This is a genomic window from Nonomuraea purpurea, from assembly GCF_042650645.1.
Lineage (GTDB): Bacteria > Actinomycetota > Actinomycetes > Streptosporangiales > Streptosporangiaceae > Nonomuraea > Nonomuraea purpurea.
In genome coordinates this window covers 1-109531 of the sequence record NZ_JBHSBI010000019.1, presented here as the reverse complement: position 1 = coordinate 109531, position 109531 = coordinate 1, and the positions used below count along the sequence as shown (strand labels likewise).

Sequence of the window (109531 nt, the reverse complement as noted above, 5' to 3'; positions counted from 1 at the left end):
GCGGTGATCGCCGTGAGGGCGGGGACGCTGATGTCGAGGGGCATGTGTGGGCGTCTGCCCGGGTGTGAGCGCTTTATTCGACGCCCTCGTTCGTTGCTTGATAATGAACATTATGTCAAGTAGACCTCCTCTGGGGCCGGGAAGGCCGGGAAGATTTTCGTCGCCTGCCAGTTGAGTCGAGGCGCGCTGCCACCGGGCGGCAAGCAGACGTTGGGCAGCTGGGGCGCGAAGGCGGTTACTGAGGTACGACCGCTTCTATCGGTTGCGGCGCGCTGTTCTCGGCCGGGCTCGATGGTGGCGAGACCTGAAGGGTCGAGAGCGCCCTCCACGACCACGTCCTCGGCCTGTGCAAGCTTGGCGCGGGCGGTCGGGCTCGACTGGCGGACGAGAATTTTTTGGTGTGCCCCGCGGCGTGCTGCCGGCGGGTGTTCGGGGGTGGTGAGCTGGGGTTTGGCGGGGCTGGGTGGTGGTGTGGCGGTGTTGACGGCGGTATTGACGCTCTGTTGATTCGCTGTCGCTGGTGGGTGAGGTGGCTTTAGGGTGGAGCTCTGCTATTCGCGTCGCGAGAGGAGCAGTCGGTGGGGAGTCAGTCGGTGTTATGTCCGGTGTGTCAGGGGGTCGTGCCCGCGTCCGGCAAGGAGGCGTACACGGCGCTGCGGGGGCGGCTGATCGTGACGAACGGCTACTGCGCGGGCGGGTGTGCCGAGCGGGCCGAGGCGGCGGCTGATCAGGTGCGGCAGGAGGAGCAGGCGCAGGTGGTGCTTCCGCTGCGGCAGGAGGTGCCGGTGCGGGTGGCGCGCTGATCGTGGTGTTGTTGTCCCCCGGGTGCGGGCCCGGGGGTTATTGGTGTCCGTCGGTGGTGTGCCAGTAGTCGCGGGTGTGGGTGGCCAGGCCGTCGGGGTCGAAGCGGGCGAAGACGCATCCGGCGAGGGTGATGGGCTGGCCGTTGTCGTGGGCGTGGACGTGGAATTCGATGGCGGCGTGGTCGCCGTCGACGATGGGGGTGGTGAAGGTGACGTGGGGGTCGCTTTCGCCGGTGAAGGACCAGGTGATGTAGTCGGCGATGGCCTGTTTTCCGTGGTGTGGGGGGCGGAAGGGCATGCTGGTGTGGGTGGCGTTGTCGTGGTAGAGGGCGGTGATGGCCTCGACGTCGTGGTGGGTCCAGCCGTGTTGCCAGGTGTCGGCGAATCGTTGGGCGGCTTGTCGGGTGTTCATGGGCTCCATTGTGGGGGTGTGGGCGGGTGGGTGTGGGGTGTTCGGGGGTAGGGGTGGACGGCGGTGACGGCGCTGGTGGGCAGGGGGCCGTAGAGGTGGGGGTAGCCGTTTTCTGTGCGGATGTCGAGGCCGGTGGGGTCGATGTCGAGGATGAGCAGGGGTTGGGTGATGTGGTGGTAGTAGGTGGTGTGGACCTGGTGGAGTTGGGTGAGGTTGTGGCTGCAGTGGATGAAGCCTTCTTGGTCGAGGGTGCGGCCGAGGGTGGAGATGCGGTACTCCCCCGTTTGGCGGGCGTGGTGCCAGTCGGTGGCGAGGGCGAGGTGGTGGATCATGGGGTCCATTCGCTGTCGAGGATGGCGTAGATGGTTTCGCTGGCCCATTCGTCTTTGACGTGTGCGTTGTCGATGAGGGTGGCTTCGTGGCGCATGTGGAGTTTTTCCAGGACGCGGGCTGAGGCGGTGTTGCGGGCGTCGAGGCGGCCGGTGATGCGGTGGAGGCCGAGGTCGTCGAAGCCGAGGCGGAGCATGGCGTGGGCGGCTTCTGGGGCGTAGCCGTGGCCGTGGTGGTCGGGGTGGAGGATGTAGCCGATTTCGCCTTGGCGGTGTTGTTTGCTGGTCCAGATGAGCAGGCAGTGGCCGATGAGGTGGCCGGTGGTGCGCAGGGTCATGGCGAGTTCGATGGCGTCGCCTTCGTCGTGGAGGGTGGTGCGGGTGATTTTTTTGTCCAGGAGGGTGCGGGTGGTGTCGCGGTCGCGGGGGCCCCAGTAGAGGTAGCGGGCGACGTCGGGGCGGGATTCGTAGGCGTGGAGGGCGTCGAGGTCGTCGGGGGTGAAGGGGCGCAGGTGGAGGCGGGCGGTGGTGATCGGGTAGTGGGGTTTGAGCACGGAGGAAGTGTAGGGAGTGGTCAGGGGGGCGGCAACGCGTTTTCGGGGGGGTGGGTTCAGTGGGCGCCTGCGAGGTTGAGGATGACGACGCCGCCGATGATGAGGAGGATGCCGCCGATTTTGAGGGGGGTGAGGGTCTCCCCCATGAAGGCGGCGCCGATGAGGGCGATGGCGGCGGTTCCGGCGCCGGACCAGATGGCGTAGGCGGTGCCGATGTCGAGGTGGAGTTTGAGGACTTGGGCCAGGAGGGTGAAGGAGGTGATGTAGCCGGCGGCGACGGTGATGGTCCAGCCGGGGTGGGTGAAGCCGTTGCTGAGTTTGAGTGCGGAGGTGGCCAGGACCTCCGAGGCGATGGCGAGGGTGAGCAGGAGCCAGGCCATGGGTCCCCCAGGGCTGAAGGTGGTGTGGGCGTGGTGATTTTAGCTGGGGGGTTGGTGGGTGTTCCGGGGGGCGGGTGTGTGGGTTCCGCTTGAAAAGGGTGTCGAATGCGTGTTCCACTGGGGGTGTGGGTTGGGACGCGCTTTCGCTGGTTGACGCCGCTGATGATCGGCCGCTGATTGAGCGGCGTGCGGTGGTGCGTGGTGGGTTTTATGAGATGCAGGCTCGTACGGTGATCGAGCGGGTGGCGGAGGCGGCGGGTGTCGCGCAGGGGTGGGGTGTGTCTCCTTATCGGGGTTGTGTTCATGCGTGTTTGGGGTGTGGTGCTCGTGCGGGTCATCGGCGGCTGGGGTTGGAGGCGGGCCGGGATTTCGATGAGCGGATCGTGGTGAGGCCGAATGCGGTGGCGCGGTTGCGGGCGGAGCTTGAGCGGTGGGGTGGTCAGGAGTTGGCGGTGGGGGTCGGTGGTGATTGTTATCAGGTGGCTGAGGAGAGGTATCGGCTGATGCCTGGGGTGATTGGCGCTCTGGCGGAGGTGGGGGTGCCGTTCACGGTGTATACGAAGAGTGCGTTGGTGTTGCGGGATGCGGCGTTGCTGGCGGGGGCGGGTGCGCGGGTGGCGGTGTCGATCGCGTTCGTGGATGAGCGGATCCGGCGGGCGGTTGAGCCGGGTGCGCCGACGGCGCAGGCGCGGTTGGAGTTGGTGTCGGCGTTGGTGGAGGCGGGGGTGGAGTGCCGGGTGCGGATGGCGCCGGTGTTGCCGTTGCTGAGTGATGCGGCGGATCAGTTGTCGGCGACGGTGCGGCGGATCGCGTCGGCGGGGGCTCGGGGGGTGGAGGCGGTGGTGTTGCGGCTGCCGCCGGGGACGCGTGAGTGGTATGTGGGGTGGTTGGGGCGGGCGCATCCGCAGTTGGTGGCGCGGTATGAGGAGTTGTATGACCGGGCGGGGTTGCCGTCGCCGGTGTATGAGGGGCGGATTACGGGGCAGATCGCGCAGTTGTGCCGGGTGTATGGGATGGGGTGTGGGGTTCCGGAGGTGGGGCGTGGTGAGCCGCGGGCGGCGCAGTTGGCGCTGGTGTGAGTCCGTTCTTCTCCCCCGGTGTGCTTCAGCGTGGGCTGGGGTTTTTTCTGGGTGGTAGTCGTTCGCTGAGGAGTACGGCGCAGGCTGTGACGGTTGTCAGGCCGCCGGTGAGGAAGGTGTGCCGTACGTCGGTGAGGGGCAGGACCAGTCCCCCGAGTGCGGCGCCTGCTGCGATGCCGGCGTTGTAGGCGCCGGAGTTTGCCGCGAGTGCGATGTCGGTGCGGCCTGGTGCGCAGCGCAGCATCTCGTTTTGGGTGGTCATGAATACGGGGCCCATGACGGCCCAGAACAGGGCCTGGGCGAGCGCGGTCAGCAGGCGTGCCACCAGGAGCAGCCAGTAGGTGGTGGCCAGGAGGCCGGCCGCTGGCAGGGGGCACGTGGAGGCTGTGGGAGATGGGTTTCAGGAGGCCGATGGGCAGGTTCTCGGCGGTGTTGAAGGCGGCCGGCATCAGGGCCACCGCCGTCCTGTGCCATGCCGGTTGTGTCTGTTGTTCGGCCCTGCCCATGGGGTTACCTCATCGGGCTGGCTGGTCGGGTGGCAACCGGATTTCGTCTGTGTGCGGGCGGGTCAGACGCGGCGGGTCAGGAGCATGCCGGGCCAGTCCCCCACGGTGAAGGGGGTGGCGCGGGTGAAGCCGCATTTTTCGTAGTAGGTGATGAGGCGGCCGTCGTCGCCGGCGTAGCAGTCGACGCGCAGCAGGCTGACGCCGCGGGTGCGGGCTTCGTCGGCGGCCCAGTCGAGCAGGGTGCTGCCGACGCCGTGGCCGGCGTGGCGGCGGTCGATGACCAGGGCTTGGACGTAGAGTTCGGGTTCGGTGGCGGGGGTGATGTAGTCGTGGGCGGCGCCGACGACGAGGCAGCCTGCCGCTTGGCCGTCGCGTTCGGCGATGCGCATGCCGCCGAGGTCGGCCCAGCCGGTGATCTGGCGGGTGCGTTTGGGGTTGCCGGTGAAGGGGTGGGTGCCCCATTGGCCGGTGCGGCCTTGGCTGGTGAGCCAGGTGACGGCGCTGTCGAACATGGCCAGGACGGTGGGGACGTCGCCGGGTCCGCCTTGGCGGATGTGCATGGTCAGGCCTTGCCGTTCAGGGCGCTGCCCTTTTTCCATTGTGAGTATGGCATTTGCCAAAAGCCCCAGCCGTTGTTCCATTCGAGTTCGCGGTTGGTGCCTTTGATGTCGACGACGTCGCCGCGCTGGAAGTTGTCGTAGAACCATTTGGCTTGGTCGGGGCGGGAGTTGATGCAGCCGTGGCTGACGTTGCGGACGCCTTGGGCCCAGACGTTGTCTTTGGCGTGGACGTATTCGCCGGAGTTGGAGATGCGGACGGCGTGGTCGATCATGACGTCGTAGTAGCCGGGGTCGCCTTTTTTGCGGCCTGGGGAGATCATGCGGACGGGGCTGCCGCGTTCCATGGTGAGGTGGACGCCGGAGGTGGTGGTGTATTCGCGGGTGGTGGCCATGCCGGCGCTGATGCGCATGGTTTGGACGCGTTTGCCGTCTTTGTAGACGTACATCATGTGTTTGGCGACGTCGACCTTGCTGATCTGTTTGGCGCCGATTTTGAGGGTGGCGTTGTAGTCCTTGACGCCGTAGAGGCCTTTGCCGCCCTTGATGCCGGTGATGCGGGCGTTGAAGGTGACCTTCTGGTGGGCGGGCCAGTATTTGGCGGTGCGGTAGATGACTTTGGTGTCGTCGATCCAGCGCCAGGCGCCGTCGACGGGCTTTTCCGCCTCGACTTCGAGGGCGCGCTCGATGGTGGCCTTGTTGGCGACGGGCTGGTTGAAGGTGACGATGATGGGGGCGCCGACGCCGACGGTCTCGCCCTTGGTGTGCGGGGTGACGTCGATGATCTGCAGCGGGCGTTCGGGTTTGACGGTGGTGAACGCGCTGGTGGCGGTGGTGGCGCCGGCGGTGGCCGAGACGTTGTAGCCGGTGGAGGGCTTGAGCGGGGTCTTGGAGACCCATTTGGTTTTGTCGGTGTTGAAGGTGCCGTCGAGTTGTTCGTCGCCGGCGTTGACGGTGACGGCCTCCAGGGCGCCGCCTTCGGAGGTGACGACGACCTTCTTGTCGGGGTTGACCTTGGCGTTGCCCTCGGCCGGGCTGATGGTGATGGTGGGGGCTTGGGGGGTGGCCGTGGTGGTGCCGGCGGGTGTGTCTTTCTGGCCCTGGGCGGCGGTGCCGCCGGCTGAGCAGGAGGCCGTCAGGGCTGCGGCGGCCAGCAGTGCGGCGGCGGTGGCGGGCTTCCTCCACGCGGGCACAACGTTCAAGACTGTCCTCTCCCCCAAGGCACCAATCGCACCTCAAAGAACCTTAATGCTCCTGCATGTAAGACGAGGAATCATTTGGGAGAGTTCGGTCACATTTCAATTACTTGTCGTGGCGCTGGTCAGCGGCTGGTCAGGCGGTGGGTGAGGCCGGTGTGGCGGCGTCCGGCGCCTTTGGTGCGCACGGCCTGGGCCAGCGCCCGCCGCGAGCCGACGATCACGACGAGTTTCTTGGCGCGGGTGATGGCGGTGTAGAGGAGGTTGCGCTGCAGCATCATCCAGGCGCTGGTGGCCAGCGGGATGACGACGGCGGGGTATTCGCTGCCCTGGGAGCGGTGGATGGAGACGGCGTAGGCGTGGGCGAGTTCGTCGAGTTCGTCGAAGGCGTAGTCGACCGACTCCTCCTCATCGGTCAGGACGGTCAGTTTGTGCTCGTCGGGGCGGATGTCGGTGACGATGCCGACGGTGCCGTTGAACACTCCTGCGGCGCCCTTGTCGTAGTTGTTGCGCAGCTGGGTGACCTTGTCGCCGACGCGGAAGACGCGCCCGCCGTAGCGGCGTTCCGGCATGCCCTCGCGGGCGGGGGTGAGGGCTTCTTGCAGGGCGGTGTTGAGGGCGCCCGCGCCGGCGGCGCCGCGGTGCATGGGGGCCAGGACCTGGATGTCGCGGCGCGGGTCGAGGCGGAACTTCCTGGGGATGCGGCGGGCGACGACGTCGACGGTCAGGGCGGCGATCTCCTCACTGTCCTCGCAGGGGAACAGGAAGAAGTCGTTCATGTTCTCCAGGACCGGGTGGCGGCCGGTGTTGACGCGGTGGGCGTTGACGACGACGCCGGACTCCTGGGCCTGGCGGAAGATCTGCGTCAGGCGCACGCGCGGGATGTCGTCGGCGGCCAGCAGGTCTTTGAGGACCTCGCCGGCGCCGACGGACGGCAACTGGTCGACGTCGCCGACGAACAGCAGGTGGGCGCCGGGCGCGACGGCTTTGACGAGCTTGTTGGCCAGCAGCAGGTCGAGCATGGAGGCCTCGTCGACGACGACGAGGTCGGCGTCGAGGGGGTTGTCGCGGTCGAAGGTGGCCTCGCCGCCGGGGCGCAACTGCAGCAGCCGGTGGACGGTGGTGGCTTCGTGGCCGGTCAGTTCGGCCAGGCGTTTGGCGGCGCGGCCGGTGGGGGCGGCCAGGATGACGCGGGCGCGTCTGGCGCGGGCCAGCGCCACGATGGAGCGTACGGTGAAGCTTTTGCCGCAGCCGGGGCCGCCGGTGAGCACGGCGACCTTCTCGGTCAGGGCCAGGCGGACGGCCTGGCGCTGTTCGGCGGCCAGTTCGGCGCCGGTCTGGCCGTGCAGCCATTGTTCGGCGCGTTCCCAGTCGACGTCGGCGAAGCCTTTGAGCCGGTCGTGGCCGCCTCGCAGCAGGCTCAGCAGGCCGGAGGCCAGGGACTGCTCGGCGCGGTGGAAGGGCGGCAGGTAGACGGCCGGGACGACGCCCTCGCCGGCGGGGATGGGCTCGCGGACGACGCCTTCGGCGGTGATGAGCTCTTCCAGGCAGGAGGTCACGAGGTCGGGCGGGACGTCGAGGATCTTGACGGCGTCGGCGGCGAGGTTGGGGGCGGGCAGGTAGCAGTGGCCGTCGTCGGCGGCCTGCGACAGGGTGTAGCGCAGGCCGGCTTTGACGCGTTCGGGGCTGTCGTGCGGGATGCCGACGGCCTGGGCGATGGTGTCGGCGGTCTTGAAGCCGATCCCCCACACGTCGTCGGCCAGCTGGTAGGGGCGCTCGCGGACGACGGCGACGGACTGCTCGCCGTACTGCTTGAAGATGCGCACCGCGATGGAGGTGGACACGCCCACCCCTTGCAGGAACACCATCACCTCTTTGATGATTTTCTGTTCGTCCCAGGCGGCGGCGATCATCTTGGTGCGTTTGGGGCCGAGGCCGGGCACTTCGACGAGGCGCTGCGGGTGGTGCTCGATGATGTCGAGGGTGTCGGTGCCGAAGTGGTCGACGATCCGCTCGGCCATTTTGGGGCCGATGCCTTTGATGAGGCCGGAGCCGAGGTAGCGGCGGATGCCCTGGACGGTGGCGGGCAGCACGGTGGTGTAGGAGCGCACCTCGAACTGGCGGCCGTAGCGGGGGTGGGAGGTCCAGCGTCCCTGCAGCCGCAGCGACTCCCCCACCTGGGCGCCGAGCAGCGGGCCGACCACGGTGAGCAGGTCGGTGCCGGTGCGTTGGGTGGCGACGCGGGCGATGGTGTAGCCGGTCTCCTCGTTGGCGTAGGTGATGCGTTCGAGGACGGCTGAAAGCTCGGTTAGGACGACACTTGCTGCACCTTCGCCCACCGTTCGAACCCTCCCGCGAGATCGTCTCCCGGGTCAGAGTAGAGGAACAGCGGCACATGAGGACGTTGCGGTCGGCGGGGGCCGCCGGCGGCTCGTCGGATGAGGGCCGCGTGTCCTGTTGGTGACGTGGGGGCGGCATGGTGGACGCGGCTGATCATCAGTTCGGGAAAGGAACGACCATGAGCCCTCACCAGTGTGCCCCGCCCGCCGCCATGACGGGCGGCGACCAGCCGTGGACGTGTCCCGGTTGCGGCCAGTTGTGGGAGCCGCTGCCCGCCTCGCCGATGGCGCGCCTGAAACAGGCGGGCGGCAACGGTGTCGTCATCGGGGGCGCCATCGCGTGCGGGGTGGCCTGTTTCGCCGCGTGGGCGATCTCGGTGGAGATGCTCGTCATCGTCGCGACCGCCATTTGCCTGGGCGTCCTCGTTCTGGCCTACCGGCAGGCGGACTGACGGGCCGCGACACGGCCCTTTTCGCGCCGCCGGAATTCACGGGACCGAACCTACAATCGGAAAGACCGTGAAAATGGGGTGGAGAAATGGCTCGCCAGGGCAACGGGGGCGACACGCCGGGCGATCACCTCCGGCATGGCCAGGCAGCGTTTTCTTCAAACGCACACCGTCGTGCACCTTGTTTGTTTGCGGCGGGCGGATGCCCTCGAGGTGGCCTGATGGGGCGAGCCCGGCGGACGGCGGGCCTTCGGCGGCGCACCGCCGGGAAAGGCGCGATGGCGGGACGGGTGATCGCGTTGGTGGCGGTGGCGCTGCTGGCGGTGTGCTGCGCCGCCGCCCCGCCCCCACCCCCGACCCCGCCCGCGCCCGGAACGTCGGCTCCGGCCGGCGGGTGCGGCGCTGCGCATCGGCTCGAGGCCGGCCCCCACCGGCTCGCCTCCGGGGGGCTGGAGCGCCGTTTCCTGCTGGCGGTGCCCGACGGCGACGGCCCTCACCCCGTCCTGCTCGACCTGCACGGGCTCGGCTCCTCGGCCGCCCAGCAGAGCGCCTACAGCCGGCTGGCCGAGCAGGGCACGCGCCGCGGCTACATCGTGCTCACGCCGCAGGCCGCGCAAGGCCGCATGGGCTGGACGCTGCCCGGCACAGGCGGGCCCGACGACACCGCGTTCCTGACCGCGCTGCTCGACCATGTGCGGCGGGGGTTGTGCGTCGATGCGCGCCGCGTGTTCGCCGCCGGCATGTCCTATGGCGCGGCCATGGCCGTCTCCCTGGTGTGCGCCCTGCACGGCCGCCTGGCCGGGGTGGCCGCTGTGGCCGGGCTCAACATCGTGCCTCCCTGCGCGGGCGCGCGGCCGGTCACGATCGTGGCCTTCCACGGCAGCGCCGACCGCATCGTCCCCTACCGGGGCGGCCACCCCTTCCAGGACGCCACCGGCGACCTGCGCGGCCTGGCCGGCCTGGTGGTGCTGCGGGGCGTCGGGGAGGTCTTCGCCGGCTGGGCGCGCGCCTTCGGCTGCTCCGGCCGCACCGCCTCCCGCCTCAACGGCCAGGTGGGGCTGAGCGACTGGGCGTCCTGCCCGGACGGCGTGCAGTTGCGCCTTTACACCATCGACGGCGGCGGTCACACCTGGCCCGGTCCCATCCAGGTACCCCGGCTGGGGGCGACCGCCCGCGACCTGGACGCCACCCGGCTCATCCTGGATGCCTTCGACCGCGCCCCCTCCCGCTGACCTGCGATGGCGGCTTGCCGGGCGGCTAGGCTTGTCGCTCATGACTCAGGTGGGACACGCGACGGCCCGCGCCCTGCTGCGCCGTCTGGCCGTCGAACAGGCCGAATGCAGGGTGCCGTCGCTGACGGCGGCGATCGTGCGCGATGGGCGGACGGCGTGGTTCGGCGGCCGCGGCCGCGTCGGCGGTGCGCCGCCGACGCCCGCCACCCAGTACCGGATCGGGTCGATCACCAAGAGCATGGTGGCCGTCGTCGTCATGCGGCTGCGCGATGAGGGCCTGCTGCGATTGAGCGATCCGATCGGCGACCATGTGAAGCAGACGCCGCTCGGGCAGCTGACGATCGCCCAGCTGTTGTCGCACACCGCCGGGCTGACGGCCGAACCGCCGACCACCTGGTGGGAACGCTCCCCCGGCGTCCCGGCCGCCGACCTGCTGGAGCTTCTCGGCCCCCAAGACGTCAAACACCGGCCGGGGCGCCGCTTCCACTACTCCAACGTCGGGTTCGCGCTGCTCGGCGAGCTCGTCGCCGCCTTGCGCGGCACGTCGTGGCTGAGCGCCGTGCGCGGCGAGGTGCTGGCGCCGCTCGGCATGAACGACACCACCGCCCGCCCCCGCGCCCCGCACGCCACCGGCTACGCCGTGCATCCGTGGGCCGACGTCGTGCAGGCCGAACCCGAACACGACGCCGAGGCGATGGCGCCCGCCGGGCAGTTGTGGTCCACCACCCACGACCTGGCGTCCTGGGCGGTGTTCCTGGGCGGCGACACCGGCGGGGTGCTGTGCCCGGGCACGCTCGAGGAGATGCGCGAACCGGTCGGCGTCGACGACGGCGACGCCTGGACCGGCGCGTTCGGGCTCGGGCTGCAACTGGCCAGGAGCGGCGGGCGGCGCCTGGCCGGCCACTCCGGGTCGATGCCCGGGTTTTTGGCGACCGTGTGGGCCGATGCCGGCGAAGGGATGGGGGCGCTGTTCATGGCCAACACCACCTCGGGGATGACCGGCACGCTCCTGACGGACCTGCTGGACATCGTGCAGGAGTACGAGCCGAGGCTGCCGGACGAGTGGCAGCCGGTCGCGGCCGACCCCGGCCTGCTGGCCCTGACCGGGCTGTGGCACTGGGGCCCCAAACCGTACGCTCTGCGGCTGCTGCCGGAAGGCGGGCTGTCGCTGGAGCCGGTCGGCGGCGCGGGACGGGCCTCGCGGTTCGTGCCCCAAGGCGATGGGACGTGGCTGGGGCTGGACGGCTACTACGCCGGGGAGACGCTGCGGGTGGCGGCCGATCACCTGGACCTCAACACGTTCATCTTCACCCGCGAACCGTACTCGCCGGGCGCTCCCGTGCCGGGCGGGGTGCGGGACTGGCACGCCTGACAAGAGGCGGCGGCAGTAGGCGAGCACGGCCGGCGGCGCGAACACCCAGCTCAGAAGGCGAGGAACATGGTCAGCGGGCACGCCGGCGCCGGCCGGCGTGCGCGCCGAACCCCAGCGCGTACCCGAAGGCCGGCAGCACCACCAGGTAGATGAGCGGCGGCGACCGCCCGATCGGCAGGCTGCGGAACCGGTCGAAGACGCCCTTGTCGGTGTCGAGGCTGACGCCGGTGGCCCGCCGGGCACGCGACGGCGCGGCGATCAGGCGGCCGGCCGCGGCGATGCCGGGGTGGGCAGGAGCCCGGCCAGGGTGCGCAGGGAGTGGCGGGCCAGGGCGACGGCCAGGGGGCGGGCCAGCGGCCACAGCGCGTGCCCCGCCGGGCCGAACGGCAGGTGCAGCTCCTCGGCCCAGATGACGCGGCTGCCGTGCGCGCACGCCCGCACCCGGATGGCGCCCCGGCCGCGCACGAGGCGGCCGGTGTGGGTGACGCGCACCAGCGTCGGCGGCTGCCAGTGGGTGATCGTCATCGTGTCCAGGAAGCCGAACGGCCACACCCCGGTGTAGGCCTCGACCGCGTGCTCGCCCACCTGGCGGGCCGTGGTCATGAACATCCACTCCCGATGACGGGGCCAGTCGGTGATGAGCGCGAAGACCTGCTCGGGCGGCGCGGTCACGTGGACGGCCGCGGCGGCGTACACGGGCCTCATCGATCCCCCTCATCCGTAAGGACGTGCTCATGATCGGCCTTGACGAGTCGAACGTACCCGATGAGATCGCCCGCGACGGGTGCGCCGCCTCGGCCGCGACGCCGAGACCGCCTACCGGCAGGCGCTCGCCCTGGCCGCTGCCGGACGGCGCTCACCGGGAAAACGGCCGGCCGGGTCACCATGGACTTTCGCGGGCCAGCAGGCGCGCCACCGCCGTGCTGAGCATCCGGACGCCGAGCGTCGAACCGGGCGAAAGGCCCGTCACCTTGCGGGCGCGTTGCAGCCGGTAGTCCAGGGTACGCGGGTGGATGCCCAGCGCCGCCGAGGCGGCCACGCGGTTCATGTCGTGGCGGTAGTAGGCGTGCAGGGTCGAAACGAGGTCCGGCCCGTCGGCCAGCCGCCGGGCGAAGGCGGCCAGCCAGGCGTCGATCTCGGGCGCGTTGGCCACGGCCATCTCGACGAACAGGTCGGCGACGGCATGCAGGCGCGCCGGCCGCTCCTCCAACGGCGCCACCAGGGCGGCCTTGCGCGCCAAGGTGAGCGTTTCGGCGAGCCGGCCGCTCTCGCCGGGCGCGCAGGCGACCTGGCACGCGCGGCCGAGCACGGCCGTGGCCGAGCGCAGGTGGCGCAGCGCCGCCGAACGGTCGCCGGGCGTCAGCAGGGCGAGTTCGCCGGGCTCCAGCCAGGCGGGCAGCGCGGCCGGTTTCGGCGTGTCCAGGATGGCCTCCACCATGGCGGAGCGGGTCTGCTCGGGCACGGGCGGGTTGGGGATGCGCAGCACCGACACCACGTAGCGGGGCGCCACCAGCGCTTCCAGGCGCGGTTCCACCGGCTGCATCGGCTCTAGGGGCTCGTCGGCGAGCAGCGTGCGCGCCAGGAGTTCGGCGCGGGCCGCCAGTCTTCGCGAGCGGCTCACTCCGTCGGCGTAGCCGTGCAGGTAGGCGCGTTTGGCGCGGACGCCCTGCGCGCCGAACCAGCCGACCATCCGCAGCAGGTCGTCGCCGTCGTCCGGGCCGGCCGCCCGGTGGATCTCCTGGAGCATGAGGCGGGTGTGCAGCCCGAGCACCCGGTGTTGCGCCAGGACCGTCAGGCCCAGTTCGGCGCGCCGGCGGCCGGCCGAGGAGATCGTCGACAGGTCCTGTTCGCCCAGTGGCAGGCCCGCCGGGGCCAGGGCGAAACTCCTGGATCGGATGAAGACGGCGAAGCCGAGCATGCCGGCTTGGTCGTCCCGCTTGGCCGCGACGATCGGCGTCTGCCCGTACTCGGGGATCTCGCGCAGATACGCCGAGACGGCTTCGCGTGCGCTGTCGTCCACCTGTTCCCGTAACGACTCAAATAGTTCGCCCATGTTCGCCCCTTTTCCGCGGTCTTCGCGGTATTCGCCGCCCGGCCCGTCGTGGATCACTTCTGTGTGGGGCCGGGCGGCGTCAGGACTTCAGGAAGTGCAGCACCGCCAGCACCCGGCGGCTGTAGCCGGTCGTGTGCGACAGCCGCAGCTTGTCGAACAGCGAGTTCACGTGCTTCTCCACCGCCGACTGCGACACGTGCAGGGCCTGGGCGATCGAGGCGTTGGTCAGCCCCTGGGCCATCCGCTCCAGCACCGCGCGCTCGCGCGCGGTCAGCCGCGCCAGCGGGTCGAGTTGCGTCGTACGGGCCAGCAACTGCCGCACCACCTCCGGATCGAAGGCCGCTCCCCCCGCGCCCACCCGCTCCAGGGCGTCCAGGAAGTCGCCGACCTGCGCCACCCGGTCCTTGAGCAGGTAGCCGACGCCTTCGACGTCCGCGCTCATCAACTCGGTGGCGTAGCGCTTTTCCACGTACTGCGACAACACCAGCACCTTGACCGACGGCCGGCGCCGCCTGATCTCCAGCGCCGCCCGCAGGCCCTCGTCGGTGTGGGTCGGCGGCATGCGCACGTCGACGACGACCACGTCCGGCCGGTGCTCGTCCACCGCCGCCACCAGCGCCTGGCCGTCGCTGACCGCAGCCGGGACCTCGTGGCCCTCCTCCAGCAGCAGCCGCAGCAGGCCCTCGCGCAGCAGGGTGGAGTCCTCGGCCAGGATCACCCGCACGGCAGCACCGCCGTGATCAGCGTGGGGCCGCCGGGCGGGCTCCTCACCTCGAAGGCGCCGTCCAGCGCCGCCACCCGCCGGGCCAGCCCCGACAGGCCGCCGCCGCCGGTGTCCGCGCCGCCGGCGCCGTCGTCGCGCACCCGGACGACGAGCGCGTCCTGCTCCTCGTGCACGCTGACGGCGATGCGCGTGGCGCCGGCGTGTTTGGCGGCGTTCGTCACCGCCTCGCACACCACGAAGTACGCCGCCGTCTCCACCGGCATCGGCGGGCGCCGCCGCAGCTCGCACGCCACCGTGACCGGGACGCTGGACCGCTCGGCCACCCCGGCCAGGGCCTCGCCGAGCCCCAGGGAGTCCAGCCCGCTCGGGTAGACCCGCCAGGCGACCTCGCGCAGTTCGGCCAGCGCCTGCTGCGCCTCCTGGTGCGCCTGCTCCAGCAGTTCCGGCCGCCCCCGTCTGGAGCGGCCGACGAGCATCGACAGCGCCACCAGCCGCTGCTGCAGCCCGTCGTGCAGGTCGCGTTCGATCCTGCGCCGCTCGGAGTCGACCGCCGCCACGATGCCGGCCCGGCTTTCGGCCAGTTCGGCGATCCTGCGTTCCAGCGCCTGCGTGCGGTCGGGGCTCAGCAGGTGCCTGGCCAGCCGCCGCTCCAGCGCGTGCACGCCGGCCACGCCCGACAGATTCAAAAACAGCGCCACACACCCGGCCAGCCCGAGGTAGGTCACCAGCGGCGGCGTCGGCGCCATCCCGTCGAACGGCTCGCCCCGGCTCCAGGCGGCTGCCATCCGCACGACCGTCCAGGCCCCGTACACCAGCAGCGCGACCACCAGGCCGCCCAGCACGCCGACCGGGACGCGGGCGGCCAGGTAGCGCACCGGCCGGCCGCCGTCCTCGCCCTCGGCCAGCGCCTGCAGCGCGGTGGCCTCCAGGCGCAGGCGGCGGGCCTCCAGCCGGGCCAGGCGGCGGGCCGCGGCACTGACGTTCGGATTGCCGAGGAACGGCAGCGCCAGCAGCAGGAACATCAGTTCCGCCAGCGCGCTGAGCGCGCCCAGCGCCACCGCCCCCAGCAGTCGCAGGCCCTCAAGGGCGACCGGCATGCCTGCCCTTGCGCCGCTCGCTCAGCCGGACGACGACGAACACCACGAGCGCGAGCACGACCAGCCCGGCCACGACCTTGCTGACGATGCCGGCGTACTCCTCCACCAGCGCCCAGTTCTCGCCGAGCAGGTAGCCCGCCATCACGAAGATCGTGTTCCAGATCGCGCTGCCGGCCGTGGTCAGCAGCGTGAAGGTCACCAGCGGCATCCGCTCGACGCCCGCCGGGATGGAGATGAGGCTGCGGAAGATGGGGATCATGCGCCCGAAGAAGACCGTCTTGCGGCCGTGCTTGAGGAACCAGGCCTCGGTCTTTTCGATGTCGGACAGCTTGACCAGGGGAAGCTTGGCGGCGATGGCCAGCGTCCGCTCGCGGCCCAGCATCGCGCCCACCCAGTACAGGGCCAGGGCCCCGACCACGGAGCCGAGCGTCGTCCATACCAGGACGTCCAGCAGGTCCAGCTCGCCCCTGCTGGCGGTGAAGCCGGCCAGCGGGAGGATCACCTCGCTGGGCAGGGGCGGGAAAAGGTTCTCCAGTGCGATCGCGAGCCCCGCCCCGGGTGCCCCGAAACTCTCCATGAGTCCAACTAGCCAATCAGTCATGAGGTAAGGCTACGGAAGATCCGATATGGGAGTAATGCGGACGGTGGCCGATCTCGGGGTGTGGTAAACCACACCCCCCGTTTACCGTACACTGTACGGCCGTGAGCTTCATGACGGATCCGGCACCTCACCCGGCGATTTTCCAGCCCGGCGACCCTCCCAGAACCGGTCACATGGCCTTCCTCGACCCCGACGGAGACGCCGCGGTGACCGTCGCGGAAAACCTCGACGGCACCATACGGACGCGGCAGGCGCCGGCCGCGCTCGTCCCCGTCGGGCAGGCCGTCGCCGCGCTGGCCCGCGCCCGCAAAGACCCCCGGGCCCACCCCGCGGCCCGCTTCTGGGGCGCCGTGGCCCTGGTCGCGCTGCAACTCCTGACCCGGGGCCGCATCCTGCCGGGGGTCTCGCCAGGCGAGCACGACTCCTGGCGGGCCGGGCCGCTGGACGCCGCCGACGTGCGGCGCATCCGCGAACTGGCCGCCGCCATGCCCGCCTCCGCCCGCGCCATCCCCCTCCCGCCCGCCACGGCCGAACCGGGCCCGGACGAGCAGGACGGCATCCGGCACGTGCAGCCCCAACCGGGCGACGTGCCAGGCGAGCAGGACGGCGGGGTGCGGCTGCCCGACGCCGAAGGGCTCGTGCGGGCCTTCCTCGACGCCGTCGCCGACGCCATGCCGCGCTCCCCCGGCGCCGTCCGCGCCACCGGCACCACCCCCTACGCCGCGCTCGCCCCCGTCAAAGTCCCCCACCTGCGCCCCTGGGCCGAGGAGGTGTCGGCCGGGCTCGACTCCGGCGTGCGGCTGTCGCTGCGCCTGGAGGCCGACGACCTGGCCGCCGCCGAGTTCCGCGCCGTCGTCCAGTTGCACAGCCTGGCCGACCCCTCCCTCGTCGTTGACGCGGGCGAGCTGTGGCAGGGCCACGACCCCGGCCTCGGCCCGAGGGCCAGGATCGAGACCACGCTGGCCATCCGCCGCGCCGCCCGCGCCTGGCCCCGCCTGCAACGGCTGCTCGACAGCGCCGTCCCCGACGAGCTCACCCTGTCCGACGCCGACGTGGAAGACCTCCTCGCCGGCGCCGCCGACCGCCTGGCCGCGACCGGCGTCGACGTGCACTGGCCCAAGAGCCTCGTGCGCGGCCTCAGCGCCAGGGCCGTCATCGGCGAACGCGACAGCGCGCCCTCCGACATGCCCTCCTTCCTGGGCGGCCACCACCTGACCAGCTTCGACTGGCAGCTCGCCCTCGGTGGCCGGCGCCTGAGCGCCGCCGAGATGGACCACCTCGCCGAGGCCCACCGCCCCGTCGTCCGGCTGCGCGACCAATGGGTGCTCATCGACCCCGACCTGGCCCGCAAGGCCCGCCAGCGCGACCTCAAGCCCCTGACCGGGCTCGAAGCCCTCGGCGCCGCCCTGACCGGCACCGTCGAACTCGACGGAGAACAGATCGCCGTCGAGCCCACCGACTGGCTGCGCGAGCTGCGCGAACGCCTGTCCCAGCCCGCCGAGGCCGCCCCGCCGCCCGGCCTGGCCGCCACACTGCGCGACTACCAGCTCGCCGGGCTGCGCTGGCTGGCCCAGCTCACCTCGCTCGGGCTCGGCGCCTGCCTGGCCGACGACATGGGCCTGGGCAAGACGATCACCCTCATCGCGCTGCACCTGCACCGCGCCGGCACCGGGCCCACACTCGTGGTGTGCCCGGCCTCGCTGCTGGGCAACTGGGAGCGCGAGATCGCCAGGTTCGCCCCGGGCGTGCCCGTGCGCCGCTACCACGGCGCCCAGCGCGCCCTGGAGGGCGAAGGATTCGAGGACGGGTTCGTGCTGACGACGTACCAGACCATGCGCCTGGACGCCGCCCGCCTGGCCACGCACCCATGGGGGCTGCTCGTCGCCGACGAAGCCCAGCACGTCAAGAACCCCGCCTCCGGCACCGCCAAAGCCCTCCGGGAGATTCCCGCCGCCGCCCGCGTCGCGCTCACCGGCACCCCCATGGAGAACAACCTGTCGGAGCTGTGGGCCATCCTCGACTGGGCCACACCGGGGCTGCTCGGGCCGCTGACACGGTTCAGGGCGCGCTGGGCCAAACCGGTCGAGTCCGGCGACGGCGACGCCGCCGGACGGCTCTCACGGCTGATCGGGCCGTTCCTGCTGCGCCGCAAGAAGAGCGACCCCGGCATCGCGCCCGAACTTCCGCCCAAGACCGAGACCGACCGCCCCGTCGCGCTCACCACCGAACAGGCCGGCCTGTACGAGGCCGTCGTCCGCGAGATCATGGCCCAGATCGCCGAGTCCACCGGCATGGCCAGGCGCGGCCTGATCGTCAAGCTGCTCACCGCTCTCAAACAGATCTGCAACCACCCCGCCCACTACCTGCACGAGAGCGGCGCCCGCCTGCCGGGCCGCTCCGGCAAGCTGGAACTGCTCGACGAACTCCTGGACACCATCGTCGCCGAGGACGGCGCGGTGCTGGTGTTCACGCAGTACGTCGCCATGGCCCGCCTCCTGCAGCAGCACCTCACCTCCCGCGGCGTGGCCACCCGGCTCCTGCACGGCGGCACCCCCATCGCCCGCCGCGAGGAGATGATCCAAAGCTTCCAGGACGGCCGGATCCCGGTGTTCCTGCTCTCGCTCAAGGCCGCCGGCACCGGACTGAACCTCACCCGCGCCGACCACGTCATCCACTACGACCGCTGGTGGAACCCCGCCGTGGAGGACCAGGCCACCGACCGCGCCCACCGCATCGGCCAGACCAGGCCCGTCCAGGTGCACCGCCTGATCGCCGAAGGCACGATCGAGGACCGCATCGCCGAGATGCTGGCCGCCAAACGCTCACTCGCCGAGGCCGTGCTCGCCTCCGGCGAAGCCGCCTTCACCGAGCTGACCGACACCGAACTCGCCGCCCTCGTGGAGCTGAGATCATGAACGCCGCCCGCGGATTCCCCGCCTTCCCCCCGCAACACGCCGGCGCCCGCTTCGCCACCTCCTGGTGGGGCCGCGCCTGGATCAAGGCCATGGAGGACACCTCACTCGACCACGGCCTGCTCCGCAAGGGCCGCGCCTACGCCAAGACCGGGCAGGTCGGGCCCATCACCGTCAGCCCCGGCCGGATCGCCGCGGTCGCCGAAAGCGACTACGACACCGTCGTCCGCGTCGAGCAGCTCACCGACGCCGCATGGCAACGATTCCTGGACCAGGTCGCCGCCAAGGCGGGGCACATCGCCGCGCTGCTCGAGCGCGACATGCCCCACGACCTGGTCCAGGCCGCCCAGGACGCCGCCGTGCCGCTGCTGCCGGCCGTCGGCGACCTGGAACCCGAATGCTCCTGCCCCGACTGGGGCCACCCGTGCAAGCACGCCGCCGCCCTGTGCTACCAGGCGTCGTGGCTGCTGGACGCCGACCCGTTCGTGCTGCTGCTGATGCGCGGCCGGGGCGAGCGCGAGCTGATCGAGGCGCTGCAACGCCGCGACGTCCCCGCGGCGGCGCCGCCGCGGGGCCAGGACGCCGCGCAGGGTTCGCCGGGCGTGCCCGCCGCCGTGGCGTTCGCCAGGCAAGATCGGCCTGACACGCCGCCGCTGCCCGAACCGCCCCCATTCGACGTCGCCTTCACCCCGCCCGCCCTGGACGCTCCCGCCGACGCCGGTGTGGAGCCGGCCGCGCTGCGCGTGCTGGCCGCCTCCGCCGCCGACCGGGCCCGCCAGGTGCTGCGCCACGGCCGCCTGCCCGACCTGAGCGAGCACCAGGACCTGGTGCGGCTGGCCGCCGACCACGACCTGCCCCTCGGCCTCGACGCCGCCGTCCAGGCGTGGCGCTATGGCGGCGCGGACGGCCTCGAGACGCTCGAAACCGCCTGGACGCCGCCCCGCCGCGACCTGGCCAGAGCGCAGGCGCTGCTGGAGGCCGGATGGGAGGGCGAACAACCGCCCCGAATGCGCGCCTGGCGCAACCGCTGGACCATCGGCGACCTCCAGCTCCGCTACGGCCGCGACGGCCGCTGGTACCCCTTCACCCGCCGCCAGGACGGGTGGTGGCCCGCCGGGGCGCCGGAACGCGACCCCGCCGCGCTCATCGGCCTTTAGCGCCCGGCGAGGCCGATCGGCCCATGGCGGGCGCGGGGCCGATCGGCTCTTCGGGCCCGGCGGGCTCAGGGCTCGGCGGGTCAACAGTGGCAACCCTGCTGGCCGCGCGCGGGCCATGGGGACAGCCGCCGGAGGTTTTCCGGATGTCCCCCACGGGCCCGCCGGGTGGTGCCGCCGGCGGGCGGCCGGGCAGGCTGGGGGCGTGCGGAAGGGAACATGGATGGGCACGCCGGAACGGGCGGGGCGAGAGCTGGCCTACGTGCTGACGCTGCCGCTGACGGCGGCGGCCGGGCTGGTGTACCTGCTGGTCGTGGCGATGGGCGTGATGGGCTCGGCCTCCGGCCTCGGGCTGCCGCTGCTGGCGCTGTGCGTGCCGGGCGCCAGGGGGCTCGGCGCGGCCAACCGGCGGCTGGCCCGGCTGGCGGGGGCGCCGGTGGCCGGGCCCGCCCCGTTGCGGCTGCCCGCGGGGCTGTTCAACCGGCTGGGCACGGCGCTCGGCGACGCCGCCGGATGGCGGGCCATCATCCACAGCCTGGTCCGGCTGCCCGCGGCCGTCCTGGCGTTCGCGGCCGCGGGCGGGCTGTGGGGGCTCGGCGCGCTTCTGCTCACCTGCCCCCTGTGGTGGCAGGCCGCCCTCGTCCCCGCGCTGAGGCCCGCGGGCTGGCCGGGGGCGCTGACGGCCAGCGCGATCGGGCTGGTGCTGCTGCTGGCGGCCCCCGCCGGGGTGCACCTCGCGCTCGGCCCCGAACGGATGCTGGCGCGCACGCTGCTCGGCCCCGCCCCCGCGGCCACCCGCATCCGCACCCTGGAGGAGACCCGCGCGCTGGCCGTGGACGACGCCGCCGCCGCGCTGCGCCGCGTCGAACGCGACCTGCACGACGGCACCGCCGCCCGCCTGCTCACCCTGGCGATGAGTCTGGACATGGTACGGGAGGAACTGGCCGAGGCAGGCCGCTCGCCGCGGCTGGACCGCGCCCGCGCCCTGCTCGAGGGCGCCCACCACACCGCCAAGGAGAGCCTCGCGGAGCTGACCGACCTCATCCGCGGCATCCACCCGCCCGCGCTGGACAACGGGCTCGAGGTCGCCCTGACCACGCTGGCCGCACGCAGCCCGCTGACCGTCGCACTCGACGCCGACCTGCCGCAACGGCCCTCGCCCGCCGTGGAGACCATCGCCTTCTACTGCACCGCCGAACTGCTGGCCAACGTGGCCAAGCACAGCGGCGCCCGGCGGGCCGAGGTCCAGCTGCGGGCCCGCGACGGGCGGCTGCGCCTGCGCGTCAGCGACGACGGCGACGGCGGCGCGGCGATCAGCCCGGCAACAGGCACAGGCACGGGGCTGCGCGGCCTGGCCGACCGCGTCCGGGTCGTGGACGGCACACTCGGCCTCCACAGCCCCCCGGGAGGGCCTACGGTGGTCACCGTCGACCTGCCCCTGCGCGCCTGAACGGAACCCGCATGCGCATCGTGATCGCCGAGGACGCCGTGGTGCTCCGCGACGGCCTGTGCCTGCTGCTGTCCTCACGGGGCCACGACGTGGCCGCCGCCGTGGGCGACGGCGACACACTGGCCGAGGCCGTGGCCGAGCACCGCCCCGACGTCGCCGTCGTCGACGTGCGCATGCCGCCCACCCACACCGACGAGGGGCTGCGCGCCGCGATCAGGATCCGCCGCGACCACCCCGGCCTCGGCGTGCTGGTGTTCTCCCAGTACATCGAGACCCGCTACGCCGCCCAGCTTTTGGCCGACGGCGCCCGCGGCGTCGGCTACCTGCTCAAGGAGCGCGTCGCCGACATCAAGGACTTCCTGGCCGCCCTCGAAGCGATCGCGGCCGGGCAGACCGTGCTCGACCCCGAGGTCGTCACCCAGATCATGGGCGCCAGCCGGCGGGCCGACGCCCTGGGGGCGCTGACCCCCAGGGAAGGCGAGGTGCTGGCCATGATGGCCCAGGGCCGCTCCAACAGCGCCATCGCCGAGGCCCTGTTCCTGTCATACGGGTCGGTGGAGAAGCACGTCACCCAGATCTTCACCAAACTGGCGCTGACGCCCTCCGACAACGACCACCGCCGGGTGCTGGCCGTCCTGCGCTTCCTGCAGGCGTGAGCCCCGCCCCCTTAGGAGGAGGGTTCGGGGGCGTAGAAGGCGACGGTCGCGGCGACACCGGCGGCGACCTGGTCGGGCGGGTCGCCCGCGGCCTGCTGGGCCGCGCCCCACGCGCGGCCGCTCCCGGTGATGAAGCGCCGGCCCTCGACGGTCTCGTGGAAGGTCTCCTCATCGATCTTCGCACCGCCCGACAGGTACAGGCCCAGGCTGAGCAGCGACAGGTCCCAGCCGACGCCGACCGAGCCGGGGCCGTAGCGCTCCCACCACTCCTGCGGCATCTCGGCGGTGTGGTGCAGCTCGAACAGGGTGCCGCCGTCCTTGGCCGACAGGCGCACCTCGACCTCGGAAAAGCCGGGGTTCTCGCCGAACAGCCAGCTCACCCGCAGCAGGTTCGGCGGCTCGCAGCGCAGGATCTCGCCGCCGGCGTTGCCCTGGAGCTGGTAGGTGCCGCCCAGGCGCAGGTCGCCGCTCACCGGCAGGAACCAGCGGGCCAGACGCTCGGCCTCGGTGCAGGCCTGCCACACGTCCTGGACGTCGGCGTCGTAGTGGCGGCGCAGCAGCATGTTCTTGCGTGCGCCGGTGGTCACCTCCCGGTGGGTGCGGTTGAGCTCGTCGACGAAATCCATCAGGTGTCCTCCGTTGTGTTGTTCTCACGTCGTTCTCGTTTGCCCCGGGCCAGCTCGGTGGCCAGCGCGTCCAGACGCTGGGTCCAGAAACCGCGAAAACGCTCCAGCCACAGATCGACCTCCCGCAGCGGCGCGAACTCCACGGCGTAGAGCCGGCGCGTCCCCTCGGCCCGCACGCTGGCGAAGCCGTTGTCGCGCAGCACCCGCAGATGCTGGGAGACGGCGGGCTGGGAGATGCCGAACTCGCGCTGGATGACGGCGGTGACCTCGCCCGAGCTCTGCTCGCCGCCGGCCAGCAGCTCCAGGATGCGGCGCCGCACCGGATCGCCGAGAACGTCGAATGCGTGCACGACCAGAGTGTTTCAGGTCCCGCTTATATAAGTCAAACATGGGATAATGGATCAGTCGTCGTCCAGGCCGCGGGCGATGAGCGCCTCGCCGAGCGCGTCGGCGTGCCGCAGCGAGCTCACCACCAACGGCACCGCGAACGCGCGCAGGCTGCGCTCGACCCCCCTGGCCCGCTGCGCCTCCCGCACCCGCGTGGCCAGGGCGGCCACGACGGGCACGCTGCGCACGGTCATCGACAGCAGCAGCGACATCCGGAACGGGTCCAGGCCCACCAGCCGCACCGGCGCCAGGCCGCGTTCCAGCGCCGCCATCATCGCCGAGGTGCGCGTGGTGAGCGTGACCAGCCCCGCCAGCGCCACCGCCAGCACCACGCGCAACGTCGTCGAGGCCGCCCCCTGCAGATCCACGAAGGCCCACTGCATCGCGAACAGCGCCACCGCGAACCAGCGCACCGGCCGCACCTGCGCCCACGCCGCCGCCACCCCGACCCGCGACAGCGCATACAGCCCGGCCACCACGAGGCCCGCCCCGGCCAGCGCCGGCGGCGAACGCAACAGCACCAGCGCCGTGCACGCCGGCACCAGAGCGGCCAGCTTGACCCCCGCGGGCAGCCGGTGCAGCACCGAGCCGCCCTGGACGTAGGCGCCGGTCAGGCCGTTCACGCCATCAGCTTCCTGTAGTAGCCGATGGCCTCCTCGGGGGAGCCGTCGGCGACGATCCTGCCCTGATCGAGCACCAGCACCCGATCGAAGCCGGCCAGCAGCGGCAGGTCATGGCTGACCACCAGCACCTGCTGCGGCATCTGGCGCAACAACTCGGCGACCTGCCGCGAATGCCGCAGGTCCAGCAGCGTGGTCGGCTCGTCCATGACGAGGATCTGCGGCTCCAGCACCATCACCGAGCACAACGCCAGCAACTGCTTCTGGCCGCCCGACAGCTGGTGGGCGGGATGGTCGGCGTGCCCGCCCAGGCCGTATCGGTCCAGCACGGCGCGCACCCGCCGATCGACCTCCTCGCGCGAGTGGCCCTTGCGGCGCAGCGAGAACGCCACGTCCTCGGCCACCGTCGGCATCACGATCTGCGCGTCGGGGTCGGTGAACAGGAACCCGACGCCCCGCCTGATCTTGGCGGCCTGCCGGCGCGTGTCCAGGCCCAGCACGCGCACCGTGCCCGACGTCGGCAACGCCAGGCCGTTGATCAGGCGGGCCAGCGTGCTCTTGCCCGAGCCGTTGGCGCCGACCACGCCGACGCGCCGCTCAGGCAGGCCGGCGGTGATGCCGCGCAGCACCTCACGCTCGCCCAGACGCATGTGGACCTCGTCGAACTCGATCACTCACACCACCTCGAACAGCGCCGCCACACCCAGACCGCCGCCCACCGCGGCCGCCGCCAGACCCAGCGTCCCGGGTGGCGCGCCCTGGCGGACCAGCCGCGTGAACAGTCTGGTCACCACGACCGCGCCGGAGGCCCCCCACGGATGGCCCAGCGCCAGCGCACCGCCGTCCACGCACACCCGATCGGGCGGGTCGAGCCCGAGCGCGTCGGTCACGGCCAGCACCTGCGCCGCGAACGCCTCCACGATCTCCACCGCCGCGACGTGCTCCACATCCACCCCCGTACGCGCCAGCACCCGCCGCACGGCGGGCACCGGCCCCCACCCGGGCAGGGCGGGATCGCATCCGGCGACCGCCCCTGCCAGCAGCCGCATCCCCGGCAGGCCCGCGCGCAGCCGCTCGGGCACGATCGCCACCGCCGCGGCGCCGTCGCTGATCGGGGAGGAATTACCGGCCGTCACTGTACCGCCCGCCACGAACGCCGCAGGCAGCCGGGCCAGCGACTGCGGCCGCAGCGGGCGGGGCCGCTGATCCTCGCACCGGCCGCCGAGCGGGACGATCTCGTGCTCGAAACGCCCGGCCGCGCGGGCGGCCAGCGCGCCGGCGTGGCTGCGGCAGGCGTAGGCGTCCTGGCGCCGCCTGGTGACCTCGCGGGCCGCCGCCAGCGCCTCGGCGGCCGGCCCCATGCCGGGGTCGGGGTGGCCGCCGGGGACGAACGGCGCCCGCTCGTAGGGCCGCTCGGCCCCCCGATGCGTGCGCAGCGGCGCGGTGGAGGCGCTCTCGGCGCCTCCGGCGATCACCAGGTCCATGTCGCCGGCCCGCACCGCCTGCCCGGCCACCAGGATCGCGGCCAGGCCGCTGCCGCACTGCCGGTCCACCGTCACCCCGGGCACCTCGTGCCCCAGGCCCGCCGCCAGCGCCGACACCCGGGCCACGTTGCCGCCGGGGCCCATGCAGTTGCCCAGCACCACATCCTCGACCGGCCGTTCGCCGGCCTCGCGCGCCACGGCGGCGATCACGGGGGCGGCCAGCCGGTCGACGGTCAGGTCCTTGAAGGCGTGCCCGGCCGTCCCGATGGGGGTGCGCCGGGCCGCCACGATGACGGGAGTGTTGTTCGCGCTCATGTCAGACCAGCCGCCGGATGCCGGGGTCGCCGTCGGCCAGCCGGGACTCCAGCAGCGCGCGCGCCGGTTTGCCCGTCGGCGTGCGCGGCAGGCTCGCCATCGCGTACCAGCGGCGGGGCCGCTGCGCCACGTCCAGGCCGCCTCTGGCCACCGACTCCAGCAGCGATCGCGGCGGCGCCGCGCCGCCCGTCTCGACGATCGCGGTGACCACCGAGCCCAGCGACGGATGCGGCGAGCCGACCACCACGACGTCCCCCACGCCCGGCACCCGGCGCAGCACCTCCTCGACGTCCTCGGGCACGACGGTGGCCCCGCCGGTCTGGATCGCGCCCTCACCGCGCCCGCGCACCCGCAGCACCTCACCCGATCGGTACGGCTCCGCCAGGTCGCCCACGCTCACCCAGCCCTGCCCATCTCGCCGCAGCGGCCCCGCGGCCCCGCCGAGATAGCCTTCGGCCAGCCACGGCGAGCGCGCCCACACCTCGCCCAGCCCGCCCTCGCCCCTGACCTCGATCTCCACTCCGGGGAAAGGGCGCAGCCCGCCCCCGTCGACGTCCACGGCCACGAACGACAACTCCGTGGCCCCGTAGTACGACACCACCCGCACCCCCGCCCGGGCCGCCCGCGCCCGCACCGCGGGGTCGAGCGCCGCCCCGCCGACCACCGCCGTGCGCAGCGCCCCCGGCTGCCGCAGCACCTCGGGCAGCCGGTGCGGCACCAGGTGCACGACCGTGGCGGTGGCCAGGTGCGCGGCCAGCGAGCGCGCCGGCCAGCGGCCGGGCACGAGCGCCGTCGCGCCCGTGGCCAGGGCGTGCACGGCGGCGAAAGCGTACAGGGAGGACACCAGCGGCCCCGGCACCAGGACCACGTCGTCGGGGCCGATCCCGGCCAGCTCGCCCAGATGCCGGAATGAACGCGTCCACGACGCCCGCGTCCGCACGATCGCGCGCGGCCTGCCGGTGCTGCCCGAACTGAAGCACGCCCACGCGTGGTCGCCCGGCAGGGCCCGCGGCGTCACCGGCGGCCCCTCCCGCGACGGCAGCGGCGCCTGGACGAGGACGTCGGCCGCCTCCACGACCTGGGCCCACCGCTCCCGGCCCCAGGAGGGGTCGCCCACCAGCGGCGTCGCCCCGGCCAGATCGGCGGCCAGCACCGCGGTCAGCAGCGCGACCGGGTCGTCCACCCCGATCGCGACCAGCGCGCCCGGCCCGACCCCCTGCCCGATCAGGTGGCGGGCGGCGCCGCCCGCGTTCGCGTCGAGCTCGGCGTAGGTGAGCTCGCCTTCTGGACCGCACACCGCGAGCCGGTCAGGACGCTCGGCGGCGTGCCGCAACACGTGTTCGGCTATCGGCATCGAGAGGTCAACGCCCCCCGCCGGAACGCAGCCGCTCGCGATGCACGGTGGGGACCGCGTCCGGGTAGGCCCGCTGCGTGCCCCTGGCCACGATCGAGGCCAGCACCGCCTTGATCAGGTCACCCGGCAGGAAGAGCGCGCTGAGCGCCAGCGTCGTGCTCAGCGACACCCCGGTGATGGCCGCCTGCACCGGGACGCCGAACAGGTAGACCACGCCGACGCCGCCCACCAGGCACGCCACCAGCAGGCGGACGATCCCCGGATTGCGGCCGGCCCGCTCCACCAGCCAGCCCGTCACGGCCGCGCCGGGAAGCCAGCCGATCAGGAACCCCGCGGAAGGGCCCGCGAACACCCCGAGCCCGCCCCGCCCGCCGGCCAGCAGCGGCCAGCCCGCCGCGACCGCCAGCAGCAGCACCGCCACCGCCAGCGCGGCCCGCCACGTGCCGAGGATCGCACCGGCCAGCATCACGCCCAGCGTCTGCAGCGTGATCGGGACGGCGTTGCTGAAGACGTTCACCGAACCGGGCAGGCCCAGCACCGCGATCAACGCGGCGAACACCGCCACCCTCGCCAGATCTCCCACCGGGAACCTGCGCGGTCTTCCCACACTCTTCATGGGGTCGATCCCACACCAGAAAGCCGCCTTTCAGACATGGAGGTATCCCACAACTTTCCGCGCTCCCAACTGCGAGTGACCGATACCTTCCCGCGCCGTTCAGGCGGCCAGGCGCAGGGCGCGGGCCACGTCGGCCGTGCGGGAGGAGGTCTCGGCGGAGGTGTAGCCGCCGCGCATGGAGGCGTCCAGGTCCTTGAGCCCGTTGCCGCTGAGCGTGATCACGATCCGCAGGCCGGGCTCCAGGTCGCCGCGCGCGTGCCGATCCAGCAGCCCCGCCACCCCGGCCGCCGAGGCGGGCTCGGCGAAGACGCCGTCGCGGCGGGCCAGCAGCCGGTAGGCCTCGAAGATCTGCTCATCGCTCACCGCGGCGATCAGCCCGCCGGACTCCTCGCGGGCCGCGACGGCGCCGTCCCAGGTGGCCGGGCTGCCGACGCGGATCGCCGAGGCGCGCGTGGACGGGTTCGCGACGGGGGCGCCGTGGACGAGCGGGGCCGCGCCGGCCGCCTGGAAGCCCCACATCCGCGGCAGCCGCTCGGCCAGGCCCGCCTCCCGGTAGGTGCGGTAGCCGGCCCAGGTGGCGGTGATGTTGCCGCCGTTGCCGACCGGCAGGCAGTGCACGTCGGGGGCCTGGCCCAGGGCGTCCACGATCTCGTAGGCGACCGTCCGCTGGCCCGCCAGGCGCGGCTCGTTGCCGACGGAGTTGACCAGCGCGATCGGATGGTGCGCGGCCAGCTCGCGGGCCACCCGCAGGCAGTCGTCGAAGCCGCCGTCGATCTCGACGATCTCGGCGCCGTAGCGCACGGCCTGCGACAGCTTGCCGAGCGCGATGCGGCCCTGGGGGACGAGCACGGCGGCCCTCACGCCGGCGCGGGCGGCGTAGGCGGCGGCCGAGGCGCTGGTGTTGCCGGTGGAGGCGCAGATGACCGCCTGCGCGCCGGATGCGGCCGCCCTGCTGATCGCCACCGTCATGCCCCGGTCCTTGAACGACCCCGTCGGGTTGGCGCCCTCGACCTTCAGCCACACCTCGCAGGACGTGCGCTCGGACAGGTGGGCCGAGCGCAGGAGCGGGGTGTTGCCCTCGTTGAGGGAGATCGCGGGGGTGTCGTCGGCGACCGGCAGCCAGCGGCGGTAGCCGCTGTTGATCAGACCATTCCAGGGAGTCATGCCCTCGACCGTAACATTTGTTTCTCAATCGATCTATGGCGGTTGTTGGTGTAACATTTGTCATCGTGCAGGATGATCCGGTGGTGACGCGGCTCAGCTCCGTCTATCCCGAACTGCCGCCCGGGGAACGGGCCGTGGTACGGGTGCTGCTCGACGACTATCCGTTCGCGGGGCTGGGCTCCCTGCGCTCGCTGGCCGAACGCGCAGGAGTCAGCCCGCCCACGGCCTCACGGCTGTTCGACCGGCTCGGATACGACGGGTTCGCCGCATTCCAGGCGGCGGTCCGGGACGGGGCGCGCGATCGGTCACGGCTACACGAGTTCGTCACCCGTTCCCCCGGCACGGACCTCCCGGCCGGCGACGACCCCGTGGCCCGGCGACCAGAGGACGGGAGCTCGGCGGTGCGGCAGGCGGCCGGCGAACTGCGGGCCGGGCTGGAGGGGACGTTGGCCGCCGTCCCCGAACCGCTGATCGAAACCGTGGCCGCGCTGCTGGCCGCCGCACGATCGGTGTGGGCGCTCGGCGGGCCGCTGAGCGAGCTGGCCGCCGAATACCTCGTCCGCCAGCTCGCCGCCCTGCGACCGGCCGCCCGGCGCGTTCCCGACACCGCCTCCGCCCGCGCCGGCACCCTGCTCGACCTGGGGCCGCCCGACCTCGTCGTCGCCTACGACTTCCGCCGCTACTGCCCCGGCACCGCCCGCTTCGCGCGGGCCGCCCGCGTCCGGGGCGCCCGGCTGGTGCTCGTCACCGACGCCTGGATGTCGCCGCTGGCCGCCGAGGCCGAGGCGCTGATCAGGCTGCCGCACGAGGCGGCCGGGCCGATCGCGCCGCTCGCGCACGAGATCGCCGTGACCGAGCTGCTGCTCGTCGCCACGGCCGCACGCCTGGCCCCCGCCGGGCGCCTGGCCGACCTCGACGCGCTCACCCAGACCCTGTGAACGCCTCACCCGGTGCGGCCAGGCGCTTGTAGAAGAAGCTGCAGTCGCGCGGCGTGCCGTCCGGGGAGCAGGCGTAGCCGGGGACGATGCCGAAACGGGTCCAGCCGCCGGTGAGGTAGACGCGTTCGGCGGTGCTGCCGGTCTCGGTGTCGAGCGTGAGCAGCCCGACACCGGCCGCGCGGGCGGCCTGCTCGGCGGCGGCCAGCAGGGCGCGTGACAGGCCCCGGCCCCGGACGTCGCGGCGGACCAGCAGCTTGGCGATCTCGGCCCGGTGGCGGGCGTTCGGCTTGCTCGTCAGGACCAGGCTGACGGTGGCGGTGATGCCGGAGCCGTCGCGGCAGGCCCAGAGCAGGTGGCTGCCGTCGGCGACCGCCGGAGCCTGGGCCCGCCACCAGGCGGCGGCCTCCTTGCGCCCGAACGGCGTCACGAATCCCACCGAGGCGCCGTCGTCCACGGCGTCGACCAGCAACGCGGCCAGCTCCCCGACACTGGAGGCGAACTCGGCGGCCGGCAGGCGTTCGACCATGGGCGCACACTCCTTCACGGCAGGACGACGAACAGGGCGTACCGGACCGGCTCGGGGCCCGGACAGTGAAAACGGGACGGCCCCCACACCCGGAAGCGCAGGCAGTCACCCGCCCGCAGGGTGTGGGCGCGCCCGGCGGAGGTGATCTCCACGGCCCCCTCCAGCACCCAGATGTGCTGCTCCAGCCCCGCGACAGGGGGAACGTCGTAGGCGATGTCCGCCCCGGGACGCAGCCTGCCCTCGACGAGTTCGCCCCGCAGCCCCGGATGCGGAGGCGACACCGACCGGCGCACGAACCCCGACTGTTCATCACGCCACACCGCCTGCGCGGGAGCGCGGACGAGCTGCGGCGGCTCGGACTCCACCTCGGCCAGCAGCCGCGACATCGTCCGCTCATAGACGGCGCAGAGTTTGTTGAGCAGGGCGGCGGTCGGGCTGATCTCGCCGCGCTCCAGCCGGGACAGACTCGAGCGGCTGATGCCGGTCCGGCCGGCCAGCTCCTCCAGCGACCAGCCCCGCTCCACCCGCAGCCCCGCCAGCCGGTCGGCCAGCCGCACGTCGAGCTCATCCCCTCTCATATTCGGGATTTTATCCCAAATCTGGAAAAGGTGATTCACCCCTGTTTGCGGGACTTTCTGCGGATCTTGATGTCCCGCATGTCGGTCACCGCGAGCCGCAGGATCTCGTGCGCGTGCCCGTGCGCCTCCAGCGCGGCCATCGCCCCCAGAGCCGCCTCGTCCTCGCCGTCCTCAGGCCCGGCCGGCACCTGGCAGCGGAACGTGAACGCCGACACGCTCCCGTCGTGCGTGAACGTCCCGGCCTCGGTGAACGCGGCCCCGCCCGCCGCCAGCACCGCCGCGCGGCCGGCCTCGTCCAGCTCCTTGAACTTGCCGCTGATCGTCACCCTGAACATGGTCATCCCTCTCGTACGGCGTAGGCGAGCACCCGATCGCCCAGCAGGCTCTCCACGACGTCCAGCAACTCCAGCACGGCCTCGGCGATCGCGTCCGGCCGCTCCCCCGCCGCCGTCCTGCGGCCGATCTCGGACAGGGTCAGCGCGTGCAGCGAGCCGATGTGCCAGGCGACCACGCGCGGCAGCGGATCGCCCGGGGCCGCGCCGCTCTCCTCGGCCAGCACGGCGGCCAGCGCCTCGGTCATCCGGTGGCCGAGGTCCTCCAGCCGGGCGGTCAGCGTGGGCGCGGCCCGCATCATCTCCAGGAAGCGCCCGAACCCGGCGGTCAGCCCCACCCTGCGCTCACGTTCGCGGACCTCCTCGCGAAGCTGCGCCAGCACCGCGCCGGCCGCGGACTGACCGGGCGCGCGCCGGCGCACGATGTCGGCCAGCCGCTGCGGCGAGGCTTCCTCGGGCGGCAGCACGAGGTCCTCCTTGGCCTCGAAGTAGTTGTAGACGGTGTTCACCGACACCTCGGCAGCCGCCGCGACCTCGGCGATCGTGACGTTGTCGAATCCCCGCGCCACGAACAGGCCGATCGCGGTGTCGGAGATGCGCTGCCGGGTCTGCCGCTTCTTGCGCTCCCGGAGTCCCTCGGTCATTTCTGAAGTCTACTGCAAACTTTAAGTCGATTGCAGTTTTGCTAGCCGATCACCTTGTCCACGAAGGCAGACAGGTTGGCCCGGGTGCGCACCACTTTCTCCTCCAAGGTGAGGGACTCCGTGATGACGCCGTCCCCCGGGGCCTCCTTCTTGCCCCGCACGTACAGGGAGCACGCGAGGTCGACGCACAGGTACTGCCCGACCGAGTTGCCCTGGCGACCGGCCTCGCCGGTCCGGCGCGCGCTCATCAGCGCCACGCCCCCGCCGGTGTGCGTGGTCAGGCACAGCGAGCACATGCTGCGCGAGGTGAAGCCGCGCGACCCGCTGGACGTCACCCGCAGCGCGATCCCGACCAGGGCGCCGTCGCGTTCGGCCACCAGGTAGGCGTGCTTGGGTGCCCCCGGATCTCGCCACCCGAGGAAGTCCAGGTCGTCCCAAGGGCCTTCGGCGAAGTCCCTGGGCAGGCTGAGGCGCTTGGCCTCGCCCTTGGAGCAGTTGACGAAGCAGGCGCGCAGGTCGCGCTCGGTAACGGGTCTCATGAGCCGGAGGCTAGCCCTCCTTAACGGTAGTATGCAAATACTTAAAGGGTGTAAGTAAGGTGGGGATATGGCACGCGCAGGAGTGACGGCCGAACGCTTGACCCGGGCGGCGGCGGACCTGGCCGACGAAATCGGCTTCCAGAACGTGACCGTCTCGGCGCTGGCACGCGGGTTCGCCGTCAAGCCCGCGGCCCTGTACGCCCACATCAAGGACATCCAGGACCTGCGGGTCAGGGTGGCGGAACTGGCCCTGGGCGAACTCGCCGACAAAGTCACCGAGGCGCTGGCCGGCCGCGCGGGCAAGGACGCGCTGGTGGCCTTCGCAGGCGCCTACCGCGACTACGCCAAGGAGCACCCCGGCAGGTACTACGCCGCCGCGCAGATCGAACTCGACCCGCAGACGGCGGCCACCAGCGCGGCATGGCGCCACTCGGAGATGACCCGGGCGCTGCTGCGCGGCTATGACCTGTCCGGCCCCGACCAGACGGACGCGATACGACTGCTGGGCAGCGTCCTCCACGGATACGTCTCCCTGGAGACGGCGGGCCGGTTCGCCCGCCACCCACGCGACGTGGACGCCTCCTGGTCCAGAAGCCTGGACGCGCTGGACGTCCTCCTCACCCACTGGCCGCCGGCGTGACACCGGTCAGGCCGGGTCGTGCTTGGGTCAAGAGCCGTCACACGGCAGGAGTGGGGAAAGCTCACATGTACACAGGTGTCCGCGTTCTCGGCATCGACACCGCTGGTCGGCGGGTGCGGGTGCGGGTGTTCGTGCTGGATGAACCGCTGTCAGCGGACGCGCCGCTCCCCCAGGGGCCGGGGTTCTTCTTCCGCTTTCTGTGGCAGGCCGCCGGAGGCCGGCCTGAGGTGCACGGGCCACTGGCCGATGTCGTGAAGCTTTTCGACGCAGCCGACGCAGGGCGTTTCGTCGAGCGGGTCGAGCAGGTGAACGCCCGCAACCTCCCCGAGGACGCGCAGGACCTCGAACGCATCGCCGCTTTCTACCGCGACCACGGCACCGACTGGGAAGAGGAGCACCTGGGCGACCGCGAGCGCTGGGCATATGAGAACCACTGGGTGCAGGGCGACTACGACCTGTGGGTCACCGATCGCCGCTGGCTGGCGCCGTTCGAGGTCGGGGACGACGTCCGGCTCACCTGGCCGCCTCCGCTCGCCCCGGGCGAGGAACCTGACGACGCCCTCTTCAAGCTGGGGTGGTCACGCGAGCAGCAGGGCGATCTGGACGGAGCCGCCGACGCCTACCGGCGGGCCGCCGACGCGGGTCCCGAGCTTGCCAGGGCCCAGGCGCTGCTCTGGCTCGGCACATTGCACGCCGAACGCGGCGAAGTCGAGTTGGCGCTGGCGGCCTACGAGCGGGTTCACGAGGATCCGAGCACACCCTGGACGCACCAGGCCCGTGCCGCTCTGGAACTCGCCATCCTGACACAGTCGTGCGGCGGGGACGAGGCGGTGCTGCGCGCCTACACCCTGGCCAACCAGGCGGGCGCCCCCAGGGCCGTCGCCCGGGCCCGGGCCGAGGCAGGACTGGAGACTCCCGGTGAGCGCGGGTTCCGGTTGCTCCGCGAAGGCGATCGAGCCGGGGCGGTGGCGTCATTGGACGCGGCGTACGGCACAGATGCCGACGTGGTGGAATTCGCCCTCGCGCTCTACGACGGCGCGTTCGGCATCGCCAAAGAACTGTTCCAAGGAGCCGGCGGCACTCTCTGCTCGCAGAAAATGGGCGAGATCGCGATCGATGCGGCGCTCGGGTACGCGAGCGCCGGCGACACCGCTTCCCTGAACGCCGTCGTGCGGGTTGTGGCCGAGCCATGGGAGGTGTGCGTGGCCTGGCAATCGCTCATCGACCGAAGCTCATCCGTACCGGCGGACGTCGCGGTCGACATCGGCAGGCAACTGATCGGGATGACCGGCAGACAACTCGCTCCCGAAGACGCCGCGGCGATCGCCGAACCGGCCGAGTACCTGTATCCGCAGGTCGCCGCCGCGGGTTTCGACCGGATGGGCGAATTCGTGCGGCGGCAGGGCGATCGGGCCGCCGCCGCCGGTTGGTTCGAACGAGCCAGAGCGATGTCACCGCGTTCCTGAGCCACGGTTCAGCCGGCCAGGATGCGTTCCAGGGTGCGGCGGCCCATCCGGCTCATGACCGGGTTGCTTTCGACGTAGTACCAGACGACCCCCATCGCCTGGACAAAAGCCCAGGCTTTGCCTCGCTCCCATTCAACCTCGTCACACCCGAGATCCTCACGGAATGCCCGCCGCGGCCCCGCATCGAGCAGATGCCAGACACTCACCAGGTCGAGAGCGGGATCGGCGGGGCCGAAACCGCCGACGTCGACAATCCCCGCCAGACGGCCACCGGACACGAGCACGTTGCCGGGAATGAGATCACCATGCGTCATCACGTCGGCCGCATCGCGCGGCAGACTCCGAAGGCCCTTCCACATCCGGCGAAGCCGTCCAACGTCCAGAAGCCGTTCGCTGTTGCTGAAACAGGTTTCCATCCACTCGTCATGGGAGGTCAGGTCCCCTCCTCGGCCATGGCCGGCGAACGTACGGCCACGCGTGTCGACGGCGCGCAGATCGCCGATCAGGTCGGCCAAGTCGTGCGCGAACGCTTCCGACCCGCCCGGATCCTCATCCGTGGCCACGACGCCGGGCAGCCACGTCTGCGCCAGCCATGGAAACGGGTAGCCCGGCCCTGGCTCGCCGATCGCGACAGGCTCGGGTGTGGGAAAGCGGGTGCGCCCCACCAGCTCACGCGCTGCTTCCGCCTCGGACTCCAGCAAGCGCCGCAGGGTGTCGACGTCTCCGGGCTGCAGCGGGAACCGGGCCGCGAACCGGTCGCCGACACGGAAGACGGCGTTGACCGTTCCCTGGGCGGCGACTCTCCTGACGGGCAGGTCTCGCCATTCGGGAAACTGTTCATCGACCAATGCGCGAACCGTCTCAGGCGAGACCATCAGTTGGTTGGCATGCATCTTCACCTCCGGGAGCGTTCCGTGCCTCCCTCGCCATCCGCAACCCGTTTTCGGCAAGGTCAGCCGAGAGTCTTCTCCACAAGGTCGAGGTAGGCGTGCCCCGCGGCGACGCTGTCCGGCAGGTCGAGCGCCGCGAATCCGCCCAGCAGCCGGCGCGAGCGGATGTCGGCGAGACGGGGAGCCGGTGGCGCACTGCTTCTGGCGTTCATCGGGACGGATCGTAGCCCGGCAGCTCCTCGAGATTCGATCTTTTATCCCCACGCCGTCATTTCTTGTCGACCAGTTCGTAGCCGCCCCTGATCAGCGGCGTGTCGGCCCGACTTGAGGCGCCCCGTTCAGACATGGTCGAGAAGCTGAGGGCAGCGTTTCTTCGGGGGGTTTGACCATGGTGGCCGTCCATCATCGTTACACGGGCGTGCAAGGCCGGCAGTTGTTCTACCGCGAGGCAGGAGCGGCCGACGCGCCCGCCGTCGTGCTTCTGCATGGCTTTCCGACCAGTTCGTTTATGTTCCGCCATCTGGTACCGGCGCTGGCCGACCGCTACCACGTCATCGCCCCCGACCACCTGGGGTTCGGCCTGTCGGACGCGCCGCCCGCCGACCAGTTCGACTACACCTTCGACGCGCTCGCCGGCCTGACCGCCGCCCTGCTCGACAAGCTCGGCGTCTCCCGCTACGCCATGTACGTCCAGGACTACGGCGCCCCGATCGGATGGCGGCTCGCCCTGAACGACCCCGGCGCCATCACCGCGATCATCACCCAGAACGGCAACGCCTACGAGGCCGGCTTCGTGGACGCCTTCTGGCAGGTCGTCTGGGACTACCGGCGCGAGCAGACCCCGCAGACCGAGAAGGCCGTCCGCCAGGCCCTCACCCTGGACGCCATCAAGTGGCAGTACCTCACCGGCGTCCCCGACCCGACTCTCATCAGCCCCGAGACCTGGCACCACGACCACGCGCTGGTCTCCCGCCCTGGCAACGACCGCATCCAGCTCGACCTGTTCCTCGACTATGCCACGAACCTGCCGCTCTATCCGCGCCTGCACGAGTACCTGCGCGCCCACCGGCCGCCGCTGCTGGCGGTCTGGGGGAAGGGCGATGAGATCTTCACGCCCGCCGGCGCCCGGGCCTTCGCCGACGATCTGCCGGACGCGCGGATCCACCTTCTGGACGGCGGCCACTTCCTGCTGGAAAGCGCCCTTGACGACGTCATCGCGCTCGTCCGCGATTTCCTCGTAGGATCTTCAGCCGGAAGGGGGCAGCGTGGAACCTGAGCGTGAGGTATTACGCAACGCGATCAACGACATCATCGAAGGCCGTCGCACTCGTGAAGACGTCGCCTCGTGGGCCGAGCGGAAAATGCTCGACCTGGAATACGAGAGAAAGACCGACCTGGTCGCCTGGGAGGTTCTGAAGGCGATCGCCGGCGCCGATCTGGAAGTCGAACCAGGCAGCTATCTCCACTGCATGGAGGATATTCAGTCGTGGATGGAAGAGCTGAATTGATTCCCATCCGCGTCGGATGTGGCTCCTGGCCGGGGAGTTCCGTCCGGCCAGGAGCGGTTCGGCCGTCGGTCAGCAGCCCGTGCCCATGTCGCTGTTGATGCAGTTGCTGGGCGTGTTGGCCAGGATCGGCGTGAAGATCCGGGTCAGCGTGCCGGTGTTGAAGACGCCGTCGCCGCTGGCCGTGCCGCCCGCGGCCGCCCGTGCGGTGTTGGCGACGATGCTGCTGTTGCGCAGCGTCATCGACTCGCTGTTGAAGATGCCGCCGCCCTGCGCCTGACCGGTGGCGGTGGTTCCGTTCGCCACGTTGGCCGAAACCGTGGCGGTGCTGATCTGCGCCGCCCCGCCCACCGCGGCGACGATCCCGCCGCCAAGAGCGATGGGAGCTTTGACGGTGTTGCCGCCGATAGTGCCCCCGGAGACGGTCAGGGTGCTGCCGAACGCGGCCCACACGCCGCCGCCCTGTCCATCGTTTCCGCCCGTGACGGTGTTGTTGCGCACGATGCTCGCCGTGAGGGTGAGGGAGCCGCCGACGGCGGCGACGCCCCCGCCGACACCGGATGATCCGCCGGTCGCGGTGTTGTCGGTGATGGTGCTGGTCCGGACGGTCAGGGACGCGTTCGAGCCGGCGATTCCGCCGCCGGCGGCGGTCGCACCCTGGGCCTGGTCGGTGGCGGTGTTGCCGCGCAGGAGGCTGTTGTTCACCGCCAGCGTGCCGCCGAAGGCGGCGATGGCGCCTCCCGTCGCCGCCTGGCCTCCGCGTAGCGTGACGGCGTTGAGCGTGAGATCGCCGGTCTCGGAGACCAGGAAGATACGGAAGACCGGCGTCCCGGCGAGCGGGTTGCGGCGGATCGTCGCGCTGCTGGCGTTGATCGTGATCGGAGTGGTGACAGGCGGCAGCCCGGTCGGCCCGTTCGTCGTGTTGTCGACGGTGTCGAGGGTGTAGGTGCAGAACGGCGCCAGGTTGATCGTGTCGGCCTCCGGGGTGTTGTTGGCCATGGTGATGGCGTTCACCAACCCTGCCGCGCCGCCGGTCGGTCCCGTGCACGGCACGGAGATGGTCGTCGCGTGTGCCGTACCGGATGTCGCGCTCACGAGGCCGGCGGCCAGACCGGCGGCGCATCCCGCGGCCAGCAGCCGCGATCGGAACCGTTTCCGGGCTGTTGTGTAAATCGTGGAATTCATCTTTCCCCCGCGCATTCGAACTTGATCGTCCGGTTGTTACCCACAGGCCGGAAAAGTCTCACCGGTGTCGGTGAAAACCTCGCCGAACGCAGACCTAACCGCGCATATCCGCGTTTCTGGACTTAGGAGGTTAAATCCGTTTAGCCGGGCGTGGGGGCTGGGCGCGGAAAAGCGAAGGAGCGCCTGGTCATCGAGCAGATCCGGATGGCATGTCGTACATGCACGGTTCCTGCCCTGACCGCCTTGCCGAAGACTTTGCCTATGGCACGTCCGTTCTCGCCCAGAAAGGGGCACGGAGCAGCCGCACCCCCACGAAAAGGGAAACCGCCACACAACCAGCAATCGCGGGTGGCGATCGCTAGAAGCGGAAGCGGTCGGTGGCGTCGATCAGGTGATGGCGGGTTCCGGGTTCTGAACCGCCGTGACCCGCGTCCTCGACGACATGGAACTCGGCCTCGGGCCAGGCCTGGTGCAGATCCCAGGCCGCATCGGGCGGCGTCTTCATGTCGTAACGGCCGTTGACGATCACAGCGGGGATGTGCCGAATGCGGTCGACCCCGGCCAGCAGGCCCTCCTTGGGGAGAAAGCCGCCGTTGCTGATGTAGTGGTGGGTGATGCGGGCGAACAGGAGGATGGCGGCGTCGTCGAGCTCCGGCGGATCGACGGGCAGCAGGGTGTTGGCCGAGAACTCCCAGCCCATCCAGGCCCGGGCCGCCGGAAGGTGGAGCGCGGGGTCGGGGTCGGCGATGCGGCGGCCGTAGGCGGCGACCAGGTCGCAGTGCTCGGCGGCCGGGATCGCGTCGCGGAAGGCGGCCCACTCGGCGGGGAAGAGGCGGGCCGCGCCGGTGGGGGTGAACGTCCAGGTCTCGTCGGAGGGGCGGACGAGGTAGACGCCGCGGAGCACGAGTTCGGTGACGCGGCCGGGGTAGGCCTGGGCGTAGGAGAGCGCGAGGGTGCTGCCCCAGCTTCCGCCGAAGACCAGCCAGCGCTCGACGGAGAGGTGCTCGCGCAGCCGTTCCATGTCGGCCACCAGGTGCGCGGTGGTGTTGCGTGCCAGCGACACACCGGGGTCGGCGGCGCTCGGCCGGCTGGCGCCGCAGTTGCGCTGGTCGAACAGCACGATCCGGTACGCGGCCGGGTCGAAGAAGCGGCGGAAGCCGGGCAGGATGCCCCCGCCTGGTCCGCCGTGCAGGAAGAGCGCCGGCTTGCCGTCGGGGTTTCCGCAGGTCTCCCAGTAGATCTCGTTGCCGTCCCCGACGTCGAGCAGACCTGAGTCGTACGGCTCGATCGGCGGATAGAAGTCCTTCAGCTCCATGCGATCAAGTAGACCACCGAAACGGCCCGGGTAGACAACCGGGGCGTGCGTTCCGTATCGTCGGTTCAGCCCCAAGCGGGGCGCACGTTCCGATTTTCTCAGGAGCCCACCATGTCCACCTCCACCTCCATTCACGACGTCATCGAACACCTGCGCCGAGCCCTGCAGAGCATGGACGCCGACGCCTTCACCAGCGTCTTCGCCGACGACGCCGTCTACGAACTGCGCTTCGGCATGCCGGGGCAGCCGCGCCGGTTCGAGGGCGCCGAGGCCATCCGCGAGCACATGAAGCAGGACACCTCGGGCGGCATCGCGCAGTCGCTCAGCTTCGACGACGTCCACGCCACCGTCTACGAGAGCGCCGACCCCGAGGTGGCCGTCGTCGAGTTCGAACCCTCGGGAAGCGTGCGCGCCGGCGGCGCGCCCTTCCGGTTCGCCTCCTCGCTCGGAGTCATCCGGGTACGCGACGGCGCCGTGATCTCCTACCTCGACTACCCCAACGCCCTCGACGCCGCCCAGGCCGTCGGCATGCTGCCCCAACTGGGCGCCATGCTCGCCGCCACAGGACGAGGGGACGCCGCGCAGGTCGTCGCACGAATGATCGACGCCTCAGTGGCCAACGACCACGACGCCCTCGTCGAGTTGTACGCGCAGGACGCCGTCATCGAGATCCCCTTCGCCCCGCCGGGGGTGCCCACCCGCTCGGCCGGCCGCGAGCACCTGCGTGCCCGGCTGGAGGCGACCGCGGGAATGTGGCGGTTCGACCGCGCCGAGGCGATCAACGTCATGGAGACGGCCGACCCGGACGTCGTGGTCGCCGAGTACACCCTGCACGGCTCCGTCACGGCCACCGGCAAGCCGTTCTCCCTCACGTACGTCATGATCATCACCGTGCGGGACGGGCTCATCGTGCACTCGCGCGACTACGGCAACCCCCTGGCCGGCGCCGAACTGCTGCGGGAGGTGCCGGGCCTTGCCCACGGCGAGTGAGGCCCGCGCCGACCCGGCGCTGCGCCGCCTGGGCTGGGTGCTCATCGCCGGGCTGCTGCCGGTCTGGCTGGACACCACCGTCGTCAACGTCGCCCTCGACAACCTGGCCGGCGACCTGAACGCGTCGCCGGCGAGCATCCAGTGGGTCAACACGGCCTACCTGCTGGCGCTGGCCATGATGATTCCCTTCACCGGGTGGGCGCTGGCCAGGTTCGGCGCCAGGTCGTTGTGGCTGGCCTGCCTGGTGGTGTTCCTGGCCGGTTCCGTACTGGCCGGCGCCGCCTGGGACGTCACGGCCCTGATCGCCTTCCGCGTGCTGCAGGGCGTCGGCGGCGGACTGCTGATGCCGGTCCTGCAGACCCTGCTGGTGCGGGTCGCCGGACCCGAGCGGCTCGGCCGCGCGATGGCCACGGTGGGGCTGCCCGCCGTGCTCGTGCCGATCGCCGGGCCCGTGCTCGGCGGTCTCATCGTGGCTCACACGAGCTGGCGGGTGGTCTTCTTCATCAACGTCCCGCTGACCCTCATCGCGCTCGTGCTGGCCTGGCGCGGGTTGCCCGAGCGTTCCGGCGACGACCGTCCCGCGCCGCTGGACGCGCTCGGACTGGCCCTGGTCTCACCCGGGCTGGCCGCCCTGCTGTACGGACTGTCGCAGACCGGAACCCCGGACGGGTTCACCTCCCCCGCCGTGCTCGTGCCCCTGGCCGTGGGCACGGTGCTGGTGGCCGCCTTCGCCGTCCACGCGCTGCGCACCCGCGCGGAGCCGGCGCTGGATCTGCGGCTGTTCCGGGTACGCTCCTTCGCCGCCGCCGGACTGCTGCTGTTCCTGTCCGGGTTGTCGCTGTTCGGCGTGATGATGCTGCTACCCCTCTACTACCAGCAGGTACGCGGGTTCACCGTGGTGCAGACCGGGCTGCTGCTCGTGCCCCAGGGCATCGGGAGCCTCGCGGTACGCCAGGCCGTCGGCAGGCTCACCGACCGGCTCGGCCCGCGGCCGGTGGTGCTGGCGGGCGTGCTGTTCGCCTCGGCGGGCATGCTCGTCTTCGCCCAGGCCGGCCCCGGCACCGCACTGGTGCCACTCGGCATCGCCTCGGCGGTCTTCGGGGCCGGGCTGTCGGCGGTGACGATCGCCGTCATGGCCGGGGCCTACCAGGGGCTGACGCCGGCGCAGGTGCCGCACGCCAGCAGCGCGACCCGGATCGTGCAGCAGGTCGGCGGGGCGTTCGGCACCGCGGTCCTGGCGACTGCCCTGCAGTGGCCCGCCGGGTTCCGCGGCGCGTTCTGGTGGGCGTTCGCCTTCGCGCTGGCGGCCGTCGTTCCGGCGGCACTGCTGCCGGGCGCCACCCGTGAGCGCCCGGCGTAACGCGGTCAGCAGATCGTGCCCGGCCCGGACGCGGTGGCCCGCAGCAGATCGCGTACCAGGTCGAAATCGATCGTCTCGGCCGTGCGGAAGCGCAAACAACCCTTGCCCATGTCCTGTCCGGCCAGCCGCTCACGGAACATCTCACGGATGTCACTGCGCATCAGGTAGAAGGAGATGTACTGCTTCTGGCTCGCGAAGGCGATCTCGGCCGCGCCGTCGCGCTGGTAGGTGGGCATCCCGTACGCCATGACCTCGGTGAACCCCTGGAGCTCGGCGCGGCACATCCGCCGCAGCCTGACCAGGGCCTGCTGACGCCGGGCCGGCACCTCGGCCAGGTAGTCGTCGACGTCGTCCGCCGTGCTGTGCACCATGCGGAGAGGCTACCGGCTCGACGGGATGTCGATCAACCGTTCGAACGCGGCCCGGTCGTCGTCAGGGCCTGCCTGCCTTCGTCCCGCCTCCACCCGCCGTTCGAAGTCTGCCTCGGCACAGCACGTCCGGACCTTTCCGTGGTGGTCCACGGTGCCGCGGGCGGGCGGCCGATCGCGGTCATCGGGGTCACCGTCTCGCGCGGCAGGATCGTGGCGATCGACGTGATCGCCGACGTCTCCTCCGGCTCGACCTGGCTTTTCTCGACGGCCGAGCCCTGATCCTGGGCGGCGCGACCGGCAGGTCGCGCCGCCCAGGCGCCGATCACGACAGGAAGCTGCCGTAAGGGCCGTTGAGCATGTTGTTCTTCTGCGTCTGGCTGAAATGACAGTTCGGGTAGGAGTAGAGCGACGCCGACATGCACGTCCCGTCGGTGGAGGAGGCGTCGGGCAGGCCGAACGCGTGCCCCAGCTCGTGCACCATGCCGCCGTACCACCGGTTCATCGGCCCGTTGACGCCCGCGGCGCCGTCGGCGTCGTGACCGCTGAGGATCACCCACCCGTTGCCGCCGCCACCACCGGCGCCGTCGCCTTCCGCGCTGATCTCGCCGACGTTGATCCAGCGGCTGTCCGGTGCGCCGAGGCCGAACTTACGGCGCAGCTCGGCCTGCATGTTGCACACCGACCACCAGTACTTGTCACCGCAGTTCGGCGTGTTCTCGTACCAGGTTCGCGGCTGATCGCCGTTGACGACCTCGACGACCGGGTTGTTCAGCGTGAAGGTCTTGCCCAGCTCCTGCTTGAAGAAGCGCTGCGCCTCCTGCACGACCTTCGTGATGCCGTCCGGGTAGCGCTGGTCATAGGCCACGTCCGCCGGCTTGAGCCAGTAGACCCGCACGGTACGCGACGGCGGCGGGCCCGACGTCGGCGGCGTGGTCGGGGTCACGGTCGGGGTCGGGGTCGGGGTCGTGCTGCCGGTGCAGGCGACGTCGTTGAGCGTGAAACTCGTCGGCACCGGATTGCTGGAGTTGTTCCATGCGCCGTTGAATCCGAACGAGGCGCTGCCGCCTGTCGGCAGGGAGCCGTTCCAGCTCACGTTGGAAGCGGTCACCGCGCCGCTGTTCTGCGCCACGACGGCGTTCCATGCCTGGCTGACCGTCTGCCCGGCGCCGAAGGTCCAGCGCAGCCTCCAGCTCCCGAGCGGGTCACCGAGGTTCTTGATCGCGACGTTGGCGCTGAAGCCACCGGCCCACTGCGAGCCCACGGCGTAGGTGACCTGACAGCCGGCCGAGGCGGCGTGCGCCGTGATCGTGCTCACCGCCGCGGCGCCGACCAGGCAGGCGGTCAAGGCCACGGCGATGAGGCCTTTGCGTAGTCCTCGTAGGTGCATCCGGCATCCTCCGTCGACCTCGCGAAACGAAAAATGTTAACCTTAACAATGAGTACGGTGCGCACCCGTGGCAGCCATGTCAACAAGCACCGGCGGCAGTCGGCGCGGGCGTGGGAAAACGCTTTTGGGAAGCTGAAAGTTTCACGCTCTGGGCGACGAACGGCGCTGCGACACTCGCCCCGGAAGCTCCTGACCTCCCGGTGTCGCGGGCGTGGCCTGGGGTGGGCCCCGGCAGTAGGGAGATGAAGAATGTGGCATCGTCCCTTGCACAGGTACGCGCATGGGAGGGAGCACACAGTGACGTACCAGCCCGGCAATCCATCTGGTCGTGGCGACGATGCGCTCGACTCGGTCGCCGAGCTGACGAGCGCAGGGGACGTCGGATCGGTGCCGACCGGGCGGCTGATCCCCCGGCTGGGCGCGCAGGACCCGCGGACAGGACGGTGGGTCCACGTTCACCTGCAGGACCCGGCGACGCGCACCCTCCTCAGACCGCCGTGCCTGTACGCCCTGGCAGACGCGATCCTGGCCGGCCGCCGCCCCGAACCCCACGCCCACCACGCCCACCACGTCGCCCAGACCCTGCGCCAGATGGCGGGCGCCCCGTTCGCCGCCGGCCCGATTCCCCGAAGGTAGTTCCCGGGAACTAGGCAGTTCAGTGCCCGCGCGTGATGTGCCGGGCCGTGGCCGGTTTCTACGCTCTGGCGTGTGTTCAGAAGTGTGATCGCGGCCCTCCTCGCGCTGGTGGCCCTGTTCGCCTGGGCGGGACCCGCGGCGGCGCACGGGCGCAGCGGGGAGACCGATGTGCGCTTCGCCCAGACGATCGGCGGTATGGAGATCACCGTCGTGGTCCGGGCGAGCTTACGGGTGCCCGCTCCGCTGCAGGTGGACGTGGTCGCGCACGCGCCCGGCCGGGGCGGCCGGATCGATCTGGCGATCAGGTCCGTCGAGGGCGGTGGCTCCTCCTCCGGCTCGGTACGCGTCGAGGCGGGCAGGCCCGGGATGTACCCGGTGATGCTTGCTGTGGATCGGGTGGGCCCGCACGAGCTGGAGGTCGGCGCGGGCGGGGAGCGCTCGGTGCTGCCGCTCGCCGTGCTGGTGTCGCGCACGCCGCTGTGGGAGGTGGTCGCGTACGCGGCCTTCGCCTGCGCGGCGGTGGCGCTGATCGGCGCCCTGGCCTGCGCGGTCCTGTCCAGGCGGACGGCCGCGGCGGGGTTCGCGGGCGCGGTCGTGGTGGCGATGGTGGTGGCGTTCACGGCGGGAGTGCTCTCCCCGTGGTTCGCGCCGACGGCGCCCGAGGGGGCGCCGCCCGAGCCGCCGCCGGATGCGATGCTCGGACGGCCGAACGCGCAACCGATGATCGAGGTCCTGCCTGACAGGCCCCGGCCGGGGTCGGAGTTCCGGTTGCGGATGGAGTTGTTCGACGGCTCGACGGGCCGCCCGGTGGACGACCTGGTCGAGCATCATGCCGCGCTGTCGCACGTCGTGGTGACCAGCCAGAACGGCTCGTACTTCCGTCACGTGCACCCGATCCGCACGGCGCCCGGCACGTACGAGGTGCGGCTGCTCGCGCAGGAGGAAGGGCGGCACCGGGTGTACGCCGAGTTCGAGCGCGCCGACGCGGGCGGGCAACAGGTCACGGGCGAGTTCACGGTGGGCGGCCGGGCGTCGGACGGCGTCCACGCCATCGCGGCCTCGGGAAGCGTCCCGGTCACCGAGCCGGCGCGGCCGGTGGCCGGGCGACCCGTGCGCGTCACGCTCGACACCGGCGTGAACGGCCTGCAGCCGTGGCTCGGCATGGCCGGTCACCTGATCGTGCGCAGCCAGGACGGCGGCTACCTCGGCCACGTGCACGAAGGTAGCTCGATGGTCACCGGTTCGCAGCGCGTGCCGGACGAGTCGGTCGCCCGCTACGGGCCCAGGCTGGAGTTCACCTTCAGCTTTCCCCGCCCTGGCCGGTACCTGGCCTGGATCCAGTACGCCAAGAACTACGAGATCGTCACGGTGCCCTACACCATCGAGGTAGGGGACGAGCCGTGACGCGGCGCATCATGTTCGTCGCCCTGCCGATCCTGCTGCTCGTGGCCGGGATCGTCTGGATCCTGCGCGGCGGCGACGGGCCGGGCCCCGTGGAGCTGTCAGCCAGGGGCACGCACTACGCGGTCGTCGTCGCTCTCGATCCGGGCACCGGCCCGGTGGAGGCGAGCGTCGAGATCGAGCCGGCCTCCCCCGCGCAGGTGTCGCTGTTCGCGGTGATGCCCCACATGGGCCACACCACCCCGGAGATACCGGCGCGGCGCGATGGCGCGGGGCGTTACGTGGCACGCGGCGAGCTGTTCACGATGGCGGGCGTCTGGGAGATCAGCGTCCGCGTGCAGGGAGCCTCGGGCACCGAGGTCATCAAGGTCAACACATTGGTCGGAGAGTGAGGAGAGGCCTTCATGGCGACACGACCATCAACGAACGCGGACACGGCTCCGCCGGATCGTGAGGTACCCAGAAGGGAGGTGACCGGCGCCTGGTTCCTGATGTTCGGCTACGCCACGCTGCTGGTCGGCATGGTCTGGGACGGCCAGTGGCACGGCGACGTCGGGCCCGACAGCTTCTGGACCGCGCCCCACCTGCTGCTGTACGCGGGCACCGGCATCATCGGACTGACCTGCCTGTCCGTGGTGCTGCTGTCGACCTGGGCGCGCGGGCCGGCGACCGAGACCCCGTCGGTGACGGTGTTCCGTACGTTCCGGGCACCCTGGCCGTTCCTGGTGGGCGGGCTCGGCGCGTCGGGCAACCTGCTGTACGCGGGCTCGGACCTGTGGTGGCACGACCTGTACGGGTTCGACATCGCCGCCGGGACGACGCCCTCGCACTTCGGGCTCGGCCTGTCGATCCAGGTGGAGATCTTCGCCATGGTCATGGCGTTCGCCGTGCTGCGGCGCACCCGCTCCGAGAGGTGGGGCCTGGCGCTGGCGATCGGTCTGGCCACCCTCGGGTCGACGTCGGCGTTCGGCATGCTGTCCGAGCTGATCTTCGACTGGCTGCCCGGCGTGGCGCCACGCGTGCTCGGGCTCGGTGCGACAGGCGCGCTCATGCTGAGCCTCATCGTCGGGCTCACCCGGCGCTGGCATTGGCCGGCCGCGGCCGGGCTGACGTTCGTGCTCGTGCAGGGCGGGCTCGCCTTGTTCACGCCGGCCGCCACCCGCTGGTACGCCGAGACGATCGACCAGCCGGTACGCGACTACGCCTCCGGCCTGCCGCAGGTGCTGGTCGGGTTCCCCGTCACCTTCCCGCTGATCGCGCTGCTGGTCGCAGGGGTGGTGGCCTGGGCCGTACGGCGAGGCGTGAGCCCGCTGTGGATCGCACCGGCGGTCGGCGCGCTGGCCGGCGTCAACGCCGCGCTTTTCTACGGCGTTTTGGGGCTGATGGAGATGAACCTGCCCGCCACGCTGCTGGCGGCGGCCGCCCTCGGGGCGGCCATGGGCTCGCTGGGCTGGCAGTGCGCGGCCATGCTGCGCCGCTTCGGCCTGCGCGCACCCGCGGCGGTGCCCGCATGAGGCGCCTCATCACCGCGGTGCTCGCGGCGGGAGCGGTGGTGCTGGCCGGCGCGGGCCCGGCCATGGCCGCGCCACCCCTCCCCGGTGAGATCGTGCACACCGAGACCGTGCGCATGAGCGACCAGTCCGCGATCACCGTATCGTTCACTGAGTGGCCGATCCACGCGCTGCAGTCGCTCGACTTCGCCTTCGAACCCACCGGCGGCATCGAGGGGCGCACCGGCTTGGTCACGACCGTCTCACCGTCCGGCGACCGGCGGGGGCTCAAGGGCATCGTCCTGCAGCGGCGCGGCGACAGCATCGTGCTGCCGCGGCACCCGAGAGCGCGTCAGGTGTGGGGGCTGGACGTCGTCTCGCTGCCGGAGGAGGGCACATGGCGCTTCGAGTTCGCCGTGGAGGGACCGGGCGGGACCTCGACGGGGGTGCTGCCGATCCAGGCGATCGAGCAGCCGGGGCCGCCACTCGCGCTGAGCTGGACGGTCGCGCTGACGCCCTGGGCGCCGGTGGCGCTGCTGGTGGCCCATGGCTGGTGGCGCAGCCGGCGGCTCCGGCGAAGCACCATGCCCACCTGGAGTGGCTGAGCGATGGCGTGCTGGCCGTCCTTCCGCCGCTGGTCTGCTGGCTGATCGGGCGCGGCGGCGATGGCGTCGTGCTGGCGCTGGCCTGCGCGCAGTCCCTCACGCTGATGTGGTCGCGCCGGTTGCCGCTGACCGCGCTCGGCGTCGTCGTCGCCCTTGAGCTGGCGCTGGCCCTGATGGCGACGCCGGTCCTGGTGGCTCCCCTGGTCGCCGCGTCCCGGCTGGGGGCGTGGGGCCGGGGGGACCGGCGCATGATCGGCGTCGTTTCGGTGCTGGTGCTGCTGCTGGCCGGGCTGCCGCTGACGTTGTCGTCCATCGGCGAACCGATGCGGGTGGTGGCGGTCTACTCGGCGCTCGCGCTGCTGTTCGTCGGATTCTGGGCGGTGGGGCGGGTGGACGGGCGGCAGCGCGACCGCATCCATGAGCTGCAGGAGCGTTCGCGGCGGCTCGAGGCCGAACGCGCGGACCTCGAACGGCGGGCGGCCGAGCGTGAGCGCGCGCTGCTGGCCAGGGAACTGCACGACATTCTCAACCACTCGGTGACCACGATGGTGCTCGACGCCGAGGCGGCGGCCGACACCCGTGACGACATGGAGGAGACACTGCGCCGCGTGGCCCACACCGGCAGGCAGTCGCTGGCCGAACTGCGGCGGCTGCTCGGCGTGCTGCGGGAGGCGCCGCCCGGGCACAACCCGCTGGCGCCGCCGCCGAAACTGCAGCAACTGGACGACCTGGTGGCGGCCACGCCGCCGGGCGGGCCGCAGGTGCGCCTTGAGCGTCAAGGCGCCGTACGGCAGGTGGACGCCAGCATCGAGCAGGCGGCCTACCGCGTCGTGCAGGAGGCGCTGACCAACGTCGCCAAGCACGCCGGGCCCGTCGACGTCCGGGTGCTGCTGGTCTACGAGCCCGGCCGCCTGACCGTCCGCGTCACCAACCCGGTGCGCGGCCAAGCGGGAACGATCGCCAAGGGGGCCGGGGTGGGGCTGATCGGCATGCGGGAACGTGTCGAGCTGCTGGGCGGCTCGGTGACGGTGACCAGCGGCTCGGGCAGGTTCGAGGTCTGCGCCACGCTGCCGCTGCGGAGCATGTCGTGACCGGCATCCGGGTCCTGATCTGCGACGACGAGCAACTTCTCCGGGAGGCGCTGGTGCGCCTGGTGGGAGCGGCCGACGACCTGACCGTGGTGGGCGCGGTCGGCGACGGCGCCGCGGCGGTGGCCGCGGTGGCCGAGCACCGGCCGGACGTGGTGCTGATGGACATCCGGCTGCCCGGGATGGACGGCATCGAGGCGACCCGCCGCATCGTCGAGCGCAACGCCGGAGGGCCGACCCGGGTGCTGATCCTGACGACCTTCGACCTCGACAGCTACGTCTACGCCGGGCTGCAGGCCGGGGCCAGCGGGTTCCTGCTCAAGGACGCGCCCGGGGAGCGCATCCGCGACGGCATCAGGATCGTGGCGGCCGGCCACTCGGTGCTGGCGCCCGAGGCGACCACGCGGATGATCGAGGCGCTGCAGCCCCTGCTGCCCACCGAGGAGGACCGGGCGCTGCAGGCGGCGGCCGACCGGCTCACCGAGCGCGAACGCCAGGTGTGCGAGCTCATCGCCCAGGGCCTGTCGAACGACGAGATCGCGCACCGGCTCTTCATCAGCCGCTACACCGTCAAGGTGCACGTCTCGAGCATCTTGACCAAGCTCGACCTGCCCGACCGCGTCCACGTGCTGATCTCCTGGTCCCGCCTGCGCGGGCCCCGCCTGGGGTGATCCATCCGGGCGGTTCAGGCGCCGGGGTGGTCCTCCATCGCGCCGAGGACGGAGGTGGCCACCTTGCGCACGTGGGCGCTCATGAGCTCGCCGGCGAGCTCCTCGTCGCGGGCGGTGATCGCGGCGAGGATGTCGGTGTGGTCGTGGGCGCAGGACGTGGCCGTGTCGGCGGTGGGGGAATCGCGCAACCGCAGCGTCCAGACCAGGTCGTAGGAGTCGGCCGTGGCGTTGCGCAGGTAGGGGCTGTGCGCCGCCGACGCGACGGCCAGGTGGAACTCCTTGTCCTTGGCGCGGAAGGTTTCGAGGTCGCCGTCCAGGGCGCCCGCCAGGCACTGCTCGGCGGCGCGCGCGATCGCGGCCAGGTCGGCCTCGCCGGCGTTGTGGGCCGCCAGCTTCGCGGTCTGGCCCTCCAGGGCCTCCCGCAGCTCGTAGGCGGCCTGCAGCGCGGCGGCCGAGGGCCTGGCGATCAACCCGCCGCGCCGCCCGTCCGGTTCGATCAGCCCGGCGTGGGTGAGACGCAGCAGCGCCTCACGCACGGGGGTCTTGCTCACCTGCAGCGACTCGGCGAGCCGGGCCTCGCTGACCCGCGATCCCGGCGGCAGCGCACGGGTGATGATCGCGTGGCGGATGGAGTCGTAGACCATCGTCGTCAGGTTGTCGGGCCGCTGGGTCAGCGGCTTCAGGGACTCCATGTCGCCGGTCATGTCCTCCCCAACCGTGGAATCTGGTGTCTCATATATCGTAGGGCTTTTTTCAGCTCAGTGATTCCAGCCGATACGTCTCCGGCCCGAAGTAGACCGCCACCAGCGAGACCGCCGAGAGCAAGATCGCGTACCCGGCCACCGGCCAGATCGACCCCGTGGCCGCCAGCAGGGCGGCGGCGATGAACGGCGACAGCCCACCGGCGAAGATCGAGGAGATCTCCCGGCCGAGCGTGATGCCCGAGTAACGCAGCCGGGCGGGGAACAGCTCGGCGAAGTAGGCGCCGACCACCGAGGTGACCAGGCCCCAGCCCACCGAGATGCCCAGGACGAGCGCCAGCCCGAACAGCAGGGGATTCCCCGTCGTGGCCAGCGCGAAGATCGGGAACGCGGCGACGATGGAGAACCCGGCACCCGCCATGAACACCGGACGCCGGCCGTACCGGTCGGACAGGGTGGCGAACCACGGGACGCAGGCCAGCGCCACGACACAACTCGTCGACAGGCCGATCAGCGCCGCCGTGCTCGACAGGGACGTCGTGGTCTGCGCGTAGTTGAGCAGGTAGACGGAGTAGATGAAGAACACCCCGTTGTCGATCAGCCGCGCGCCCATCACCACCAGCAGCGAGCGCTTGTGGGTGCGAACCACCTCCACGACCGGTACGCGCACCTCGGGAGCGCTCTTGCGCACCTCGTCGAACAGCGGCGACTCCTCCAGCCTGAGCCGGATGTAGATACCGGTCGCGACCAGCAGAATGCTGATCAGGAACGGGACGCGCCAGCCGTACTCCCTGAAGGCGGTCTCGCTGAAGACGGCCGTGCAGACGGTGAACACGGCCGACGACAGCAGCAGGCCGCCGATCACGCCGCAGGCCATCCAGGAGGTGTTGAAGCCGCGCCGTTTCGCGCCGGAGTACTCCAGCGCGAGCACGATAGCGCCGCCGAGTTCGCCGCCCGCGGCGAAACCCTGCACCAGCCGGAGCACCACCAGCATGATCGGCGCGGCGATGCCGATGGCCTCGTAGGAGGGCAGCAGGCCGATCAGGGTGGTGGCCACGCCCATCATCACCAAGGTGATGACCAGGATCGTCTTGCGCCCGACCCTGTCGCCGAAGTGGCTGAAGACCACCCCGCCCACCGGCCGGGCGAAGAAACCGACGCCATAGGTGGCGAAGGCGGCCAGGGTGCCGCCGGCGGAGCTGATGTTCGGGAAGAAGACATGGCCGAACACCAGCGAGGCGGCGGTGCCGTAGGCGAAGAAGTCGTACCACTCCAGTACGGATCCGACGCCGCCCGCGACGACGGCGCGTTTGACGGAAGCGGGCTCGGCGGCCGGTGCGACGGTGTCGCGGGGATCGGCCTGGTCTTGCGTCATCTGACTGGTCCTTATCTTCAGGGGGTGTGCCCGCCTCAGCGCGGAGGCTGGAAGAGCTCGATCGTCACGCCGTCGGCCGTGCGCAGGTAGCCGGTGAGCGCGCCGGCGTTCGCGCCGGAGGGCACGGTGACCGGCCGGGCGCTGCGCGGTGTGGCCCCGAGCGCGACGGCCCTGTCCCATTCGGCCTGCGCGTCCTCGACGACGAGACAGATGTGGACGTTGCCCGGATGCGCGGTCTCCGGGGAGATCGGGCCCTCCGGCCGGTCGAGATACTGCAGGAGTTCGAGGTAGCCGCCCGAAGGCAGGTTCACCTGGCTGCCCAGGATGCGCACGCCGTCGTAGCCGGTCATCTCGGCGATGAACGGGCCCTCGATGGTGTAGCGGCGCACGGATTCGGTCCGCAGCAACGCCTCCCAGAACGCCTCCGCGGCGTCCAGGTCGGCGACGGTGATGCCGATGTGGTGCAGGGTGTGGTCGGTTGCCATGGCTCCTCTTCCTTCAGCCGTTGGGGCCGGCCTTGAAGGCGGCGTAGACGGCCTTGAGCGCGTTCTCGATGGGGATGCGTTCGGTGCTGGACGCGCCGACGAAGCCGTGCGCGCCGGTGCGGGCCGCGACCTCGGCCGCGTCCTGCGGGGTGATGATCGGGCCGCCGTGCGTCAGCACGACGACGTCGTCGCGGGCGGCCCTGGCGGCCTCGAAGATGGCGTTGAACGTCTCCACGGTGGCGTCCAGGCTGTTGGTCCGCGCCAGGCCGATGTCGCCGCCGCCGGTCACTCCGCCGTGCGCGACCACCACGTCCACGCCCGCCTGCACCATCTGGGCGGCTTCGTGCGGGGTGTAGACATAGGCCAGGGTGAGCAGGTCTCGTGCGGCCGCGCGGCGCAGCATCTCCACTTCCTGCGCGAACCCGAAGCCCAGACTCTCCAGGTCGGCACGGTATCCGCCGTCGATCCTGCCCACCGTGGGGAAGTTGATGACGCCGCTGTAGCCGGTCGCGATCATCTGGTCGAGCAGGTCGTCCAGGTCCCTGGTCGGGTCGTGGGTGTAGATGCCGCCGATCACGGGCGTGTCCCGCACGACGGGGAAGATGCGCTCGCGGCCGAGCTCCAGCATCACGTCGTTGGCGTTGGCCACCGGCAGCGCGCCGACGATGCTGGCCAGCCCGTCCTGGCGGAACTTGCCCGAGGAGTACACCACGATCAGGTCGACCCCCGATCGGTCCGCGACGCGCGCCACCAGGCCGCTGCCCGCGCCGGTCGCGACGATCTGGCGGCCGGCCGCGATCTCGCCGCGCAACCTGCGCAGGATCTCCTCGCGCGCGACTCTTCTGTTCATGCTGACGTCCTTTCCAGCAGGGCCTGGCAGGCCGCTTGCGCGAAGGCGGGCTCGTTGATGTGCGCGGGGACCAGACGGACCTCGACCCGGCCGGCCAGGCGCGCCGTGATCTCGTCGGCGAACGCGGCGTCGGCCGCCTGATCGTGGAACGGGCCGTCCGGCCGGTCGAGGTCGGAGAAACCGCCCTGCGGGACCAGCACCACCGCCTGCGAGGCTCCGGCGAGCTTGCCCGCCATCCAGGCGGCGATCTCCCGGTTGTCGTCGGCGGAGCTGCGGACCAGGGTCGAGAAGGGGGTGTGACGGACCTGCGCCCGTCCCCTCAGAGCGTGCGGCACGGTGTCAGGCGGGCCGAAGTTGACGACGTCGACGGCCCCGGGGACGACCACCAGCGGCAGCCCCGCCGCGACCGCCGCCTCCAGCCGGTTCGGCCCCGCGGAACGCAGCCCGCCCACGACCTCGTCGGCGACCTCGGTGGTGGTCAGGTCGAGCACCGCGTCGAAGGCGCCGGCCCCGATGAGCTCCTCCATCGCCCGGCCGCCGGAGCCGCGGGCATGGAAGACCGCCGGCCGGCAGCCGCGCCGGGCCAGCAGCAGGGCGGCATGTTCGGCCGCCGCCGACGTCACGCCGAAGGCGGTGATGGCGACCCGCGGGCCCGTTCCCCGCGCGGGAGGTGGCGGCAGGGCGACGATCGCGGCCATCGCCGCGCCGGCTGCGCGCAGGGTCCGGTCGAGGAGTTCGGTGTCGCCGATCAGGTCCACGACCGGCTGCACGAGCATGACGTCCTTGACGCCGACGACGGGTTCGACGTCGCCGGTCACGCCGGTGGAGATCAGCATCTTCGGCAGGCCGTACGGCAGCTCCTGGAAGGCGCCCGCCGACAGGCTCGCGCCCGTGCCCCCGCCGACCGCGACGAACCCTGCCACGCGCCCTTCGGCGAGCAGGTCGCGCACGCATCCGGCCAGCCCGGCGGTCATCACCGCGAGCGCCGCCGCGCGGTCCGCGCCCGGCGCGAGGCCGCCGCCACGGGCGGCTACCAGGGAACGTTCCACGCCGGGGAAGGTTCTCTCCGGCTCGCGCACCCCGCAGTCGACGACCAGCACGGACGCGCCCCGCCGCAGGAGTTCCTCGCGGAGCACCGCCACGGCCTCGGCCTTGGTGTCCAGCGTCGCGGCGATGACGACGGCGGCCGGGCCACGGTCGGTCAACGCGCGACCTCGGTCCAGGCGCGGGTGTCGATCGACGCCTCGACGGCCTCCTCGACCTGCTTGGCGCGCAGCCCGTCCAGGAAAGAGGTCTGCACGTCGCCCTGGCCGCCGATGGCCCGGACCAGCTCCATGAACTGCAGCACCTTGGTCTCGCCGAACCCGATCTGGTAGCCGGGCACCCGCCAGAACTGCCCGCCGTACGGCTGGGCAGGACCCATCAGGACGGTACGGAAGCCCTGGCGGTCCTTGGCGTCGCGCGAGTCGTAGACGCGCAACTCGTTCATCCGCTCCCAGTCGAAGACGACTGAGCCCTTCGACCCGTGCAGCTCGAAGCCGCAGTGGTTCTTGCGGCCGGGAGAGGACCTGGTGAGCTGGACGTAGCCGTACGCGCCGCCGGTGAACTCGGCCAGGAACGCCGCGTCGTCCTCGACGTCCACCGGCTCGGGAGCGCCCCCGCCCGCAGGAGTGCGTTCGGGCACGTGGATGCGGGACAGGCCGACCACGGAGGCGAACTCGCCCGCCAGGTAGCGCGCGAAGTCGATGACGTGGCTGCCGGTGTCGCCGAGCGAGCCGGATCCGGCGGACTCCTTGCGATACTTCCAGGTCATCGGGCTGGAGGCGTCGGCGCCGAAGTCGGCCAGCCAGAAGCCGCGGAAATCCCGGATCTCGCCGATGGTGCCGTCCTCGATCAGCCGGCGGGCCTGCTGCACGGCGGGGGCGAGCCGCCAGTTCAGCCCCGTCTGGTGCACCACGCCCGCCTTCTCCGCGGCGGCCAGCAGGTGCGCGCACTCGGCGGCCGTGTTGGCCAGCGGCTTCTCGCACGTCACGTGCTTGCCCGCGGCGAGCGCGGCCTCGACGACCTCGAGGTGGAGGTCGTTCGGCAGGACGACGTCGACCACGTCCACGTCGGGGTCTTCGACCACCGCGCGCCAGTCGCCGCTGGAGCGGTTGTAGCCGAAACGGCGCGCGGCCTCGGCGGCCAGGTCGCCGGTGGCGTCGCAGATCACCTCACGGATCGGCTGGAACGGCAGATCGTCCACATAGACCGGCAGCGCGGCCAGGGCGACGCTGTGCGCCCTGGCCATGTAACCACCGCCGATCACGGCGATCTTGAGGTCATCCGGCATGCCAGGGGCTCCTTTGTCGCGTGATATATGACATATGACATCTGGATATATGAGATATGGTTCCATGTAACCACGCAGTTTCGGCGCTGACAAGCAGCCGTAATGGATGACCATTAATGGCCCGCCACAGGAAGGACCCACATGGACATCAGATTGGCCACGGGAGTCTGGGGGGTGGTCGCCACGCCTTTCCACGGCGCCCACCTGGAGGTCGACCACGAGAGCCTGGCCCGGCTGGTACGCCACTACGCGTCGTGCGGGGTGAGCGGGCTGACCGTGCTCGGCGTGTTCGGCGAGGCCGTACGGCTGACCACGGCCGAGCGCCGCCGCGTGCTGCAGACCGTGACGGAGGCGGTCGCGCTGCCCATGGTCGTCGGCACGACCGGCTCGGCCACGGCACCGGTCGCCGAAGAGATCGAGCTGATCCACAACGTGCTGGGCGACCGGCTGGCCGGCGCGATGGTGCAGGTGAACACCGGCGACCCCGTCGTGCTCGCCGCCCACCTCGGAACCCTGCACGCCGGCACCGGCGCCCCGATCGTCGTCCAGGACTACCCCGTGGCCACCGGCGTGCGGATCCCCACCTCCGCGCTGATCTCCGCGCTGGACGGCCTGCCCGGCGTGGCGGCGGTGAAGGCCGAGGCGCCGCCGACCCCGCTCGCGGTGTCGGCGCTGACCTCGGCGCTGGACGTACCGGTGTTCGGCGGACTCGGCGGAATCGGCCTGCTCGACGAACTGGCCGCGGGGGCGGCCGGCGCCATGACCGGATTCTCCTTCCCCGAAGGGCTGGTCGCCGCGACCACGGCGTGGCGGACGGGAGGCTACGAGGCCGCCCGCGAAGCGTTCCTCCCCTACCTGCCCCTGGTCAACTTCGAGCAGCAGGCGGGGCCCGCGCTCGCGATCCGCAAGCGCTGCCTCCAGCTTCGCGGCCTGTTCGCCGACGCCTCGGTGCGGCCGCCCGCGCCCGGCATGCCCGCCGCGCTGGAAGGCCAGCTCACCCGCCACCTGGCCGCCCTGGCAGGTGTCTGATGGAGCTGAACATCAAGGGCAAGGTCGCCCTGGTGTGCGCCTCGACGGGAGGGCTTGGCGAGGCCACCGCCCGTGCCCTGGCCGGGGAGGGCGCACGCGTGATCGTCAACGGCCGGCGCGCCGACCTCGCGGCCGCCATCGCCGCCGACCTGCCCGACGCCGTCCCCGCACCGGGCGATCTGCTCGATCCCGCGACGCCGTGCCGCCTCGTCGAGACCGCGGAAGAGGCGTTCGGCCCGGTGGACATCCTGGTGCTCAACGGTCCTGGACCGGCCCCTGGGCGGGCCGACCAGATGGATCCCGCAGGGATCTCGGCCGCCTTCGACCTTCACCTGCGGCCGCAGCAGGAACTGCTCTCGCTGGTGCTGCCGGGCATGCGCGAGCGCGGCTGGGGACGGGTGGCCGCCATCGGCTCCAGCGGCGTCGTCGCGCCGCTTCCCGGCCTGGCCGCCTCGAACGTCGGACGCTGGGCGCTGGCCGCCTACCTCAAGACGCTGGCCGCCGAGGTGGCCGCCGACGGGGTGACGGTGAACATGGTGCTTCCCGGACGAATCGCCACCGACCGCGTCGGCGCTCTCGACCGGGCCCGCGCAGAACGCGAAGGACGCACGGTCGAGCAGGTCAAATCCGCCTCAGAAAACGCCATCCCCGCAGGCAGGTACGGCGCCCCCGACGAGTTCGGCGCCGCCGTCGCCTTCCTGTGCTCCGCCCCGGCCTCCTACATCACCGGCACCGCGCTGCGCTGCGACGGCGGGCTGGTGGGCGTCCTGTGAACGAGCAGGACACGATCGTCGTCACCGAGTCCCTCCACGAGGTGGGCCTCGCGCTGCTGGCCGAGCACGGCGAGGTCGTCCGGCTGACCCCGGCCATGGGCGAGCGGCGGGCGGCGCTCGGCTCGGCCTCGGCCATCATCACCCAGGTCCACCCCATCGACCGGGAGCTGATCGCGGCCGCAGGACGGCTACGGGTGATCGGCAAACACGGGGTCGGGGTGGACAACATCGACATCGCCGCGGCCACCGAACACGGCGTCAGCGTGGTGAACACGCCGGGCGCCAACGCGCGCTCGGTCGCCGAGCACACCCTGGCCATGCTGCTGTCGCTGGCCCGCAGGCTGCCGGTCCTCGACCAAGCCGTCAGAGAGGGCGATTTCGGTATCCGGCGCGACCTGCGCCTGGCCGACCTGCACGGCAGGACCATCGGCGTCCTCGGCGCGGGACACACCGGGCGGATGGTGCTCGAACTGTGCTGCGGGGCGCTCGGAATGCGGGGAATCGCCTACGACGTGACCCCGCCCGACCCCTCGGGGCTGCCCGCCGGGTGCGAGGTGGCCGGGACCCTCGAGGAGACGTTGAGCCGCTCGGACGCGATCTCGATCAACCTGCCGTTGACGCCCTCGACCCGCGGGGCGATCGGCGAGCGCGAGCTGAGCCTGCTGCGTCCCGGCGCCTTCGTGATCAACGTGGGGCGCGGTGGCGTGGTGGACGAGGCCGCGCTGGCAGCGGCCGTACGCACGGGCGTCATCGCCGGCGCGGCCGTCGACGTCTTCGCGGCCGAACCCCCGGACGTCGCCAGTCCCCTGCTCAACACCCCGGGGATCATCCTGTCGCCGCACGCGGCGGGGCTCGGCACGGGCGCCGGCGAGGAGATAGCGCGGCGCCTGGCCGGGGACGTCCTTCGCGTGCTGCGCGGCGAACGGCCGGAACACGCGGTCAACCCCGAGGTGTACCAGGGCGGTTCCGCTTCCCGGTAGACATGCCCCGCTCAGCCGGGACCGGCGGCGATCTCCACGCGGTCGCCGGCGTCGTCGGTAAGGAACGACGCCAGCGACCGCCCCTGCTCGGCTACTTCGGCGCGGTCGGCTCGGGACAGGCGGCGCAGCGGGCTGACGACCACGGCGTCGTCCTCGACGCTCCAGGTCGCGGCGACCCGGCCGTCGACCAGGACGACACGAGCGCCGGTGACCGACAAGCCGCGGTGGGCGTCGTCCACGATCCGGCCGCAGTCGTGGTAACCGAGGAGCGCGTTGTCGAACGCCGGCAGGAACCGCACCGGGGCGGGCGTGTCGGGGTCGGGGCGCGGCGCGCCGGGAAGGTCGAGCAGTTCCCGGCCGCGCTCGTCGCGGAAGGCGACCAGCTCATCGCGTACCGCGGCCACCGCGGCCGGCAGCCCGGCAAGACCGCACCAGGCGCGCAGATCGGCGGTGGCGGCGGGGCCGAACGCGGCAAGGTAGCGCCGTACCAGCGCCTGTCCGACCGGATCGGCGCCGTCCTGGGCCGGCGGGTCGATCTCGCGCCCGACCCAGGAGGAGAGCGGGACGTTGCGCACCCCCGCCTTCATGCGCCACAACCCGCGCGGCGGCAGTTGCACCATCGGGATGAGGGCGGCGACCAGCATCTCGCCCAGCGGCCTCGGTCCCGGCGCCGGCCAGCGCTCAGCCACCGCCCGCGCCAGCTCGGACATCGAACGGGGCTCCCCGTCGGCCAGCACCGCCCGGCCCGCGGCCGCGAGCTCCTCGAGGTCCACCCCGGCAAGCTCACGGCGGTAGACCCCGAGGACCTTCTGACGCAGCATGACGTCGTGGCGGGCCCGCCAGGCCAGAACGTCATCGGCGGTGAGGAGATGGACGGTGCGGCGCATGAGATGGGTCCGCACCACACGCCGCCCCGTCAGCAGGTCCGAGAGCGCCGCCGGGTCGAAGCCGCGCAGCCGCGACCAGAGCCCGACGAACGGCTCCTGCGGTTCCTGCGCCTGCAGACCGCACAGATGCGCGACGGCGTCGATGACCGGGACGTCGGCGCGATCGAGCAGCAACTGCCGGGCGAGCGTCGCGCGGTTGAGCGCCCGGATGCCGAGAACGGTCACTAGGGCACCATCCTTATTGCGGGCCCACGTAGGGTCTCGTGGAAGGGACTCGGCGGGAGCCGGGGTTGTACTCGCGCATTTTCACGGGTGACGTCGTTCCTTTCGATTTCGCCGGAGTGCGGACCACAGTCGCAGGTGAAGCGGTCAAGAAGTGTCCGCTTCTGCGGGCAATATGGGGAGCATGCCGAAGACTTCAGCCCGACTGCTGGCGTTGCTCTCGCTCCTCCAGGCGCGCAGGGACTGGCCGGGGGCGCTGCTGGCCGAACGGCTGAACATCAGCGCGCGCACCGTACGCCGCGACGTCGAACGCCTGCGCGAGCTCGGCTACCCCATCGTGGCCTTCAAAGGCCCCGACGGCGGGTACCGGCTCGACGCCGGCTCCGAACTGCCCCCGTTGCTCTTCGACGACGAACAGGCCGTCGCTCTGGCCATCGCACTCCAGATCGCCACCACCAGCGGCGCGGGCATCGAGGAAGCCGCGGCACGCGCGCTGACCACCGTCCGGCAGGTCATGCCCGCACGGCTGCGCCACCGCATCGACACCCTCCAGGTCACCGCCGTCCAACGGCCCGCGACCCGGCCGGGCCCGAGGGTCGACAGCGGCGTGCTCATGGCGCTCAGCACCGCCGTCCACGCGTGCGAGGTGCTGCGCTTCGACTACGCGGGAGCCGATCAGGACGGCGCCGAGACTCCGCCACGCCGCGTGCAACCCCACCACCTCGTCACCTGGGGCGGGCGCTGGTACCTGCTCGCCTGGGACCTCGACCGCGACGACTGGCGCATCTTCCGCGCCGACCGCATCACCCCGCGCACCCCCACGGGCCCCCGCTTCACCCCGCGCGAACTGCCCGGAGGGGACGTGGCCGCCTTCGTCACCAACCGGTTCCAAGGCTCCGACGGCTCCGGCGACTGGCCCTGCCGCGGCGAGGTCATCCTCGACCTGGCCGCCGCCGTCGTGTCCCACTACACCCTCGACGGGCTCGTCGAAGAACTCGGCCCGAACCGCTGCCGCCTCGTCCTGGGCTCCTGGTCATGGCCGGGCCTGGCCGCCACCATCGGCAGGTTCGACGCCGACATCGAGGTCGTCGGCCCGGCCGAGCTCAAGAACGCCTTCGCACACCTGGCCCGCCGCTACGCCGACGCCGCCGGTTGAGCGAACCGGGCGTCCTCGATCTCCCCGGCCGCCCGGCACTGATCACTCGGGTGTCGTGGCCTCGTCGGCGTGGTGCTTGCGCAGCCGCCAGGCGGCCTGGGCGCCGAGGCTGGTGTCGATGTGCTCGCGCATGACGGCGGCGGCCGACTCGGCGTCGCCCGCGATCACGTACTCCAGCAGCGCCTCGTGCTCGGCGGCCTTGCGGTCGCGGGCCGCCTGGCCGCGTTCGACCTCCAGGGCGAGACGACGGTAGCGGTCGGCCTTGTCCCACAGGCCGTCGAGGGTCTGGATGAGCAGGTCGTTGTGCGAGGCGGCGTAGAGCGCGGCGTGGAACCTGCGGTGGGCGACGAGTTGTTCGACGGCGGGGTTGCCGGGCAGCGGCTTGAGCCCTTCATGGGCGGCGCGCATGGCGGCGATGTCGGCCTTGGCGCGGCGTTCGGCGGCCAGCGCTACCGCGAGGGGGTCGAGGGAGCGGCGCAGTTCCAGCAGGTCGCGGGCCTCCTCGGCGGCCAGCGGCGCCACCCGGGCGTCGCGGTGGGCGTCGAGCTCGACCAGCCCTTCGCTCTTGAGCCGCCGCAGCGCCTCGCGCAGGGGCGTGGTGCTGATGCCGATGTCGCGGGCCAGCTGGGCCTGCGCGATGACGGAACCGGGGAGCAGCGCCCCCGACAGGATCAGCTCCTTGACACGCAGGTAGGCGAAGTCCGCTTTGGTGGTGGAGAGCTCGGCCGCTGGTTCGCTCATCGCTGTCCTGTCTCATCGATCTTCGTTATAACTTACACCGCCCTTCCGGCTGTCAGGCATTCACGAGACCTACAAAGGACCGATGTCACAGGTTATAACGAAGCCGCCGGGAAAGACCGGCAGGACGTCGTTCGTGTCGATCACGCCAGCACAATTGGCATGTGGCTGCCGGTTGGTAGGCTTTGGCGGTGGTCACGAACACCGAGCGACACCTGCGGGCGGACGCCGCGCGCAACGTCGGGCGAATCCTGCGCGCCGCACGTGCCGCCTTCGCCGAGGACGGTCCTGACGTGCTGCTCGAAGAGATCGCCCGCCGCGCGGGGGTGGGCATCAGGACGCTCTACCGCCACTTTCCGCACAAGGGCGACCTGGTCCGGGCCATCCTGGACCAGAGCGTCGCCGAGGACCTCACGCCCGCCGTCGCACGAGCGCTCGACGACGAGAACCCGCTGCGCGGTTTCACCACGTTGATCGAAGCGGCCATGACCGTGGTGGCTCGCGAGCAGAACACCCTGGCCGCCGCGAAGAACGCCGGCTCCCTCACGCCCGACCTGTCGATCGCGTTCTTCGAGGCGCTGACCGAGCTCACCCAGCGGGCCCAGCGGGCCGGTCTCGTCCGCGCCGACCTCGTTCCCGGCGACCTGCCCAGGGTCATGGCCATGCTCACCAGCGTGCTCTGGAGCATGGATCCCGAAAGCGAGGGCTGGCGCCGCTACCTCACGCTCGTCCTCGACGGCCTGTCGCCGACCGCGGCGAGCACGCTTCCGCCGACGGCGCCCATCCTGAAGTCGCAACGACCGGACAACTGGCTCGGCTGACCCGCCTCGCCGGCTCGTTCCGGCAACCGCCACAGGGAGAGCTGTCACTACACAGCGTTGAATATGACTACAGAGAGTCATATTGTGGTGGCGGTCAGCCACCACGCGAAAGGACCTCTCCAATGCGACACGCCCGCGCCGCGACCCTGCTCACGGCAGCCGTCCTGACCATCCCCCTCGGGGCCGCCCCTGCCCACGCCGCCGCCGGCACCACGATCAGGACCCTGTCCTTGAACGAGATCACCACCGAGCCGGTGGGACGCGTCGGCAAGACGGCCACGATCACCGGCACCGTCGCCACCGACCCTTCGGGCACGGTCATCGCCCGCAAGGACATCCCTGGCCACACCCTCTGGAACAGAACCCTCGGCGACACGTGCACACTCATGGTCAGCATCCTCCAGGAAGGCGGCCGGCGCAGAGGCGGCGGCGAGACCACGATCCCCTGCGGGCAGAGGAACGTCCCCTGGACCGTCACCACCACCAGGCTGAACGAGATCACCACACTGCGCTGCGGCGTCCTCACCGACGTCTCCGTCCGAGTCCGGCAGAGCCTCATGCGCGGCGGCACGTTCACCGTGGCCAAGGGGGACGCGAGCCTGATGCCGGCCTGCGGCAGGTGACCCGGGTCCCCGTCCTTCTACCTGCCGATGCCGCGCGTCGGGGTGTCGCAACAACCGGGCGGCCGTCAGGTGTTGGCGTGTGGCGGCGAGGAGGAGGGGGCTCGCCGTGCCTACTCTGACGGCCCCACGTCGGTGGGCAGTAGCTGCTCGGTGAGCAGGCGCCGGACCCGGTCCGGTCGCTTGGCCGCCCAGGGGCGCAGCAGCTCCCATCCGTGGAAATATCCGAAAATGTACGGGCTCATCGGCGACGGCTTGAGCGACCCCAGCACGAGCGCCACCTCGTCCTCGCTGTAAAGGGCCCACCGTTGCAGGTACGCGGACAGTTCGGCGTCCGCACGTCCCTCGGCTGCCAGGAACATCGTGTTCCCCCACACCCCCCACAACACATTCTTGGCGTGATGAATCGCCGCGAAATCGCTCCCGTCAGGCCGGACGCCGACCTCGGGAAGGATGTTCCTGTTCAGCCAGGTCTGCGCCTCGTCACCAGGGAAGACGATCTCCTCGGCCAGCAGTCCGAGCCCCTCGCTGAGCACGAACGACGGCGACAACATGAACCGCACGTCCTGGTCCCGCACATCCGGAAGGTGGATCTCCTTGAGCACGGACTCGGCGATGTGCCCGGGATGGCCCTCGTGGGAGATGAGATAGAGCAGATCAGCCAGGTTGAAGGGGATCGCCTTGTTGATGTGGATCGTGGAGCGCAGCCCGCCCTCGTAGGCGCCCGCGCCGTGGAAGTGCACACCCTCCACCAGCCGGCAACCGACGACCTCGCCTTCCGGCAACGGGACGATGGAGTTCGTCCGCGCCCGCGTCTCGTTCACCGCCTTGGCGACCAGGTCGGGCAGCCGTTCGATCGGCTCCAGCGTGTGCGCCCCCTGCCAGGCCCGGAGCCGCTCTGCCAGTGACCCGGAGCCCTTCGGCAAGGCGCGGTCCAGTTCCGCGTGCGCCTCCTCGAACACCTCCTCCGCCACCCACCGCGGCTTCAGCCCCAGGCACTCCCGTCCGTACTCGGCCAGCGGCAACCGCTCGCCGTCCAGATGGCGGGCCACCGCCCGCATCGCCCGCACCTGCGCGGCCAGATAGGGGGACGCGGCGCTCTCCAGCAACCGCTCGGCCTCGTCCACCAGCTTCCCTGGAACGGCCGGCGGCTCGCTCTCCACCTGCGCAGCCCACTCTTGAGGGCCCTGGTAGATGACCACGGTGCCGCTGAGTGCGCCGCCGCCGATCAGCCGGTTGATCCGCAGTGCCAGCATCGCGTAGGCACGCTGCCAATCGATCATCGATCCTCCTTTGTGTCGAGGCTGACCAAGCTAGCTGTACGGTTTTCCGTACACTGCACGGAAGTCGTCAGCTGGGTAGTCGCCGTACCGTGCTGCGCGAGAACACAGCGGTGGTCTAGTCAGATTGAGTTGCCGGATTCTGCTTCATCGTGGATCTTGATGCTGCAGGGTGTTCGGCGACCGGATCCTCGGGCGCGGCGCTGTCGAGATCGAGCAAAGGGGGCCGGATGGCGCGGGTGGCGACGGTCCGCGCCGCCGTGGCAGTCGCGGCGCTGCTGCTGGCTGTCAGGTCCGCGGCGCCGAACGACCTCCCCGTACCGCACACCGATGTGTGGGCTCCGCTGTCCGCCCTGGCCCCCACCGCGCCGCCGCCCGGTCTCCACCTGGAGTCCGTCTCCAGCTACTCGTTCAGCGGGGGTGACAACATCGCGGTTTACGGCCGTCCCGGTGACGTGCTGCACGGACGGCTGGTGTCGGCCCTCTACCACGCGAGCGCCGAATGGGCGGGCGCGCAGCCGCACGGGGGCCGTCCACTGCGCGGCGGGCCGGCGGAGGCCGAGATCGGCGGGACAGCTCCGCATCGGTGGATCACCTGGCCGGTCCGGCCGTTCGGTGCCACGGAGCCCGTCTTCTACGGGGTGCTCGGCCGCGGTCTGTCGGACGGCGAGCTCATCCGGGCCGCGAACGCGCTCGTCCAGAACGGTCCTCGGCCGACGATCGGCAGCGAGGGAGTGCCACGCGACCTGCGCCCGCTCGCATCCGGCGGGATGGGCCTGTGGGAGATGTCCCCGACGGCAGGAACGACGCTCACGTGGAGCGACCGCCGGTCGGGCGCCAAGCTGGCGCTCACCCTGGTTCGCCACACCCCGCGGACGGAGGCGCTGATGGGTGCCCTCTCCCCCGGCACGCCACGGTTGATGCGGGGCGTGCCGGGCGCGGCCGGACCGCCGCCGTTCGCCGAGTCGTACGACCGGACTCCCACGGCCCGCGTCTGGCGGGAGAAGGACACGCTGGCCGTGCTGCACGCCGAGGGAGTTCCGGAGGAGGACGTCGACGCCCTGGTGAAGAGTCTGCGGGAAGTGAACGCGCGGGGTCTCGCCCGGATCCGCGCCACTGTGACCGCGTACCCGGCGCGCAAGCTGCTCGACCCCGGTCTCCGTCTGGCCGCCTCCGGCCGCACCGCGACGGGCGTCTGGGCGATGGGCGTCAAGGAGCGCGAGGACGACGTCCAGGTGAGCCTACGTTCTGTGGGTGGCGATTACACCTTCAGTGAGGATTTTGACGCCGATCCCGATGATCTGCGGGACGCGATCGCGATCGTGGGCGGCGTCGGATTCAGCCCCAATCGGCACGCCCCAGTCGGCGCCGTCCGGAGCGACGTCGCGAGTCTGAAGATCGAGCGCCAACCCGGGAGGCGGCCGTCCACCGTGGCTCTCGGGCCCCCATCGGTGCCCGGCGGGCGAAGGTGGTTCGCCATCGCCGAGGGAGTCGATCCGTTCTCGGCCGTCTTCATCGCATACGACGCGAAGGGTCACATCCTTGGAAGGATGACCATTTTCTAGCTCGCATCCTGGCCGGGCTCTGTCCAGTCTGTCTGTGACCTGGTCAGATGTGCCAGGGTGTTCGGCGTTGGTTATCGGAAGCGAGGAAAGGGACACCGATGAGTGAGGCAGAGGACGTCGACGTCTTGCAGCGGCTCATGCCGCCACCGGCGGACGGTGGCACCGCCGTCGACTGGGCTCGTATCACCGAGTCGTGGGGGCGGGCGTTCCCGCCCGACTACGTCCGTTTCATGCAGGTGTACGGGGCCGGAGTGGTGCAGGACTACCTGTCGATTGACGAACCGGAGCCCAAGACGTCGCTGTCGGAGGCATGGCGTGACGGGATGGTGATGGAGACGGCGAACGCTGAGGCGGATTGGGAGACCGAGGACAAGTCGCCTGAACTTGAAGGAACCTCTCCCCTGCTGATCACCTGGGGCGTCGACAGCACGGCCGATCTGTTGTGCTGGGACGCCTCGAACAGCGATCCCGCCTCCTGGCCCGTCCTGGTCTACAACCGGGGCGACACGCGGTGGAGTCGCTACGACTGTGGCATGGCGGAGTTCCTCGTCAGGGTGCTCAGGGCTGACTTCCCAGAGCTCCCCCTCGGCGCCGTGTTCATGTGGGGCACGACCGATGCGGTCTTCGAGAAGAAGCGCGGTTCCGCCCCGGGAACGAATTGACCATACTCCGTTTAACGCACTATGGTTCGCTGCATGCTCAAGAGATCATCTCTTGCCGATCCGGACGCTTCGTCCTGGACCGCATCACGTTGATTGCGTGACCGGCTCCCCTTCTCCTCTGAGATCACCAGCCGGTTCGACATCGTGGGCTTCGACCCGCGCGGGGTGGCAGGCAGCCATCCCATCCTGTGCTCGCCAGATCTATGCCGAGCGTTTCCCCGCCCGGGTCCGTGCTCTCTCGCTCGACAGCAATATGGACCACAGCTTGGGCACCAGGGACTTTCTGGACACCCAGGCGTGGACGACCCAGGATTCCTTCAACGAGTTCGTGAAATGGTGCGACAAGACCTCGTCATGCGCCCTGCACGGCAAGAACATCCGCACCTTCTGGGCCAACCTGCTGGCGCGCGCCGATCGCGGCGAACTGCACTATCCGGGCCGGCCGGATGTCCCCCTCACCAAGCTGCTGCTCATCTATGAGGCGACGGGAGCGTTCTTCGGTCCCGACTGGGCCGGCCTGGCCGAATTCCTGGTGGCGGCCGACAGCGGCGACGGCCAGGCGAAATCGCGGCTCACACCTCTGCCCGACCAGGAGGTGGTCAACGACGCCACCCAGGTCTTCTGCCTGGACTATCTGCTGCCGGTTGGCAACTATCGCGAGTACGCCGCCCACCTGGCGAGTTCCCGCCGCATCGCTCCCGACATGCTGGCCGGTCCTGAGGCACTCGCCACGATGGCCGCATGCCTGGGACAGCGGGCCCCGATCCCCAATCCTCAGCACCGCCTGCGCGTGTCCGGCCCGACGATCCTGGTGGCCAACGCCCTGCATGACCCAGCAACCGGCTACAACTGGGCGGTGAGCACGGCTCAGCAGCTCGGCCGCGCAGGAAGGCTGTTCACCTACGAGGGCTGGGGCCACCGCATCTACGACCATGGCGAGTGCGCCGTCAACGGCATCGACCGCTACCTGATCTCCCTCGAACTGCCGGACGAGGGCGCCAGATGCCCGGCCATCCCACCCACCTCATCCAAGGTTTCCACGTATAAGCCACTCCCCGGCCCCATCCCCGGCTTCCCCGGCTGGGTGAAATCGTGACTTCGTAGCGCTCGGGTCACCTCCCCGACTCTGGCGTCGGGCCTCATCAGGAGGGGTGGAGGATGGCGAGGTGGGCCGAGACCGGGCCCAGGGAGAGCAGGCCGCTGCCCGCGCCCGCCATTTCCCCGGCCGCGGGCGTGAGGGCCTCGTGGGCGCGGCGCATCACCTCCCGGTCGCCGATGGCCACGGCGGCCCTTCCCACCAGGCACCACATCGCCTCCATCAGCAGGTCGTGCGGCGGGGCGGGGACCTTGCGCAACGCGGCGGCGGCCTCCGCGCGGTGGCCGCGTGCCGCCAGCAGGAGGGGGCGGACCCACGGCTCGTACGGCCCCCAATCCGTCGGAGTCCGGCGACCATCAGAGCACAGGGGAAGGCCGCGTCGTATCCGCATGCACAGCAGGGCCAGCGGCAGCAGCCCGCGTTCCAAGCCCGGCATGCCGGCGCCGTCGAGGAGGGCGGCGGCTTCGCGGTAGGCGGTTTCGGCCTCCTGCGCCGTCGCCTGGCCGGTCGCGTCCAGGCGCAAAGCCCGGTACCAGCGGGTGAACACCCCCACCAGCGGCCGTTCATGACGCTCCGCCAGCCGTTCCACGGCGGAGGCGTGCCGGTCCGCGCCGGCGAAGTCCCCGACGGCGCAGCGTGCCTGCAGGCGGATGAGGTGGCCGAGGACCTCATAGTTGACCAGGCCGTGCCGGGCCGACAGCGCCACCAACTCGGCCCCGATCTCCTCACGGCGACCGGCCAGGCCCGTACGGTGGAAGCTCTGCATGAACCTGCCGTTGAGCGCGAACGCCAGCAGCGCGGGATCATCCAGTCGCCGGGCAATCTCCTCCGCCTGCCGAGCCGCCTCGACGCCGCGCGCGGCGGGGCTGCCGACGGCCCGTCCAAGGTGCGGCTCCGGGAGGCCGCTCCGTGACTCCAGGGCGATCGTGGTCAGGAGACGGGCTCGGCTCGCCTCGGAAGCGGTGGCCGGGAGGGCGGTCAGGGTGCGTTCGGCTGCCGCGACAACCTGCTCTGCCTGCGCGGGGTCGTCCGAACGAGTCCAGATCGCCGGAACGTCGTAGGACCCGATCACCCGCGCGGTCAGTTCCGCGTCGCCCAGTTCCTCCGCCGCCGCGACCGCCGCCACGCGGTGCCGGCGCGCTGCCGGCAACCCCGCACCGCCGGTCAGGGCCAGGTCGCGCATCAGGCTCACCGTCGACTCCAGCCGCGCCCGGGCGCTGGACGGCACGCTGCGGTCGTAGGCGGCCGTCGCCTGCGCCCACACTGATCCCGTCGTGTCATGACCTGGGTCCAGATGGGGTGCGTGGTGGAGGATGTCGGACTCCAGGCCGCGCAGGCGCGGCCCCGGGTCCACGCCCAGGTGCTCCACCAGCAGGTCACGCGCCCGGCGCAGCACCGCGAGGGCGTCGCCCTGACGGCCGGTTCGGTACAGCGCGAGGGCCAGCAGCCGCCAGGCGTCCTCCCGCCACGGATGCTCGGCCACGTGCGCGTCCAGATCCGGCACCGCTTCTGCCGCCAGCCCGATCGCCAGGCGCGCCTCGGCCTGCTGTTCGACGGCGCGCAACCGCAGTTCGGCCAGCCGGGAGCGCTCCGCCCGCGCCCACGACCGGTGGGCGAAGTCGGCGTAGGCGGGCCCGCGCCACCAGCCCAGAGCCTCCTCCAGCCGCTTGATGGCCCTTTCCGGCGGCTGCGTCGCAGCGGCGGCCACAGCCCGCTCGAAGCGCCAGGCGTCCACCGCGTCGGGTTCGGCGCGCAGGGCATACCCCGGCCCCTCGGTGACCAGCAGCCGCGGCGTGGTCCTGGGCGGCCGGTCGGGCTCCAGCGCGCGGCGCAGCGCCGCGACGAACGTACGCAACGCGCCCACCGCGCCCTCCGGCGGGTCGTCCTCCCACAGATCGGCGACCAGCCGGGAAACGGGCACGACCCGCCGCCGGGCGACGATCAGCCGGGCCAGCACCGCCCGATGCCGCGGCCCCTTGACGTCGATCACGGCCCCGGCCTCGTCCCAGGCCATTGCCGGCCCCAGCACCCCGAACTCGACCGGCACCGCCCAAATCACCTCCCCGACCAGCCACGATAGCGCGCTGATCGGATGCTCATCCGCGCCCGGCAGGCTGGAGCCGACCGGATCGCCCATCGCCAGAGAGGCGGAAATTCATGATCAACGGGTTCGACTATCGGCGCGTCCCCGTCGCCGACGGGGTGTCGCTCAACGTCGCCACCGCGGGCTCGGGGAGCCCGATCGTGCTGCTGCACGGCTTCCCCCAGACCCACCTGATGTGGCGACACGTCGCCGCCGACCTGGCCGCCGACCACACGGTGATCTGCCCCGACCTGCGCGGCTACGGCGCCAGCGACAAGCCCGCCGAGGCCGGCGCCGGCACCTACGCCAAGCGGACCATGGCCGCCGACGTGGTGGCGCTGGCCCGTGAGCTCGGGTTCGAGCGGTTCGCGCTGGCCGGACACGACCGCGGCGCCCTGGTCGCCTTCCGCGCCGGTCTCGACCACCCGGCGGCGATCACCCATCTGGCCTGCATGGACGTGCTGCCGACCCTGGACATGTGGGACGTGCTGCGCGGCGCGGACGCCGCCGTCGGCTTCCATCTCTACCTGATGGCGCAGCCGCCGGGCCTCCCGGAACGCATGATCGCCGCCAGCGCGGACGCCTTCTTCGGTCACTTCCTCGACCTGTGGACCGGCGACCCTCGGGCGATCCCGGACGACGTCCGCGCCGCCTACCTGGACGCCTGCCGCCAGGCGGTCCCCTCGATCGTCGCCGACTACCGCGCTTCTGCGGGCATCGACGCCGAGCACGACCGGGCCGACCGGGAGGCCGGCGAACGACTGCGGATGCCGGTCACCGTGCTGCAGCAGGATTGGGGCGCCGCACTCGGCTACGACGCGACGGCGCTGTGGCGCGCCTGGGCGCCCGATCTGCGGCACGAGGTCGTCACCTGCGGCCACTTCATGGCCGAGGAGGCCCCGGCCGACATCACCAAGGCCCTGCGCGCCCTGCTCACCCGCTGACGCATCGGAATGCCGGGGCACGCGGGCCGGCACAGCGATGAACTCGCCCTCGGCCACCGATGACCTTTAGCATTTCGCACGTGAACCACCTAGACGATCACGACGCGTTCGAGTACCTGGACTTCTCGGCCCTGCCGCAGCGCCAGCAGCGGATCCTGGCCACGATCCGGGACTGGGTGGTCAGATACGGGTATCCCCCGAGCACGCGCGAGATCGGCCACGCGGTCGGGCTGCGGTCGTCCTCGTCGGTGTCGAAACACCTGAAGAGCCTGGAAGAGAAGGGGTTTCTCCGCCGGGGCACGACGATGACGCGGGCGATCGACGTGCGGCTGTTCCTGCGGGGCTCGACGCCGGAGCCGGCCGGCGACCTGGTGAGCGTGCCCGTGGTCGGGGACATCGCCGCGGGCACTCCCATCCTGGCCGAGGAGTACATGGACGACATGCTGACCCTGCCGCGCGACCTCACCGGACGCGGCAACGTCTTCGGCCTCCGTGTGCGGGGCGACTCGATGATCGACGCCGCGATCTGCGACGGCGACCTCGTCGTGGTGCGGCAGCAACCCGAGGCGCATTCGGGCCAGGTCGTCGCCGCGATGATCGACGGTGAGGCCACGGTCAAGGTGTACCGCCGACGCGACGGGCACGTCTTTCTCGAACCCCGCAACCCCGCCTACGACGTCATCGACGGCGACGGCGCCGTGGTGCTGGGCATCGTGGTCTCGGTCCTTCGCAGCGTCTGAGCCGCCACCGTCGTGGGAGCCGCACCTATACGGCGGGGGTGCTGTGCCTGGCCGTTCCGGTGCGGTCGGGCGGGGAGAAGACCACGGCGAAGGCGGTCATTGCGGCGAACAGGGTGAAGGCATAGGGCGGATCGCCGGCCACCCGCTCGATCTCTCCCCTGCCGAGACGGTGGCGACGCGCTCGGAGCCGACGAGATAGAGACAGTTCACACGGCGATGTACCGGTCGCGTGCCTGGCCGTGAAGGCGCCCAGGCGGGAGCTTCCGCCCGTAGGCGAGCAGCAGGAGATCCTGGGCGGCGCCGGTCAGGGGCGTTCCGGCGCCGAAGGACCAGTCGAGGTCGTCGGCGCGCAGTTCGACGCCGTCGAGGTCGGCTCCGAAGAATCTGAGGGTTCGGGGGGTGAGGCGCTCCAGAAGGAGGCGGACGCGCTCCTCGGGGACCCTGCGGCCGACGCCGAGGGCGACGGTGATGTCCAGGCCGTGGATCACGTCGTGGCCCAGGGCGGCCGTGACGCCGCCGACCGGTGGTTTCCAGGGATTGTGCGCGTTGTCCCGGATCGCGCTGACCAGCTCGTTCGTGGTCATGGCGGCCGCGTCCCCACGGGCCCGCCGGTCGGCCATCCGGTGGATGCCGCCGCGCGCCTTGATGAGTTCGAGCGCCATCTTGGGCAGCGGGTAGCGGAATCCCATCGACATGTGCGCGGCGACCTCTCGTACGCGCCATCCCGCGCACAAGGTCGGGCCGTCCCACTGCAGGGGTGAAAGGTCGTCCAGCATCGCCGCCAGTTCCCGGCGTTCGGCTGCGATCGCGGAGGTGATGTCCATGATTGTGCTCTTCTCAGTCAGCAGGAGGAACGGTCGTGGCAGGCGGCGGTCAGGACGGCCCCCAACTGGACGGCGACCAGCCTGCGCAGCTCGATCGGCGGGCCGGGCGAGTCCGCCTCGGCCTGGCCGTACCACGTCTCGAAGCGCTCGGCGAGCAGGTGGCGCTGCTCGCGGATGGCCGGGGTCAGGTTGCCTGCGGCGATCTCCGCGTCGAGCATGCGCAGGAACGTTCCCAGCAGGCGCAACCGCATCAGGTGCAGCATCTGGCGGTTGCCGAACTCCTCGGCGACCGTGGCCGGCCGGCCCAGATCGGGCAGGGCCTCCTCCAGTTCGCCGAGTCTGCGGAAGGTCTCCAGGGTGTTCTCGGTCGAGCGGCGGAACGGTGAGCGCACGCTCAGGTCGGCGGCGACGTCCCGCATGCCCGCCCGCATCGTGTCGATCAGCTCGCGCCGGGCCGCCGCTCCCCCGGCGAGGATCTGCCCGTACGTGCGACCGCTGGGGCTCTGGTCGGCCACGCGTTCGTCGGCCCAGGTGGGCACCTCGGTGACCAGGTGGAGCGCGCCGAAGGCGGCCGCGTAGTCGGCGCTGCTGCCGCCGGCGCCGAAGGCCCTGCCCACCTGCGCTCCTGGCGGGGTCAGGTAGACGGCGGGGACGATCGGTTCGGCGCCGGGCAGCTCAGGCTCGCCGTGGTGCGGCGGGAGCCCTTCGAGGCCGGGCAGTTCGGCCAGCCGTCGGGCCAGCACCGTGTCGTGGCGGTTGAGGTAGAAGAACGCGCCCTGGTACTCGCCGTTGTGCAGGGAGCAGACCAGCGATGGGCGTACGTCCTCCATCAGGCGCATCAGCGCCCGGGTTTCCGGCAGCGGACGGTCGAAGGAGTAGCCCTCGCCGGTCAGCGGGAAGGTCCACTCGACCTGGTCGGCCAGATCGGGGCGGTAGAAGTGGCGGGCGTAGGCGCGGCGGTCGCCCGGTGTGGCGTACCACCCCTCGTTCAGCCTGGCCCCGTCCGGGTCGGCGCACGCCACCACGTGCCAGCGCAGGCCCAGCCCGGCCCGCAATCGCGGGTCCTGGCAGAGCAGCGTGACCAACGTGAGGGCGGTCAGGGCCCCGACCGGCTCGTTCGGGTGCGGCCCTGCGATGACCACCGCGTCCGCCGCGCCGTCGCCGACGGTCGCGGCGTGCAGCGGGTCGCCCAGGCGCGAGGCGCCGATGCGGCGTAGCCGCACCAGGCCGGGATGGGCGGCGGCCAGCTTCTCCAGTTCGGTCTGGAGCGCGGCGACGGACGGGAACGCGGCATGATCGTGGACGCGGTTCATGTACTCGGCAACTCTCATAATGATATTACGGTAATAATAGAGTTATGAGAATGACAAGGGCCGAGGCCAAGGAGCACAACCGGCGGGCCCTGCTCGACGCCGCGCGCCAGATCGTCGCCCGCGACGGCCCCCGCGCCAGGCTGGAGGAGATCGCCGAGCGGGCCGGGCTGACCACCGGCGCGGTGTACTCGCTGTTCGGCAGCAAGAACGGCCTGTTCATCGCCCTGGTCACCGACTACCTCGGCCCGCACTACGACGACCTCGAACGCAGCGTCGCCGCCGGGCCCGACCTGGTCGAGGCGGTGGAGGGCTTGGCCCGCCACTACCGCCGCCTGTGCGACGACCCCGACGCGCTGCGCCACCTGTCGTTCGAGCTCAGCCTGCAGGACCTGGCCCTGCGCGACCCCGAGCTGGCGCCCAAACTCGCCGCCTCCGTCCGGGCGCACGAGGAACGCCTGACCGCGCTGCTGGCCGGCAGAGTCCACGCCGGGAACGCGCTCACGCCGCGGCAGGCGCGACGCCTGGCCACCTCGCTGCGCGCGCTGCTGGTCGGCCTCAGTCAGGGCGTCATCCTCGGCCTCGCCGACTCCGCCCCCGAGGAGTACTTCGCCGCCGTCGCCCGAGCCCTGGTCGCCCCGGACGTGCTCGGACCGCCCTGAGTTCCTAGGCTCTCACCCGGCCGGCCCGGGACTCCAGGTAGCGTTGCTCGGCGATGCCGGCGGTGGCCTTCGCGGCGCGCCGGTAGTGCTCGTACGCCCCGGCCGTGTCGCCGGTCTTCTCCAGCAGATGCGCCCGGACGGACAGCAGCCGGTGATGCCCGGCCAGCCGCTCGTCACCGTCCAACGTGGACAGCAGGGCCAGCCCTGCTTGCGGGCCCTCGGTCTCGGCGAGCGCGATCGCCCGGTTGAGGGTGACCATCGGGTTGGGCGCGATCCGTTCAAGGATGAGGTAAAGTGCGTGCACCTGCCGCCAGTCGGTCTCCTCGGCCGTGGCCGCGTCGGCGTGCGTGGCGGCGATGGCGGCCTGCAACTGGTAGGGGCCCAGCGACGGGCCCGCCAGCGATGCCTTGACCAGCTCGATGCCCTTGTCGATCAGCTCGCGGTCCCACTTCGCGCGGTCCTGCTCATCCAGCGGCACCAGGTCTCCGGTCGCCGTCGTACGCGCCTCCCGGCGGGCGTCGGTCAGCAACATCAGCGCGAGCAGGCCGGCCACCTCGCCGTCCTCGGGCAACTGCGCGTGCACCATTCTGGCCAGCCGGATCGCCTCGTGCGCGAGGTCGGCCCGGTGCAACGCGCTGCCCGACGAGGCGGTGTAGCCCTCGTTGAAGATCAGGTAGAGCACGTGCAGGACGACCCGCAGCCGCTCATCGCGCTCTGCGCCCTCCGGCAGGCTGAACGAGCTGCCGGCGGCCTTGATGCGCTGCTTGGCCCGGCTGATCCTGGCCGCCATCGTGGCCTCGGGCACCAGGAACGCGCGGGCGATCTCGGCGGTGGTCAGGCCGCCGACCGCCCGCAGCGTCAGGGCGGTCTGGGAGGCCGCGGTCAGGATCGGATGGCAGCACAGGAACAGCAGGACGAGCGTGTCGTCGGTGTCCGGTACGTCCTCGGGTGCCACCTCGGCGGCCGTCGCCGACTCCCGCTCGCGGCGCGCGTGGTCGCTGCGCATCTGGTCGATGAGCCGCCGGGAGGCGACCGTCACCAGCCAGCCGCGCGGGTTGTCCGGCACGCCCTCGTCCGGCCACTGCACGGCGGCGGCGAGAACGGCCTCCTGCACGGCGTCCTCACACCCCTCGAACCGGCCGTTCCTGCGTACCAACGTGCCGAGGACCTGCGGCGTGAGCTCACGCAGCAGGTCCTCGATGACCGGCGCCCTCATGCCTCCAATTGTCCGTCAGCGAACATCACCTGCCGCACCTCGACCCCCAGCCCCTCGATCGCGGTGTCCGGGATCTGCGCCGCCAGCTCGATCGCCCGCTCCTTGTTCTCGCAGTCGATCAGGTAGAAGCCGCCCAGATACTCCTTCGACTCCAGGAAGGGGCCGTCGGTCACGACCGGCTGGCCGTTGCGCACGGACACCACGGCCGCCTGCGACGGGTCGACCAGCGCCTGCGTGAGAATCAGCTCGCCGGACTCCTTCAGCGCCTCGAGGAACCTGCCGTGGCCGTCGCCGATCGCGGCCCTCTCCTCGTCGGTCAGCGCGTCCAGCACGGCCGGGTTGATGTGCATGCTGATCAGGAACTTCATCTTGTACTCCTCGTGATTCGCCGGGCCCGACCGGGCCCTTCGACCAGTTGGTCGGAGCCGCCGCCGCCGTCTCGACATCTCCGCACGAGTTTCCCGAAGCGTTATGCCTTGGCCGCCTGCTGGAGCCGCACCATGTTGCCCGAGGGGTCGCGGAATGCGCAGTCGCGCGGCCCCCAGGGCTGGTCGATGGGCTCCTGCAGCACCTCGGCGCCGGATACCCGGACCTGCTCGAAGGTCGCGTCGAGATCGTCGGTGCTGAAGACGATCATCGGCAGGACGCCCTTGGTGAGCAGTTCCTGCAGGGTGTCGCCGTCGGCCTGGGAACGGCCGGCGTGCGGTGCCGAGAGCACGAATTCGGGGTCGGGGTGGGTCGGGCTGCCGAGGGTGACCCAGCGGAATCCGCCGGCGGCGACGTCGTTGCGTACTTCGAGGCCGAGCGCGTCGCAGTAGAAGGGCAGCGATTCGTCCAGGTCGTTGACGGTGATATGGCAGTACTTGAGTGCGATGTCCATGTCGCCAACGTTAGGCCGCGGCGACGCGGCCCGCTTCTTCGATCCTGCTCTGCGGCTTTCTCGTGGGACGGGTGTGCACCTTCGCCATGCACGCGGGCATCGCCGCCACGGCCAGGTGCTCCCGGCTGCGGTACGCGCTCGGCGTCTCCCCCACGATCTCGGTGAATCGCGTGCTGAAGGAGCCGAGCGAGGTACAGCCGACCGCCATGCACGTGTCGGTCACGCTCATGCCCCCGCGCAGCAGCGCCATCGCCCGCTCGATCCGGCGGGTCATGAGATAGCTGTAGGGCGTCTCGCCATAGGCCGCCCGGAACCGTCGCGAGAAGTGCGCCGGCGACATGAGCGCGTGGCGGGCCATCGTCGGCACATCGAGCGGCCGTGCGTACTCCCGGTCGATCAGGTCCCGCGCTCGGCGCAGGTGTGTGAGGTTGGCGAGGTCCTCCGGGGTCATGGGAGGACGCTACCACCCACCGCCCCAAATGGCCATTTACCTGCATGAATGGCGTCAGGATCACCGCTTCGGCGGAATCATCACGCCGCTGACGTCGGAGACCGCGATCGTGCCATCGCCCGGATCGGCGCGGTGCGAACGAGAGTCCCGCACCCGGCAGTGGCTGCCAGAACGGGCAAAAGCAATAAAACAGCCATACGTACACGAATCACCCGAGCATTATCCCGAACCGCCCGCGTGCAGCAGCCCGGCGGGTAGATCGTCGGGTTGGACTATGCTTTCCTCGCATGGCGCAGTTCCAGTCAAGCGACCGTCAATTCGACGTCGGCTTCCGGAGGGCTGCGAGGGCCGGTTGATGGCTCCGCGTGAGATCCCGGCCGAGTCCGGGCTGCTGGCCGCCGAGTTGCGCAAATCACGGGAGCGGGCCCTGCTGACGCAGGAGGAGCTGGCGCAGCGCGCCGGGTTGAGCGTGGGCACCGTACGCGGTCTGGAGACGGGCCGGATCCAGCGGCCCCGCCTCGGATCGGTGCGCATGCTCGCCGACGCGCTCACCCTCACCGAGCCGGACCGTGCCGCGCTGATCGCTCTGGCCCGCGGCGAACCTGTCAGCCGTCCCGACGACGAGCCCGCTGCCGACGACGGCCCCGCCCCTGACACGCGGCCGGCGTACGCGGGAGTACGCCCGGCCCAGCTACCGGCGGCCGTGGCCGGTTTCGCCGGACGCGCCGAGCCGCTCAGGATCCTCGACGACACGGCCGGGCGGCCGTCCGCCACGATGGTGATCGCCGGCACCGCCGGCGTGGGAAAGACCACGCTGGCCGTGCACTGGGCGCAGCGGGTCCGCGACCGTTTTCCCGACGGTCAGCTGTATGTGAACCTGCGCGGCTTCCACCCGACGGGATCGCCGCTGGACCCGGCGGTCGCGGTGCGCGGATTCCTGGACGCCCTTCAGGTGCCGCCGCAGCGGATCCCGGCGACCGAGGACGCGCAGAGCGCGCTGTACCGCAGCCTGCTCGCGGACCGGCGCCTGCTGGTGGTGCTCGACAACGCCCGCGACGCCGAGCAGGTGCGCCCCCTGCTGCCGGGCTCGCCCGGATGCATGGTCGTGGTGACCAGCCGCGACCAGCTCTCCAGCCTGGTCGCCGCCGAAGGCGCCCAGGTGATCAATCTGGACGTGCTGTCCGCCGACGAGGCTCGCGACCTGCTGAGCCGCCGCCTGGGCGACGACCGCGTCACCGCCGAACCGCAGGCCGCGGACGCCCTCGTCGCCGCCTGCGCACGGTTGCCGCTGGCGCTGGCCGTCCTGGCCGCCCGCGCCGCGATACGCCCCGATTTTCCGCTCGCCGCCCTGACCGGCGAGCTGTCACGCAGCCGTGACCGGCTGGCGGCCTTCAGCGACGACAGCGCGCTCACGGACGTACGCGCGGTGTTCTCCTGGTCCTACCGCACGCTCGGCGACGCGGCCGCCCGGCTGTTCCGCCTGCTCGGCGTGCACGCGGGCCCCGACATCGACGTAGAGACCGCGGCACGCCTGGCGACGACGTCACCGGCCCGCGTGCGCCCGCTGCTCGCCGAGCTTGCCCGCGCTCACCTGATCAACGAGCCCACCCTCGGCAGGTACGCCTTCCACGACCTGCTCCGCGCCTACGCGGCCGAACTCGCCGCCGGCACCGACTCCGACGACGAGCGGCGCGAAGCTATACACCGCGTGCTCGACTACTACCTGCGCACCGCGCACAGCGCTGCCCTGCTTCTCCTGCCGGGCCGCAAGCCCCTCGAACTGCCGCCACCGGTCGCCGAGGTCGCCCCGTATGTCCTGGCCGACCACGAGCGTGCCATGTCCTGGCTGGGCGCCGAGCACGCCACCCTCCTCGCCGCCGTCGAGCAGGCGTTCGAGGCGGGATTTGACCGCCACGCCTGGCAGCTCGCCTGGAGCATGCGGACATTCCTCCAATGGCGGGGGCACTGGCACGACCTCACCACCGTGTTCGGCACCGGTCTAAGGGCCGCGACCCGGCTGGGCGACCCGATCGGTCAGGCGTACGCCCACCGGGGCCTGTCCCTCACGCACGTCACCATGCGCCGCTTCGACGAGGCGCGCACCCACCTCCTGAAGGCCCTCGACGGGTTCGCCGCCGACGGCGACCTCGTCGGGCAGGCCGACGTCTCCCGCACGCTCGGCTGGGTGCTGTGGTCGATGGGCCGTCGCGAGGAAGGGCTCGGCCATGCCGAGCGGGCCCAGGAGCTCTACGCGCGAGCCGGAGACCGTGCGGGGCAGGCCGACGGCCTGAACAATCTCGGCTGGCTCCACGTGCAACTCGACGATCACGACCGGGCACTCGTCCTGTGCCGGCGGGCGTTGGTTCTCCAGCAGGAAGTCGGTGACCGCCGCGGCGAGACGGCCACCTGGCACAGCCTCGGTTATGTCCACCACCTGCTCGGCGACTATCGGGAAGCGGTCGCGTGCTACGAGCGCTCGGCTGACCTGGCTCGCTCGTTCGACGACGGTTATCGGGAGGCGGAGGCCCTTGCTCACCTCGGCGACACCTACCAGGCCATAAACGATCGCCGAGCCGCCGGGGAAACCTGGAGGCGGGCTCTTGCCATTCTCACCGAACTCGACCACAGCGAGGCCGCCGACCTCCGTGCCAAGCTCCGCTCCCTGGACGACGGTCAGGCTCAGGGTGAGGGTTCCTCACCCTGAGCGCGCTCTGCTCAGCCGACCGTGACGGTGTGCAGGAGGTTGTTCAATCCGGTGGCCGATTCCCAGGTGCCGGTGTTGGCCAGGCGGATGGCGTACTCGGGGCGGGAGCCGAGCTGCGGGTCGGGAAGGGACAGCAGCAGGGTGTAGGAGCCGGGGGCCATGCCGGCCGGGAGCGTCACGGTTTGCGAGAGCGTGGTGGTGCCGGGAAGCCACTTGCGCGGGTCGCCGGTCAGGGGCAGGCGGTAGGTGGCGGTGCTGCTCCGAAGCACCAGTTCGAGGCCGCGGGGGTTGACGGGCGCCGCCCAGCCGTCGTTGCGCAGGTTGACGGTGATGGGCAGCGGGCCACCGCGTACGGCTGTCGCCGGGTAGGTGCCGTTCTGCAGCGCGAGGCGGTAACCCAGCCGGCGGCCTGCTTCGGCCAGGCAGCCTCCGGTGTTCCAGCTGTTCAGGACGCCGGTGTGGTAGTCGGTGTTGAGGTAGGTCCAGTGGAAGCGCGACAGCTCGTCGAGCGCGGTCGGGCAGTCGGAGCGCGGCGGGTTGGGGTTGCAGGTTTCACCGCCCATGGCCAGGTAGGCGGTCTCGGCCGACAGGTAGGGGTACTCGGCGGCGGGGTCGGTGTAGGTGCCGTAGTCGTCGGGGCTGGCCAGGAAGCAGTCGTTGTGGTGGCCGAGCCTGGCGACCGCGCTGCCGTTGTGGGCCTGGGACGGGGTCAGGGCGGCGGTGCCGTACATGGTGCGCTTGATCGCCGGGGTGCGGAGCTGGACCATGCGGGACGACGGCAGCACGCTGAGGAGCTTGTCGGTGACGGCCTTGCGGTTGGCCCAGTCCGCGGCGCTGACGACGCCCGCGTTGCCGAAGTTCTGGGTGTAGTACCACTCGCCCCAGGCGCCGATGAACCCGGACTGCATCACGTGGATGACGTCGGCGTTGTTTCGCAGGTAGGGGGCGAGCTGGTCGAGGTGGGCCAGCACGCGGTCCTTGGACGCGTCGGCGCCGTCCGTGGAGGCGGTGTAGGCGAAGCGGAGGATCATCTTCAGGCCCGCCGCGCGTACCGTGTCGAACTGTTGCTGGAGCTGGTCGAGCGCGGCCTGCCCGAGCGGCGCGGTCCGGTACTCGGCCAGGTAGAAGACGCACATCACGAGTGAGATGTTCTGGTTGGCGCGGTAGTCGCGCAGGGTGTCGAGATTGAAGTCGTTCTTGTCGCAGTCGCCGGTGTGGTGGTAGAGGCCGCGGTCGGGGTTGGCGAAGGTGTCCGTGGTGGGGGTGTAGGTGACGGACGTGCCGCTGCCGCCGCCGCTGTAGACGTGGGTGTACTTGGGCGAGTTCTCCAGCGGGGCCTCGACCTGGAAGATCAGGTCCGCGTCGTTGGGCGTGGCGCTTTCGCCGATGGCCGAGCGGTCGACCGTCCAGCGGGCGCTGCCGCCGGAGGCGCTGTGGGTGACCGAGCCGAGCGACGTCCAGCTCCAGCCGCCGCCGTTGTGGCGGAAGAGGCCGGCGTTCTCCAGCAGGTAGTCGGCCCCGATGCCGCCCTGGGCAAAGCCGGTGGCGGGGTTGCGGTCGGTGTCGATGTAGACGCGGGTGTAGGCGGGGCTGCCGGTGTAGGAGAACTGGTAGGTCACGGTCGTGGCGGTGTTGGTGGCCGACTGGCCGCTGATGGCGGCCAGCGCGGGGGTGGCGGCCACCAGCACCGAGGCGCACACGAACGCTAAGAGGGTGAGGATACGCATGGGTCAGCCTTTACTGCCGGTGTGGGCGATGCCCTGGACGAACTGTCGTTGCAGGAACACGAAGACGGCGATCACGGGAAGCGAGGCGATCAACGAGCCGGCCATCAGCACCGGGTAGTCGGTCTGGTACTGGCCCTGGAGCGCGGCCAGCCCCGCCGACAGCGTCATCATCTCCGGGTCGGTGTTGACCACCAGCGGCCAGAACAGGTCGTTCCACGACCACAGGAGCGCGAGCACGGCCAGCGCCACCAGCCCTGGCCTGGCCAGCGGCAGCATGATCGACCAGTAGATCCTGACCGGTCCCGCGCCGTCGAGCCTGGCGGCCTCCTCCAGCTCGCGCGGCAGCCCGAGGAAGAACTGCCGCAGCAGGAACACCCCGAACGCGCTGAACAGACCGGGCACGATGATCGCCTGGAGGCTGTTGAGCCAGCCGAGCGAGGACATAATCTGGTACTGCGGGATCACGAAGAGCTGCGGCGGCACCATGAGCACCGACAGGAACACCCCGAACAATACGTTCCTGCCGGGGAAACGCAGCCGGGCGAAGGCGTAGGCGGCCATCGAGCAGAACAGCACCTGCCCGGTGACCCGCCCCGCCGCCATGATGATCGTGTTGACGAACTGGTCGCCGAACGGCAGCAGGTCGAAGACCTTGGCGTAGTTGTCCCAGCGGCCTTCGGGCAGGAACGACGGCGGCACGCGGGTGGCGCTGCTGAGCGTCTTGAGCGAGGTGATGACCTGCCACACGAACGGGGCCACCATCGCCAGCGACGCCGCGGCGAGCACCGCGTGCACGCCGAACGCGCGACGTTCAGACATAGTGCACCCACCTCCGCTGGAGCCTGAACTGCAGGATCGTCAGCGCCGCGATGAGCGCGAGCAGCGCGATCACGATGGCGGCCGCGTAGCCTCGGTCGTTGGTCACGAAGGCCCGCTCGTAGAAGAGCTGCACCACGGTCTGGAGCCGCGCGTAGGCGGGGTTGGCCCGCGCGATCTGGCCCGACCCGGTCATCACGAAGACCAGGTCGAACAGTTGCAGCGAGCCGATCACCGAGACGATCGAGACGAAGAACGCGGTGGGCGACAACATCGGCAGCGTGATCGCGAAGAACTGTTTGACGCGCCCGGCCCCGTCGAGGTCGGCCGCCTCGTACAGCTCCTTCGGGATGGCCTGCATGCCGGCCAGGAAGATGATCAGGTTGTAGCCGATGCTGCTCCAGATGCCGACGACGACCAGCGCGTACATCGCCGTGGCCGGATCGGCGATCCAGTTGGGCCCGTCGATCCCGACCGTCGCGAGCACCTGGTTGACCAGGCCGTAGTCGCCGTTGTAGAGCCAGCGCCAGAGCATGGCGACCGCGACCGGCATGGTGACCACGGGCAGGAAGAACGCCGTGCGGTACATGCTGACGCCCCGCAGCCCCGGCCGGTTGAGCAGCGCCGCGAACACGATCGCCATCGGGATCCCGATCAGGCCGAGCCCGGTGTAGGTCAGCGTGTTGAGCACCGCCCGCCCCACCTCGGGGTCGCCGAGGAGCCGGGCGTAGTTCTCGAGCCCGATCCAGGTGTGCCCGCCGAACGCTCCCCACTCGGTGAAGGAGAAGTAGGCGGTCTGCAGGACGGGCCACAGGTAGAAGATCGCCAGGCCGAGCCCGGTGGGGGCGATGAACGCATACCCCCACAGGGCCTCGGCACGGGGCCGCCGCGCCCTCTTCGCGTGAGCCGCCTGGCCGGTGGTGGTCACGTCACTCCTTGGCCAGCAGGTCGTTCATCCCGGCCGCCAGGTCCGCGGCCGCCTTCTCGACCGGCACCTCTCCGGTCCACGCCTTGGTGAGGTGGGTGAGTTCCGCCTCCTGCCAGGCGGCGGTGTTCTTGGAGACGGGGTAGGGCACCGCGTACCCGACGGAGTCGAGGAAGAGCTGCAGCTTGAGCTTGGGATGGGCGGCGACCCACGCGCTCTGGGTGCCGTTGTAGGCGGGGATCGGGCCCTTCTCGCCCAGGATGTCGGCGGCCGGCTTGGAGCCGAGGAACTTGACGAACTCCAGCGCCTCGGCCGGGTGCTCGGTCTTGGCCGAGACCACGTTGGCGACGCCGTGGATGATCGTGGCCTGCTTCTCGCCCCTGGGCAGCGGGGCGACGTCCACCTTGTCCTTGGTGTAGTCGTTCTTGGTGAACTCGGCCACGTTCCAGGAGCCGCCCCAGTACATCGCCAGCTTGCCGGCCTCGAAGAGCTGGAGCGGGGTGGTGTCGGTCATGGTCTTCAGGTCGGGCGACTGCTTGGCGGTGAGCAGGTCGGTCCAGAACTTCAGGCCCTGGATGGTCTTGGGGTCGTCGTAGCCGGACTTCTTGCCGTCCGGGGAGATCACGTGGCCGCCGGCCTGGTAGATGGTGTTGTACTGGTATTCCTGGAAACTCGTGAGCTGGGCGCCGACCGCGTAGACGCCCTTGCCGGGGTCGGTGAGCTTGGCGGCGGCCTCCTTGAAGTCGTCCCAGGTCCAGTCGTCTGCCGGGTATTTCACCTTGGCGGCGTCGAAGAGCGTCTTGTTGTACCAGACGCCGACCGTGTCCATGTCCTTCGGCAGCCCGTACAGCTTGCCCTCGTAGGTGTAGAGGTCGACCAGCGGCTTGGGGTAGACCGAGGTGTCGACCTGCTCCTCGATCGGCTTGATCACGCCGTTGGAGGCGTAGAGCTGGAAGTTGGGGCCGTTCATCCAGAAGACGTCCGGCGCCGCCCCGCCGCTCACCGCGGCCTTCATCTTCGTCCAGTAGTCGACCCAGGGCGTGAGCTGGACGTCGACGGCGATGTTCGGGTGCGTCTTGGTGAACTCCGCCGCCAGTTCCTGCATCACTCCCTGCTGGGTGACGTCCCAGACTCCGTAGGACAGCGTCACCTTCCCCTGCGAACCGGCCTGTTCACCGCCCCCGCAGGCGGTGGCGAGCAGCGCCGCGCAGAGCAGCACAGCACCGCGTCGTGCCGACTTCCACATCTCCCAGTCCTCTCCTCGAACGTGGGAATATGATGGAGTCCAGTGAAATTTTGTACAAGAGTGGATGTGTTACAGATGGCTCACGAGCGGGGTGCGGCCGTCGAGTACACGGTCCTCCACGTCGTCGAGCGCCAGCCGTACAGCGCCGAGCACCACGCCCTCCTCTCCGAGCGCCGACATGCGCACCTCCGGGGTGCGGATGCACCAGCGGTCGAGCTCGCGCCTGAGCGGCTCGATGAGCACGTCGGCCGAGCGCGAGTAACCGCCGCCGACCACGACCATCTGCGGGTCGAGCGTCAGGACCAGCGCGGACGTGCCCAGCGCCAGATCTCTGACATAGCGGCGCACGGCCGTGGCCGCGGCCCTGTCGCCCGCCCTGGCCGCGGCGAACACGTCGCCCGCCTCGCCGCTGGCGGCGCTCAGATGGGCCTGCGCGCGGATCCAGCCGAGCACCGGCAGCGCGCCGATCTCGCCCGAGGCGTTGGCGAACCCCTTGTGCAGCTTGCCGTCGATGACCAGGCCCGTGCCCGTACGCAGGCCGGCCAGCAGGAACACCATGTCCTTGGCGTATCGGGCCACTCCGCGCCAGCACTCGGCGAGCGCGGCGAGCCTGCCGTCGTTCTCGACCAGCACCGGGCCGGGCGCGAGCCGGCGCACGTGGGCGGCCAGGTCGACGCCGGTCCACTCGGGCAGCGCCTCCGACAGCACCACCTTGCCGACGCCGTCCACCAGGCCCGTGGTGCCGACACCGGAGGCCCACACGTCGCCGCCGGTCAGACCCGCCTTCTCCAGGCACTGGACGGCGGCGCGGTCGACCGCCTCCAGCCGCTCGGCCCGGCCCATCTCGGGCGTGACGGGGACGCGGACGCTGTCCTGCACCTCGCCGTCCAGGTCGGCGACGACCGCGCGGATGTTGTGGCCGCCGATGTCGATGCCGAGCACCCGCCCCGCCTCCGCCCTGAACCGGTACCGCCTGGCAGGACGGCCCACGCCGCCCGCGGTGGCGGCCGTCTCGGCGGCCCAGCCCATCTGCAGCAGTTCGCGGACGACGTCCTCGGTGGAGGCCCGTGACAGCCCGGTGTGCTTGGCGACCTCGGTGAGCGTGAGCGACGGCCCGGCCCGCAACGCCTTGATCACGGCGAGCGAGTTGAGCTGCCGCAGCCGTGACAGATCACCGCCGTTCGGTGCGCCGGCCATCGAACCCCCCTTGCTGTCAACTTTTTCACGACGAATAATGATGGTCTCCATGATATTGAGGTCGGGGAAGGTTCCATGACTGAGGTGACTTTAGCCGTCGTCGGCGGGGGCATGCGAGGGCTCGTCTACGCACGTCGCGCGCACCAAACGGGTGCGGGACGCGTGGTGGCGGTGGCCGATCCCGACCCGCTCCGGCGGGCCGCCTTCATCGAGGAGTTCGGGGTCTCACCGGATCGGGCGCACGCCGACTGGAAGGATCTGGCGGCGAACGGCAGGGTCGCCGACGCGGCCGTCATCGCCACGCAGGATCGGCTGCACACCGACCCCGCCGTGGCGCTGGCGGACCTCGGTTACCACATTCTCCTGGAGAAGCCGATGGCCACGAACGAGCAGGAGGCGGCCACGATCGCCGACGCGGCCAGGCGCAACGGCATCATGCTCGCGGTCTGCCACGTGCTGCGCTACACGCCGTACACACGGGCCGTGCGCGAACTGCTGGACGAGGGGCGGATCGGCCGGCTCATCAGCGTCCAGCACCTGGAGCCCGTGGGCTGGTGGCACCAGGCCCACTCGTTCGTCCGCGGGCACTGGCGGCGGCAGGACACCTCCGCGCCGATGCTGCTGGCGAAGGCGTGCCACGACATCGACTGGCTCGTCCAGCTTTTCGGCCGGCCACCCGCGCGCGTCTCGTCGTTCGGCTCCCTGTCACACTTCCGCCCCGAGGACCGGCCCGCCGGGGCCGCCGACAGATGCCTCGACTGCCCGATCGAGCCGACGTGCCCTTACTCGGCGCCGCGGCTCTACCTGGGCTGCCTCGGCGATCCGTCGAGCGAGTTCTGGCCGCTGTCGGCCGTCACGCCGGGGCGCAGCGAGGCGGAGGTGCTGGACGCCCTGCGCACAGGGCCGTACGGGCGGTGCGTGTACGCGTGCGACAACGACGTCGTCGACCATCAGGAGGTCCTGATGGAGTTCGACGACGGCGCGACGTGCTCGTTCACGATGAGCGCCTTCACCCCGATGGAGCACCGGCGAACGCGCTTGTTCGGGACGCACGGTTACATCGACGGCGACGGCCACACCCTGCGGGTGGTCGACTTCCGCACCGGCGCCGAGGAGAGCATCACCACCGACGGTCCGCAGGGCCCGTCGGCGTCCGACGGGCACGGGGGCGGCGACGAGGGGCTCACCGACGCCTTCCTCACCGCCGTGGCCTCGGGCGACGCCGGCCTGCTCCGGTCGGACGCGGACGAGAGCCTGATGACCCACCGCGTGGTGTGGGCCGCCGAACAGGCCCGCCTCACCGGCAAGGTCGTCCCCCTGTGACCTCGGAATCAGCCGGAGACGTGCGCGGCGTGCCCGATGATCTCGCCTTCGACCGGCTCAGGCCTCGATCCACGCTCGTGGAACAGATACCGCTGGCCCAGTTCCTGGCGATGACCGGCGGGGTGGACGCGGCCGCGCTGCGTGACATCGCCGACGGGGCCAGCGACCCACGCTGAGCAGGGGTCCGGTCGCGGAGGGCGCGTGTCAGCCCGTCGTCCACGGCCGGAGCTTGTCGGGGTTGCGTATCGCCCAGATGTGCTTGATCCGGTCGTCTGCGATCTCGAACGCGTACACCGTCACGGTGACGCCGTCCAGCTGAGCCACCAGGCCCGGCTGACCGTTGACCGTACGCTCCAGGATCGTCAAGCCGGGTACCGCGCCGACCCGTTCCATGAAGAAGCGGGCGACCTGCTCGGCGCCTTCGACCGGATGGAGTAGGGCGCTGGCGCGGCCGCCGCCGTCGCCGATCGCCGAGGCTTCGGGGTCGAGGAGGGTGAGGAGGGCGTCGATGTCCTTGGCCTCCCAGGCCTGTTTGAAGTCCTTGACGAGGTCGGCCTGCCGGGATGCCGGCGTCGCGGGAGCCTGCGCGGCGCGGATGCGGCGGCGGGCCGATGAGGCCAGTTGGCGGCAGGCCGCCGGGGTGCGGCCGACGATGTCGGCCACCTCGGCGAAGGGGTAGCGGAAGACGTCGTGCAGGATGAACGCGACCCGCTCGGCCGGGGTCATCGATTCGAGCACGACGAGGAAGGCCATGTTGACCGACTCGTCGAGAGTGACCCGGTCGGCCGGGTCGGCCGTTTTCCCGCTGATCCACTCCGCGGGTTCTGGCAGCGGCTCCGGGACCCACTCGCCCACATATCTCTCGCGGCGGACCCGGGCCGAGCCGAGCAGGTTGAGACAGACCCGGCTGGCGACCGTCGTCAGCCACGCGCCCGGCGATTCGATGGCCTCCTGCTGCCGCCGGGACATGGCGTACCAGCGGGCGTAGGTCTCCTGCACGGCATCCTCGGCGTCGGCCAGTGAGCCGAGCAGCCGGTACGCCAGATTGATCAACTGGCGTCGCTCGCTCATGATCGCGCTCAGGCCCGGGTCGGGCCGGCCCTGTTCTGGCTGGGATGGGGTGGTCATGGTGGCGTCGATTCCCTTTGGTTGCTTCTGCCCTCACCCGTTCGACAAGACAGTGCGCCGAACTGTGAGGTCGGCGCGTCGCCTCACATTCCGAGGGGGTGTGTTGTCGAACCGGTCAGAAGCCTCTCGAAGGAAGGAAACCGATTCATGGATCCCGTGAACGCCGCGATCGTCTACTACAGTGCCACAGGCACCGTGCACGCCCTGGCGCAGGCCGCCGCCGAGGGTGCGGAGAAGGCCGGCGCACACGTACGACTGCGTAAGGTGGCCGAACTGGCCCCACCGGAGGCGATCAACGCCAACCCGGCCTGGGCCCAGCACCTCCGGGACACCGCCGACGTCGCGCAGGCCGGCATCGACGACCTGGACTGGGCCGACGTGGTCCTGTTCGGCACCCCCACCCGCTTCGGCACTCCGACCAGCCAACTCAAGCAGTTCATCGACACCGTGGGCCCCCTGTGGATGCAGGGCCGACTCGCCGACAAGGTGTACTCGGCTTTCACCGCCTCCAACACCGCCCACGGCGGGCAAGAGTCCACCCTGCTGGGCTTGGGGAATGTGTTCTACCACTGGGGCGGCATCATCGTGCCCCCCGGCTACACCGACCCCATCCAGTTCCAGTCAGGCAACCCCTACGGTACCTCCCACGTGGCCGGCGACGGCCCACCCGGTGAGGTGGCCCTGGAAGCGGCCCGTTACCAGGCCCGCCGCGCCGTCAACACCGCGGCCGCGCTCAAGGCCGGCCGCGCGGCCTGAACCCCCATGGATCAAATCGTACGCCCGCTATATGCGGCTTGAACGGAGGATGTAATGACTTCGCAAGATTCCGATATCAGGGCGATCCTGGACAGCCGGGTCGACGCCTGCCGGGCAAAGGACGTTGATCGGCTTATGTCGCTCTACTCCCCCGACATCGTTTATTTCGATGTCGTGCCCCCTCTCCAGTTCGTGGGGTCCGCTGAAGTCCGCGGCAACTTCATTCGGTGGTTCAGCGAATACGAGGGCCCCATCGGCCTGGAAACGCATGAATTGAACATTGCGATGAGTGGGGATGTCGCGTTCGTCCACATGCTTCACCTGGACAGCGGAACACGCAATAACGGCATCGACGGCGAGGTGTGGATCCGATCCACCGTTTGCTGCCGGCGATCACATGGCACGTGGTTGATCACGCACGAACACATCTCCATGCCGGGCACCTGGCCGCACCCCGAACAAGCGCCCACGGCGAGTTCCTGAGGAAGTGGGGGGCCGGCAGGCACCGGCCGGCCCCCCACTTCACGCCCATTAGGCGTCGGGGAGATGCGTGAGAAGGCGCTGCCGCGCCGCCGCGAGGTGCGCGCGCAAGCGCTCGACGGCGGCGTCGGCGTCCCCTGACCGGATCGCCTCGAGGATCGCGGCGTGCTCCTGCGGAATCGAGGCCCGGGACGTCGCCCTGTGCGCCGAATACCGGCCCATGGTCAGCTCGATCTCACCGATGACCAACTCGTACATGCGGACGAGCCGGCGACTGCCTGTCCCCGCGACCAGCGACCGGTGATAGGCGATGTCGGCCGCCACGATCTGCTCGTAGGCGCCGCGTTCCGTCGCGTGCTCGATGTCGTTCTGGGCTCGATCGGCCTCTGCCGGGACGTTCGCGCCGGTGGCGAGGATCCGCACGGAGGCGCTCTCGACCGCCTCGCGGCTGAAGAAGAGGTCCTCGATGTCGGACGCGTCAAGCCTGGGCACGACCGCCGCCTTGTGCGCGGAGCGCTGGAGCAGCCCGACCACGACCAGGCGTTCGACGCAAGCCTTGGCGGTGGGGCGGGCGACGTCGTATTCGGTGGCCAGACGCGCCTCGGTCACCTTCTCGCCGGGGCGGATCTCCTCGTTGATGATCCGGCGGCGCACGGCCTCGTACAGGGCGTCCGTGAGCGACGCGGGACCCAACGCGAATTCCGGCCGGACCGTCACGTCGTTATGCTCCCATTTCTCACTATTGACCAGATTTGTATGGCAAGTGTACCAGGATGACACGAGCGTCGTTCCACGCTTTCACCTTATTGCGGCGGCATTTGGTGAAGCCTCCAGACATCGGGGAGGTCGTGCGCCCCGAATGCGGTTGTCCGCCATTCCTGGAGCGCACTATCTTGCCGATGTGGATCTCTTCTCACCCTCTTGGGCGGCGTTGCGCACGGCGGTCGCCGAACTCTCCGACGAGGACTTCGCCCAGCCGTCCGGCTGCGCCGGCTGGCTGGTGCGGGACCTGGTGTGTCATCTGGTCATCGACGCTCAGGACGTCCTGATCACCCTCGTGACCCCCGCGGAAACGGAACCGACCCGCGACTCTGTGACCTACTGGGAGGTCACGGAAACGCCGCCGACCGGCGACGACCCGCTCGACGCGCTGATCGTGCGGCTGGCCGCCGCGTACGGGGAGCCCTGGCTGCTCAAGTTCCACCTCGACGACCTCGGCTCCGCCGCCGGCCGCGCCGCCGAACTCGCCGATCCGGAACTCCGGGTCAGCACCCGCGAGGTGGTCCTCACCGCGGGCGACTACCTTTGCGCGTACGTCCTGGAGTGGACGCTGCACCACCTCGACCTGATCACCCACCTCCCGCACCTGGCGGGACCGCCGGCGGAAGGGCTCGCCAGGACCCGCGAGATACTGGAGAAGATCGCCGGAACCGCGTTCCCCGCGTCGTTCTCCGACAAGGACGCGCTGCTGGTCGGCACCGGACGGCGTACCCCGACCGACGCGGAGAAGGCCGAACTGGGCGAACTGGCCGCGAAACTCCCGTTCGTCATCGGCTGAGCGATCCCCCCCAATTCCGAACTGTGTTGACCTTCCCCCAGGGTGAAGCACCAGCATCGTCGGCACCGGCCGCGGTGGCCGGGACGAGGAGGAATGGTGCGGCTGCTGACGATCGGGGCGTTCGCCCGGGCGGCGAGACTGTCGCCGAAGGCCCTGCGGTTGTATGACCAACTCGGGTTGCTGCGGCCGGCGGCGGTGGACGGCGAGTCCGGATACCGGTTCTACGATCCGGCGCAGCTGGAGCGGGCCCGGTTGATCGCCTGGTTGCGGCGGCTCGGCATGCCGCTGGCGCGTATCCGGCGGGTGTGCGACCTTCCGGCGCCCGCGGCGGCGGAAGAGATCGCCGGCTACTGGCAGCAAGTGCTGGCCGAAACCGCCACCCGCGGGCAGTTGGCCACCTTCCTCGTCGACTATCTGTCGGGAAGGGGAAGCACCGTGGAGGAGACGGCGACCATACTCGGGATCCGTTACGCCGCCCGGTCGGAACAGGGACTGGTGCGCACCAGCAACGAGGACACCGCCTACGCCGGTCCCCGGTTGCTGGCGGTGGCCGACGGGGTCCGCGGCGCGTCCGGGGAGCTCGCGAGCGCGGCGGCCGTCGACGCGCTCAAACCGCTGGAGACTCTGGCCGTCCCGGCCGACGAGATGCTCGGCGTTCTCGCCGACGCGGTCGGCGAGGCCGATCGGGCCATCGGGGAAATCGCCGCGTCGGCGGCGTCGGGTGAGGCGGTCACCACGCTCACGGCGTTGTTGTGGTCGGGTTCCCGGCTGGCGCTGGCGCACATCGGCGACACCCGGGCGTACCTGGTGCGTGACGGCGAACTGCTCAGGATCACCGATGACCACACCTATGTGCAGGTGCTGGTCGACGAGGGCCGGCTGAGCGCGGAGGAGGCGGCCTCGCATCCGCAACGTTCGCTGCTCGCACGAGCGCTGACCGGTACGGGCGGGGCCCAGCCGGAGTTGTCGCTGCACGGGGCGGTGGCCGGTGACCGCTACCTGCTGTGTTCCGATGGGTTGTCCACCGTCGTGCCGGACGGCTCGCTGCGCGAGGTGCTGACCGGGCCGGACGCCCCCCAGCAGGCGCTCGACGAACTGGTCGTACGTGCCTACGCCGCCGGCGCCCCCGACAACATCGCCTGCGTCGTCGCCGACGTGGTGAACCTGGAGACTCCGGCCGCCGGCAGCGGACGATGATCACGCCGGCGACACGATCGCTCGGCGCGTACACGATTGATCGTCGCCCGCTGACCGTCGCGGCCTTCCGGCGGCTGTGGGTGGCGTCGACGGTCTGCGCGGTGGGCGGTTCGTTCAGCGTGGTCGCCGTGCCGGCGCAGCTCTTCACGGTGACCGGATCCTCGGCGGCCGTGGGCGTCGCGGGCGCGGTGTCGTTCGCCGCGCTGGTCGTGGCGGCGCTGTGGGCCGGCGCCCTCGCCGACGTCATGGACCGGCGAAGAGTGTTGCTGGCGGCGCACAGCGGCCTCGCTTTCACGTACGCGGCCCTGTGGATCCAAGCCGTGCTGGACGCGCGCTCCGTTCCCGTCCTGATGGTGTTGGTCGCCTGCCAGGGGCTGACCTTTGCGGCGATCATGACCACGATGGGCGCCGCCGTGCCCCGCCTCGTTCCTGTCGAGCTTCTGCCGGCGGCCAACAGTCTCATGTCTCTGACCCGCTACGCCGGGTCGATCCTGGGGCCGGTGCTGGCCGGTGTCCTGATACCGGTCGCCGGGCTCGGCACGCTCTACCTGTTCGACGCCGTCGCACTGCTGGCGGTCGTGTGGGCGGTCATCAAGCTGCCGCCGCTGCCGCCCCAGCCTGACCAGGCCCGGCGTCCCACGATCGGTCAGGTGGCGGCCAGTTTCCGATACCTGGCGGCCAGCCGGCTGCTGGTGGCGGTGCTCGCGGTGGACCTGGCGGCGATGGTCTTCGGCATGCCGACGGCCCTGTTCCCCGAACTCGCCCAACACGCCTTCGGCGGACCCGAGGGAGGTGGCCCGGAGCTGGGATTGCTGTATGCCGCCTATCCTGCCGGGGTTGTCACGGCCGGTCTGCTGTCGGGCACGTTCACCCGCGCCCGCCGCCATGGCGCGCTCATGGCGGCGGCCGCGGCAGCGTGGGGCATCACGGTCGTGGGCCTCGGATTGGCAGCGGAGTTGTGGATCGCACTGGTGGCGCTCGTCCTCGGCGGCGCGGTCAACTTCGTGCTGAGCACGTTCCGCAACGTCATCACACAGGCACACACCCACGACGCCATGCGCGGCCGGATCCAGGGCTCGCTCACCGTCGTCCTTTTCGGCGGCCCGCACCTCGCGAACCTCCTGCACGGGGCCGCCGCCTCGATCCTCGATCCCCGGACGGTGATCTGGGTCGGCGGGCTGCTCACCACGGTGAGCGTGGCAGCGATCGTCTGGGCGGTGCCGGAGCTGCGGGCCGGCTGCCCGACGGCCACGCGATGATCTGGAGCACTAGTCGAGCCAGATCACGATGCCGGTCAGGCCGGTGAGCACAGCCGCGACACCGGCCCGGACGGCGCGTCCGGCGCGTTCGGCGGTGAAGGTGGCGGGATCATACGCCGAGGACATGCCGAGTCCCTCGCCGCGGAACGACGCACCGGTCCAGTCGGCGGCGGTGACGTTCTGCGTGGGCTCGGCCAGTTCGGCGCCGATCACGAGGAATCGCCGGTCGAGGTGGTTCGGCGTGACCAGGGCCAGTGGGTCGATCAAATCGTCGCCGGCGCTGATGATGAGGTCGGGCGCCAGGTCCATCGCTCTGACGATGCTCGGGATGAACTGGTCCGGCTTCGTGGCCGTGACGGTCTTGAGGCTGACGTCCTCTTCCTCGGCCCACTCTGTCACGGCGCTCACGAGCGTCCTGGTCTGGGGGTCCTGCCCCGCGGTGAGCAGCACCACGCGATAGCCCGCCGACGGACGGACCCCGTCCCACGAGCCGGGGCTCGGCGTGATCGTCGCCTCCGGAGCGGGCGGCGCGGCCGGGTCGGAGAACCCTGGGCCGATGGCGCCGACGGCGGTGGGCTTCGCGTGCGGCCTGGACCAGTCGTCGTCCGAGCCGCATCCACCGACCAGTAGGGCGGTCGCGACTGCCACGGCCAGCGCGCTGGCGGGCAGAGGTCGAAAGCGCATCGAGATCGTCCTCCGGAGTGGCTGGAAGCGGGGGTGGCGGGAAGTGCGCCTACTTCTTACCTCATTGCTCGCGGCCATCGTGACCTGGGCTTTTTCCGCCGGGCTTGGTTCGTCGCCGGTTTGCGCGTGGGCCGCCGTTCGTTCATCTGCGCCGAGCACATTGCGTTCGCAACCCAAAGAGGAGCCACATGTTTCACGCCGCTCGGCGTCGTGCCTGTGCCGTCGCCGCGGTGATCGTGGTCGTTCTGCTCAGTGCCGCACCCGCTCTTGCCCACGGATTCACCTCGACCGTGTACCTCGACCTCACTTCGCCCGGGACCGGGCACGTCCGCTCCGAGCTCGAGCTGGAGTACGACCTGCTCGTCGTCTCGGCCGCCGACTCCGAGAAGGATGATCCGCTCTTCCGGGCGGGCACCGCGGCGCTCGAGGCACGCGACGCGGCTGAGCAGGCCGCCGCGCTCCATGCCCACACCGACTCAGTGGTGGCGTACGTGAGCGAGCGCTTCGGCGTCACGGCCGGGGGCGAGGCGTGCGCCCCGGTCCAGGACGGCGACTTCAGGATCGAGCAACGCGAGGGCGTCCCGTACGCACTGCTGGTCCTGGACTACCGGTGCCCGGAGTCCGCTGAGGCGCACGAGGTGCGCAGCGGGCTGTTCCCGGATTCCGAGGGCTATGTGCGCGACACCAAGACGGTGGTCACCTACGACCTCGACCTGATGTCCGGCAGTGCCGCGCTCGACGCGAAGCATCCGTCGTTCTCCACGCAGCAGTCCTGGGCCGAGCGGTTCTGGGAGTTCTTCCGGCTCGGAGCCGAGCACCTGCTCACCGGGATCGATCACATCCTGTTCCTCCTGGCGCTCATCGCAGGGTCACGCCGCCTGCGCGAGATCGTGTTGGCGGCCACGAGTTTCACGCTGGCTCACTCGGTGACCTTCATCCTTGCCGCCCTCGGCATCGTGCGGGTTCCCACGTCGCTCGTCGAGCCCGTCATCGCCCTCTCGATCGCGGTCGTCGCCGGCTGGCATCTGTGGCGGATCCGGCGACGCCGATCACACGCCACAGATCTCGAGAAGGCCGGTCACCGTCACCTCAGCCTGGACCGGGCGGGCTGGACGCGGCTCGCGGTGGTCTTCTGCTTCGGCCTCGTGCACGGGCTCGGCTTCGCCGCGGCCCTGGGCATCGATCAGGCCTTGTCGTGGACGCTTCTGTGGTCGCTGCTCGTCTTCAACGTGGGCATCGAGGTCGTCCAGTTGGCGATCATCGCGCTCGTCTACCCGCTGCTCGCCCTGCTGCGCCACCGTCGACCGGCCGGGGAGCTGTGGACCACCGCGACGATCGCGGCGGGGGTGGCCGTGATGGGCCTCGTATGGTTCGTCCAGCGGGTTCTCGGACTCTGAACTTCTGGCAGGTGCAACAGCACGCCTGTCCAACATTTACCTTTATGTCACCTATGTCCGAAATCGTGGCGAGGCTCTTCAGTACCCTCACACCTGAACGGACAAACCCATGAAGATCGACAATCGGCCGCAGTGGCCCGGGCGTGTTCTCCGCCTGGCCGCTGCGGGCGTCACCGCGGCGGCCATCGGCGTCACCGCGGTGCTCGGCAGCGGCCTGACGGCCGCGGCCCACGCCGACGATCAGGCGAAGCCCACCGGCATCATCCTCGGCGTCGGCGCCAACGAGTCGCAGCGAGCCGTGTCCTGGTACTCCTCGACCGGCGCCGCGCAGGTGGTCCAGGTCGCGCCGACCACCCGCCTCGTCAAGGGCGAGTTCCCCAAGGACGCCGTCACCATCCCGGCCACGGTCGCCGCGAACAGCGTCAACGGCGGCTACAACGGTCACGCCATCATCGACAGCCTGCGCAAGAACACCGCCTACTCCTACCGCGTCGGGACCCAGGGAACCTGGTCCCCGACGTACTCCTTCAGGACCCAGGACTTCAAGGGCAACTTCGACTTCCTGTTCTTCGGCGACCCGCAGATCGGATCGTCCGGCAATGTGGCGAAGGACGGTGCCGGATGGGAGGACACCCTGAACGTCGCCCTGTCCGCCAACCCGAAGTCCGAACTGCTCGTCTCGGGCGGTGACCAGGTCGAGACCGCCAACACCGAGACCCAGTGGGACGCCTTCCTCGGGCCCGACAAGCTGCGCCAGTACCCGTGGGCCGCCACCATCGGCAACCACGACGTCGGCGGCAAGGCCTACGAGCAGCACTTCTGGACGCCGAACACCGACCGTTCCGCGCCGTTCTACAACGGCAGTGCGACGACCCGCTCGGGCGGTAACTACTGGTACGTCTACAAGGACGTCCTGTTCATCGACATCAACAGCAACGCCTACGCCGGCGGCGCTGACGCCGCGCACGTCGGCTACGTCACCGACGTGGTGAAGAAGCACGGCGCCGAGGCCAAGTACACGGTGCTCGTCTACCACCACGCCATCTACTCGCCGGCCGATCACGCGAACGACGGCGACAACAAGCAGCGCCGTCAGGACTTCCCGACCGCCTTCTCGAAGCTCGGCGTCGACCTGGTCCTGCAGGGTCACGACCACAGCTACTCCCGCAGCTACGTGATCAAGAACGGCCAGAAGGCGAACAAGGGTGAGCAGCCGGGCGCCGCTCAGGTGACGCAGGGCCCGGGCGGCGTCATCTATGTGACGGCGAACTCCGCGTCAGGCTCGAAGTACTACGACCTCACCGCTCCGGACACGACCCAGGACCCGAACTACGGCCCCGACCCGCTGAACCCCAAGAGCCACTGGGCCAACTCGGTCGAGAACCAGGAGCACGTCCGTACCTACGTGAAGGTCCAGGTGCGTGACAACAAGCTCGTCGTCGAGAACATCCGCAGCGGCACCTGCGCCGGCCCCAACGCCGCCGTGGAGCTGGGCAAGGTGCCGTGGTGCGGCCCGAACAGCGGTGCAGACGCCGCCAAGCCGGTCGGCTCCGCCGTCGACAAGGTGGTGATCCGCCCCTACCGTGACAACGGCCACGACAAGCAGACCGGTGGGCAGGCGGCTGCCGCCCCCGCTGAGTCCGGCTGGCTCAAGTAGACGGCCGAGGGTGATGCCGGGACGGTCACGCTCACCTCGCTGAGCTGATCCGGCCCGCTTCCCCTGGTGGGGTGGGTGCCGCCGGGTGCCCACCCCACCGCACGTTCTCCATCCCGCCGCTCTCAGACCGCTCAAGGATCAGCAGATGCACCCGCCCACCCCGCCTACGACCACAGCAGCCCGAACCCTCGCCCAGTCCACTGTCGTGGTGCTGCTCGCCGCGCTCGCCTTCCTCGGGCCGGGGGCCGGACCCGCCGCGGCGGCCGACAGCGACCTCCCCTGGGCGGTCGGCACGGCCTCCAACGACTTCGGGTCCCGCCGGCAGAACTACAGCTACACCCTCAACCCGGGAGGGCGGCTCAAGGACGGTCTCGTGGTCGTCAACCGCGGCACCACGCCGCTCCACCTGGCCGTGTACGCCGCCGACGCGTTCACCTCCGAGGAGGGCAAGCTCGACCTGGTCGCCAAAGACGCGAAGTCGACGGGGCTGGGCGCGTGGGTCCGCACGGACCGGCCCGACGTGACCGCCCGGCCCCGGGAGTCCGTCGAGGTGCCGTTCACGGTCGCTCTTCCGGCCGACGCCGCGCCCGGCGAGTACATGGGCGGCATCGTCACCTCGCTGACGGATGGGGCCGGGACGAACCAGCAGCTCGGCATCCGGATCCGTCTGCGCGTGGGCGGAGAGCTCAAGCCGAGCCTGTCGGTGAAAAACCTTCAGGTGCGTTACACCGGCACGTCCAATCCGTTCGGGAAGGGCGAGGCGACCGTCACCTACACGATCCACAACACCGGCAACACGATTCTCACCGCTCGGCAGGCGGCGTCCGTATCCGGCCCCTTCGGGCGGTTCAGCGTTCGCGCGGGGCAGATCGACGACTCGCCCCAGCTCCTTCCTGGCGACACCTGGAAGGTCTCCGTCCCTGTTCACGGAGTGGTTCCCGCGCTGAGAGTGTCCGGGACCGTCACCCTCGTCCCACTGGTCATCGACGCGTCGAACTCGGTCGCTCCGCTCGCCGCCGTGGAGACCACGACGCACGCCTGGACCATCCCCTGGGCAGTGCTGCTTCTCCTCGCCGTTGTCTGCGGGCTCGTTGTCGCGGGCCTGGCCCTCCGGCGCCGGCGCCGTGCGGCCGACCGCTGACTCACATTTTCTGCGGTTGCGTCGTCGGATTACTGAGACACCATCCAGCCTCAGATTCGGAAGGACAGCCGCGTCATGTCCACGCCCACGACGTTCTTGCGCGTCGCGATCGCCCTGCAAACCTTGGCCGTCTTCAGCGCGCCGATCACCGCAGGACTGTTGTTGTCCTCGCCCGGCGGCCGGGCACTGCACAGCGCTTCGGCGTACGGGGTGTTCACCGTGGCACTGGTGCACCTGGTCGCCGCGATCCTGGTGTGGCGGCCGGGCGGCGGCTCGCCCAGGCCCATCCTGTACGCGGCCGGGTTCCTGGGGCTCACGCTGGCGCAGATAGCGCTGGGCATCGCGCAGGTGATGACCCTGCACCTGCCCTTGGGCGTGCTGATGTTCGGCGTGAGCGTCCTCCACCTCGGCCGGGTCACTTCCTGGCCGCCGCGGCACGGCCGCGACGAGGTCATTCAGGCCCAGGCACGTCGAGGCTGAGCGCTCAGCCGCCGGCGGCGACGAGCTCGTTGGCCTTCTTCTCGGCGTCCTTGAGCGCCTGTTCCGGGGTCTTCTTGCCCTGCATGGCGAGCTGGACCTCGGCGGCCACGGCCTTCATGACGGCGGCGCCCCAGACGGCGTTCTCCGCCTTGCGGGTGGCGATCGCCTCCTCGGTCGCCACCGGGTCGCTCTGCGCCTGCTCGGCGCCCAGCCTGCGGGCCACCGACAGCGGATCGCTGCCCGTCTGACTGGTGAAGAAGGGGTCCTTCAGCGCGTCGGCGGCGCTGGGGAAGATCGCCACCTTCGGATGCTTGACGAATCGGAGCTGGCTTTCCGCGTTGGTCACGAACGTGGCGAACGCGGCCGCGGCCGCGGCGTTCTTGCTGGTGGCGGAGACGGAGATGTACTGGCCCTCCCACACGTCGAAGGCCTTGGCCTCCACCGCCGCCGACACGCCGAGCTTGGGGTAGAGCGTGGGGGCGTTGTCCTTGACGTAGCGCAGGAAGCTGGCGTTGCGGTCGCCGAAGACGAGTTTGCCCGCGGCGAACCGGTTGGACAGCTCGGTGGGTTCCGCCGACAGGGTGTCCTTGGCCAGCGCGCCCGCCTTGTACAACTCCGCCATCCGGGTGACCCACTTCAGCGCGATCGGGTCGGCGGCGAAGGCCAGGGTCTTGCCGTCCGGGCCGAAGAACTTCACCCCGAGCGACTGCCAGTCGGTTTTCAGGCGCTCGGTCGGGTTCGCCACGCTCGCGTGGTACTTGCCCCCCGACACCTTGGCGATCTTGTCGGCGGTGTCGAACAGCTCGAAGACGTCCTTGGGCGGGTTCGCCGGATCGAGTCCCGCGGCCTTCATCAGGTCGGTGTTGACCGCCAGGACGTTGAAGCCGCCGTACCACGGCATGGCGGTGTGGCTCGTCCCGCCGAACGTGGTGCGCGACCACATGCTGGGCACGAACTGCTTGCCGGTGTCCGGCACCTTGGTGTCGAGGTCGAGCAGGTATCCCGCTTTGGCCAGGGCGATGGCGGTCGGCTCGTTGAGGTTGACCACGTCCGGCAGCGTGCAGGCGGCGGCGTTGGCGAGCAGGCGCGGGGTGAACTCGGAATCGCCGGGGTCGTCTACCCACTTGACCGTCACGCCGGGATGTTCGCGCTGGAAATCGGCGATGATCGGGTCGAAGACCTCGGCGAACTCGTTCTTCAGGCTCGTCGTCTGGAACGTGATCTCGCCCTTGACCTCGCCCTTGAGCGGCCCGGGGCCGACGTTCTCCTTGGCCACCCGGCAACTGCCCGCCATGGCGGTCTCGCCTCCCGCGTCGCCTCCTCCTGACAGGCCGCAGGCGGTGGTGGTGAGGCCGAGCGCGACGGCGGTGAGCGCGAGCTTGCCGATCTTCATGGGGGGGTCCTTACGTGAGAGTGAGGGCGAAGGCGTGTGAGACGCGGTGGCCGTCGGGAAGGCGGACGATCACGGCGCCGTCCTCGGCGCTCCAGTCGAGCGGGCCGTCGTGGCCGAGCAGCCCCACCGATCGCGGGATCCGCGAGACGGGCACCCGGACCTCGTCGAGGTCGGTGCGCAGGCCGATCGCGTAGATGGTGTCGCCGCGCCGGGTGAAGACGAAGTCCTCGCTTTCATACGGTTCGCACGGGCGGGTGCCGTAGACGGCCTCGCCGTGCACGTCCAGCCAGGCGCCGATCTCGGCGAGCCGTTCGTACACCCCGACGGGCAGCGCGCCGGTGTGGTCGGGGCCGATGCCGAGCAGGAGATTGCCGCCGCGCGCGACGATCCGGCAGAGCAGGTGGACGACCTCGCCGGCCGGTTTGTAGGTCTCGCCGGGGCCGAAGGTGTACCAGAACGGGCCCAGGGTGATGCAGCTTTCCCAGGGGAAAGGCTGCGGTTCTGCCGGCACGGTCTGCTCGGGGGTGCGGTAGTCCTCCTGCGGGCCGTGCACGTCGCGGTCCACGACGAGGATGCCCGGCTGCAGTTCGCGGGCGCGGGCGGCCAGGCGCGGCAGGTCCAGGTCCTCGCGCGGCGCCCGCACCCAGCCCGCGTCCAGCCAGAGCACGTCCACCGGCCCGTAGCCGGACAGCAGCTCCTCGATCTGGCCGTGGGTGAAGCCGGCGAAGCGCTGCCACCGCTCCGGTTCCTCCCGCGCCCGGTAGTTGGCGTAGCGGTCGGGGGTGTCGCGGCCGGGCACCCAGTAGTCGGGGTGGTGCCAGTCGGCCTTGGAGAAGTAGACGCCGACGCCCATGCCCCGGGCGCGGAAAGCGTCGAACACCTCGCCGGCGACGTCGCGGCCGAGCGGGGTGTTGGTGGACTTGTAGTCCGACAGGGCCGTGTCGTACATCGCGAAGCCGTCGTGGTGCTTGGTGGTGAACACCACGTACCGCATCCCGGCCGCCGCGCAGGCCGCCGCCCATTTCTCCGGATCGAATCCGGGCGCGTCGAACCCCTCGGGGAGCTTCTCGTAGACCTCCCGGTACCCCTCGGGGTCGTCGCTCCACGGGTCGGGGCGGGCCATGAAGTCGTCGCCCTCCTGGCACAGGGTCCAGCTTTCGAAGACGCCGAGCCGGCTGTACGGCCCCCAGTGGATGATCACGCCGAACTTCTGGTCACGCCACCAGTCGAGCTTGGCCAGCACAGTCGGGTCATTAGGCCACACGTACTCGGTCATGCCTTCTCTCTCGGTCGTCGCTCTTCACGGGCCGTCACATCTTCACCGCGCCGGACTCGACGCCTCGGTAGAACCAGCGCTGGGCCAGGAAGAACAGCACCACGACGGGGATGACGGAGATCATCGAGCCGGTCATGACCAGCTTGTCGTCGACACCGAACGAGCTCGTCGACAGCCGCGCCAGCCCCAGAGTGAGCGTGAAGTTCTCCTCGGAACGCAGCACGATGAGCGGCCACAGGAAGTCGTCCCAGGCGGCGATGAAGCTGTTGATCGCGACCACCGTCATCGCCCCCTTGGCCGAGGGCAGGAAGACCCGCCGGAAACGCGTCCACTCGCCTGCCCCCTCCATCAGCGCGGCGTCCTCCACCTCGGACGGGACCGCCAGGAACGCCGCACGCATGATCAGCACGTTGAAGGCGCCCGCGATGCCGGGCAGCCAGGCCCCTGCCAGGGTGTCGACGAGCCCCATGTCCCGGATGCTGAGGAACAGCGAGATCATGATCGACTCGAACGGGAACATCATCGCCACGACCAGCAGCAGGAACACGGCCCTGCGCCCGCTCCAGCCCGGCCGCGACAACATGTAGCCGCCGAACGAGGCGAAGACCAGGTTGCTGCCGATCGCCAGCACCGCGACGACCACGCTGTTGGTCACGTACGACGCGATCGGCACCGATTCGGCGATCTTCACGAAGTTGCCGAACGTGAGGTCCTGCGGCCACCACGAGGCGTTGTCGCCGTAGACGTCCTCGCCCGGCCCCTTGAGCGCGGTCGTCAACTGCCACAGCAGCGGCCCCACGGTGATCGCCAGGACGGCGAGCAGCAGGGCGTACCGTCCGGCGAGCCCGATCGCGGCCCTCATCTGCCCTCACCCCTGGAGATCTTCTGGCCGAGCAACGTGAAGCCCACGGTCAGCAGGAACAGGGCGACGGAGGCGGCCGCGCCGAACCCGGCGTTGCCCGTCACCGGGTCCAGGCCCACGTCACGGATGTAGAACGGCAGCGTGCGCGCCTCGCCGCCGGGCCCGCCCGTCGCCCCGCCGAGCGCGTAGACCTCGGTGAAGACCCGCAACGATCCGATCGCGGTCAGCGTGCCGACGAGCAGCATCGTGGGCCGCACCCCCGGCACGGTCACATGCACGAAACGGCGCAACGCGCTCGCGCCGTCCACCGACGCGGCCTCGTGCAGTTCCCTCGGCACGTTCCCGAGCGCGGCCAGGTAGAGGACCATGTACCAGCCCAGGCCCTTCCACACGGTCATCGCCATCGCCCCGAGCAGCACCAGCGTCGCGTCCGACAGGAACGGGACCGCCTCGCCGACCAGCCCGGTCTCCAGCAACACGCCGTTGATCAGCCCGTCGTCGCGCAGCAGCCACTGCCAGCTGAATCCGACCACGATGATCGAGGCCAGCACCGGCGTGTAGAACGCCGATCGGAAGAAGCCGATGAACGGGATCTTCTTCTCCACCAGGACGGCCAGCAGCAACGGCAACATGACCATCAGCGGCACCACGACCAGCGCGTACAGCACGCTGTGCCAGGTGGCCGACCAGAAGGACGCGTCACCGAGCAGGCGCGTGTAGTTCTCCAGCCCCACGAACGACGCCGCCCCGCCCAGCGGCTTGGCGTTCGTGAACGACAGCAGCACCGTGTTGAGGAAGGGGAACACGCCGAACACCACCGCCGCCGCGATCGCGGGAGCGCACCACAACCAGGGCATCCACCAGGGACGATGTAACGCGGCACCGGACTTCGTGGTGAGGCGTGGCGTGGGCCGGCGCCGGGTGCGCGGGGAGGCGGAGGCGAGCGTGGTCATGATCTCTTTCCCGGTCGAAGGTCAGCGGCGTGGCCCGAACAACGCGTCCCGCGCCCCTTCCAGCGCCATCAGCACGGCTCCGCGCACCACCGAGTTGCCCTCCACCGTGGAGGTCACCAGCCGCACGCGCACCGGGGCCAGATCGGCGACCTCGGCCTCGATGCGCGCGATCAGCGGGCCGCACGCGCGGCCCACTTCTCCGGTGAGCACGACGAGGCCGGGATCCACGACGGTGCACAGGGCCGCGATGCCCACCGCGATCCGCCCCGTCACCTCGGTCAGGAAGTCCGTCCCGCCGTCGAGCAGCACGTCGGAGACCGTCCGTCCGCGTACGCCGTGCTCGCCGGCCAGGGCGAGAACGGCCCGCGAGCCCGCCAGCCCCTGGAAGCCGCCCGTGTAGAGGCCGTCGCGCCGGTGCATGCGTTGCAGCGTGGCGCCGTGCAGCGGCAGGTATCCGACCTCGCCCGCGCCGCCGCCGCTGCCGCGCCGCAGCCGCCCGCCGAGCACGAGCCCCATTCCGACCCCGCTGCCCAGCGTGAGCAGCGCGAAGTCCTCACGGTCCCGTGCCGCGCCGACCAGGTGCTCGGCCAGCGCGCTGAGGTTGACCTCGTTCTCGAACACCACCTGCTGCCCCAGCGCCTCGCGCAGTCGCGACAGCGGGCCGTGGTGCCAGCTCGGCAGGTCGGAGGAGAAGGCCATGTCGCCGGTGGCGGGATCGACGATGCCGGGGGTGCCGACGACGACGCTGAGCAGGTCGTCCACCCCCAGCCCCGCCTTGCTCGCGGCCTCGGCCACGGCGTCCCGGACCAGCAGGATCGAGTTGTCCTTCGGGCGGGTGACGATCACCGCGGCGCCGACGGTGCGGCCGGTGATGTCGGCGACGACGGCATGCACCTCCGACGCCCGCAGTTCGACCCCAGCCACGTGGGCCCGCTCGGCGATGACGCCGTAGGTCCTGGCGTTGGGGCCGCTGCGCCCCTCGCCCGCCTCCCCCGCCTCGGCGATCAGGCCCGCCTCCAGGAGCCGCTCCAGCAACTCGGCCACGGTGGGCTTGGCCAGCCCGGTGTGCTCGACCAACTGCGTCCGGCTCATGGGGCCCAGCTCGATCATCAGATCCAGGGCCAGACGGTCGTTGATCGCACGGATCAACCCCGTGGACGCCTTCCGGCTGCTCATGTCACTCCGATCAGACAGGAAGGTTCCCTGTCAGTTGTCGGCTGACACTAAGGAGATCAGCGGGGCGTGTCAAGAGCTCTAGCGCATCACCCGTTCGTAGGCGGCGATCAGGTCGTCCATGGGCAGCACCGGGCCCTGCGGGTCCTTGGCCAGGTCGTCCCACCGGCGGAGCGAGATCGCGTCGCCGGACCACGGGTGGGATTCGAACGTCGCGACCTCCTCCCGCGACATCGGCCCGCCCTGGACGCGCAGCGAGCGCACCGACACCGGGCTCAGCGTGTCGTGGTAGGCCGGGTCCACCGCCACCAGGTATCGCTTGGCGGCCACGTGCTGCTCGATCGCCCAGGCGGAGCGGGCGGTCAGGTGGTCGCGCGCGTACGCGGCGCCCGCGAGTTCGTGCGGCATCCCCCGGTGCCGCTCGGCGACGGGGCGGGCGCGGCCCACGTCGTGGAAGGCGGCGGCCAGGACGATTTCGTCGTCGGCTCCGGCGGCCACGGCCTGGGCGGCGGTCTGGAGGGCGTGGGTGCGCTGGTCGACGACCTCGCCCCCGTACGGGAGGCCCGCCAGGCCCTCGAAGAGGTCGACGAGCTCATCGCGAGAAAGCATGATCTGTCCTCCTTCATGAGTGTTTGTCGTAATCCGCGCAATGATGAGCCGGGCCTGATGACGTCCGGATGGCCGGACGGTGTCCACACACCCCCGGCGCGGCGACGGGCGGGTGGGTTCGCTCCGAGTTAACCCCTCGGTTCATGCATCGTCAGGCGCGTCTGACCCGGGCATCATCGGCGGCGACCAGCGTGACGAGCCGGAACTGGTTCACCAACACGCTCGGAGACCTCACTGTGAAACGTTCCCTGACCGCCCTGGCCGTGCTCGCCGTCCTCGCGGCCGGCTGCTCCTCCGCAAGCGGCAGCACCGACGGCGACGTGCTCCGCTTCGCCGCCGTACCGGCCGAGCAGAACATCGACCCCACGGCCGAATACAAGGACATCATCGCGCTCATCGAGAAGAACACCGGCAAGAAGGTGGAGTTCGTCCGCTCGACCGACTACAACGCGGTCATCGAGGGCATGGTGTCAGGGGCCGAGGTCGCTGCCCGGCACGGGCCGGAGCACGGCACCTCGGTCTCGCCCGCGACCGGCGCCGTCGTGGCGGCCTGGGACGTCGGCTTCGAGGTGGAGCCGGGCGAGGCGCTGGGCGTCGTCGGCGAATCGGGCTCGGGCAAGTCCACGGTCATGCGCTGCGTGGCCGGTGACGAGCGGCCCACCCTGGGCAGCGCGTACCTGCGCGGCTATGACGACGGCCGGACCGACGTGCTGGCGCTCGGCGACGGCGAACGGCGGCGGCTGCGCATCGACCGCGTCTCCGTCGTCTACCAGGACCCGGCCGCCGGGCTCGACCTGGACACGAGCGCGGGCGGCAACATCGCCGAGCGGCTCACCGCCGCGGGTGCGAGCCCACTCGTCGTCCTTTGAGGGGTCAGCTGTTCGGTGCCCGTGTTCCGTTGAGGGCCTTGCGAAGCAGGGTGGCCAGTTTTGTGAACTGTTGACGGTATCACCGGAGTCGGTCCTGACCCGGGCACCGATCGACTTCCGGTTCACCTCGGGTGAGCAGTACACGTAGAACGTGACGTGCCGGGTCCCGCCGTCTTCGATCGTGGCTTCGGCGCCCTCGCTGGACTGCAGTGAACTCATTCGCGGTATCGCAGCGCGGGCGCGAACGCGATCATGGGACAGGCGCCACCTCCTAGAGGCTCATATGCGTGGGGTACCCCCGGAGATTGCCGGTCTAGCCGATGTCCTGGGCGATGAACTCGGCGTAACCGTCCGCGTCCCAATTGAAATCGGACTTGGGTTTGTGGTCATGGATCTCCATCTCAAACAGCCAGCCCTCGCCGTAGGGGTCCCTGATGAGTAGCTCCGGAGTGTTGGCGAGCTCGGTGTTGACGGCGACGATTTTCGCGTCGACTGGCGCGCAGAAATCGCTCCCCTCCTCGTAAGGATCAGCATTCCCCTCCTCCCAGTCCTCGTAAGAATCAGCATCCCCCTCCTGACTCCAACTGACCCGGCCGAAGTAGTCACCCAGCTCGACGTAGCTACCTACCTCAGGCAGCTGCACCTGCAGCCCCCTGTCGGGGATCTGGCCTGTGAAGAAGGTGGTGAAGCCGACTTTCACCCGGTCGCCAGGCGCGTCCAGCTTCCTGTTGCGCTTGAACCACTCCCCGTTGCCCCACATGTGCAGCTCACCGGCGTACAGGCGATCCTGGGGGTACTCGCTCACTTCTTCCTCCCGTAGAAAGGCAAACCGAACTCTTCTGATCTTCGCCCGGCGGCGGCTGTAGTGTCGAGGGGCCGCACCCGGGCCCAGACCACCGCCGTGGCGTGGTCGCCCTGATCGCGGCCGCTCCCCTGCTGTACCGCGCGCTACGCGCCTACCGCTCGCCAGGTGAGCAGTGAGCCATCCCCGGCACGGGCTCGACGAGATCATCCACGCTCCGGTGCGGCTGTCCATCATGGCGATACTCGCAGCGGCCGACACGGTCGAGTTCCGCTTTCTGAAGGACGAGATCGAGGTCAGCGACTCGTTGCTGTCCAAGCACATCCAGACGCTGGAGAAGGCGGGCTACGTGCTGGTGGTGAAGGCCTTCGTCGGTAAACGCCCCAAGACCTGGCTGTCGCTGACTGACGAGGGCCGCGACGCCTTCCAGAGCTACATGGCGGGAACCCCGCACACCTGAGGCCACCCCGCCTCTCCACCGGCAGGAGTGATCCAGTCTGCGGGCCTCGGCGGGTACTCGATGACCGACATGCATGCCGACGCGCGGAGCATTCAGCGGCGCAGGCGGGCGATGTAGCCGGGGCCTGCCGGGTCGCGCTCCAGGGCCTCCAGGGTCCACGCCGACTCGGCGACGGTGGCCGCGAGTTCGTCCGGCGTCGCGAGCCAGTACTCGAACCATGGCGTCGTCGTCGCGCCGTCCCGTACCCGGATACGCAGCTGCCCGCGGGCTCGCCCGCGGCGGAGGTTCCAGGCGTGGTAGTCGGCATGGTCGGCGCCGCCGTCGCCGGGGTCCATGCCCGAGCCGATCAGCTGTGCGCCGGGGCGCGCCACCACGGCAAGCGCCGCCAGGACCTCGGGCGCCTGCGCCGGGCCGCCCAGCAGGCCAAGGTTGTTGCCGAAGAGAGCGATCGTGTCGAACTCTCCGAGCCCCTCAGGCAGGGACGGCACCAAGCCGATGACCGCCTCGACCCCCCGCTCGCGCGAGACGCGCACCGCCTCGGGCGACGGCTCCAACCCGACCACCTCATGGCCGAGAGCCGACCAGGGGACGGCGTGCCGCCCGCCGCCGCACCCCACGTCCAGGATCCGGCCGGCGGCCTGCTCCCAGCCCCAGCGCTCCAGGTCCGACCAGTGCTCCGGCTCGGTGAAGTACCGCGACGCGTCGTTGGCGGCGATCAGGCCGTCGTCGCGCTCGATCACCTCAACCGCCGACCACGGCGCGGCGCCGGCGTCCCAGCAGCGGGCCAGGATGCGGCCGAAGGCGTCGTCGATGCGGGGTTGCCGCGGGTACGGGTTCGAAGCCGGGTCGGTGTTCATGGGCGCAAGGATGTCACCCGGCCGCGGGGCGCACATGTGAATAACCGGCGGGCACCTGCGCCGGTTCTGCCAGGACGGATCGCTGCGCCACGCCCGCCGACTCTGGAGGTCGGCAGGCGTGTCCAAAGCGCCTCGGCTCAGTCGAGAACGGCAGTGGCCTCCACCTCGACCAGCAGATCAGGTTCTCCCAGCGCCGCAACGCCCAGCAGGGTGATCGGCTTGACCGGGTCGACCCCCAGTTTCGCCGCCGCCCGCGCGACCCCCTCGCCCAGCAACGGCATCTTGTCGGGCGTCCAGTCGACGACGTAGATGGTCAGCTTGGCCACATCGTCGAAGGATCCGCCGACTCCGGCCAGGGCGGTGCCGATATTGAGATAAGCCTGCTCGACCTGGGCGGCCAGATCCGCCTCACCGACTGGTCGGCCTTCGGCATCGCGGGCCACCTGGCCCGCCAGGAACACCAGCTTCGATCCAGTGGCGATCGACAGTTGGCGGTAGACGTCGGGCTTCGGCAACCCGTCGGGATTCACCAGCGTCACGGTCATGTCCGCTCCTCACGTATGTTCGGCCTCGAGAACATAGCAAAGCTATGTATTGTTGTGCCATGGTGAGGACGAAGGATCCGGCGGTCCGCTCCCTGCTCATCGACCGAGCCGCGCAGATGCTCGCCGCCCGGCAGCCGGTCACGCTCCGCTCGCTGGTGGCCGGAACCGGAGTGTCGACCATGGCCGTCTACACCTACTTCGGCAGCATGGACGGCCTTTGGACAGCGATGCGGCAGGAAGGCTTCACCCGCCTGGCCGCCCGCCTCACCGCGGTCGCGCCGTCGGAGGATCCGGTACGGGATCTGGCCGCTCTCGGCGCCGCATACCTGTCCAACGCCATGGCCGGCCCGGACCTCTACCGGGTCATGTTCGACGCCGGGTTCGAACTCGAGAACGCCGCGGCCGCGGATGACACGCTGCACTGCCTGGTCCGGACCGTCGAACGGGCCACGGCCATGGGCCGTTTTCGCGAGGACGTCGATCCGCTGGAACTGGCCACGCAGAGCTGGACCATCGGGCATGGACTGGCATCGCTGGTCGCCACCGGCCCTCTGCCCCGTCAATCGCTGGCCCATGGCGTGCCGCTGCTGACGGCCCTGTTCACCAGCGCAGGCGACAACCCCGAACAATGCCGCCGGTCAGTCGAACACGGCTGGGCGCTTCTGACCGCTGATCGCTGCCCGTCCTCGCCGGAGTAGCGGCTGGGGCCGTTCTCGGCATCGCCGTACCGTCCTCCGGATGAGGCAAAGGCGCTCTTCTTGCACTATCCCCACGGAGTAACGACGGTTACTTGAGGGAAGAGCGTGTCCGCCGCCTCCACGAGGATCAGGAATCCCGTTATCCCGACGATCCAGCTCAGTGCCGTACGGGATCCGGAGGACATCTTGTGGCGCCACCGTTCGAACCGTTCACGGACCCGTTCGCCCAGGGCAGCCCATGCGACGAAGAGCAGGAGGCCGGGAAGCACCATGATGGCCACGTACACACCCAGGAGCGGCGCCCATTGAACGGCGGGCAGGCCGGCCGAGGCCATGATGGCGATCGCGCCGAAGTAGGGCATGGCGGTGGCGAACTCGAACAGCCAGGTCCCCAGCCCCAGCAGCAGCATCGAGCGCATGGTGAAGGACCCCTCCCGGATGGACGCACGTTCGGGGTTCTTGCCGGGGATGAAGTAGCTCCCCACGATGAGCGCAACGCCGAGGGCGGCCTGTCCCCACGCCCACACCGTGTCATCGACATGTGGCACGACGGCGCCCAGGCCGAGCATGAGCAGCACGCCCAAGGCGAAGTACGCGATCGCGACCGTTCCGAGGTACACGCCGAGCAGCGCGCCCACGCGGCGTGGCCTGGACAGCAGCAGATAGAGGGTTATCCCGATCACGGTGGGGCTCAGCGTGTCGAGCAGGGCCAGGGCGAGCAGCGCACCGATCGTCTCAATCGACAAACGAGTCTCCCCTCGGAAGTCAAGGAGCCGTAATAACACGCCCGTGTTATTTATGCTAGCACATGGGTGTTAGCTAGTCTGTGGACGTGCCTCGACTCGTTGATCATGACCAGCGCCGGGCCGAGATCGGCGAGGCCGCCATCCGGGTGATCCTGCGTGAGGGCCTTGCCGGCGTGACCGTCCGCGGAATCGCCGCCGAAGCCGGCTGGTCCACCGGGTCTCTGCGACATTACTTCGCAAATCAGCGCGAATTGCAGGCCTACGTCGTACAGGCCACCACCGACGCCCTCCGCCGGCGAGTCCTCCCCCGCGCCCAGCGACCCCGCACGCAAGGAACGGTGGTCGAACAGGTCGCCACAATCGTGGAGGAGATGCTGCCGCTGGATGCCGAGCGGCGCGAGGAGTACGCGCTGTGGTCGGCGATCGTGGAATGGGAACGTCAACACCCTCCGGAAGGAGGCTCTGCGTCGTGGAACGAGCAACGGGCGCTGCATCGTCAATGCATCGCCGCCATACGCGGATACGAGCCGACCCGCGAAGTGGACCAGGCCACGCTCCCGCACCCTGACGCCCAGGTCGAGCTCTGGGCGGCGCTCCTGCACACGTTCGTGGACGGACTCGCCTCCCAGCTCATGAACACGCCCGGCGAAGTGTCCGCCGAGACCGCCGCACAACTGCTGCGTTCACTGCTGGAAGCCGTACCGCCCGCACGCGCGCACCAACCGCGACGTCAGGATTGACGGGTTGGACGACGAGCCCCCGAGACCGGAACACCTGCTCCTTCGCCCAGCCCGACCTTGGGCCGGCGTCCGGCAGCTGCGCAACCCGGATGAGGCGGCTGTCCGCTCACCAGGTGACCCGCAGCGTGTGCACGCCGTACACGAGGCTGAAGGCGCGGAAGTCCACCTGCTCGTACGGATCGGCCAGGGCGAGGCCGGGGAAGCGCCGCAGCA

120 protein-coding genes (1 of these 120 cut by a window edge) are annotated in these 109531 nt (G+C 70.8%); 52 read left to right on the top strand and 68 right to left on the bottom strand.

Annotation, left to right across the window (positions count from 1 at the left end; genetic code table 11):
- A protein-coding gene (locus ACFOY2_RS33025; protein ID WP_379532019.1) for a hypothetical protein crosses the window boundary here: on the bottom strand, window positions 1–44 show its 5' end (the start). The gene continues 208 nt to the left of window position 1, outside the view; 44 of the gene's 252 nt are visible here — the first part of the coding sequence; it begins with the start codon at window positions 42–44; its stop codon lies off the left edge, out of view.
- 534 nt (window positions 45–578) lie between these two features.
- On the opposite strand from ACFOY2_RS33025, the gene ACFOY2_RS33020 reads away from it, so the two are divergent.
- Window positions 579–803: a hypothetical protein gene (locus ACFOY2_RS33020; RefSeq protein WP_379532018.1), complete on the top strand. Its 225-nt coding sequence runs from the start codon at window positions 579–581 to the stop codon at window positions 801–803.
- Window positions 804–840: 37 nt separating this feature from the next.
- Here ACFOY2_RS33020 and ACFOY2_RS33015 read toward each other — a convergent pair whose 3' ends face one another.
- Genes ACFOY2_RS33015 through ACFOY2_RS33000 form a run of 4 tightly spaced genes read right to left on the bottom strand, consistent with a single transcriptional unit; the run spans window position 841 to window position 2478 of the window.
- Window positions 841–1215 (bottom strand): nuclear transport factor 2 family protein, encoded by a 375-nt coding sequence (locus tag ACFOY2_RS33015; protein ID WP_379532017.1) that lies wholly within the window; start codon window positions 1213–1215, stop codon window positions 841–843.
- Window positions 1212–1556 (bottom strand): DUF952 domain-containing protein, encoded by a 345-nt coding sequence (locus ACFOY2_RS33010; protein ID WP_379532016.1) that lies wholly within the window; start codon window positions 1554–1556, stop codon window positions 1212–1214. Before ACFOY2_RS33010 ends, ACFOY2_RS33015 begins: the two co-directional genes overlap by 4 nt.
- Entirely contained in the window at window positions 1544–2098 is a 555-nt protein-coding gene (locus ACFOY2_RS33005; RefSeq protein ID WP_379532015.1) for a GNAT family N-acetyltransferase, read from the bottom strand. Before ACFOY2_RS33005 ends, ACFOY2_RS33010 begins: the two co-directional genes overlap by 13 nt.
- Before the next feature lie 56 nt (window positions 2099–2154).
- Complete coding sequence (locus tag ACFOY2_RS33000) at window positions 2155–2478, bottom strand: DMT family transporter (protein WP_379532014.1); 324 nt, start codon at window positions 2476–2478, stop codon at window positions 2155–2157.
- A 125-nt stretch (window positions 2479–2603) separates the two neighbouring features.
- Between ACFOY2_RS33000 and ACFOY2_RS32995 the strand changes: the two genes are divergently transcribed.
- The gene (locus ACFOY2_RS32995; protein ID WP_379532013.1) at window positions 2604–3557 is read left to right on the top strand and encodes a radical SAM protein; all 954 of its coding nucleotides are present in this window, start codon (window positions 2604–2606) and stop codon (window positions 3555–3557) included.
- 25 nt (window positions 3558–3582) lie between these two features.
- Here ACFOY2_RS32995 and ACFOY2_RS32990 read toward each other — a convergent pair whose 3' ends face one another.
- From ACFOY2_RS32990 to recD2, 4 genes are all read right to left on the bottom strand, one after another.
- Entirely contained in the window at window positions 3583–3909 is a 327-nt protein-coding gene (locus tag ACFOY2_RS32990) for an MFS transporter (RefSeq protein WP_379532093.1), read from the bottom strand.
- 216 nt (window positions 3910–4125) lie between these two features.
- Window positions 4126–4623 carry a GNAT family N-acetyltransferase gene (locus ACFOY2_RS32985; protein ID WP_379532012.1) on the bottom strand — a complete coding sequence of 166 codons (498 nt, stop codon included), beginning with the start codon at window positions 4621–4623 and terminating at the stop codon, window positions 4126–4128.
- Between the two features lie 2 nt (window positions 4624–4625).
- Complete coding sequence (locus tag ACFOY2_RS32980) at window positions 4626–5813, bottom strand: L,D-transpeptidase (protein ID WP_379532092.1); 1188 nt, start codon at window positions 5811–5813, stop codon at window positions 4626–4628.
- 128 nt (window positions 5814–5941) lie between these two features.
- The gene (gene recD2 / locus ACFOY2_RS32975) at window positions 5942–8155 is read right to left on the bottom strand and encodes an SF1B family DNA helicase RecD2 (RefSeq protein WP_379532011.1); all 2214 of its coding nucleotides are present in this window, start codon (window positions 8153–8155) and stop codon (window positions 5942–5944) included.
- A gap of 179 nt (window positions 8156–8334) precedes the next feature.
- Here recD2 and ACFOY2_RS32970 point away from each other — a divergent pair, with 179 nt between their 5' ends.
- The 3 genes from ACFOY2_RS32970 to ACFOY2_RS32960 all read left to right on the top strand — a co-directional run bounded on the left by ACFOY2_RS32970 (window position 8335) and on the right by ACFOY2_RS32960 (window position 11208).
- The gene (locus tag ACFOY2_RS32970; RefSeq protein WP_379532010.1) at window positions 8335–8607 is read left to right on the top strand and encodes a hypothetical protein; all 273 of its coding nucleotides are present in this window, start codon (window positions 8335–8337) and stop codon (window positions 8605–8607) included.
- 218 nt (window positions 8608–8825) lie between these two features.
- Window positions 8826–9836 (top strand): alpha/beta hydrolase family esterase, encoded by a 1011-nt coding sequence (locus ACFOY2_RS32965; RefSeq protein WP_379532009.1) that lies wholly within the window; start codon window positions 8826–8828, stop codon window positions 9834–9836.
- A 40-nt stretch (window positions 9837–9876) separates the two neighbouring features.
- The gene (locus ACFOY2_RS32960; RefSeq protein ID WP_379532008.1) at window positions 9877–11208 is read left to right on the top strand and encodes a serine hydrolase domain-containing protein; all 1332 of its coding nucleotides are present in this window, start codon (window positions 9877–9879) and stop codon (window positions 11206–11208) included.
- Between the two features lie 258 nt (window positions 11209–11466).
- Here ACFOY2_RS32960 and ACFOY2_RS32955 read toward each other — a convergent pair whose 3' ends face one another.
- The 5 genes from ACFOY2_RS32955 to ACFOY2_RS32935 form a co-directional block, all read right to left on the bottom strand.
- Window positions 11467–11913 (bottom strand): SRPBCC family protein, encoded by a 447-nt coding sequence (locus ACFOY2_RS32955; protein ID WP_379532007.1) that lies wholly within the window; start codon window positions 11911–11913, stop codon window positions 11467–11469.
- A 175-nt stretch (window positions 11914–12088) separates the two neighbouring features.
- Complete coding sequence (locus tag ACFOY2_RS32950) at window positions 12089–13261, bottom strand: PucR family transcriptional regulator (protein WP_379532006.1); 1173 nt, start codon at window positions 13259–13261, stop codon at window positions 12089–12091.
- 79 nt (window positions 13262–13340) lie between these two features.
- Window positions 13341–13985, bottom strand: a complete 645-nt coding sequence (locus tag ACFOY2_RS32945) for a response regulator (protein WP_379532005.1) — start codon at window positions 13983–13985, stop codon at window positions 13341–13343.
- Window positions 13976–15082, bottom strand: coding sequence for a sensor histidine kinase (locus ACFOY2_RS32940; protein ID WP_379532004.1), 1107 nt, complete (start codon window positions 15080–15082; stop codon window positions 13976–13978). The genes ACFOY2_RS32945 and ACFOY2_RS32940 overlap by 10 nt, the downstream gene beginning before the upstream one ends.
- Window positions 15066–15683, bottom strand: a complete 618-nt coding sequence (locus tag ACFOY2_RS32935; protein WP_379532003.1) for a DedA family protein — start codon at window positions 15681–15683, stop codon at window positions 15066–15068. The genes ACFOY2_RS32940 and ACFOY2_RS32935 overlap by 17 nt, the downstream gene beginning before the upstream one ends.
- Before the next feature lie 110 nt (window positions 15684–15793).
- Here ACFOY2_RS32935 and ACFOY2_RS32930 point away from each other — a divergent pair, with 110 nt between their 5' ends.
- From ACFOY2_RS32930 to ACFOY2_RS32915, 4 genes are all read left to right on the top strand, one after another.
- The gene (locus tag ACFOY2_RS32930) at window positions 15794–18598 is read left to right on the top strand and encodes a DEAD/DEAH box helicase (RefSeq protein ID WP_379532091.1); all 2805 of its coding nucleotides are present in this window, start codon (window positions 15794–15796) and stop codon (window positions 18596–18598) included.
- Window positions 18595–19752: an SWIM zinc finger family protein gene (locus ACFOY2_RS32925; protein WP_379532002.1), complete on the top strand. Its 1158-nt coding sequence runs from the start codon at window positions 18595–18597 to the stop codon at window positions 19750–19752. Before ACFOY2_RS32930 ends, ACFOY2_RS32925 begins: the two co-directional genes overlap by 4 nt.
- A 202-nt stretch (window positions 19753–19954) precedes the next feature.
- Window positions 19955–21199 (top strand): sensor histidine kinase, encoded by a 1245-nt coding sequence (locus tag ACFOY2_RS32920; RefSeq protein ID WP_379532001.1) that lies wholly within the window; start codon window positions 19955–19957, stop codon window positions 21197–21199.
- Between the two features lie 11 nt (window positions 21200–21210).
- Window positions 21211–21855, top strand: coding sequence for a response regulator transcription factor (locus ACFOY2_RS32915; protein ID WP_379532000.1), 645 nt, complete (start codon window positions 21211–21213; stop codon window positions 21853–21855).
- An 11-nt stretch (window positions 21856–21866) separates the two neighbouring features.
- On the opposite strand, the gene ACFOY2_RS32910 is transcribed toward ACFOY2_RS32915, so the two are convergent.
- From ACFOY2_RS32910 to thrC, 8 genes are all read right to left on the bottom strand, one after another.
- On the bottom strand, window positions 21867–22481 hold the full coding sequence (locus ACFOY2_RS32910; protein ID WP_379531999.1) for an SRPBCC family protein: 615 nt from the start codon (window positions 22479–22481) through the stop codon (window positions 21867–21869).
- Window positions 22481–22831, bottom strand: a complete 351-nt coding sequence (locus tag ACFOY2_RS32905; RefSeq protein WP_379531998.1) for an ArsR/SmtB family transcription factor — start codon at window positions 22829–22831, stop codon at window positions 22481–22483. The genes ACFOY2_RS32910 and ACFOY2_RS32905 overlap by 1 nt, the downstream gene beginning before the upstream one ends.
- Before the next feature lie 51 nt (window positions 22832–22882).
- Window positions 22883–23491: an energy-coupling factor transporter transmembrane component T family protein gene (locus ACFOY2_RS32900; RefSeq protein WP_379531997.1), complete on the bottom strand. Its 609-nt coding sequence runs from the start codon at window positions 23489–23491 to the stop codon at window positions 22883–22885.
- Complete coding sequence (locus ACFOY2_RS32895; protein ID WP_379531996.1) at window positions 23488–24162, bottom strand: energy-coupling factor ABC transporter ATP-binding protein; 675 nt, start codon at window positions 24160–24162, stop codon at window positions 23488–23490. The genes ACFOY2_RS32900 and ACFOY2_RS32895 overlap by 4 nt, the downstream gene beginning before the upstream one ends.
- Entirely contained in the window at window positions 24163–25287 is a 1125-nt protein-coding gene (locus ACFOY2_RS32890) for a thiolase family protein (protein ID WP_379531995.1), read from the bottom strand.
- 1 nt (window position 25288) lies between these two features.
- Window positions 25289–26641, bottom strand: a complete 1353-nt coding sequence (locus tag ACFOY2_RS32885) for a class I adenylate-forming enzyme family protein (protein WP_379531994.1) — start codon at window positions 26639–26641, stop codon at window positions 25289–25291.
- 7 nt (window positions 26642–26648) lie between these two features.
- Window positions 26649–27257: a biotin transporter BioY gene (locus ACFOY2_RS32880; protein ID WP_379531993.1), complete on the bottom strand. Its 609-nt coding sequence runs from the start codon at window positions 27255–27257 to the stop codon at window positions 26649–26651.
- Window positions 27258–27356: 99 nt separating this feature from the next.
- Window positions 27357–28421, bottom strand: a complete 1065-nt coding sequence (gene thrC, locus ACFOY2_RS32875) for a threonine synthase (protein ID WP_379531992.1) — start codon at window positions 28419–28421, stop codon at window positions 27357–27359.
- A gap of 65 nt (window positions 28422–28486) precedes the next feature.
- On the opposite strand from thrC, the gene ACFOY2_RS32870 reads away from it, so the two are divergent.
- Complete coding sequence (locus ACFOY2_RS32870) at window positions 28487–29359, top strand: MurR/RpiR family transcriptional regulator (protein ID WP_379531991.1); 873 nt, start codon at window positions 28487–28489, stop codon at window positions 29357–29359.
- Here ACFOY2_RS32870 and ACFOY2_RS32865 read toward each other — a convergent pair.
- From ACFOY2_RS32865 to ACFOY2_RS32845, 5 genes are read right to left on the bottom strand one after another with little or no spacing between them, the layout of a single operon-like run.
- Window positions 29343–29885, bottom strand: coding sequence for a GNAT family N-acetyltransferase (locus tag ACFOY2_RS32865; RefSeq protein WP_379531990.1), 543 nt, complete (start codon window positions 29883–29885; stop codon window positions 29343–29345). The two genes, ACFOY2_RS32870 and ACFOY2_RS32865, sit on opposite strands and share 17 nt — an antisense overlap.
- 14 nt (window positions 29886–29899) lie before the next feature.
- Window positions 29900–30463, bottom strand: a complete 564-nt coding sequence (locus tag ACFOY2_RS32860; protein WP_379531989.1) for a helix-turn-helix domain-containing protein — start codon at window positions 30461–30463, stop codon at window positions 29900–29902.
- Window positions 30464–30498: 35 nt separating this feature from the next.
- Window positions 30499–30798: a DUF6204 family protein gene (locus ACFOY2_RS32855; RefSeq protein WP_379531988.1), complete on the bottom strand. Its 300-nt coding sequence runs from the start codon at window positions 30796–30798 to the stop codon at window positions 30499–30501.
- A gap of 2 nt (window positions 30799–30800) precedes the next feature.
- Window positions 30801–31439 (bottom strand): TetR/AcrR family transcriptional regulator, encoded by a 639-nt coding sequence (locus tag ACFOY2_RS32850; protein ID WP_379531987.1) that lies wholly within the window; start codon window positions 31437–31439, stop codon window positions 30801–30803.
- Window positions 31440–31480: 41 nt separating this feature from the next.
- On the bottom strand, window positions 31481–31978 hold the full coding sequence (locus ACFOY2_RS32845) for an FBP domain-containing protein (protein ID WP_379531986.1): 498 nt from the start codon (window positions 31976–31978) through the stop codon (window positions 31481–31483).
- Window positions 31979–32045: 67 nt separating this feature from the next.
- Between ACFOY2_RS32845 and ACFOY2_RS32840 the strand changes: the two genes are divergently transcribed.
- Both ACFOY2_RS32840 and ACFOY2_RS32835 read left to right on the top strand, forming a co-directional pair.
- A complete protein-coding gene (locus tag ACFOY2_RS32840) occupies window positions 32046–32618 on the top strand; it encodes a TetR/AcrR family transcriptional regulator (protein WP_379531985.1) in 573 nt (190 codons plus the stop codon).
- A 65-nt stretch (window positions 32619–32683) separates the two neighbouring features.
- Window positions 32684–34084 (top strand): tetratricopeptide repeat protein, encoded by a 1401-nt coding sequence (locus tag ACFOY2_RS32835; protein ID WP_379531984.1) that lies wholly within the window; start codon window positions 32684–32686, stop codon window positions 34082–34084.
- Window positions 34085–34092: 8 nt separating this feature from the next.
- Here ACFOY2_RS32835 and ACFOY2_RS32830 read toward each other — a convergent pair whose 3' ends face one another.
- The 3 genes from ACFOY2_RS32830 to ACFOY2_RS32820 are packed head-to-tail and all read right to left on the bottom strand — an operon-like array spanning window position 34093 to window position 35461.
- Window positions 34093–34977 carry an aminoglycoside phosphotransferase family protein gene (locus tag ACFOY2_RS32830; protein ID WP_379532090.1) on the bottom strand — a complete coding sequence of 295 codons (885 nt, stop codon included), beginning with the start codon at window positions 34975–34977 and terminating at the stop codon, window positions 34093–34095.
- Window positions 34978–35036: 59 nt separating this feature from the next.
- Window positions 35037–35186, bottom strand: coding sequence for a hypothetical protein (locus ACFOY2_RS32825; RefSeq protein ID WP_379531983.1), 150 nt, complete (start codon window positions 35184–35186; stop codon window positions 35037–35039).
- 56 nt (window positions 35187–35242) lie between these two features.
- Window positions 35243–35461: a hypothetical protein gene (locus ACFOY2_RS32820; RefSeq protein WP_379532097.1), complete on the bottom strand. Its 219-nt coding sequence runs from the start codon at window positions 35459–35461 to the stop codon at window positions 35243–35245.
- A gap of 21 nt (window positions 35462–35482) precedes the next feature.
- Between ACFOY2_RS32820 and ACFOY2_RS32815 the strand changes: the two genes are divergently transcribed.
- Entirely contained in the window at window positions 35483–36250 is a 768-nt protein-coding gene (locus tag ACFOY2_RS32815) for an alpha/beta fold hydrolase (protein WP_449290151.1), read from the top strand.
- Window positions 36240–36482 (top strand): hypothetical protein, encoded by a 243-nt coding sequence (locus ACFOY2_RS32810; protein ID WP_379531981.1) that lies wholly within the window; start codon window positions 36240–36242, stop codon window positions 36480–36482. Before ACFOY2_RS32815 ends, ACFOY2_RS32810 begins: the two co-directional genes overlap by 11 nt.
- Before the next feature lie 69 nt (window positions 36483–36551).
- On the opposite strand, the gene ACFOY2_RS32805 is transcribed toward ACFOY2_RS32810, so the two are convergent.
- Both ACFOY2_RS32805 and pip read right to left on the bottom strand, forming a co-directional pair.
- Window positions 36552–37493 (bottom strand): hypothetical protein, encoded by a 942-nt coding sequence (locus tag ACFOY2_RS32805; RefSeq protein WP_379531980.1) that lies wholly within the window; start codon window positions 37491–37493, stop codon window positions 36552–36554.
- A 529-nt stretch (window positions 37494–38022) separates the two neighbouring features.
- A complete protein-coding gene (pip, locus tag ACFOY2_RS32800; protein WP_379532089.1) occupies window positions 38023–38973 on the bottom strand; it encodes a prolyl aminopeptidase in 951 nt (316 codons plus the stop codon).
- Window positions 38974–39090: 117 nt separating this feature from the next.
- On the opposite strand from pip, the gene ACFOY2_RS32795 reads away from it, so the two are divergent.
- The gene (locus ACFOY2_RS32795) at window positions 39091–39969 is read left to right on the top strand and encodes a nuclear transport factor 2 family protein (RefSeq protein WP_379531979.1); all 879 of its coding nucleotides are present in this window, start codon (window positions 39091–39093) and stop codon (window positions 39967–39969) included.
- Entirely contained in the window at window positions 39953–41329 is a 1377-nt protein-coding gene (locus tag ACFOY2_RS32790; protein ID WP_379531978.1) for a DHA2 family efflux MFS transporter permease subunit, read from the top strand. Before ACFOY2_RS32795 ends, ACFOY2_RS32790 begins: the two co-directional genes overlap by 17 nt.
- A 5-nt stretch (window positions 41330–41334) precedes the next feature.
- On the opposite strand, the gene ACFOY2_RS32785 is transcribed toward ACFOY2_RS32790, so the two are convergent.
- On the bottom strand, window positions 41335–41700 hold the full coding sequence (locus ACFOY2_RS32785; RefSeq protein ID WP_379531977.1) for an iron chaperone: 366 nt from the start codon (window positions 41698–41700) through the stop codon (window positions 41335–41337).
- Window positions 41701–41841: 141 nt separating this feature from the next.
- Here ACFOY2_RS32785 and ACFOY2_RS32780 point away from each other — a divergent pair, with 141 nt between their 5' ends.
- Window positions 41842–41979: a hypothetical protein gene (locus ACFOY2_RS32780; RefSeq protein WP_379531976.1), complete on the top strand. Its 138-nt coding sequence runs from the start codon at window positions 41842–41844 to the stop codon at window positions 41977–41979.
- 43 nt (window positions 41980–42022) lie between these two features.
- On the opposite strand, the gene ACFOY2_RS32775 is transcribed toward ACFOY2_RS32780, so the two are convergent.
- Window positions 42023–43087, bottom strand: coding sequence for a cellulose-binding domain-containing protein (locus ACFOY2_RS32775; RefSeq protein ID WP_379531975.1), 1065 nt, complete (start codon window positions 43085–43087; stop codon window positions 42023–42025).
- A 297-nt stretch (window positions 43088–43384) separates the two neighbouring features.
- Here ACFOY2_RS32775 and ACFOY2_RS32770 point away from each other — a divergent pair, with 297 nt between their 5' ends.
- From ACFOY2_RS32770 to ACFOY2_RS32740, 7 genes are all read left to right on the top strand, one after another.
- Window positions 43385–43723, top strand: a complete 339-nt coding sequence (locus ACFOY2_RS32770; protein ID WP_379531974.1) for a hypothetical protein — start codon at window positions 43385–43387, stop codon at window positions 43721–43723.
- Between the two features lie 72 nt (window positions 43724–43795).
- The gene (locus tag ACFOY2_RS32765; protein ID WP_379531973.1) at window positions 43796–45127 is read left to right on the top strand and encodes a hypothetical protein; all 1332 of its coding nucleotides are present in this window, start codon (window positions 43796–43798) and stop codon (window positions 45125–45127) included.
- On the top strand, window positions 45124–45516 hold the full coding sequence (locus ACFOY2_RS32760) for a hypothetical protein (RefSeq protein WP_379531972.1): 393 nt from the start codon (window positions 45124–45126) through the stop codon (window positions 45514–45516). The genes ACFOY2_RS32765 and ACFOY2_RS32760 overlap by 4 nt, the downstream gene beginning before the upstream one ends.
- A gap of 78 nt (window positions 45517–45594) precedes the next feature.
- A complete protein-coding gene (locus ACFOY2_RS32755) occupies window positions 45595–46638 on the top strand; it encodes a hypothetical protein (protein ID WP_379531971.1) in 1044 nt (347 codons plus the stop codon).
- Window positions 46635–47219: a hypothetical protein gene (locus tag ACFOY2_RS32750; RefSeq protein ID WP_379531970.1), complete on the top strand. Its 585-nt coding sequence runs from the start codon at window positions 46635–46637 to the stop codon at window positions 47217–47219. The genes ACFOY2_RS32755 and ACFOY2_RS32750 overlap by 4 nt, the downstream gene beginning before the upstream one ends.
- Window positions 47168–48310, top strand: coding sequence for a sensor histidine kinase (locus ACFOY2_RS32745; RefSeq protein WP_379531969.1), 1143 nt, complete (start codon window positions 47168–47170; stop codon window positions 48308–48310). Before ACFOY2_RS32750 ends, ACFOY2_RS32745 begins: the two co-directional genes overlap by 52 nt.
- Window positions 48307–48978, top strand: a complete 672-nt coding sequence (locus ACFOY2_RS32740; protein ID WP_379531968.1) for a response regulator — start codon at window positions 48307–48309, stop codon at window positions 48976–48978. The genes ACFOY2_RS32745 and ACFOY2_RS32740 overlap by 4 nt, the downstream gene beginning before the upstream one ends.
- Window positions 48979–48992: 14 nt before the next feature.
- Here ACFOY2_RS32740 and ACFOY2_RS32735 read toward each other — a convergent pair whose 3' ends face one another.
- From ACFOY2_RS32735 to ACFOY2_RS32710, 6 genes are read right to left on the bottom strand one after another with little or no spacing between them, the layout of a single operon-like run.
- On the bottom strand, window positions 48993–49682 hold the full coding sequence (locus tag ACFOY2_RS32735; RefSeq protein WP_379531967.1) for a GntR family transcriptional regulator: 690 nt from the start codon (window positions 49680–49682) through the stop codon (window positions 48993–48995).
- A gap of 49 nt (window positions 49683–49731) precedes the next feature.
- Complete coding sequence (locus ACFOY2_RS32730) at window positions 49732–51054, bottom strand: MFS transporter (protein WP_379531966.1); 1323 nt, start codon at window positions 51052–51054, stop codon at window positions 49732–49734.
- A 35-nt stretch (window positions 51055–51089) separates the two neighbouring features.
- A complete protein-coding gene (locus ACFOY2_RS32725; RefSeq protein WP_379531965.1) occupies window positions 51090–51539 on the bottom strand; it encodes a VOC family protein in 450 nt (149 codons plus the stop codon).
- Window positions 51540–51552: 13 nt separating this feature from the next.
- On the bottom strand, window positions 51553–52389 hold the full coding sequence (locus tag ACFOY2_RS32720) for a phosphoenolpyruvate hydrolase family protein (RefSeq protein WP_379531964.1): 837 nt from the start codon (window positions 52387–52389) through the stop codon (window positions 51553–51555).
- Window positions 52386–53594 carry a Tm-1-like ATP-binding domain-containing protein gene (locus ACFOY2_RS32715; protein ID WP_379531963.1) on the bottom strand — a complete coding sequence of 403 codons (1209 nt, stop codon included), beginning with the start codon at window positions 53592–53594 and terminating at the stop codon, window positions 52386–52388. The genes ACFOY2_RS32720 and ACFOY2_RS32715 overlap by 4 nt, the downstream gene beginning before the upstream one ends.
- A complete protein-coding gene (locus ACFOY2_RS32710; RefSeq protein ID WP_357819880.1) occupies window positions 53591–54721 on the bottom strand; it encodes a Gfo/Idh/MocA family protein in 1131 nt (376 codons plus the stop codon). Before ACFOY2_RS32710 ends, ACFOY2_RS32715 begins: the two co-directional genes overlap by 4 nt.
- A gap of 141 nt (window positions 54722–54862) precedes the next feature.
- On the opposite strand from ACFOY2_RS32710, the gene ACFOY2_RS32705 reads away from it, so the two are divergent.
- Genes ACFOY2_RS32705 through ACFOY2_RS32695 form a run of 3 tightly spaced genes read left to right on the top strand, consistent with a single transcriptional unit; the run spans window position 54863 to window position 57503 of the window.
- The gene (locus ACFOY2_RS32705; RefSeq protein WP_379531962.1) at window positions 54863–55750 is read left to right on the top strand and encodes a dihydrodipicolinate synthase family protein; all 888 of its coding nucleotides are present in this window, start codon (window positions 54863–54865) and stop codon (window positions 55748–55750) included.
- Window positions 55750–56523, top strand: coding sequence for an SDR family oxidoreductase (locus tag ACFOY2_RS32700; protein WP_379531961.1), 774 nt, complete (start codon window positions 55750–55752; stop codon window positions 56521–56523). Before ACFOY2_RS32705 ends, ACFOY2_RS32700 begins: the two co-directional genes overlap by 1 nt.
- Complete coding sequence (locus tag ACFOY2_RS32695) at window positions 56520–57503, top strand: hydroxyacid dehydrogenase (RefSeq protein ID WP_379531960.1); 984 nt, start codon at window positions 56520–56522, stop codon at window positions 57501–57503. The genes ACFOY2_RS32700 and ACFOY2_RS32695 overlap by 4 nt, the downstream gene beginning before the upstream one ends.
- An 11-nt stretch (window positions 57504–57514) precedes the next feature.
- Here the strand turns inward: ACFOY2_RS32695 and ACFOY2_RS32690 are convergent, their stop codons facing one another.
- Window positions 57515–58615, bottom strand: coding sequence for a winged helix DNA-binding domain-containing protein (locus ACFOY2_RS32690; protein ID WP_379531959.1), 1101 nt, complete (start codon window positions 58613–58615; stop codon window positions 57515–57517).
- A 181-nt stretch (window positions 58616–58796) separates the two neighbouring features.
- Between ACFOY2_RS32690 and ACFOY2_RS32685 the strand changes: the two genes are divergently transcribed.
- A complete protein-coding gene (locus ACFOY2_RS32685) occupies window positions 58797–59768 on the top strand; it encodes a helix-turn-helix transcriptional regulator (RefSeq protein ID WP_379531958.1) in 972 nt (323 codons plus the stop codon).
- A 42-nt stretch (window positions 59769–59810) separates the two neighbouring features.
- On the opposite strand, the gene ACFOY2_RS32680 is transcribed toward ACFOY2_RS32685, so the two are convergent.
- Window positions 59811–60509: a GntR family transcriptional regulator gene (locus ACFOY2_RS32680; RefSeq protein WP_379531957.1), complete on the bottom strand. Its 699-nt coding sequence runs from the start codon at window positions 60507–60509 to the stop codon at window positions 59811–59813.
- Window positions 60510–60697: 188 nt separating this feature from the next.
- Here ACFOY2_RS32680 and ACFOY2_RS32675 point away from each other — a divergent pair, with 188 nt between their 5' ends.
- Together ACFOY2_RS32675 and ACFOY2_RS32670 are read left to right on the top strand one after the other, a co-directional pair.
- A complete protein-coding gene (locus ACFOY2_RS32675; protein ID WP_379531956.1) occupies window positions 60698–61327 on the top strand; it encodes a TetR/AcrR family transcriptional regulator in 630 nt (209 codons plus the stop codon).
- 122 nt (window positions 61328–61449) lie between these two features.
- Complete coding sequence (locus ACFOY2_RS32670; protein ID WP_379531955.1) at window positions 61450–61950, top strand: hypothetical protein; 501 nt, start codon at window positions 61450–61452, stop codon at window positions 61948–61950.
- 110 nt (window positions 61951–62060) lie between these two features.
- On the opposite strand, the gene ACFOY2_RS32665 is transcribed toward ACFOY2_RS32670, so the two are convergent.
- Window positions 62061–63230, bottom strand: a complete 1170-nt coding sequence (locus tag ACFOY2_RS32665; protein ID WP_379531954.1) for a hypothetical protein — start codon at window positions 63228–63230, stop codon at window positions 62061–62063.
- A 227-nt stretch (window positions 63231–63457) separates the two neighbouring features.
- On the opposite strand from ACFOY2_RS32665, the gene ACFOY2_RS32660 reads away from it, so the two are divergent.
- The 3 genes from ACFOY2_RS32660 (at window position 63458) to ACFOY2_RS32650 (ending at window position 66550) form a co-directional block, all read left to right on the top strand.
- Window positions 63458–64792, top strand: coding sequence for a hypothetical protein (locus ACFOY2_RS32660; protein ID WP_379531953.1), 1335 nt, complete (start codon window positions 63458–63460; stop codon window positions 64790–64792).
- Between the two features lie 98 nt (window positions 64793–64890).
- Window positions 64891–65454, top strand: coding sequence for an SMI1/KNR4 family protein (locus ACFOY2_RS32655; RefSeq protein ID WP_379531952.1), 564 nt, complete (start codon window positions 64891–64893; stop codon window positions 65452–65454).
- 265 nt (window positions 65455–65719) lie between these two features.
- The gene (locus ACFOY2_RS32650; protein ID WP_379531951.1) at window positions 65720–66550 is read left to right on the top strand and encodes an alpha/beta hydrolase; all 831 of its coding nucleotides are present in this window, start codon (window positions 65720–65722) and stop codon (window positions 66548–66550) included.
- A gap of 46 nt (window positions 66551–66596) precedes the next feature.
- On the opposite strand, the gene ACFOY2_RS32645 is transcribed toward ACFOY2_RS32650, so the two are convergent.
- A complete protein-coding gene (locus ACFOY2_RS32645; RefSeq protein ID WP_379532088.1) occupies window positions 66597–68564 on the bottom strand; it encodes an AfsR/SARP family transcriptional regulator in 1968 nt (655 codons plus the stop codon).
- 143 nt (window positions 68565–68707) lie between these two features.
- On the opposite strand from ACFOY2_RS32645, the gene ACFOY2_RS32640 reads away from it, so the two are divergent.
- Both ACFOY2_RS32640 and lexA read left to right on the top strand, forming a co-directional pair.
- Complete coding sequence (locus ACFOY2_RS32640; protein WP_379531950.1) at window positions 68708–69577, top strand: alpha/beta fold hydrolase; 870 nt, start codon at window positions 68708–68710, stop codon at window positions 69575–69577.
- Between the two features lie 80 nt (window positions 69578–69657).
- A complete protein-coding gene (lexA, locus tag ACFOY2_RS32635; protein WP_449290150.1) occupies window positions 69658–70317 on the top strand; it encodes a transcriptional repressor LexA in 660 nt (219 codons plus the stop codon).
- A 206-nt stretch (window positions 70318–70523) separates the two neighbouring features.
- On the opposite strand, the gene ACFOY2_RS32630 is transcribed toward lexA, so the two are convergent.
- Window positions 70524–71141, bottom strand: a complete 618-nt coding sequence (locus ACFOY2_RS32630) for a maleylpyruvate isomerase family mycothiol-dependent enzyme (RefSeq protein WP_379531948.1) — start codon at window positions 71139–71141, stop codon at window positions 70524–70526.
- A gap of 17 nt (window positions 71142–71158) precedes the next feature.
- Window positions 71159–72472: a M14 family zinc carboxypeptidase gene (locus ACFOY2_RS32625; RefSeq protein WP_379531947.1), complete on the bottom strand. Its 1314-nt coding sequence runs from the start codon at window positions 72470–72472 to the stop codon at window positions 71159–71161.
- A gap of 32 nt (window positions 72473–72504) precedes the next feature.
- Here ACFOY2_RS32625 and ACFOY2_RS32620 point away from each other — a divergent pair, with 32 nt between their 5' ends.
- Window positions 72505–73113 (top strand): TetR/AcrR family transcriptional regulator, encoded by a 609-nt coding sequence (locus tag ACFOY2_RS32620; protein WP_379531946.1) that lies wholly within the window; start codon window positions 72505–72507, stop codon window positions 73111–73113.
- Between the two features lie 4 nt (window positions 73114–73117).
- Here ACFOY2_RS32620 and ACFOY2_RS32615 read toward each other — a convergent pair whose 3' ends face one another.
- From ACFOY2_RS32615 to ACFOY2_RS32600, 4 genes are all read right to left on the bottom strand, one after another.
- A complete protein-coding gene (locus ACFOY2_RS32615) occupies window positions 73118–74329 on the bottom strand; it encodes an RNA polymerase sigma factor (RefSeq protein ID WP_379531945.1) in 1212 nt (403 codons plus the stop codon).
- On the bottom strand, window positions 74326–74697 hold the full coding sequence (locus ACFOY2_RS32610; RefSeq protein ID WP_379531944.1) for a YciI family protein: 372 nt from the start codon (window positions 74695–74697) through the stop codon (window positions 74326–74328). The genes ACFOY2_RS32615 and ACFOY2_RS32610 overlap by 4 nt, the downstream gene beginning before the upstream one ends.
- Before the next feature lie 101 nt (window positions 74698–74798).
- Window positions 74799–75209: a VOC family protein gene (locus ACFOY2_RS32605; RefSeq protein ID WP_379531943.1), complete on the bottom strand. Its 411-nt coding sequence runs from the start codon at window positions 75207–75209 to the stop codon at window positions 74799–74801.
- A gap of 10 nt (window positions 75210–75219) precedes the next feature.
- Window positions 75220–75660 carry a helix-turn-helix transcriptional regulator gene (locus ACFOY2_RS32600; RefSeq protein WP_379531942.1) on the bottom strand — a complete coding sequence of 147 codons (441 nt, stop codon included), beginning with the start codon at window positions 75658–75660 and terminating at the stop codon, window positions 75220–75222.
- A gap of 355 nt (window positions 75661–76015) precedes the next feature.
- On the opposite strand from ACFOY2_RS32600, the gene ACFOY2_RS32595 reads away from it, so the two are divergent.
- Window positions 76016–78364 carry an ATP-binding protein gene (locus ACFOY2_RS32595; RefSeq protein ID WP_379531941.1) on the top strand — a complete coding sequence of 783 codons (2349 nt, stop codon included), beginning with the start codon at window positions 76016–76018 and terminating at the stop codon, window positions 78362–78364.
- 11 nt (window positions 78365–78375) lie between these two features.
- On the opposite strand, the gene ACFOY2_RS32590 is transcribed toward ACFOY2_RS32595, so the two are convergent.
- From ACFOY2_RS32590 to ACFOY2_RS32570, 5 genes are all read right to left on the bottom strand, one after another.
- Window positions 78376–80091 carry a DUF4832 domain-containing protein gene (locus ACFOY2_RS32590; protein WP_379531940.1) on the bottom strand — a complete coding sequence of 572 codons (1716 nt, stop codon included), beginning with the start codon at window positions 80089–80091 and terminating at the stop codon, window positions 78376–78378.
- Window positions 80092–80094: 3 nt separating this feature from the next.
- Window positions 80095–80910 carry a carbohydrate ABC transporter permease gene (locus tag ACFOY2_RS32585; RefSeq protein ID WP_379531939.1) on the bottom strand — a complete coding sequence of 272 codons (816 nt, stop codon included), beginning with the start codon at window positions 80908–80910 and terminating at the stop codon, window positions 80095–80097.
- Window positions 80903–81835 (bottom strand): carbohydrate ABC transporter permease, encoded by a 933-nt coding sequence (locus tag ACFOY2_RS32580; RefSeq protein ID WP_379531938.1) that lies wholly within the window; start codon window positions 81833–81835, stop codon window positions 80903–80905. The genes ACFOY2_RS32585 and ACFOY2_RS32580 overlap by 8 nt, the downstream gene beginning before the upstream one ends.
- Before the next feature lies 1 nt (window position 81836).
- Window positions 81837–83078 (bottom strand): ABC transporter substrate-binding protein, encoded by a 1242-nt coding sequence (locus ACFOY2_RS32575; protein ID WP_379531937.1) that lies wholly within the window; start codon window positions 83076–83078, stop codon window positions 81837–81839.
- Window positions 83079–83147: 69 nt separating this feature from the next.
- Entirely contained in the window at window positions 83148–84275 is a 1128-nt protein-coding gene (locus ACFOY2_RS32570; RefSeq protein ID WP_379531936.1) for an ROK family transcriptional regulator, read from the bottom strand.
- Between the two features lie 75 nt (window positions 84276–84350).
- Here ACFOY2_RS32570 and ACFOY2_RS32565 point away from each other — a divergent pair, with 75 nt between their 5' ends.
- Both ACFOY2_RS32565 and ACFOY2_RS32560 read left to right on the top strand, forming a co-directional pair.
- On the top strand, window positions 84351–85598 hold the full coding sequence (locus ACFOY2_RS32565) for a Gfo/Idh/MocA family protein (RefSeq protein WP_379531935.1): 1248 nt from the start codon (window positions 84351–84353) through the stop codon (window positions 85596–85598).
- Complete coding sequence (locus ACFOY2_RS32560) at window positions 85595–85774, top strand: hypothetical protein (protein ID WP_379531934.1); 180 nt, start codon at window positions 85595–85597, stop codon at window positions 85772–85774. Before ACFOY2_RS32565 ends, ACFOY2_RS32560 begins: the two co-directional genes overlap by 4 nt.
- A gap of 28 nt (window positions 85775–85802) precedes the next feature.
- Here the strand turns inward: ACFOY2_RS32560 and sigJ are convergent, their stop codons facing one another.
- Complete coding sequence (gene sigJ / locus ACFOY2_RS32555) at window positions 85803–86726, bottom strand: RNA polymerase sigma factor SigJ (RefSeq protein WP_379531933.1); 924 nt, start codon at window positions 86724–86726, stop codon at window positions 85803–85805.
- Between the two features lie 147 nt (window positions 86727–86873).
- On the opposite strand from sigJ, the gene wrbA reads away from it, so the two are divergent.
- Complete coding sequence (gene wrbA, locus ACFOY2_RS32550) at window positions 86874–87482, top strand: NAD(P)H:quinone oxidoreductase (protein WP_379531932.1); 609 nt, start codon at window positions 86874–86876, stop codon at window positions 87480–87482.
- Window positions 87483–87536: 54 nt separating this feature from the next.
- The gene (locus ACFOY2_RS32545) at window positions 87537–87965 is read left to right on the top strand and encodes a YybH family protein (RefSeq protein WP_379531931.1); all 429 of its coding nucleotides are present in this window, start codon (window positions 87537–87539) and stop codon (window positions 87963–87965) included.
- Window positions 87966–88013: 48 nt separating this feature from the next.
- On the opposite strand, the gene ACFOY2_RS32540 is transcribed toward ACFOY2_RS32545, so the two are convergent.
- Window positions 88014–88679 (bottom strand): GntR family transcriptional regulator, encoded by a 666-nt coding sequence (locus ACFOY2_RS32540; protein ID WP_379531930.1) that lies wholly within the window; start codon window positions 88677–88679, stop codon window positions 88014–88016.
- 184 nt (window positions 88680–88863) lie between these two features.
- On the opposite strand from ACFOY2_RS32540, the gene ACFOY2_RS32535 reads away from it, so the two are divergent.
- The 3 genes from ACFOY2_RS32535 (at window position 88864) to ACFOY2_RS32525 (ending at window position 91976) form a co-directional block, all read left to right on the top strand.
- On the top strand, window positions 88864–89520 hold the full coding sequence (locus tag ACFOY2_RS32535) for a maleylpyruvate isomerase N-terminal domain-containing protein (RefSeq protein WP_379531929.1): 657 nt from the start codon (window positions 88864–88866) through the stop codon (window positions 89518–89520).
- A 93-nt stretch (window positions 89521–89613) separates the two neighbouring features.
- Complete coding sequence (locus ACFOY2_RS32530; RefSeq protein WP_379531928.1) at window positions 89614–90717, top strand: MerR family transcriptional regulator; 1104 nt, start codon at window positions 89614–89616, stop codon at window positions 90715–90717.
- Window positions 90714–91976, top strand: a complete 1263-nt coding sequence (locus ACFOY2_RS32525) for an MFS transporter (RefSeq protein ID WP_379531927.1) — start codon at window positions 90714–90716, stop codon at window positions 91974–91976. The genes ACFOY2_RS32530 and ACFOY2_RS32525 overlap by 4 nt, the downstream gene beginning before the upstream one ends.
- A gap of 9 nt (window positions 91977–91985) precedes the next feature.
- On the opposite strand, the gene ACFOY2_RS32520 is transcribed toward ACFOY2_RS32525, so the two are convergent.
- Complete coding sequence (locus ACFOY2_RS32520) at window positions 91986–92660, bottom strand: hypothetical protein (RefSeq protein ID WP_379531926.1); 675 nt, start codon at window positions 92658–92660, stop codon at window positions 91986–91988.
- A gap of 230 nt (window positions 92661–92890) precedes the next feature.
- Here ACFOY2_RS32520 and ACFOY2_RS32515 point away from each other — a divergent pair, with 230 nt between their 5' ends.
- The 4 genes from ACFOY2_RS32515 to ACFOY2_RS32500 all read left to right on the top strand — a co-directional run bounded on the left by ACFOY2_RS32515 (window position 92891) and on the right by ACFOY2_RS32500 (window position 97335).
- Window positions 92891–94057 (top strand): HupE/UreJ family protein, encoded by a 1167-nt coding sequence (locus tag ACFOY2_RS32515; protein WP_379531925.1) that lies wholly within the window; start codon window positions 92891–92893, stop codon window positions 94055–94057.
- A gap of 109 nt (window positions 94058–94166) precedes the next feature.
- Window positions 94167–95714: a fibronectin type III domain-containing protein gene (locus ACFOY2_RS32510; RefSeq protein WP_379531924.1), complete on the top strand. Its 1548-nt coding sequence runs from the start codon at window positions 94167–94169 to the stop codon at window positions 95712–95714.
- Window positions 95715–95859: 145 nt separating this feature from the next.
- A complete protein-coding gene (locus tag ACFOY2_RS32505; RefSeq protein ID WP_379531923.1) occupies window positions 95860–96855 on the top strand; it encodes a WxL protein peptidoglycan domain-containing protein in 996 nt (331 codons plus the stop codon).
- A 75-nt stretch (window positions 96856–96930) separates the two neighbouring features.
- Complete coding sequence (locus ACFOY2_RS32500) at window positions 96931–97335, top strand: hypothetical protein (protein WP_379531922.1); 405 nt, start codon at window positions 96931–96933, stop codon at window positions 97333–97335.
- 4 nt (window positions 97336–97339) lie between these two features.
- On the opposite strand, the gene ACFOY2_RS32495 is transcribed toward ACFOY2_RS32500, so the two are convergent.
- From ACFOY2_RS32495 to ACFOY2_RS32470, 6 genes are all read right to left on the bottom strand, one after another.
- Complete coding sequence (locus ACFOY2_RS32495; protein WP_379531921.1) at window positions 97340–98728, bottom strand: extracellular solute-binding protein; 1389 nt, start codon at window positions 98726–98728, stop codon at window positions 97340–97342.
- A gap of 10 nt (window positions 98729–98738) precedes the next feature.
- A complete protein-coding gene (locus ACFOY2_RS32490) occupies window positions 98739–100004 on the bottom strand; it encodes an alpha-L-fucosidase (protein WP_379531920.1) in 1266 nt (421 codons plus the stop codon).
- A gap of 34 nt (window positions 100005–100038) precedes the next feature.
- Complete coding sequence (locus ACFOY2_RS32485; RefSeq protein WP_379531919.1) at window positions 100039–100866, bottom strand: carbohydrate ABC transporter permease; 828 nt, start codon at window positions 100864–100866, stop codon at window positions 100039–100041.
- The gene (locus tag ACFOY2_RS32480; RefSeq protein ID WP_379531918.1) at window positions 100863–101819 is read right to left on the bottom strand and encodes a carbohydrate ABC transporter permease; all 957 of its coding nucleotides are present in this window, start codon (window positions 101817–101819) and stop codon (window positions 100863–100865) included. Before ACFOY2_RS32480 ends, ACFOY2_RS32485 begins: the two co-directional genes overlap by 4 nt.
- A gap of 21 nt (window positions 101820–101840) precedes the next feature.
- Complete coding sequence (locus tag ACFOY2_RS32475) at window positions 101841–102995, bottom strand: ROK family transcriptional regulator (RefSeq protein ID WP_379531917.1); 1155 nt, start codon at window positions 102993–102995, stop codon at window positions 101841–101843.
- A 78-nt stretch (window positions 102996–103073) separates the two neighbouring features.
- Window positions 103074–103601 carry an HD domain-containing protein gene (locus tag ACFOY2_RS32470; RefSeq protein ID WP_379531916.1) on the bottom strand — a complete coding sequence of 176 codons (528 nt, stop codon included), beginning with the start codon at window positions 103599–103601 and terminating at the stop codon, window positions 103074–103076.
- 236 nt (window positions 103602–103837) lie between these two features.
- Between ACFOY2_RS32470 and ACFOY2_RS32465 the strand changes: the two genes are divergently transcribed.
- Window positions 103838–104470 (top strand): ATP-binding cassette domain-containing protein, encoded by a 633-nt coding sequence (locus ACFOY2_RS32465; RefSeq protein ID WP_379531915.1) that lies wholly within the window; start codon window positions 103838–103840, stop codon window positions 104468–104470.
- A gap of 313 nt (window positions 104471–104783) precedes the next feature.
- On the opposite strand, the gene ACFOY2_RS32460 is transcribed toward ACFOY2_RS32465, so the two are convergent.
- The gene (locus ACFOY2_RS32460; protein WP_379531914.1) at window positions 104784–105275 is read right to left on the bottom strand and encodes a hypothetical protein; all 492 of its coding nucleotides are present in this window, start codon (window positions 105273–105275) and stop codon (window positions 104784–104786) included.
- A 172-nt stretch (window positions 105276–105447) separates the two neighbouring features.
- Here ACFOY2_RS32460 and ACFOY2_RS32455 point away from each other — a divergent pair, with 172 nt between their 5' ends.
- Window positions 105448–105732 (top strand): winged helix-turn-helix domain-containing protein, encoded by a 285-nt coding sequence (locus ACFOY2_RS32455; RefSeq protein WP_379531913.1) that lies wholly within the window; start codon window positions 105448–105450, stop codon window positions 105730–105732.
- A 92-nt stretch (window positions 105733–105824) separates the two neighbouring features.
- Here ACFOY2_RS32455 and ACFOY2_RS32450 read toward each other — a convergent pair whose 3' ends face one another.
- Window positions 105825–106589 (bottom strand): class I SAM-dependent methyltransferase, encoded by a 765-nt coding sequence (locus ACFOY2_RS32450; RefSeq protein ID WP_379531912.1) that lies wholly within the window; start codon window positions 106587–106589, stop codon window positions 105825–105827.
- A 137-nt stretch (window positions 106590–106726) separates the two neighbouring features.
- Window positions 106727–107134, bottom strand: coding sequence for a RidA family protein (locus ACFOY2_RS32445; protein WP_379531911.1), 408 nt, complete (start codon window positions 107132–107134; stop codon window positions 106727–106729).
- 59 nt (window positions 107135–107193) lie between these two features.
- Between ACFOY2_RS32445 and ACFOY2_RS32440 the strand changes: the two genes are divergently transcribed.
- Complete coding sequence (locus ACFOY2_RS32440; RefSeq protein ID WP_379531910.1) at window positions 107194–107832, top strand: TetR/AcrR family transcriptional regulator; 639 nt, start codon at window positions 107194–107196, stop codon at window positions 107830–107832.
- A 65-nt stretch (window positions 107833–107897) separates the two neighbouring features.
- On the opposite strand, the gene ACFOY2_RS32435 is transcribed toward ACFOY2_RS32440, so the two are convergent.
- A complete protein-coding gene (locus ACFOY2_RS32435) occupies window positions 107898–108578 on the bottom strand; it encodes a GAP family protein (RefSeq protein WP_379531909.1) in 681 nt (226 codons plus the stop codon).
- Between the two features lie 86 nt (window positions 108579–108664).
- On the opposite strand from ACFOY2_RS32435, the gene ACFOY2_RS32430 reads away from it, so the two are divergent.
- Window positions 108665–109318 carry a TetR/AcrR family transcriptional regulator gene (locus ACFOY2_RS32430; RefSeq protein ID WP_379531908.1) on the top strand — a complete coding sequence of 218 codons (654 nt, stop codon included), beginning with the start codon at window positions 108665–108667 and terminating at the stop codon, window positions 109316–109318.
- The last annotated feature ends 213 nt before the right edge of the window (window positions 109319–109531 follow it).

Coding starts and splice junctions, on each gene's coding strand:
- ACFOY2_RS33015 (WP_379532017.1), bottom strand. CDS start 1,215: ATGAACACCCGACAAGCCGCCCAACGATTCGCCGACACCTGGCAACAC.
- ACFOY2_RS33010 (WP_379532016.1), bottom strand. CDS start 1,556: ATGGACCCCATGATCCACCACCTCGCCCTCGCCACCGACTGGCACCAC.
- ACFOY2_RS33000 (WP_379532014.1), bottom strand. CDS start 2,478: ATGGCCTGGCTCCTGCTCACCCTCGCCATCGCCTCGGAGGTCCTGGCC.
- ACFOY2_RS32985 (WP_379532012.1), bottom strand. CDS start 4,623: ATGCACATCCGCCAAGGCGGACCCGGCGACGTCCCCACCGTCCTGGCC.
- ACFOY2_RS32970 (WP_379532010.1), top strand. CDS start 8,335: ATGAGCCCTCACCAGTGTGCCCCGCCCGCCGCCATGACGGGCGGCGAC.
- ACFOY2_RS32965 (WP_379532009.1), top strand. CDS start 8,826: ATGGGGCGAGCCCGGCGGACGGCGGGCCTTCGGCGGCGCACCGCCGGG.
- ACFOY2_RS32960 (WP_379532008.1), top strand. CDS start 9,877: ATGACTCAGGTGGGACACGCGACGGCCCGCGCCCTGCTGCGCCGTCTG.
- ACFOY2_RS32955 (WP_379532007.1), bottom strand. CDS start 11,913: ATGAGGCCCGTGTACGCCGCCGCGGCCGTCCACGTGACCGCGCCGCCC.
- ACFOY2_RS32950 (WP_379532006.1), bottom strand. CDS start 13,261: ATGGGCGAACTATTTGAGTCGTTACGGGAACAGGTGGACGACAGCGCA.
- ACFOY2_RS32940 (WP_379532004.1), bottom strand. CDS start 15,082: ATGCCGGTCGCCCTTGAGGGCCTGCGACTGCTGGGGGCGGTGGCGCTG.
- ACFOY2_RS32935 (WP_379532003.1), bottom strand. CDS start 15,683: ATGACTGATTGGCTAGTTGGACTCATGGAGAGTTTCGGGGCACCCGGG.
- ACFOY2_RS32930 (WP_379532091.1), top strand. CDS start 15,794: ATGACGGATCCGGCACCTCACCCGGCGATTTTCCAGCCCGGCGACCCT.
- ACFOY2_RS32925 (WP_379532002.1), top strand. CDS start 18,595: ATGAACGCCGCCCGCGGATTCCCCGCCTTCCCCCCGCAACACGCCGGC.
- ACFOY2_RS32915 (WP_379532000.1), top strand. CDS start 21,211: ATGCGCATCGTGATCGCCGAGGACGCCGTGGTGCTCCGCGACGGCCTG.
- ACFOY2_RS32910 (WP_379531999.1), bottom strand. CDS start 22,481: ATGGATTTCGTCGACGAGCTCAACCGCACCCACCGGGAGGTGACCACC.
- ACFOY2_RS32890 (WP_379531995.1), bottom strand. CDS start 25,287: ATGAGCGCGAACAACACTCCCGTCATCGTGGCGGCCCGGCGCACCCCC.
- ACFOY2_RS32885 (WP_379531994.1), bottom strand. CDS start 26,641: ATGCCGATAGCCGAACACGTGTTGCGGCACGCCGCCGAGCGTCCTGAC.
- ACFOY2_RS32880 (WP_379531993.1), bottom strand. CDS start 27,257: ATGAAGAGTGTGGGAAGACCGCGCAGGTTCCCGGTGGGAGATCTGGCG.
- thrC (WP_379531992.1), bottom strand. CDS start 28,421: ATGACTCCCTGGAATGGTCTGATCAACAGCGGCTACCGCCGCTGGCTG.
- ACFOY2_RS32865 (WP_379531990.1), bottom strand. CDS start 29,885: ATGGTCGAACGCCTGCCGGCCGCCGAGTTCGCCTCCAGTGTCGGGGAG.
- ACFOY2_RS32860 (WP_379531989.1), bottom strand. CDS start 30,463: ATGAGAGGGGATGAGCTCGACGTGCGGCTGGCCGACCGGCTGGCGGGG.
- ACFOY2_RS32855 (WP_379531988.1), bottom strand. CDS start 30,798: ATGTTCAGGGTGACGATCAGCGGCAAGTTCAAGGAGCTGGACGAGGCC.
- ACFOY2_RS32850 (WP_379531987.1), bottom strand. CDS start 31,439: ATGACCGAGGGACTCCGGGAGCGCAAGAAGCGGCAGACCCGGCAGCGC.
- ACFOY2_RS32845 (WP_379531986.1), bottom strand. CDS start 31,978: ATGAGACCCGTTACCGAGCGCGACCTGCGCGCCTGCTTCGTCAACTGC.
- ACFOY2_RS32840 (WP_379531985.1), top strand. CDS start 32,046: ATGGCACGCGCAGGAGTGACGGCCGAACGCTTGACCCGGGCGGCGGCG.
- ACFOY2_RS32835 (WP_379531984.1), top strand. CDS start 32,684: ATGTACACAGGTGTCCGCGTTCTCGGCATCGACACCGCTGGTCGGCGG.
- ACFOY2_RS32830 (WP_379532090.1), bottom strand. CDS start 34,977: ATGCATGCCAACCAACTGATGGTCTCGCCTGAGACGGTTCGCGCATTG.
- ACFOY2_RS32825 (WP_379531983.1), bottom strand. CDS start 35,186: ATGAACGCCAGAAGCAGTGCGCCACCGGCTCCCCGTCTCGCCGACATC.
- ACFOY2_RS32820 (WP_379532097.1), bottom strand. CDS start 35,461: ATGCAGAAGCACGACGGCGGGCGCGTCGGCCGCTCCTGCCTCGCGGTA.
- ACFOY2_RS32815 (WP_449290151.1), top strand. CDS start 35,483: ATGTTCCGCCATCTGGTACCGGCGCTGGCCGACCGCTACCACGTCATC.
- ACFOY2_RS32795 (WP_379531979.1), top strand. CDS start 39,091: ATGTCCACCTCCACCTCCATTCACGACGTCATCGAACACCTGCGCCGA.
- ACFOY2_RS32785 (WP_379531977.1), bottom strand. CDS start 41,700: ATGGTGCACAGCACGGCGGACGACGTCGACGACTACCTGGCCGAGGTG.
- ACFOY2_RS32775 (WP_379531975.1), bottom strand. CDS start 43,087: ATGCACCTACGAGGACTACGCAAAGGCCTCATCGCCGTGGCCTTGACC.
- ACFOY2_RS32750 (WP_379531970.1), top strand. CDS start 46,635: ATGAGGCGCCTCATCACCGCGGTGCTCGCGGCGGGAGCGGTGGTGCTG.
- ACFOY2_RS32735 (WP_379531967.1), bottom strand. CDS start 49,682: ATGACCGGCGACATGGAGTCCCTGAAGCCGCTGACCCAGCGGCCCGAC.
- ACFOY2_RS32730 (WP_379531966.1), bottom strand. CDS start 51,054: ATGACGCAAGACCAGGCCGATCCCCGCGACACCGTCGCACCGGCCGCC.
- ACFOY2_RS32725 (WP_379531965.1), bottom strand. CDS start 51,539: ATGGCAACCGACCACACCCTGCACCACATCGGCATCACCGTCGCCGAC.
- ACFOY2_RS32720 (WP_379531964.1), bottom strand. CDS start 52,389: ATGAACAGAAGAGTCGCGCGCGAGGAGATCCTGCGCAGGTTGCGCGGC.
- ACFOY2_RS32710 (WP_357819880.1), bottom strand. CDS start 54,721: ATGCCGGATGACCTCAAGATCGCCGTGATCGGCGGTGGTTACATGGCC.
- ACFOY2_RS32705 (WP_379531962.1), top strand. CDS start 54,863: ATGGACATCAGATTGGCCACGGGAGTCTGGGGGGTGGTCGCCACGCCT.
- ACFOY2_RS32700 (WP_379531961.1), top strand. CDS start 55,750: ATGGAGCTGAACATCAAGGGCAAGGTCGCCCTGGTGTGCGCCTCGACG.
- ACFOY2_RS32685 (WP_379531958.1), top strand. CDS start 58,797: ATGCCGAAGACTTCAGCCCGACTGCTGGCGTTGCTCTCGCTCCTCCAG.
- ACFOY2_RS32680 (WP_379531957.1), bottom strand. CDS start 60,509: ATGAGCGAACCAGCGGCCGAGCTCTCCACCACCAAAGCGGACTTCGCC.
- ACFOY2_RS32670 (WP_379531955.1), top strand. CDS start 61,450: ATGCGACACGCCCGCGCCGCGACCCTGCTCACGGCAGCCGTCCTGACC.
- ACFOY2_RS32665 (WP_379531954.1), bottom strand. CDS start 63,230: ATGATCGATTGGCAGCGTGCCTACGCGATGCTGGCACTGCGGATCAAC.
- ACFOY2_RS32660 (WP_379531953.1), top strand. CDS start 63,458: ATGGCGCGGGTGGCGACGGTCCGCGCCGCCGTGGCAGTCGCGGCGCTG.
- ACFOY2_RS32655 (WP_379531952.1), top strand. CDS start 64,891: ATGAGTGAGGCAGAGGACGTCGACGTCTTGCAGCGGCTCATGCCGCCA.
- ACFOY2_RS32645 (WP_379532088.1), bottom strand. CDS start 68,564: ATGGCCTGGGACGAGGCCGGGGCCGTGATCGACGTCAAGGGGCCGCGG.
- ACFOY2_RS32640 (WP_379531950.1), top strand. CDS start 68,708: ATGATCAACGGGTTCGACTATCGGCGCGTCCCCGTCGCCGACGGGGTG.
- ACFOY2_RS32630 (WP_379531948.1), bottom strand. CDS start 71,141: ATGGACATCACCTCCGCGATCGCAGCCGAACGCCGGGAACTGGCGGCG.
- ACFOY2_RS32625 (WP_379531947.1), bottom strand. CDS start 72,472: ATGAGAGTTGCCGAGTACATGAACCGCGTCCACGATCATGCCGCGTTC.
- ACFOY2_RS32620 (WP_379531946.1), top strand. CDS start 72,505: ATGACAAGGGCCGAGGCCAAGGAGCACAACCGGCGGGCCCTGCTCGAC.
- ACFOY2_RS32615 (WP_379531945.1), bottom strand. CDS start 74,329: ATGAGGGCGCCGGTCATCGAGGACCTGCTGCGTGAGCTCACGCCGCAG.
- ACFOY2_RS32610 (WP_379531944.1), bottom strand. CDS start 74,697: ATGAAGTTCCTGATCAGCATGCACATCAACCCGGCCGTGCTGGACGCG.
- ACFOY2_RS32605 (WP_379531943.1), bottom strand. CDS start 75,209: ATGGACATCGCACTCAAGTACTGCCATATCACCGTCAACGACCTGGAC.
- ACFOY2_RS32600 (WP_379531942.1), bottom strand. CDS start 75,660: ATGACCCCGGAGGACCTCGCCAACCTCACACACCTGCGCCGAGCGCGG.
- ACFOY2_RS32595 (WP_379531941.1), top strand. CDS start 76,016: ATGGCTCCGCGTGAGATCCCGGCCGAGTCCGGGCTGCTGGCCGCCGAG.
- ACFOY2_RS32590 (WP_379531940.1), bottom strand. CDS start 80,091: ATGCGTATCCTCACCCTCTTAGCGTTCGTGTGCGCCTCGGTGCTGGTG.
- ACFOY2_RS32585 (WP_379531939.1), bottom strand. CDS start 80,910: ATGTCTGAACGTCGCGCGTTCGGCGTGCACGCGGTGCTCGCCGCGGCG.
- ACFOY2_RS32575 (WP_379531937.1), bottom strand. CDS start 83,078: ATGTGGAAGTCGGCACGACGCGGTGCTGTGCTGCTCTGCGCGGCGCTG.
- ACFOY2_RS32570 (WP_379531936.1), bottom strand. CDS start 84,275: ATGGCCGGCGCACCGAACGGCGGTGATCTGTCACGGCTGCGGCAGCTC.
- ACFOY2_RS32565 (WP_379531935.1), top strand. CDS start 84,351: ATGACTGAGGTGACTTTAGCCGTCGTCGGCGGGGGCATGCGAGGGCTC.
- sigJ (WP_379531933.1), bottom strand. CDS start 86,726: ATGACCACCCCATCCCAGCCAGAACAGGGCCGGCCCGACCCGGGCCTG.
- wrbA (WP_379531932.1), top strand. CDS start 86,874: ATGGATCCCGTGAACGCCGCGATCGTCTACTACAGTGCCACAGGCACC.
- ACFOY2_RS32545 (WP_379531931.1), top strand. CDS start 87,537: ATGACTTCGCAAGATTCCGATATCAGGGCGATCCTGGACAGCCGGGTC.
- ACFOY2_RS32530 (WP_379531928.1), top strand. CDS start 89,614: ATGGTGCGGCTGCTGACGATCGGGGCGTTCGCCCGGGCGGCGAGACTG.
- ACFOY2_RS32525 (WP_379531927.1), top strand. CDS start 90,714: ATGATCACGCCGGCGACACGATCGCTCGGCGCGTACACGATTGATCGT.
- ACFOY2_RS32520 (WP_379531926.1), bottom strand. CDS start 92,660: ATGCGCTTTCGACCTCTGCCCGCCAGCGCGCTGGCCGTGGCAGTCGCG.
- ACFOY2_RS32510 (WP_379531924.1), top strand. CDS start 94,167: ATGAAGATCGACAATCGGCCGCAGTGGCCCGGGCGTGTTCTCCGCCTG.
- ACFOY2_RS32505 (WP_379531923.1), top strand. CDS start 95,860: ATGCACCCGCCCACCCCGCCTACGACCACAGCAGCCCGAACCCTCGCC.
- ACFOY2_RS32500 (WP_379531922.1), top strand. CDS start 96,931: ATGTCCACGCCCACGACGTTCTTGCGCGTCGCGATCGCCCTGCAAACC.
- ACFOY2_RS32495 (WP_379531921.1), bottom strand. CDS start 98,728: ATGAAGATCGGCAAGCTCGCGCTCACCGCCGTCGCGCTCGGCCTCACC.
- ACFOY2_RS32490 (WP_379531920.1), bottom strand. CDS start 100,004: ATGACCGAGTACGTGTGGCCTAATGACCCGACTGTGCTGGCCAAGCTC.
- ACFOY2_RS32485 (WP_379531919.1), bottom strand. CDS start 100,866: ATGAGGGCCGCGATCGGGCTCGCCGGACGGTACGCCCTGCTGCTCGCC.
- ACFOY2_RS32480 (WP_379531918.1), bottom strand. CDS start 101,819: ATGACCACGCTCGCCTCCGCCTCCCCGCGCACCCGGCGCCGGCCCACG.
- ACFOY2_RS32475 (WP_379531917.1), bottom strand. CDS start 102,995: ATGAGCAGCCGGAAGGCGTCCACGGGGTTGATCCGTGCGATCAACGAC.
- ACFOY2_RS32470 (WP_379531916.1), bottom strand. CDS start 103,601: ATGCTTTCTCGCGATGAGCTCGTCGACCTCTTCGAGGGCCTGGCGGGC.
- ACFOY2_RS32450 (WP_379531912.1), bottom strand. CDS start 106,589: ATGAACACCGACCCGGCTTCGAACCCGTACCCGCGGCAACCCCGCATC.
- ACFOY2_RS32445 (WP_379531911.1), bottom strand. CDS start 107,134: ATGACCGTGACGCTGGTGAATCCCGACGGGTTGCCGAAGCCCGACGTC.
- ACFOY2_RS32440 (WP_379531910.1), top strand. CDS start 107,194: ATGGTGAGGACGAAGGATCCGGCGGTCCGCTCCCTGCTCATCGACCGA.